This is a genomic window from Mesorhizobium sp. B2-3-6 (assembly GCF_006442305.1).
Taxonomy (GTDB): Bacteria; Pseudomonadota; Alphaproteobacteria; order Rhizobiales; family Rhizobiaceae; genus Mesorhizobium.
The window spans coordinates 173014-283103 of the sequence record NZ_VFVW01000001.1 but is presented as its reverse complement, the minus strand read 5'-3'; the positions used below and the strand labels follow the sequence as shown (position 1 = coordinate 283103).

The following is a 110090-nucleotide window of genomic DNA, read 5'->3' as shown; positions in this document are numbered from 1 at the left end:
AGGTGACGATCCCGCCGCTGCTGGGACAAGCGATCGTGCTGGTCAAGGATTCGGCGCTCCTGTCGCTGATCTCGGTTGCCGAGCTGACGCGCGCCGGCCAGTTGCTCGCCTCCGACCGTTTCATGCCGGCGGAAGGATTTCTCACCATCGCCGCCTTCTACCTCCTGCTCTATTACGGCCTCAAAGGGCTGGCGGTTCTCTCCGGCCGCTGGCTCGGCTCGGCGGGAGCGCGCATATGATCTGGCAACAGTTGCAAAGCCTTGCGGGCAGCTATCCGCTGGCGCTGCGCGGCCTCGGCATGACCGTGGTGCTGTCGCTGATCAGCCTGGTGCTGGGCACCCTGCTCGGCTTCGGCCTGGGCATCTTGCGGACCGGCGGCAACCGGTTGATCGCCGGCGTGATCGGTGCCTGGGTAGACCTCATCCGAGGCACCCCGTTCCTGGTGCAGATATTCCTGATCTTCTTCATCTTGCCGGAGCTGGGCATCGAGCTCGACGCCTTCACCGCCGGCATCATCGCGCTGACCAACCTCGCCGCCTGCTTCATCTGCGAGATCGTCGCCGCCGGCATCCGTTCGGTTCCGACGGGCCAGGTCGAGGCGGCACTGGCGTCCGGCCTGTCGCGCTGGCAGCGCATGCGCCAGGTGGTGCTACCGCAGGCGATGCGCATCGTGCTGCCGCCGCTGGTCGGGCAATATGTGCTGCTGATCAAGGATTCTTCGGTCGTGTCGGCGATCGGCCTGACCGACCTCACCCGCGTCGGCTGGCTGGTGGTGCAGCGCGTGCCGAACGGCCTGCTGGTGTTCTTCCTCGTCGGCGTCGGCTATTTCATCGTCTGCTATCCGCTGATCATGCTCGCCCGCCGGCTCGAACGGCGCATGGGTGCCGCCCATGGCGAGGTGCAGATATGACATCGAACCCAAAGGTTCTGACCACATGACCAAAACGGGCATGATCGATTTTCGCGGCGTCAACAAATGGTTCGGCACGCTCAACGTGCTGAGGGACATCACGCTCAGCGTCGAGCCGCGCGAAGTGGTCGTCGTCTGCGGCCCGAGCGGGTCGGGCAAGAGCACGCTTATCCGCTGCATCAACGGGCTGGAGACGATCAAGGACGGCGACCTTGTCGTCGACGGCCAGCGGCTCGGCGACCCCGCCACCAACATGACGAAGCTGCGCACCGAGATCGGCTTCGTCTTCCAGTCCTTCAACCTCTACCCGCACAAGACCGCGCTCGAAAACGTCACGCTGGCGCCGATCCATGTCCGCAAAATCCCGCGCGCCGAGGCCGAGCAGGCCGGCCGCGAACTGCTGGCCAAGGTCGGGCTTGCCGACAAGGTCAACGCCTATCCTGCGCAGCTTTCAGGCGGCCAGCAACAGCGTGTGGCGATCGCCCGCTGCCTCGGCATGCGCCCAAAGATCATGCTGTTCGACGAGCCGACCTCCGCCCTCGACCCCGAGATGATTTCGGAAGTGCTCGACGTCATGGTCGCGGTTGCCGAGGAAGGCATGACCATGATGGTGGTGACGCATGAGATGGGCTTTGCCCGCAAGGTCGCCCAGCGCGTGGTGTTCATGGATGCCGGCGCCATCGTCGAAAGCGGCACGCCCGACGAGTTCTTCTCGCACCCCAGGACCGATCGCAGCCGCGCCTTCCTGAGCAAGATCCTGCGGCACTGACCGGCGCCGCCGCCTTCAAGTGACCGCCAGCACCTTGCCTGTATCGTGCTGGCGCACGAAATCCACGCGGCGGCCGTCCCAGTGGTAGCTGTAGTGCCTCCCCTGGACGGGAACGGTGATTGCATCCGGCCAGAAGATGCCGATGCACTGCCCGCTTGGCATGCGCACGCTGTTCCACACCAGCCCGTCGCTGCCGGCCGCACGCAAGGCGCGGCCTTCGGCCTGCGAGGCGGTGTAGTCGTCCGGGTCGAGCGCGCCGGGCACCGCGTTGACGTCATCGAGGTCGCGATCGACGCTGCCGATCAGCACGCGGAAATCCGCGGTCCAGCCCGGCTCCTCCTTGGTGGCGCGCATAAAATTCTGGTGGTGGTGGATGGTTTCGGCCAGCGCCACCTCCTCGCTGTCGCCGGCATAGTAGATGCCGTAGCTGCCATCGGAAAACCGCCCGGGCCGCAAGGTCGAGCAATGCACGAAGGGCGCCATCACGAAACTTGCGCCGGGTCCGGACACCCGCCTTTCGGCAGGAACCTTGCCGAGGTCGCCGAGTTCCAGCCGGATGCGCGGATTGGTCTTCTCCTCGACGGCGGCCAGCGCTTCCCAATCGCGTGGGTCGGCAATGTCCTCGAAGAGGTCGATCGGCGGATGGATGGAGCGGATGATGCGGAAGGTCTGGGGCCAGTGGACGCGGCGCCGGACCGCGAGCCCACTCACCATGCACCACGCTCCGCGTCGAGCCATTCGCGCATCGCGGCAAGGTCGGAGATTTCGCCGCGCAGCATCAGGTCGAGCGCCGATTGGCCGCCGAACGTGGCATTGGGCTTGCGGATCCAGGCATAGCCGCGCGCCGGCTCGGTGAAGAGATAGCGCAAACCCTTGTGGATGCCCATCAGATGCGCCATGCGGGTGCGCAGGTCACGGTCGATCCGGCCGATGCCGCCTTCCTTCCAGCGCGCCCAGGTGCGCGCCGACATGCCGCCGAGCAGGATGCAGGCCTCGAGGTCGGTCAAGTTCCAGGCCTTGAACAGATTGACCGTGGTGCGCGCCAGGGCGCCCGCCTCTTCATCCGAGATGGCGCTGCCGACCGCGGCCGGCGTGGTGACGATGGACTGAAGCTGCATTTTCTGCTCCCGCTACTGGCAGACATATAGCATGTATTTGCCAATTGGCAAGGAAAACAGGACCAGAGCGGCCACCTAGGTGGTGCGGCATAACAGAACCAGGGTTCCTCGCCCCCACGAAGGTGGGGGAGAGGTGGCTCGGCGAAGCCGAGACGGAGCGGGGGAATGGCGCGGCGTGGATATGCCGTGAAAACCTCCATCGCCGCAGCCCCCTCTCCGACCGCTTCGGGGCCACCTCCCCCCGCTTTGCGGGGGCGAGGAACCCACGTTCTGTGAGGGCGGCTCTTGTCCGCCTACTCCGCCGCCTCATACCCCGCGATACCCTTGATCTCCAGAAAATCCTCCAGCCCGTATTCGGCGTATTCGCGGCCGTTGCCGGATTGCTTGTAGCCGCCGAAGGGCAGGCCGGCGTCCCATTGGGGATAGTTGATGTAGACGTTGCCGGAGCGCATGCGCGCCGCGACGTCGCGCGCCTTCTGGATATCCTTGGCCTGGATATAGGAGGCAAGGCCGTAGACGGTGTCGTTGGCCTGCTCGACCGCCTGTTCGACCGTATCATAGGGCATGATCGCCAGCACCGGCCCGAAAATCTCCTCGCGCGCGATGCGCATGTCGTGGGTGACATCGGCGAACACGGTCGGCCTGACATAGTAGCCACGGTTGAGTTCGGCCGGACGGCCGGGGCCGCCCGTGACCAGCGTGGCGCCCTCGTCGATGCCGCTCTGGATCATGTCCTGGATCTTGTCGAACTGGGCCTGGCTGACGACAGGGCCGAGCTTGGTGCCGGGAGCGTCGGCCGGACCGACCACGAACTTTTCCGCCGCCGCCTTGGCGTAGGAAGTCGCCTCGTCATGACGGTCGCGTGGCACGAACATACGGGTTGGCGCGTTGCAGGACTGGCCGCTGTTGCTGAAGCAGCCGGCGACGCCCTTGGTCACCGCGGTGGCGAGGTCGACGTCCGGGAACAGGATGTTGGCCGACTTGCCGCCAAGTTCCTGGTGCACGCGCTTGACCGTGTCGGCGGCGGCCTTGGCCACCAATATGCCGGCCCGGGTGGAGCCGGTGAACGACATCATGTCGATATCGGGATGGCTGGACAGCGCCTGGCCGACGCCGGGACCGTCGCCATTGACGAGGTTGAACACGCCCTTCGGCACGCCGGCCTCGTCGAGGATCTCGGCGAAGATGATGGCGTCGAGCGGCGCGATCTCGGAAGGTTTCAGCACCATGGTGCAACCGGCGGCAAGCGCCGGACCCACCTTGCAGGTGATCTGGTTCAGCGGCCAGTTCCATGGCGTGATCAGGCCGACGACGCCGATCGGCTCCCTGACGATCAGCGAGGAGCCCTTGACCTGCCGGAACTGGAAGCTCTTCAGCACTTCCGCCATCTTGGCCAGATGCGCGAGCCCGATGCCGACCTGGCTGTCGAGCGCCATCCGGCGCGGCGCGCCCATCTCGCGTGACACGGCGAGCGCCAGGTCCGGGCTGCGCTTCTTGTAGACCTCGATGACGCGGTTGAGGATGTCGAGCCGTTCCTCGACCGAGGTGAAGCCGAATGTGCCGAAGGCGCGCTTCGCGGCGGCCACCGCCTTGTCGACGTCGACCTTGGAACCAAGCGAAATCTGCGCGAAACTATCTTCGTTCGACGGATCGATGACATCGAGCGTGTTGGGCACGACAGGATCGACCCACGCGCCATCGATGTAGAACTGCAGATTGTGTGACATGATTTCTCCTGAGGGGCGCCCGCACAGCCGTCCGGCGTGATATCTGGCTAGAAATAACGATGCGCGACCGGCACTGTCAAACGCAACCCCCGAACTGGTGAGCGAGCCGCGAGCGGTTGAACCAGCCGGGCGGATAGCTGGAATAGAACGAGTTAAAGCAGAGTATGCCCGGCTTCGCCCAGAAGCCGTGTCGCCGCGACCCGATCGGCGGCTTTCACCAGCAGGTGATCGCCGTCGAAAGTCGACACCACGAAAATGCCCAGCTCGTTTTCCGACAGCGGCCTGATGACCGACAACACGATGCCGGTTTCGTCGAAGGCGAAAGGTCCTTGGAGCTTGAAGGCGACCCACTCGTCATCCCGCTTGACGCCATCTGGAACGCGATCCTGCAGACAGACGATCGAAAGTTCATCCTCGGTTCTGGTAATGCTGACGAAGCCTGGCCCGTCCGCCCAACCGGGAATGCTCGCTCCAGGCTCGAGCCGCGAAATCGCGTACAGCCCGGGCAGTTGCTTCAGCCTGATTTTGGCAGCCATTGTCGAACTCCGATTGCGGTCTATCCAGCGAGCCTCTTGCTCATATAAACAGACGTACCGTTCATGAACGGCTCCTCCCGGTCGATCCTATAGCCGTGCCTCTTGTAAAGCGACACATTGGCCGCGAAGGCGCCATTGGTCAGCAGGCGAAGTTCGTTGCGGCCCGCTTCGGCCGCCTTGCGTTCAGCCCGCTCCAGCAACAGCCGGCCGATCCCCCTTCCCTGCGCATGCGGTGCCACGCAGACATTCTCGATCCAGACATGATCATCGGCTGGCATGGTTTCGATCGCGCCGACGATTTCGCCCTGCTCGGTCGCAAGGTCGAACTCATGCTCTGCAACCGCTATGTCGTAGTCGGCGCGCATGGGCAGCGGTTCGCGGCCGATCAGCGGCACCCATTTGGCATAGGCCAAGCGCACGATGTCCCGGATGGCTGCGGCGTCCGCCGGCCCGGCCTGCCGGAACTGGATGGAAGGATTGATGCTCATCGAGGGCTCCAGACATGAACAGCCCGCCGACGGTTGCGCGGGCGGGGCTGGGAAGAACGAACCGGAATTAACGGGCCACTCCTCGTCGTCGCGCAATCATGCCGCCTCGCAGTGTACAGGTTCGGCGTCGCATGACATTGGCGCGGGGAAGAACGAACATGGCGCCAAGCTGGCGCAGCATGAGTGGCCCGTCAAGCCAATGCCAAGCCATCTTCTGGCGGTGCCAGGCCTCTTTGCCGCGCTGCGTCACCAGCCGCAATTAGTTGCATGCCGATACCGGCCTTGGCCTGCACCGGCATTTTGGTCCGCAAGCCGGAAACCGTCCTGAAAAATCGATCATTCTAACGAAAATAATTCATTGGAAAGATTAGTTGGGGAATGGCATTCCCCGGGCGAAGTCGCCTGGAGCATGACGTTGTCTTCCTTATCCCACATTGCGAACGATATTCCAAAAAGCCTGATTTCCGCCGAACCCGCGCAGCGCCGCAAGGCGCTCGACTCGACCAAGGCCGGACCCGTGCCCGGTATGATATTGGTCGCGATGATCACTGCGGTGGCCTTCTCGGCCCACAACGTCTCCGGCTTTGCCCTGTTCAGCCCGATGATAATAGCCGTCGTCGCCGGCATGATCTACTCCAACGTGCTCGGCACGCCGGCGCACGCCAAGGCCGGCATCGCGTTTTCGCAGCGCCGGCTGCTGCGCTTCGCCATCGTGCTGCTCGGTTTCCAGCTGACGCTCGGCCAGGTGGTGTCGATCGGCGCCGGAGGTGTCGGCATCGTGGCAGCCACCCTTGGCGCCACCTTCGTCTTCACCATCACACTCGGCCGGCTGATCGGCGTCGACGCGAAACTGGCGCAGCTGATCGCCGCCGGCACCTCGATCTGCGGTGCCTCGGCAATCGTGGCCACCAACATCGTCACCGACGCGCGCGACGAGGACGTCACCTACGCCGTCGCCTCGATCACCTTGTTCGGCACCGTCGCCATGCTCGGCTTCCCGCTGCTGGCGCCGCTGCTCGGCCTCGACCAGCATGCTTTCGGCCTGTGGGCGGGCGCCTCGATCCATGAGGTGGCGCAGGTCATCGGCGCCGGCTTCCAGAACGGCACCCAATCGGGCGAGATCGCCACCGTCGCCAAGCTCACCCGCGTCGCCATGCTGGCGCCGATGGTCATCGCGCTGGGCCTGATGGCGCGCCGCAAGAGCAGCAGCGACCAGCAGGCGGCGCGCCCGCCCATGCCATGGTTCGTCGCCGCCTTCGTCGCCGTCGTGGCTCTGAACAGCCTTGTCGCGATACCCGCCGAAGTGAAATCGGCGATGGCGCTCGCCACCACCATCATGCTGACCATGGGGCTGGCCGCCATGGGCCTGCAGGCCGATATCTCGCAGCTGCGCTCGCGCGGCCTGCGCCCGCTGGCGCTCGCCTTCTCGGCCTTCCTATTCATCGGCGGCTTCAGTCTGATGCTGGTGAAGTTGGCCTAGGCCCCAAAGGTAGCGCTCTACGGCGCCCCTTCTGTCCGGCAGGAAAGCGCCTAATCCTCGAACGAACTCCCCGCCACATAGATCGCGGCCAGTGTTTCGATGCCGGCCTGGTCCGCCTTGTCGAAGCGGCCGGGCAGCGGGCTGTCGAGATCGAGCACGCCGAAGACGCCTTCATCGTCTTCGAGAAGCACGACCAGTTCCGAACGCGAATCGGCGTCGCAGGCGATGTGGCCGGGGAAATCGTGCACGTCCTTGATAAGCATCGAGGTGCCGAGTTCGACCGCCGTGCCGCATACGCCCTTGCCTACGGCAATGCGCACGCAGGCCGGCTTGCCCTGGAACGGACCCAGCACCAATTCCTCGTCCGAGGCCAGGAAATAGAAGCCCGCCCAGTTGAGATCGGGCACCATCTGGAAGATCAGCGCCGCGGTGTTGGCGGCATTGGCGATCGAGTCGCCCTCGCCCTCGAGCAGCGCCTTCAGTTGCGCGGCAAGATCGCGGTAGAACGCGGCCTTGTCCGAAGTGTCGATGGCTTTGGCTGCGAACATGGCTTGTCTCCGAACTGAGAATCGCGGTTCCGTTTTCCGCAGGCGCTCTGCACCAAACGACCACCGGAACAGTCTACCGTGAATCCTACCCGCCACGAAAGCCGCAAGATCAGGATCGCTGCCGGCGTCATCGCGGATGCGTCGGGCCGGCTGCTTTTGGTGCGCAAGCGCGGCACCAGCGCCTTCATGCAGCCCGGCGGCAAGATCGAGCCGCGCGAGGCCCCGCTCGACACCCTGGTGCGCGAACTGCGCGAGGAACTCGGATTGGCGGTCGACCCCGCCACCACCTCCTGGCTCGGCCTGTTCTCGGCCACGGCCGCCAACGAGCCGGACAGCACGGTCGAGGCGGAATTGTTCGCGCTCTCCATCGACGGCCAGCCGATAGCCGCCGCCGAGATCGAGGAGATCATCTGGCTGGAGCCCGGCTCGACCAATTCCGTCGAACTTGCGCCGCTGACGCGCGATGTGGTGCTGAGGTTGAGCGGAATGTAGCGGCGGCGGCGCCGCTATTACATCGGACGCTTGGGGTCGCCCTTTTGTGGCGTTGCCGGGTCGGGCTCGGATTTCTTGTGCTTGTCGGCGGCAATCCTGCGGATGCGGTCGAAGCGGCTTTCCTCTGTCGTTTCGGTCGTGACGACCGTCTGTGGCTTCTGCACGAACACGATCATGGATCGATCTCCTGGGCCAGAGGCCTGCGCGCCGGGGGAGAATCCCCCGGCGATAGTCGTCTCGCCTGCGGCAAAGGCCGGTTCGGCGAGATACGGATCAGGCCTGAAAGACGGCTTTTATGAAACCACCTTCGCGAGCCGGCCGAATCCTAGTAGCCGCCCATGCCGCCACCGCCGCCCGCAGGCGCGGCATCCTTGGCCGGAATGTCCGAGATCATCGCTTCGGCGGTGATCAAAAGCGCGGCGATCGAGCCGGCATCCTGCAACGCGGTGCGCACCACTTTCGCCGGATCGACGATGCCCGCCTTGATCATGTCGACATACGCCTCGTTCTGGGCATCGAAACCCTGGTTGTGATCCTTGCTGTCGGAGAGCTTGCCGACGACAACGGAGCCTTCAACGCCCGAATTCTCGGCGATCTGGCGGAGCGGCGCTTCGAGTGCCCTGAGCACGATCGAGATGCCAGCGGTGACATCGGCGTTGGCGCCGCCCAGGCCGGCAAGCGCCGTCCTGGCACGCAGCAGGGCCACGCCGCCGCCCGGCACGATGCCTTCCTCGACCGCCGCGCGCGTGGCGTTCAGCGCGTCGTCGATGCGATCCTTCTTTTCCTTGACTTCCGACTCTGTGGCGCCGCCGACGCGGATGACGGCCACCCCGCCGGAGAGCTTGGCCAGCCGCTCCTGCAGCTTCTCCTTGTCATAGTCGGAGGTGGTTTCCTCGATCTGGCCCTTGATCTGGGCGACACGCGCCTGAATGGTCGCCTTGGTGCCGGCGCCGTCGATGATCGTAGTGGTGTCCTTTTCGATCAGCACGCGCTTGGCGCGGCCGAGCATCTCGATGGTGACGTTCTCCAGCTTGATGCCGAGATCCTCGGAGATCATCTGGCCGGATGTGAGCACCGCGATGTCTTCCAGCATCGCCTTGCGGCGGTCGCCGAAGCCCGGCGCCTTGACGGCCGCGACCTTGAGGCCGCCGCGCAGCTTGTTGACGACCAGCGTCGCCAGAGCCTCGCCTTCGACGTCCTCGGAGATGATCAGCAGCGGCCTGCCGCTCTGCACCACCGTTTCGAGGATCGGCAGCATTGCCTGCAGATTGCCGAGCTTCTTCTCGTGGATGAGAATATAGGGCTCTTCCAGCTCCGCGCGCATCTTGTCGGCATTGGTGACGAAATAGGGCGAGAGATAGCCGCGGTCGAACTGCATGCCTTCGACGACGTCGAGTTCGGTGTTCGCGGTCTTGGCTTCCTCGACGGTGATGACGCCGTCATTTCCGACCTTGTCCATCGCCTTGGCGATCATCTCGCCGACGCTGGCATCGCCATTGGCGGCGATTGTGCCGACCTGCGCGATCTCGGCCGACGATTTGACCTTCTTGGCCTTCGCCTTGATTTCCACGACGACGGCCGCGACGGCCTGGTCGATGCCGCGCTTGAGGTCCATCGGGTTCATGCCGGCGGCAACCAGCTTGGCGCCTTCGCGCAGGATCGAGGCGGCCAGCACCGTGGCAGTGGTGGTGCCGTCGCCGGCGAGGTCGTTGGTCTTCGAGGCCACTTCGCGCACCATCTGCGCGCCCATGTTCTCGAACTTGTCGGCAAGCTCGATTTCCTTGGCGACGGTGACGCCGTCCTTGGTGATGCGCGGCGCCCCATAGGCCTTGTCGATGATGACGTTGCGGCCCTTGGGGCCGAGCGTGACCTTGACCGCATTGGTGAGGATCTCGACGCCGCGCAGCATACGGTCGCGCGCATCGGTGGAGAATTTGATTTCCTTGGCAGACATGATTTTATCCAGTTCGCATTTGGAGTGGAGCCGTCACCGCGCAGAGGCGCGGCGCTTCAGTCAGGCGGCCTTCTTGGCTTCGACGCTCTTTTCGATAACGCCCATGATGTCGGCTTCCTTCATGATCAGAAGATCCTCGCCGTCGATCTTGACCTCCGTGCCCGACCATTTGCCGAACAGGATCAAGTCGCCGGCCTTGACGTCGAGCGGAACAAGTGCGCCGTTTTCGTCGCGGGCGCCGGGACCAACCGCGATCACTTCGCCTTCCTGCGGCTTTTCCTTGGCATTGTCGGGAATGATGATGCCGCCCTTGGATTTGATATCGCCTTCGGCGCGCCGGATGACGACGCGGTCGTGGAGTGGCCGAAATTTCATGAGAACTTCTTTCTGGGGCCGGCATAGGCGGCCGCCCCCTTCTATAGGCTCTTTGGCACTCGATAGATAGGAGTGCCAAAATTTATTCCGAGCGGATATTGAATAATCATAGTATTATTTCGGCGCCCGGTTTCATCGGGTCGGAAAACGACCAAATATTTCAAAAATTTGAATTTTCCCGGCAGAGTGCCTATTTATCGGACAAGTTCATTTTCACGATTTCAGACGCAAGGGAGATTTCCTCGATGGCCGACGGCAACCAGACGATCATGGAAAAAGCTGAAGCGCGCTTTGTCGACAAGCAGAAGAAGACGGCGGAGCGCAACAAGGCAACCGCCGAATATATGTCCGAAGCGAGGGCCAGGGAGATCAAGACGGCAAGGCTGAGGCAATTGCGGCTGGCCAAGGAAGAAGCCGACCGCGTGGCCGAGGCCCTGAACCCGACGCCGAAGAAGAAACGCGCGGTGAAGAAAACGACGGAGGCAAAATCATGAGCCTGACCTTCCCCAACCGCAGCCGCAGCTACGACGAGGCCGGCAAGCGCATCCGGTTCGTCGGCTATGACGGCATGTTCCAGATTTCCTTCTCGGTCGCCGCCGATGCCATGACGAGGATGCAGCCGGCGACGGCAGCCAATGAAGCCGGCTATCTCGCCACCTTCGACACCGAGAGCAGTGTCATCCGCGACGTAGCGTCAAAGGCCTATGACCGCACGCGCAAGAGCATGTATGTGCTGACGGCCGACGACTTCCGCTGAGACGACAGGCGGACGGCGCTGGATCAGGATTTACGCTCCGCCTTCTCCCGGCGCTTGACGTCCCGGACATTCATCTGATCGACCATGGCGTTGGCGTCGCGCGGGCTCATGCCGACCATCGCCCTTTGCCTGACGACGACGGGCTGGCCGGTGAAGACGTCGATGATGGCCCAGCTTTGGGGCAAGTCCATGCGCAGTGCGTAGCGGTTGGCCATTTGCCTCAGCCCTGCAACATGAAGAAGACCATGCCCAGGACCGATATCGTCCAGGCGACGACCGACAGCTTCAACACCATGCCGCCATGGGCGGCCAGCGCCTCCCGCAGCCGCGGGGCGATACCTGCCGACGGGACCGGTTCCACCGTAACGGCACGGGGTCCCTTGGCGCCAAGTTTTCCAAAGACGGGCAACAGCGACGGTTCACGCACGAAAATGGCCTCGAATGTCGGGGAAAGTCGGAGCGGGCAAGCTCTTGCCCTTCCATAGCACTCTTTTGGCGAGTGCCCTGCATGCCAAATGCAAATAGGCTGCTTTAACGCCGGCCGCATGCCACGTGACCCCGATCGTCAGATGCTGAAAGCGCGCAAGTCGGCTGGGTAGCAGTCTTCTTGCCGGCACATCAGCGTCACAACGAAGACGAGGACCTGTCCGGCCCAGGTCGCAAATGCAAGCTGGCAAGACCCATCGCCCTTGATGATCCGACGCAGGCTCTACGTCATATGATTTTTTGGAGGCCTCGCCTCGGGATCGAACCGAGGCTTCAGAGATTTGCCGTCTCCAGCGTAGCCGCTCCGCCACGAGGCCATGACTAGCGAACTAACCGATAATATTTGCGCAAGCGTTAAGACCGAAGAGTCGTTTGTAGACATGTCGCCGATTGCTGCTTTGGCCGGCTCGCGCCGTGGGCAGCACTGACGGCTCCCGATCAGGAATTCGCCTGATGAACTCGCCGGGCGCCGAGCCCGTGAGCCCGCCCTCCGGCGGCCACTTCGCACCACCGGAGGACCAGCCACTTTTCCTCTTGAACAGCCTCTGGATCTGGCCTAGTTTGGGTTGAGAAAAGGTTTTTCCAAACATTTCCGAGCGGGCTCGGCCATTGGCCGGGTCATTCCGGCCTGTAAGAGAAAACCTTTTCCCAATCGGGATTTTCGCCGCAATGGCATTGGACGATCAGCCAGCCTTTCCCAAGCCCGTCACCTTGCGTGACGTGGCAGCCGAGGCTGGCGTCAGCGTCGCCACCGCCTCGAAGGCGCTCAACGACCAGGGCCGCATGACCGCCGAGACCCGCGAGCGCATCCGCGAGACCGCGCAGCGCCTCGGCTTCCGGCCCAACAGCCTGGCACAGAGCCTGCTGCGGCGACGCTCCTTCACCGTTGGCCTGCTCACCAACGATACCTATGGCCGCTTCTCGCTGCCGCTGATGTCGGGCATTTCCGACGCGCTGGTCGACGCCGGCGTTTCGGTGTTCCTGTGCAATGTCGAGGAGGATCCGCGTCTCGGCCAGCTCCATGTCGAGGCCATGCTCGACAAGCGCGTCGACGGCATCATCGCCACCGGCAAGCGCATCGACCGTCTTCTGCCGGTCGATCTGTCCAATCTGCGCATTCCGGTGATCTATGCCTTCACCCAGCCCGATCCCGACGCCGTCGCCTTCGTCTCCGACGACGCTGGCGGCGCGCGGCTGGCAGTGGAGCATTTCTGTCGGCTCGGCCGCAGGCGCATCGCCCATGTCTCGGGACCGGCGAGCTTTGCCGTGGTGCACGCCAGGGCGCAGGCCTATCGCGATGTTCTGACCGAGAACGGCCTGTCGGTCACCGAGCCGCTGCTCGGCTCGTGGTCGGAGGCCTGGGGACACGAAGCCGTGGCGAGGCTGTTCGACGGCGCGGCCGACGACGCAAGCGAAAGACCGGACGCCGTCTTCTGCGGCAACGACCAGATCGCGCGCGGCGTCATCGATGCCTTGCGCGAACGCGGTCTCGACGTGCCCGGCGATGTCGGCGTCATCGGTTTCGACAATTGGGAGATCGTGGCCGAAGCGACGCGCCCGCCGCTGACCTCGGTCGACATGAACCTGGCTGCGCTCGGCCGCGAAGCGGGGCTGACCTTGCTTTCCCTGGTCGGCGGCAAGCCCGCCGCGCCAGGCATCCGGAAACTGCCGTGCCGGCTGGTGGTGCGTCAGTCCTGCGGCCGCCTGCCGGACGGCTGAAGAACCAAACGCCGCAATCGGCGGCAAGCCGCGCGTCGCGGCCAAAACGTGGAGGAGGAGAATATGAGGACTTTGATTGCCAGGCTGGCCTTGACGGCCGCCGTATTCGGCTGCGGGCTGCAATTTGCCGCCGCCGAGACCGCCAACATCTGGGTGCGCGCCGACGGCTCGAACTTCATGCCGCGCATCGTCGATGCCTACAACAAGGGCCACACCAACCAGATCAAGCTCGACATCATCCCCAACGCCGAGATCATTCCGAAATACGGTGCTGCCGCCGCCGGCGGCACGGCGCCCGACGCGCTGTCGCTCGACCTGATCTACACGCCCTCCTTTGCTGCCGCCGGCCAGTTGGAGGACATCACCGACTGGGCCAAGTCGCTCCCCTATTTCGCCAGCCTGTCGCCGGCTCATGTGAAGACCGGCACCTACAAGGACCGCATCTACGGCCTGCCCTTCTCCGCCGACGCCTCGGTGCTGATCTGGAACAAGAAGCTGTTCAAGCAGGCCGGCCTCGACCCCGAAAAGGGCCCAGCCAATTGGGCCGAGATCGAAGCCGACGCCGAAAAAGTCAACGCGCTCGGCGGCAACATCAAGGGCTTCTACTTCTCCGGCAATTGCGGCGGCTGCAACATCTTCACCTTCACGCCGCTGGTCTGGGCCTCGGGCGGCGACATCCTCTCGCAGGACGGCTCCAAGGCGACGCTGGACAGCCCGCAGCTGCGCGGCGCCATCGATCTCTATCGTTCGATGGTCAAGAAGGGCCTGGTGCCGGAAGGCGCCCAGACCGACACCGGCGCCAATTTCTTCGCCGCCTTCGCCGGCGGCAACATCGGCATCTCGCCTTCGGGCGCCTTCGCCATCGGCGCGCTCAACACCCAGTATCCCGACATCGACTACGGCATCACCTTCCTGCCGGGCAAGGATGGCGGCTGGTCGTCCTTTGCCGGCGGCGACAATTTCGTCGTCACCAAGGGCACCAAGAAGATCGATGTGGTGAAGGAGTTCCTCGACTTCGCCTATTCGCTGGAGGGCCAGACGATCCTGGCCAAATATGGCAGCCTGCCGGTGCGCGGCGACATCGCCAAGGACGCGCTGAAAGACCTCGACCCGCGCTACCAGGTCGCAGCCGAGGCCATGGCCAAGGGCAAGACGCCCTATTCGGTGGTGTTCAACGACCTGATCAACTCCGCCAACGGCCCGTGGACGCAGATGGTCAACGAGGTGTTCTTCGGCGACGACGTCGACGGCGCCATCGCCAATGCGCAGGAGACCATGCAGTCGATCATAGACCAGGCGCCGCAGAAATAGGCGCCTGCCGGCCGCCCGCCTGTCTCCCTGAGCGGGTGGCCGGATACTGTTTGGTTCAGATACAGGGCTATCGCGTTGAGAAGACTCACTAGCATCGACAGCTTGGGACCTAGCGCACTTCGCCTCCCCTTCTCCCCTTGTGGGGTGAGAAGCGGTCCGCGCAGCGGAAGAAAAGCCAACTGCTTGGCTTTTCGAGCTTCGAACGCCCTGAGCCTGCGAAGGGCCGGGTGGTGGCCGATCCACTCTGCCGGGTCCCCGCTGCTTCGCAGCGTCCCGGTGTTCGCCGGCCTTTCATCGTGCCACTGGCACGATGAATTCGCCTCCGGCGAACCGGCCGCTCACCCCACAAGGGGAGAAGGAAAAGCGGGCCAGCCATGACCACCATCACAGCAACCACCGCCCCGCCCCGCCCCCGAAAACTCGTCGGTGCCGGTCGCCGGCAATGGATCGGTCTCATCTACGTCGCGCCGGCCGTGGCGCTGGTCATGGTGTTCTTCGTCATCCCGCTCGGCATGACGGCGTGGATGTCGCTGCACAACTGGCCCCTGATGGGCGGGCACTCCTTCATCGGCCTCGACAATTACGTCGCGATCCTGCGCGACACCAGGTTCTGGAATGCGCTGAAATTCACCGGCTATTACACGGTGATCGTCACCATCGCGATCTTCGCCGTCGCCTTTCCGCTGGCCATCTTCATCGAACGGCCGCGCCCGCTGACCAATCTCTACCGCACCGCCTTCTTCATGCCGGCGGTGGTCGGTTTCGCCTCGGCGAGCCTGCTCTGGTCATGGCTGCTCAACGTCGATTCCGGCCTGTTCAGCCCGGCCGCCTACAACCTCGGCCTGATCGACAGGAAATTCAATCTTCTGGCCACCTTCCAGCCGGCCTTCTGGTCGATCATCGCGATGGTGGTGTGGAAGGTCGCCGGCTTCACCATGATCATCCTGATGACCGGCCTGCAATCGATCCCGCAGGATTTGCAGGAAGCGGCCGTCATCGACGGCGCCGGCCCGTTCGCAAGATTCCGGGCCATTACCTTGCCGCTGATGCGCCGCACCCTGGCGCTGGCCCTGATCCTGTCGGTGGCCGGCTCGGTCCTCGCCTTCGACCAGTTCTACATCATCCTGCGCGGCGGCCCGCGCAACCAGACGCTGACGGCGGTGTACTGGATTTTCAACCAGTCCTTCGTGTCGTTCAAGCTCGGCTATGGCGCGGCGCTCTCCATGGTGCTGCTGGTGATCCTGGTGGCGCTCAGCCTCGTGCAGCTCTGGCTGCTGAGGAAGCCCGAGGGCCTCGACTGATGGCGCAGGCAATGTCCGCTCAAGGCAAGCTCGCCGCCAGCGTCGTCAGGCACTCCACCGGCATCGTCGCCTCGGTGCTGTTCGTGGCGCCGATCGTGTGGGCCGCGCTGTCGGCCTTCAAGCCGGCGCAGGAGGCGCGGCAGCCGCCGCTGCCGCCCTGGCCGACGACAGGCTTCTCGCTGGAGAACTACGCCACGCTCAACACGTTCGGCGACGGGCTCTGGGTCTCGGCGCAGAACAGCATCTACGTCTCTGTCATGACGGTGCTGGTCTCGGTCGTCGTCTCCGTGCTCGCCGGCTACGGTTTCTCGCGTTTCCGATTTCCGCTCAAGGACCTGTTCTTCGTCCTCATCCTGTCGACGATCATGATCCCGTTCCAGTCGATCCTGACGCCGATCTTCCTGGTGCTCACCAAGCTTGGCCTGCACAACACGCTGACCGGGCTGGTCGGCGTCTATGTGACGCTGCAACTGCCGTTCTCGATCTTCATGATGCGCAACGCCTTCGACGCGGTGCCGCGCGAGATCGAGGAGGCCGCGCGCATGGACGGCGCCGGAAACGCCACCATGCTGTTGAAGGTGATGCTGCCGCTGGTCTGGCCGGGCGTCGTCACCATCGCGCTGTTCGCCTTTCTCGGCGCCTGGAACGAGTTCCTCGCCGCTTTGGTGCTGATGACCGACCAGTCCAAATTCACGCTGCCGGTGATGATGACCGCACTCCAGTCCGGCCGCTTCGGCGCCATCGACTGGGGCGCGGTGCAGGCGGGCGTCACCGTGATGATGGTGCCGTGCCTGATCCTGTTCCTGGCTTTGCAGCGCTTCTACATCCGCGGCCTGATGGCCGGGGCCGTCAAGTGATCGATCGAATGGAGTAAGTTCATGACCGCATCGTCTTCTGCCAGGCCTGCCAGCGCCTCCAGGCCCAAACTCGCCTTCCGGCCGCTACCGGTACCGCAGGTCGACGTGCACGGCTTCTGGGGCGACCGTGCCGATGCCGTCGCCGCGCGCACCGCCGATATCCTCTACGACCGCTGCGTCGAGGCGGGCATGCTGGAGCAGATCGATCCGGACCGGCCCTCGCCCGGCGTCGTCATCCCGTTCCATTCCCCTTCGCCCGACGAGGCGGCTTCCCCCGGCTTCACCGGCTCGACGGTGACGACGCAGATGTTCTGGGACTCCGACTGGGGCAAGACGATCGAGACGGCGGCCTATTCGCTCTACCGCGCCAAGAACCCGGAGCTGGAGAAGAAGATCGACGCCGTCATCGACCTCTACGAAAAGCTGCAGCAGCCGGACGGCTATCTCTCGAGCTGGTACCAGCGCATCCAGCCCGGCCTGCGCTGGACCAATCTGCGCGATTGCCACGAGCTCTATTGCGCCGGCCACCTGATCGAGGGCGCCGTCGCCTATTACCAGGCGACCGGCAAGCGCAAGCTGCTCGACGTCATGTGCCGCTATGCCGACCATATCGCCTCGGTGCTCGGGCCCGAGCCGGGCAAGAAGAAGGGCTATTGCGGCCATGAGGAGATCGAGCTGGCGCTGGTGAAGCTGGCGCGGGTGACTGGCGAGAACAAATACATGGAGCTGGCGAAATACTTCATCGACCAGCGCGGCCAGCAACCGCATTATTTCGACGAGGAGGCGCGCGCCCGCGGCACCGATCCCAAGGCCTATCATTTCAAGACCTATGAATACAGCCAGTCGCACATTCCGGTGCGCGAGCAGGACAAGGTCGTCGGTCATGCGGTCAGGGCGATGTATCTCTATTCCGGCATGGCCGACATCGCCACCGAATATGGCGACGACAGCTTGCGGGTGGCGCTCGACCGGCTGTGGGACGATCTCACCAGCAAGAACCTCTACATCACCGGCGGGCTCGGGCCGTCGGCGCACAATGAGGGCTTTACCAGCGATTTCGACCTGCCCAATGAGAGCGCCTACGCCGAGACCTGTGCCGCCGTCGGCCTGGTGTTCTGGGCCAGCCGCATGCTCGGCATGGGGCCGAACGCCCGCTACGCCGATATCATGGAGCGGGCGCTCTACAACGGCTCGATCTCGGGCCTGTCGCTCGACGGCTCGCTGTTCTTCTACGAAAACCCGCTGGAAAGCCGGGGCCGGCACAACAGATGGAAATGGCACCGCTGCCCGTGCTGCCCGCCCAATATCGGGCGCATGGTGGCCTCCATCGGCAGCTATTTCTACAGCCTGGCGGACGACGCGCTTGCCGTCCATCTCTATGGCGATTCCACCGCTCGTTTCGACATAGCGGGCGTGCCGGTGGCACTGACGCAGGCGAGCCGCTACCCCTGGGACGGCGCGGTCGCCATCACCATCGAGCCGCAGGCGCCGGTCGCGTTCACCCTGCATCTGCGCGTGCCGGCATGGAGCGCTGGCGCGGCGCTCAAGGTCAATGGCGAGACGGTGAAGCTCGAGGACGTCACCAGCGATGGCTACGCGGCGATCCGGCGCACATGGAAGAAGGGCGATAGCGTCCGCCTCGATCTCGAAATGCCGATCGAACGGCTCTACGCCAACCCGCAGGTGCGCCAGGACGCCGGCCGCGTCGCGCTGTCGCGTGGCCCGCTGATCTACTGCGTCGAGGCGACCGACAATGACGGCAGCCTGCACCGCATCGCATTGCCGCGCACCGCAAGCATCGAGGCGCATGACGAGCCGGACCTGCTGGGCGGCGTGGTGGCGCTTTCGACCACAGCGCTGGCCGACACCGATGAGGGCTGGCAAAACGGGCTTTACCGCACCGACCCGCCCGCTGCCAGACAGACGCGGCTGACCGCCATCCCCTATTTCGCCTGGGACAACCGCGAGCCCGGCGAGATGCTGGTATGGCTGAGGGACGGGTGAGGTCAGGAGGGCGCGAAGGAGCGCGACAGGCTTCGTTCTGCCCGCCGCGTTCTTCGGTGCCAGTTACACGGAGCCTATCGCCGGGCCCTTGACTTGTTCAGAGCGACGGCGGCGTGGATAAGCGCCTTGAACGCTTCCTCGTCGACCTCCTCGCCCTCTTGGAAATCGATGGCGCGCCTAGTGTTTCCTTCCAGGCTGGAGTTGAACAGGCGCGACGGATCGGGCAGCGCCGCACCCTTGGCAAAGGTCAGCTTGACGACGTTCTTGTAGGTCTCGCCGGTGCAGATCATTCCGGCATGCTCCCACACCGGGACCCCGCGCCATTTCCACTCCTCGACGATCTCGGGGTCGGCCTGCCGGATCAGGCCGCGCAGCCGGCTCAGCATCTCGCCGCGCCAGTCGCCGAGTTCCTCGATCCTGCCGTCTATGAGCTGCGAAGGAGACCTGCCTTCTGGCGACCCGCTCTTCGTCATGTCCGTTCTCCTTCAGCCTTGAGGGCGATCACCGCCCGTCCGCCCGATCATAGGCGCTCTGTTGCGCGCGGCAAATCCGGGCCCGGCGCGCAAATCTCACATCCGTTCGCCGGGCAATCGGCTCGCCTGTTTCACCCACTCGGTGAACTGGGCCTCGTCGAACTGGTCGTCCTCATGAATGTCAAGGTAACGCGTGTCCTTGCTTTTGGACTGGCCAGGCGGCACCGGGTCCAGCGACATGCCGCGGAAGAAGGCTACCTTTATGTATTTCGTGAAGCAATGAAAGCTGAGGAACCAGCCCTCGCCTTCCACGCCATAGAAGGGCGAGTTCCATTTGACGGCCTTGCGCACATCAGGCACGGCACGCTCGATGAGCGCGTCGAGGCGGCCGCCGGCCTCGCTCTTCCAGCCCGGCATGGCCGCGATATAGGCCTGGACGGGCGCGTTGCCTTCGCCCTTGGCGATCTGCGGATTGCCGCCAGAAAGCAGGACCGGACCGGCGGTTGCAGGCCTGGCGGCGCCTTTGGCTGATTGCCCCTGCCTCTTCGCCATCCATCCCGTCCTTACTGGCTCGCGCGCTGCCGCCCGTCAAGCCGCTTGGCGGCGTATGGCAGCACGAACATGTAGAGGCCGCTGAACAGCAGCAGGAACAGCGGCAGCAGCGGCGAATAGACCACCCAGGCGGGCGGCTGCCCCAAGCCCATGGCGACGAAGTTGGCGAGGACGGTCCCCGTGAAAATGATCGACAGCCAGCGATGCGTTTGCCGGACCCATTTGTTCCAATCCATGCTATCTCCTCCTGGAAAATGAACGAAACGCCGCTTACCAGCGCGCCAGCTGCGTGATCTGGATGAGGTTGCCGCAGCTGTCGTTGAGCTGCGCTATGGTCGAGCCGGTCACTTCGGTCGGCGCCATGGCGAAGGCCGCGCCCCGCGCCTTGATGCGCTCGTGATCGGCCTTGATGTCGTCGGTGAAGAGCATCAGCGCCGGCTGGCCCTGCTTGAACAAGGCCTGCTGGTAGGCCTTGTTCGCCGGGTTGTCGTTCAGCGCAAGCTGCAGCTCGGTTCCCTCAGGCTCGTCCGGCGAAGCCACGGTCAGCCAGCGAAACGGACCGTTGCTGAAATCGGCCTTCTTGGTGAAGCCCAACACGTCGGTGTAGAAGGCAAGTGCCTTCTCCTGGTCGTCCACATAGACGCGGGTCAATTTGATCTTCATCGCATATCCTCCATAGGTTCGTTTGCTCCGGGCTGCCCTCGAACAGTCTTGCTATGACCGTGCCGACCGACCTCAGTCCGTCCGTGCCAGGAGCTCTTCCAGCTTCTCCAGGAATTTCGGCCATCCCATCTTGGCGCCGCCGTAGGCCCGCCTCTGCTCGGGCCGGAAACCGGACTGCTCCATGCGCAGATGGGTCCCGGCGGGCGTCGGGGTGAGCGTGAAGGTCACCACGCTCCTGAGATCGAAGGCCGGGTCCTGGTGCGCGAGGTTCCAGGTGTAGGACAGCGTCTTGTGCGGCTCGACGGCAAGCACCTCGCAATCCAGCACGCCGCCCCAGGCGGTGCTGAGGTTGAAGCGATGGCCCACGACCGGATTTAAATCGTTCTTCATCAGCCACTCCTCAATCAGATGCGGTTGCGTCAGTGCGCGCCAGAGTTTTTCCGGCGGATGCGAAATCTGCCGCTCGACGACGACAGTGCGGGTGTCGGCGGCAGTGTCGTTCACTGGTCCATCCTTTTGAGCAGATCCTCGAGATCGTCGAACCGGCTTTCCCAGAACCCGGCCATCTCACGCGTCCAGTCCATCAGCGGCGCCAGCGCGCCGAGCTGCGCGCTGTAATGCGTCTGGCGGCCTTCATGGCGGTCGCGCACCAGCCCGGCCTGCTTCAGCACGCCCAGATGCTTCGACACGGCCGGCTGCGAGACCCCCGACTGGATCGTCAGCGCTCCCACCGTCTGCTCTCCCTGGCGGCACAGCCGTTCGAAGATGGCGCGCCGCGTCGGGTCGGCGAGCGTCCTGAAGAGCGCATCATGAGCATCCGGCATTTAATCGATAACCCGTTGGCTATTGATCAACGTATAACCGTCGGGATATGTATTCGTCAAGCGGAAGATTTGGAGTGGCGGGAAAGCGTCCGGAACTTCCGGGTCGCGCTGCGCTGGAAACGCCGATCGCTAAACCGGGGCGTGGACGCGGTTGATCTCCTCGGCCACCAATGCCTGCAACTGCCACAGGTTGCGATCGCGAATGCCGCAGGCGTCGAGGTGGCGGATGGTCTCGAACAGATATTGCGCGCCCGAGCCCCAATGGCCGGCGGCCCGGGCCAGCGTCGCCGCGATCGCCCGTTTGTCCAGCCTGCCGACATAGCGCGCATTGGCGGGATCGACGACGAAGCCGAGCGCGCGGCACATGCCGCCCTCGGTCCTGACCCGCAGCCAGCGCGGCACGTTGACGGCGGGCAGGATGGTCATCTCGCGGCGCAGCAGCGCCTCGAGATTGTCGGCAACCGGCTCCGCGATCTCGAACACCATGCCCTGGCATTGGCCACCACGGTCGAGCGCCATCATCAGGCCGGGCTGCTCGATCGTGCCGCGAAACCGCTGCACGGTGAAGCAGAAAGAGCGGTGCCAGCCGGTCGCCACCGCGCGCTCGCTTCCCCTCACCTCGCCCGCCGGCTTCCACAGCAGCGAGCCATAGGCGAACAGTTTCAGCGGCCCGGCCGGCGCATCGGCCAGGATTTCGTCGCTGAAACGCGCATAGTCGGCATCGGTCATGTAGACCATGCCCGGCGTCGGCCCGGCATCCTCGACCGCGCGCAAGGTGCGGGCGACCAGCGCCTCCGTCAGCGCCATCGCCGCGGTTCGCGACGTGGACTGTGAACGTGCGGCGGATATCGGACTGTTCATCTTCGTACTCCAGCCTTGCCGCCATGTTGCCCAAGGCAAAGGGATTCTCAAGAGCCAGAGCCACTCGGACGCTGACTCAGAAGCTGAGCGGACCTGCCCAAGCGTTTGAAAAGCCTCGGCGCACCGCCGTCGCGACAGAAGTGGCCGCAAGTCCGCCTGGGTCGGCGCCATCCGCCGTCGGCGGAACGAGATCGCCTTCCACGCGTTTCATTGGGTTGGGAGGGAACTATGAACGATGCGCCGGCAACGCCCATCGGCAGGACGCTTTCGCCCAGCGAAATGGTCACCGTGATGTCGCATTTCCATCGCGCCGAGATTGCGCGCATGGCGGGATGGCGCGACCGTATCGACAGGACCAGCAACTGGGCGATCACCGTCGTGGCCGCGATGCTGTCGGTGTCGCTGTCGACGGCCAGTGCCCATCACGGCGTGCTCCTGTTCGCCATGCTGCTGGTGCTGCTGTTGCTGTGGATCGAGGCGCGGCGCTACCGCTTCTTCGACGTCTACCGCGCCCGCGTGCGCCAGTTCGAGCGCCACTATTTCGCGCAGATCTTCTCGCCGCAGCCGGACTTCGCCTCGGACTGGCTGCTGATCGTCGGCGAAAGCCTGCGCACGCCGAAATTCCTGGTCTCGCAGCGGGTGGCGCTGGCGCGCCGTTTGCGCCGCAACTACATCCATATGATGCTGATCCTGCTGCTCGCCTGGATCCTCAAACTATCGACGCCCAGCCTGCTCGACAAGGCCGCGCCGGTGGGTTTCGTCGGCACATTGCGCGAGGCCGTCAGCGCCGCCGCCCTGGGTCCCGTGCCCGGCCTGGTCATCGTCACGCTGGTCGCCGTCCTCTTTGCCGGCCTGCTGGCCGTCGCCTTACTGACGCCCGACGACAACGGCGAACTCTCCTTCGGAGACGTGCATGTCTAGCCCGCCAACAGACAAAAACGCTTTGCGAACAACCGGGTGAGGCGCCATCCTGAATCAAACCGCGAATGAGCGCCTGTGTGCCGGCTTGGAAAATAGCCGCATGGATGCCATCTAGAGGGAGAGAGCCGGCCTCTGGGCGGCCGGCCACGGAGCATCGAAACAAGTGACGCAGCGAAGCGGCAGCGCCGACCTGCCGCTGCATGGCGGACGGGTCCCGAAGTGGCTGGGCGACCGCATGACGCGGCTCGGCGCGGTGCTGTGTCAGGCGATCATCCACCATTACGGCCGCGACGAGCTGCTGCGCCGGCTGGCGCATCCCTTCTGGTTCCAGTCCTTCGGTGCGGTGATGGGCATGGACTGGCATTCGTCCGGCATCACCACCAGCGTCATTGGCGCGCTGAAGCGCGGGCTGACGCCGCTGTCGGGCGAGCTCGGCATTCATGTCTGCGGCGGTCGTGGCGCTCATTCGCGCAAGACGCCGCACGAGCTGGAGATGATCGGCGAACGTGTCGGCTTCGACGGCGCGGCCCTTGCCACCGCCAGCCGCCTGGTCGCCAAGGTCGACAGCGCCGCCGTGCAGGACGGTTTCGACCTCTATCTGCATGGTTTCATCGTCACTGACGACAGCCGCTGGGTGGTCGTCCAGCAAGGCATGAACGGCGACAGAAGGCAGGCGCGCCGTTACCACTGGCTGTCGGAAGGGTTGAAGAGTTTCGTCGACCAGCCGCACACGGCCATCGAGGGCGAGCGGCAGGGCGAGATTGTCAACCTCACCGACCATCGCGCCGAGGCCTCGCGCAGCGGCCAGCTCGATCTTCTGCGCCAGCTCGGTCCCGACCGGATCGTGCACGAATTCGCCGCCATCGAGCCTGCGGCGACTGAAGCAAAGCGCGACAGTGCACAACCAATGCTGCCCAATCTGGTCATGCCGGCGCATCATGACGTGCGCGAAAGCGACATCGTCATGCGCCGGCTGCACGGCAACATCTCGGCCGCCATCGAGAGCGGCCCGACGGATTTTCCCGAATTGCTGCTGGTGCCGGGCGTCGGCGCCCGCACCGTGCGGGCGCTGGCGATGGTGGCGGAGGTGGTGCATGGCGCGCCGTGCCGCTTTTCCGACCCGGCGCGCTTCTCGCTGGCGCATGGCGGCAAGGACCGGCATCCCTTCCCGGTGCCGCTGAAGGTCTATGACGAAACCATCGCCGTCATGAAGTCGGCGGTCGCCAAGGCCAAGCTCGGCCGCGAGGAGGAGCTTGCCGCCTTGCAGCGGCTCGACGGCCAGGCGCGGCGACTGGAGCGCTACGTCACAGGCCCGAGCCTGAAGGAGATCGTCGCCGGCGAGTTCGACCAGTCGCACCTGCTCGGCGGCCGCAGCGTCTTCGGCCCGGAGCCGCCGCCCGCCTCACCGGCGCAGCCCTTGCCGGCAGCCAGTCCGAAGCGGTCGGGCTAAAATGTGTCGCGCAACCTTGCGCGGCATTGCACGTTTATAGCAGCGATGCGTGCGGACCTGATCCGATCCTGCCGGAGCAGGCCAGCCCTGCCGAACGGGAACAGTGTTCCGGAAATCATCTGTTGAGGGCTGGATGGACCGGCAGCGCCTGCAAACGACATCTCTCCTGGCCGTCTTGACCATCGCCGCGAGCGCCTCGCCGTGCCCGGCCTGGGCAGCCCAGGCAAGCAGCCACGCCGCGGGCATGGGCGGCTCGGCGGAGGGCGTTTTCGTCGCCGAGATCGTGCTTCTGCTGCTGGTCGGCCGTGGCCTGGGCGAAATCTTCCAGCGCTACGGCCAGCCGGCGATCATGGGCCAGCTGATCGGCGGCATCCTGCTCGGGCCTTCCCTGTTCGGCTGGCTCTGGCCCGGCGCACAGCAGCTGATCTTCTCGACCGACCCCGCGCAGAAGAGCATGATCGAGGCGGTCTCCCAGCTCGGCGTCCTGCTGCTCCTGCTGCTCACCGGCATGGAGACGGACCTGCGCCTGGTGCGCCGGGTGGGCGCGGCGTGTTTTTCGATCTCGGTCACCGGCGTCGTCGTGCCCTTTGCCTGCGGTTTCGCGCTGGCGCAAGTCCTGCCCGACACGCTGCTGCCCGACCCCGGCGAGCGCGTCGTCGCCGGGCTTTTCCTTGGCACGGCGCTGTCGATCTCCTCGGTCAAGATCGTCGCCATGGTGGTGCGCGAGATGAACTTCATGCGCCGCAATCTCGGCCAGGTCATCATCTCCTCGGCCATCATCGAGGACACGATCGGCTGGCTGATCATCGCCGTCACCTTCGGCATCGCCACCAATGGCAGCCTTCAAATCGTGCCGCTGGTGGTGACCGTGGCCGAAGTGGCGCTGTTCATGGTGTTCTCCTTCACCATCGGCCGCCGGCTGGTGTTCACGCTGATCCGCTGGAGCAACGATTCCTTCCGCAGCGAATACGCCGTCATATCGGTCATCCTGATCATCATGGGCGTGATGGCCCTGATCACCAACCTGATCGGCGTCCACACCGTGCTCGGCGCCTTCGTCGCCGGCATATTGGTCGGCGAATCGCCGATCCTGTCCAGCCACATCGAGAGCCAGTTGCGCGGCGTCATCACGGCGCTCTTCATGCCGATCTTCTTTGGCATGGCCGGGCTTTCGGCCGACCTCACCGTGCTCGCCGACCCGACACTGGCGCTGCTGACGCTGGCGCTGGTGCTCATCGCCAGCATCGGCAAGTTCGGCGGCGCCTTCATCGGCGGCCGCTTCGCCGGCATGACGCTGAAGGAGGCGACCGCCGTCGGCAGCGCCATGAACGCGCGCGGCTCGACCGAGGTCATCGTCGCCTCGATCGGCCTGTCGATGAACATCCTCTCCCACAATCTGTTCACCATGATCGTCACCATGGCTGTCATCACCACGCTCGCCATGCCGCCGATGTTGCGCTGGGCGCTCGGCCGGCTGCCCGTCGAAGACGCCGAGAAGCAGCGCGTCGACCGCGAGCTGCTCGACGAGCGCGGCTTCGTCTCCAAGCTGGAGCGGCTGCTGCTGCTGGTCGACGACAGCTCGGTCGGCAAGTTCACCGCCTATCTCGCGGGCCTGGTCGGCGGCGGCAGCGGCATGCCGACCACGCTTCTCCACCTCAAGGACGGCAGGCTTGCCGGCCCGGCCCGCGACAAGGGCCCGGAACGTGCCTTGAAGGAGGTCAAGAAGGGCGCCGCCAGAAGCGCCAAAGCGGTGAGCAAGGCCGAGGACACGCCGGTCGAGAAGGTGCATCTCACCGCCCGCAGCGAACGCGACGCGACAGCACGGACGATCGCCGAGGAGGCGCGCAAGGGCTATGGCCTGCTGCTGGTCGGGCTCGAGGCCATGTTGACCGAGAAGGGATCGTTCACCGAGGCGCTCAACGACATGACCAGCGGCTTCGACGGTCCGCTCTGCCTGGTGCTGAACGGTGCCGGCGCCGGGGGCAAGATGCCGGTGCTGCGCGCCGGAACCACCATCCTGGTGCCCGTCAACGGCACGGAAGTGTCGCGCCGCGCCGCCGATTTCGCCCTGGCGCTGGCAAGGCCGCACCGGGCGCGGGTCAAGGTGCTCTATGTCTCGCAGGCGCGCAAAGGCGCCCAGCAAGGCACCGTTTCGCATCGTCGCGAGGAGGCGGTGCTCAAGGATGTCGTCGATCTCGCCGACCGCTACGGCGTCGCCGTCGACACCGCCATCCGCGCCCGCGCTACCCCCGACAAGGCGATCGCCAGGGAAGTGGCCAAGGGGGCGGCGATGGTGGTGATGGGCGTCACGCAGCGGCCGGGCGAGGAACTGTTCTTCGGCGACACCGCCATGGCGGTGCTGGCCGCCGTCCCCTGCCCGGTCGTGCTCGTGGCAAGCGACCGCATCCGCGCCGAAGCAAGGCCCGAAGCCGCGGCCGAAACCGGTGCCTGATGGCCGAGCCTATAGGCCGAAGAACTGCCTGCCGATCACATAGCCCAGCGCCACCACGGCCAGCGGAAACAAGGCCGGCGCGACCTTGCCGAGGGCCGAGCCTTGCGGCTCCTTTGGCGGCACATAGCGTGCATTGCCGAGATTCTTGGTCATTGCGTACCCCCGCGCGAACCAGTTCATTAGCAGATGCTTATTAACAGCACGGCCGAATTAACGGTTCGCGAAGAAATTCGCTCGAAAGCCGGCCATTTGAGTGGAGAGCTGGCGAATGCGGCTTGGCTCAGTCTCGTTCTCTGAACCGGTTTTGCCTGCGGCTCGCGCACCCGCCCGCGGCTTCCGCCGTCGTGGCGGAGCGCTATGTCCGGCAAACCGCCATGACGAAGAACTCGCGGTAGCAGAAGTCCGGATCGTCGAGCAGGCGATCCGGCCGCTGCTTCAGGTCCTGCCAGTAGGCCTGGTCGGCATCAGGCAGGGCATAGCTCGGCGCGACGCTTGCAAAATAGGCCAGCAGGTCGGCAACATAGTCGCGCGTGAAGCGAGGCGCGGGCGCCCAGCGCTCGACCAGCCAGCCCTTGCGGCTGACGACCTCCAGGCCAGCCTGGCGCAGGCGCGCCGGAAGGGTCGAACCGCAATCGGTGCCGAGCACGCCCCGCTCGCGAAATCCCTGGAGCCTGGCTGCCATGAAGCGCGCCAGCAGCGCCCGGTCCATGGGCAGGATCTGCAAGATGGTCGAATCGAAATCTTTGACCGCCAAGATGCCGCCCGGCTTCAGCACGCGCCTGGCCTCGCCGACGGCAAGCTCGAACTCGGCCGGCGTCAGATACTGCATGACATTGCCGGACCAGACGCAATCGAACGAGGCGTCGGCGAAGGGCAGCGACAGGATGCTGCCGACATGCGTGGCAATGTCCGGCGGCTCGGACAGCGTGCCCGCGAGCGCCTCGACCCGGGCGATGTTTTCGGGCGCGAGGTCGAGCGCGGCAATGAAGCCGGAAGGGCCGACGGCGCTGGCGATGAGCGGCAGGAAGCCGCCGCTGCCGCAACCGGCATCGAGCACGCGCCAGCCCGGGCGGATGCCGGCATCGAGCAAGGCCGCCTCATATTCGGGCCGCGATGATTCGAAATGAAGGTCGAGCCAACCGGCCTCGCTCGCTTCGTGGCCGGTGGACGTTTCGTTCCTGGCAGACAATTGATTACCCCCCTATTGGCGGCACGGATAGAAGCGCACCGAGCGGCCTCACGCAATGCCCACGAAGCTAAGTGGGACCAACGCTGGTGATTGCCCCTGTCATTTGAAGGCTGGATGAACAGAATTCGGCGCAAGCCGGCCGCAGGACGTTAATTGCGCTTACCAAAAAGCAGACATCTGAACCCGGCATGGCGTTGTAGGCGCTACAAGCGATCCGCAGTCTGGACCGGCAACTCGCACGGCCTGAGCATCCACCGCCATGCGGCGCACCCATGGCTAAGTCGGTCGAGCCGGGCCATGTCATAGCCTGCTGGAAACGCGCCGACTGATCACGGCTACAGACAAGATCTTCGTGCTTCGGCTAGAGTTTCGCCAGGCACCAGGCGAAGGGAGTATCGGGATGGACAGAGCCAGTTCAACGCCGGCCGGGCAGCCCAGGCCGCTCGCCGAGATCGCCAGCTACCACGCCCACATCTACTATGAGGGGGAGGCCGAGCGGCAGCACGCCGAATGGCTGCGCCAGCGCATCGGCGAACGCTTCCGCGTGCGCCTCGGCAACTGGCGCGACGAACCGGTCGGCCCGCATCAGCAGGCCATGTACCAAATCTCCTTCGCCACCGAGATCTTCGCCACGCTGGTTCCCTGGCTGATGCTGAACCACGGCGGCCTGAGCATCCTCGTCCACCCCAACACCACCAACCCCAAACGCGACCACCTGGTCGACCCAATCTGGATCGGGCGGCCGCTTGAGGTGAAGGGTGAGGTGCTTGGCGAGGAAGATGAGGCGGAGGAGGCGCTGGAGGTGAATACGGAGCCGACGCTGGGGGTGTGAGGGGCATGCTTGGCCCGACCGGCATTGAGTCGCCGAAAAGGTGCTCAAAGAGACTCTAGGCATCCGAATGGATGCCATTTTCTCAGGGCGAGAAAATGGATACACCACTATCACCGCATGGCAAACCATCATCGATCAAGTTCTGCAGCTAACCTAGACAACAGGGCATCGGGGTCAGCGGTTTCGCATTCCCAAACGACAACCACTCGCCATCCCAGTTCCGTAAGTGTTGCAGCATTGGATGCATCACGTTCAGCGTTACGCCGAAATTTCGCTTGCCAATAGCTTGAGCGAGATTTGGGAATATGGGCAATTTTGCACTGCCGATGTTGATGCCAGAAGCACCCATGCACAAAGAGAACTATTTTACGCGACGGGAACACTAGATCAGGTTTGCCAGGTAGATGCCGTCCTTGTAGCCGATACCGGTATCGTGCCTTGTGCAGCAAGCGTCGAACCTTCCACTCTGGCTTTGTGTCCTTGCTTCGGATACGCCGCATTCGTTCGCTGCGCTCTTCGGGTGTGAGGGTATCCGCCACTTCATCAACTCTTTCTAGTGTCCATCCCCTCCCTTTGCCCAAATGGTATGGACATAGTTGGGCGAATTGCGAAAAAATGATAGTTGAGAGCATATTGGAAAAGAGAATCGATGACAGCTGTCGAACGAGAACGACTTCATTTCGATGTAAGCACGGGCCTCAAAAGTGTGCTTGGAAGCGAACTCATCACCGATGATGAGGTGGCGATATTTGAACTGGTAAAGAATTCCTTCGACGCGGAAGCTGCGCTTGTTGAGCTGTATTTCAGCGAGTCAACAATTACCGTCGCAGACGATGGCATCGGAATGTCATATGACGACATCAAAACAAAATGGCTTTTTGTTGCCTACTCTGCGAAACGCGAGTCCGGCCGTGACGCTGATTTCCGAGACGATATAGCCGAGCGTCGGAACTATGCGGGGAGTAAAGGTATAGGCCGGTTTTCTTCGGACCGGCTTGGTCATCTTGTCCGCCTGCAAACACGACCAAAGTCCGAACCGAATGGTCTTGTAAATTGCATTACTGTCGATTGGGATCGCTTCGACAGAGATCATACTGAGCACTTCGAAAAAATCGGCATAAATTATGCCGTCCAACCTGAGGGTTTCTCTCTCCCCAGCGAACTCACCGCTCCGAAGCATGGCACGGTCATAACGATCGAAAGAACCCGTCGCCATTGGGATCGAGACAAAATCCTCAGGCTGAAATCCGCGTTGGCTAAACTGATAAACCCATTCGGAGTGTCAACGGATGGATTTCGCATCGTCGTATATGCACCATCCGAGTTGGAAGCCGATGAAGTTGAGAAGCTTCGCGCCGAGCGGGCCACAAAGCAAGGAAAAGGTGATGGTGTAAATCCAAATGCTGTCGTAAACGGGGAGGTTGGCAATTTCATCTTCTCTACCTTGCAGGAGAAGACAACATACATTGATGTAGCCATTGACGAGACTGGAGAATATATCGAGAGTACGCTAACAGATCGAGGCGAACTCATCTATCGGGTACGGGAACCTAATGAATTTCCGCTTTTGGCGAAATCCGGCTTCCGTTGCCAAATCTTTTTCTTAAACCAGTCAGCCAAAATGACTTTCGCGCGACGTATGGGGGTGCCGTCGGTCAAGTTCGGGTCGGTATTCCTTTTTAGAAACGGTTTTCGTGTGTACCCGATTGGGGAGGAGGGCGACGACTGGTTTCAGATGGATCGACGCAAAGCGCAAGGTTATGCCCGGTTTCTCGGAACGCGCGATGTAATTGGTCGTATTGATGTGTTCGGCGGCGACATTGATTTTCAGGAAGCATCCAGCCGTGACGCTGGTCTCATCGAAACCCCCACCGTCGTCCAGTTGCGGAAATGCTTCAGGGATTACTGTCTGACCAGATTAGAGCGATATGTTGTCCCGGTCACATTCGTCGACAAAGAAGATAAGAATACCAGCGACGTCTCACGTCTGCTAACCGATCCGGGCCGGGCGCGTGTCGCGGCAGCAGTCGCTAAGCTTGTCGACGACAAAAACGTTCAGCTGCTTGAGTATAGCAGACGTCTAATTGGGATACTTAGCGAGCGCTCGGCGCAGTTTGAGGCGTCTCTGAGCAGCTTGCGAGCCATAGCTGAAAAGACAAAAGACAGGAGTCTATTCGACAATATCGAGGCAGCAGAGCGTCGCTTTGAGGAGCTTCGAGAGGCTGAAGAGCAGGCTCGCCGACAAGCGGATGAAGAGCGGCAGGCAAAAGAGGCGGCAGAGGCACGCGCCTACGCAGCCGAGAAAGTAGCTACGGAGGCCTCAGAAAAATTAGCAGAAGAACGAAAACGCAATCTCTTCCTTTCCTCTATTTCTACACTTGATGAGGACACGATTATATCGTTGCACCATCAGATAACGATCTATGGAGGCGTCGTTAGGCAGAAGATTGAAAACTTCCTGGTGAAAATCTCGGGCCGGGCCGCGGTGCCAGTTCCAGACGTTGTAGATGTGATGGAGGCAATTGCCTTTTTGAACAGCAAGATACTCGGCGTCTCCAAATTTGCGACCAAAGCCAATTTCAGGCTCGAGTCCGAAAATATCGAAGCGGATATGGGGGAGTACGTCGAGCAATATATCAATGGTGTCGCAAGGGATTTTCTGTCTGGCCCTCTGACTGTCGAAGTGACAAATGACGGGAAGGGTTTCGATCAAAGATTTAAGCCTATCGATATATCGGTGGTTGTGGACAACCTGATCGCCAACGCCCGAAAGGCGGGGGCCACTCGGATGGTATTTGCGATCAGCCATCCCAGCAAAACGACCCTTCATCTGCAAGTCACGGACAATGGACAAGGGTTCGGTCGGGAAATTGATGACCTAGGACGCGTTTTTGAAAAAGGCTTCACAACAACAGACGGTTCTGGCCTAGGCCTCTACCACGTTCGACATGTACTTGGTGAAATGAACGGAACAATCGAGGCGGCGCGAATCGAAGGACGTCGCGGGGCATCTCTTCTTATTAGGATTGCGAGATGAGGCTGGATTTCAATGTTCTTTGGGTTGAGGACCAGCCCAACAACGTATCGGACCAAAGGGAGCGCATAGCATCGCAAATTCGAAAAGAGGGATTTCGGCTCGCTGTCAGATTTGCGTCATCAGTCGACGAGGCTACCGGATATCTCGCGGATGACATTTACGGAGACCACATCGACTTGATTTTAATGGACTATGATCTCGGCCCAGGAAAATCTGGAGATCAAGGTCTTACAGAAGTTCGAGCCATATTTCCGTATAAAGACCTCATCTTCTATTCCGCAAAAGCCACTGCGGACTTGTCACGGATGGCGGGCGAAAGGAATATCCAGGGCCTTTTTACTGCCTATCGACCTGACTTGCCCGGCGTAGTGGAGGAAGTATTCAAGAATCTAGTTCGTAAAGTTTTGGATATTGATCACTCACGCGGGATTGTTATGGGAGCCACGAGTGATATCGATGAGGTGATCTCCGTGAGGCTATCAAAAGCCTTTGACGATAGCAACGACGAGCAGAAGAAGATTACCTTACAGGCAATTCAGAAACGACTCGAAGAGAAGCGCGAATTCTTTGAAGAATCATTAAATGCTCTCAAAGCGGTTAAGCACGTATCTGAACTGATCGATCATCACGGCGTCTACACAAGTGACGATCGTTTCAGATTGCTTCAAAAATTGATGAAAGAGCTGAAATTGCATAAGGAGCGTAGTGGGAATTTTGATGGCTATCGTACAAAGATAATGCCAAAGCGTAACGATTTAGCGCATATACGGGTTGAAAGGAACGGATTTTCCCGCAAGTTCTACGATCGCAAAGGTGTCGAACTCACTGCGGCAGATATGCGTATGCTCAGGGTTGCGCTTCTTGAATTTCAGGAGATACTCGATGAGGTTTTTCCATAGTCAAATATGCTGGCTTTCCGCCTTCTCGCAACAGCTTTGCTATTGTCAGGCCAATAGCCTCTGCAACTAGCGGCGGAACGGCATTTGCCACCTGGGTGAAGCGGGGCACTTCTGTTTTTCGCCGCTCGCCACCTGTCGTATATTTCCCCTTGAAGGCAAACCAATCGGGGAAGCTCTGAAGTCGCGCGTTTTCCCTCACACAAAGGGCACGAGGCTCTGAATAGTGAATTAGATCATCCGGCATGCTCGTGACCGTGGGAGATGGTAAATTTGGGTCAAGAACCCGTATTGCACTTTTCTTTAACCCGAAGCTTGCTTTTATCTCTGACGATAATGACACGTTTAGCCGCCCATCTGCATGACATAGATCAATGATCTTGCCAAAGCGCGCTGCAATTTCCGGCCGGTGTCGGGCGAGCCGTGTATCGGGGGGGATTCCTACCCACCCATCGTTCATCAGCGTTTGATAGGCTGTAAGCGGCCCTTGATATGCGATGTCCTGAAACCCGGGACTGTCGCGGCTCGGTATTTTGCCGTTGCGGGAGACCTCCAGGTCTGAAATCGCAGCCTTACTGGAGACTGGAACGCTGGATATGTTTTTATGACGAAGGAAAGTCTGTCGATCTCGCTCTACTGCATTGAAGAGTTGGAGAGGTTCTATTCCGCTTCCCTTTCTAAAGCCAACAATGAAGAACCTATGGCGTTTTTGCGGAACGCCGAAGGAGGATGTATCAAGCATCTTAGTGGAAACATCATAGTTCCTGCCAAGAGCTTTAATGATCCACTGAGCGTAATTTAGCTTGCCACCGTCCGAGGAGCTATCGTCAAAGTCAGTTGTGATTCCTCGAACATTTTCAATCAGGACAACGCGAGGCTCCAGAAGGTGCACGAATTCAAGGTATTGTTCGACGAGCCGATTTCGCGGGTCATTTGGATTCCGTTTCCCAGCGCTTGAAAATCCTTGGCATGGGGGCCCCCCGACCAGCATATCCACCTTGCCGGCGTACGCCGCAAGCCGCTGACGCTGGGACTTTAGCAGCTCAGCGACATCATTGGCGGTCTTGGAAAGCCAATCTGGCCATGCAAATTGGAATCGCGCTTCTGGCGCGATTAGATTATCATGTAATGTTTGGAACGCATTGGCGTCGTGCTCTACCGCGAAGAGTCCTTTCCAACCGGCTTGCATTAGGCCGAGGCTCAGCCCACCGCAACCTGCGAATATATCTACGAAGCTATATGTCGGTTGGTGAGCGTCCGCTCGAACTTTCTTGACGTTAGAAACTCTCATATTTTCCCCATGCCGACGCGGACACATTATGCCGACAATTGTCAAGAAGCGCCAGATTGCGCTTGCAACAAGAGCGGTTAAATTTTTGTTGGCATATTCAACCCGGCTGAAGTGGTTCTTATGATTACGGCTTCAGCGACCAAATTTATCCCCCTGGCTTACGGAGCGAGATAGATTCCGGTCAGGCAAACATAGTAGATGGATTGGTTCTTAGTGGGCTTCTCAGTCAGCTCTCGACCATCGAGGCTGCAGTCTACGCCCCCTCACCCCCCAGCCAACCGCGGCAGCAGAAAAATCTCCGCCCCCTGCGGCAGCTTCTTCCCCCACGTATCCCGGTAAATCACCCCGTCGATCGCCACCGCGATCCCCCGATCGATCAGCGGCTCGAGGCCGGGATACTGTTCAGCCAGTTTCCTGAACAGCTCCCTTATGTCCTTGGCCTCGACCTCGACCTTGCTCTGGCCTCCGGCGGTCGCGGCAAGCGCCCCCCAGAGCGTCACTTGCACCATCAGCCTTCCCGTTCCGCCTCGATCGCCGCGAGGATGCGCGGCGGCGACATCGGGATGTGGGTCATGCGCACGCCGGCGGCGTTCGACACCGCATTGGCGATCGCCGCCAGCGGCGGCACGATCGAGGTTTCGCCGACGCCGCGCACGCCATAGGGGTGGTTGGGGTTGGGGATCTCCAGGATTTGCGTGTCGATCATCGGCAGGTCGGAGCAGACCGGGATGCGGTAGTCGAGGAAGCCGGCGTTCTGCAGCCGCCCGTCCTTGCCGTAAATATATTCCTCGTTGAGCGCCCAGCCGATGCCTTGCGCGGCACCGCCCTGGTACTGGCCCTCGACATAGGTCGGGTGCACCGCCTTGCCGGCATCTTGCACCACCGTGTAGCGGATCACCCTGGTCGAGCCGGTGTCGGGATCGACCTCGATGTCGCATATATGGGTGGCGAAGGAGACGCCGGCGCCGTCGGCGACGAGCTCGCTATGGCCGGCGATCGGCCCGCCGGTCTTGCCGGATTGCGCCGCGATCTCCTTCAGCGACAGCTTGCCGAGATTGCCGTGCTTCTCGCCCTTGGCCACCGCATGGCCCTGTTCCCAGACCACGTCGTCGACGGAAATGTCCCACATCTGCGCGGCGCGCTCGCGCAACACCTTGATGGCGTTGCGGGCAGCCGAGATGGTCGCCATGGAGGAGGAGAAGGTGCCGCGGCTGCCGTCGGTCATGTCGTTGTAGCCGAGGCTGGACGTGTCGGCGACGACGGCCTTGACCTGCGAATAGTCGATGCCCAGCTCCTCCGCCGCCACCAGCGACAGCGAGGCGCGGGAACCGCCGACATCGACCGTGCCTACGGCAAGCGAGACAGAGCCGTCCATGCCGATGTTGAGGTCGGTGCAGGTCTGGCCGCCGAAATTGAACCAGAAGCCGCAAGCCATGCCGCGCCCCTGGTTCTTACCCAGCGGCGCCTTCATGTGGGCATGGTTCTTCACCGCCTCCAGCGTCGGGCCGATGCCGATCGGGCCATAGACCGGGCCGTAGGATGATCGCGTGCCTTCCTGCGCCGCGTTCCTGATGCGGAAGTCGACCGGGTCCATGCCGATCTCCTTGGCGAGCTCGTCGACGGCGCTTTCCACCGCGAAGGCCGCCATCGGCGCCGACGGCGCGCGGTAGGCCGCGGTCTTCGGCCGGTTGACCAGCACTTCGTAGCCGACGGTCTTGACGTTCTCCAGCCTGTAGCAGGCGAACGCCGTCATGGCGCCGATCTCGGCCCAGGTGCCGGCATAAGGGCCGCTTGTGTAGCGCAGCGTCGCTTCCGCCGCAGTGATCGTGCCGTCCTTGCGGGCGCCGATCTTGACGTCGATCGAGGTGGCGCTGGTCGGGCCCGAGGCGCGGAACACCTCGTCGCGGGTCATCACCAGCTTCACCGGCCGGCCGGCCTTGCGCGACAGAGCGAGTGCCACCGGCTCGGCCCAGACATGGGTCTTGCCGCCGAAGCCGCCGCCGATCTCGGAGGAGGTGACGCGCAGCTTCGAGGCTTCCATGCCCAGCAGCTGGGCGCAATGCTGGCGGTAAACGAAATGCCCTTGCGTGCAGACCCACAGGTCCGCCGTGCCGTCGGAGCTGACATTGGCCACGCAGGCATGCGGCTCGATATAACCCTGGTGCGTCTGCTCGGTCTTGAAGGAGCGCTCGACGATGAAGTCGGCCTGGCCAAAGCCCTGATGCACGTCGCCATGGCCGAACTGGCTGCGCTTGGTGACATTGGACGGCTTGACCGGCTTTTCCTCCAGCCCCTCGGTGAAGACGGCGTCGTTGATCAGGGGCGCGTGGTGCTGCATCGCCTGGTCGACATCGGTGACATGCGGCAGCACCTCGTAGTCGACCTCGATCAGCTTCAGCGCCTGCCTGGCGGTGCGGGCGTCGATCGCGGCGACAGCGGCCACCGCATGGCCGTCATAGAGCGCCTTGGTGCGCGCCATGCAATTGTCGAGGATGTCGTACATGGCGGCATCGCCGTCGGTGAGGTCCGGCAGGTCGGCCGCGGTGATCACCGCCTTCACGCCGGCGAGCTTTTCCGCCTTCGAAGTGTCGATCTTCCTGATTTTGGCGTGCGCGTGCGGGCTGCGCAGCACACGCCCGACCAGTTGGCCGGCCATGTTGAAGTCGGCGCCGTAGCGGGCGCGGCCGGTCACCTTGTCGACGCCGTCGGGACGGATGGGACGCGTGCCGACCGAAGCGAAATTGCGATTGGAAAAACGCGGATCGAAATTCATCGTCAGGCTCCCTTCATCACGCTTGCGGCGTCCTGGACGGCGCGCACGATCTTGTCATAGCCGGTGCAGCGGCAGAGATTCCCGGCCAGCCCGAAGCGGATCTCCTCCTCGGTCGGGTCGGGGTTCTTGGCCAGAAGATCCTTCGCCGCGATCAGGAAGCCCGGCGTGCAAACGCCGCATTGCAGCGCGGCGTGCTCCAGGAACTTCTGCTGCAGCGGATGCAACTGGTCGCCATGCGCCATGCCCTCGACAGTCTCCACGCGGCGCCCTTGCGCCTCCGCGCCCAGCACCAGGCAAGAGCACACCAGCCGGTCGTCGAGGATGACGCTGCAGGCGCCGCAGTCGCCGGTGCCGCAGCCCTCCTTGGCGCCGGTCAGCCCGAGCCGGTCGCGCAGCACGTCGAGCAGCGTCTCGTCGGGCTGGCAGAGATATTCGACGCTGTCGCCGTTGATCGTGGTTGAAACTGCTACACCGGCCATCACTTGCCTCCTGCACGCTTGTAGGCTGACGTGGCGGCCCGCCTGGCCAGCACGCCCGCGACTTTCCGTCTGAACTCGATCGTGCCCCGCTTGTCGTCGATGGGCCGGCAGGCCCCGGAGCAGACCTTGGCGAGCCGCTCGAGCGCGGCTTCGTCCAGCGTCCTGCCGATGAGGGCCTCGGCGGCCTCCTGCACCAGAAGCACCGTGGGCGCGGCGGCGCCCAGCGCCACGCGGGCCGCCTTGACGACACCTTGCTCGTCGAGCGTCAGGTTCACGCCGGCGCTGACCACCGCGATATCCATCTCGGTGCGGGGGATGAACCTGAGATACGCGTCGCCCGAGCGCGGCGCTTGGCTGTCGAGCAGGATCGCCTCGATGATCTCGCCCTTGGCGAGCGACGTCTTGCCCGGTCCGGTCGGCACGGCTTCCACGGCGATGGTGCGCCGGCCCGCGGGCCCGACGATCACCGCCCTGGCTCCGGCCGCCACCAGCGCCGGCACGCTGTCGGCCGCCGGCGAGGCGTTGCACAGATTGCCAACGATGGTGCAGCGTCCCTGCACCTGCTTCGAGCCGATCAGCTTGGCCGCCTCGACGACGCCGGGCCAGGCCTTCTTCAGGGCCGCGTTCTCTCCCAGCACCGCGCAAGGAACCGCCGCACCGATGCTGAAGCCGTCGGCCGTCTCCCTGATTTCGCTCAAGGCCGCGATCGCCTTGATGTCGACGATCAGTTCGGGTTCGATGAAGCCGCCCTTCATCCTCACCAGCAGGTCGCTGCCTCCGGCGAGAATGGCCGCCGTTCCGGCCGATCCGGCCAAGTGGCCAACGGCATCTTCGATTGAAAGTGGACGTATGTAGCGCATCGTCTCCCCTTGGTCACAGCGATCTCAGCGACCGTTATAAACAGTCTCCTCATAATGGCTATCCGGTTCGTCATTTTCGACGATTGGGCCAGCCGCCGCAAAATCGAGTCCCAACCCAGCCTGAACTGGCGTAAGCCAGTCGCGCAGGCCGCGGCCGAGGCTCTGAAAAAATTCCAGGAGCCGGTGTCGGACTGGCCGGGCCCCGCTCGTCCTTGGGGCATCGAACAGGCATTATGAAAGGATATGATATGCCCGGCACCGTACGTTTGCACCGTGTTCTCACCACCAGCCCGGAAAAAGTCTATCGCGCCTTCGTCGAGGCCGACGCGCTGGCGAAGTGGCTGCCGCCGAACGGCTTCACCTGCACGGTTCATCACTTCGAGGGCAAGGTGGGCGGCACGTTCAAGATGTCGTTCCGCAACTTCACCACCGGCGACAGCCATGCCTTCGGCGGCGAGTATCTCGAACTCGTTCCCGGTGAGCGCCTTCGCTACACCGACAGGTTCGACGACCCCAATCTGCCGGGCGAGATCCAGGTGACCGTCACCCTGAAAAAAGTGTCTGTCGGCACCGAGATCGACATCACCCAGGCCGGCATTCCCGACGTCATCCCGGTCGAGGCCTGCTATCTCGGCTGGCAGGAGTCGCTGCGGAACCTGGCAAAGCTCGTCGAGCCCGAGATAAATCAATAGGCCAGACGGTGGCGGTTTCAGCCATTTGCCGCTAGCTATCCTTCCGACGCGCCCGGTCGATCGGGCGCGTCGTGAGCGATACAGCGGAGGCCAAAATCATGACTCTCACCAACCGGGACATCGTCGAGCTGACCGAATGGCGGCGCAAGTTGCACCAGCAGCCGGAAATCTCGAACGAGGAGGAAAAGACGGCAAAAGCCGTCGTCGACTTCCTCGCCGATACCAATCCCGACAAGGTGCTGACCGGATTGGGCGGGCATGGTGTCGCGGCCGTCTACGACAGCGGCAAAAACGGACCAACCGTCCTGTTTCGTTCGGAACTCGACGCGCTGCCGATCGAAGAACTGTCCGGCGTGCCGCATGCCTCGCGCGTGCCAGGCAAGTCGCATATGTGCGGCCATGACGGACACACCGCGATCCTGGCGGCGCTCGGACGCCAGTTGGGGCGCGAGCGGCCCGCCAGCGGTCGCGTCGTGCTGATGTTCCAGCCGGCGGAAGAAACCGGCAATGGGGCCGCCGGGGTGGTGGCCGATCCCCGCTTCGGCGAGATCGCGCCCGATTTCGCTTTCTCCCTGCACAATCTGCCCGGCGTGCCGTTCGGCGAGGTGCGGCTCAAGCCGGGCGTGGTCAACTGCGCCTCGCGCGGCATGCGCATCGTGCTGGAGGGCAAGACCGCGCATTCCTCCATGCCCGAGACCGGAATTTCGCCGATGCCGGCGATCAGCGCGTTGATGCCTGCCCTGCCCGCGCTCGGGCACGGAACGTTCGCCGACGACGATTTCGGCATGGTCACCGTCACCCATGCCGAGATGGGCGAAGCCGTGTTCGGCATCGCGCCCGCCCACGCCGAGGTCTGGGCGACGCTGCGCACCAGGCGCGACGAGCGCATGGCGGATCTGTGCGCCGCCGCGGAAGCGCTGGTCACGAAGATCGCGGGCCAGCATCGCCTGTCCGCAAGCTGGGACTACCACGAGATCTTCGTCGCCAGCGTCAACGCGCCGGACGCGGTGGAGCATCTGCAACGCGCCCTCGACGAAGAGGGCGTCGCGCACACGCAAGAAGCCCTGCCGATGCGCGCCTCGGAGGATTTCGGCTTGTTCGGCCACAGCGCGACGTCGGCCATGTTCTTCCTCGGCGCCGGCGAGCGCCACCCTGCCCTGCACAATCCCGACTATGATTTCCCCGACGATTTGATCCCGATCGGGTCGAAGATCTTCATGCGCACGGCGCGCAACTTGCTGGGGTGAAATAGGCCGGATGGCCGATCGGGGCGAGCCGGCACGCCACGCCCGGGCTGTGGCGGAACGGCTTCGCTAAACGTCGAGAACAACCGTCATTCCACGGACCTCGGCCATCTCGAGCAGCAGATCCTGCAGGCTGTCCTCGGTCACCGTCTCGCCGGTTCGCTCCAGCAATTCCTCGATGCTTTCCTTCATCGAAATGGCGGCAACCCCGGTTTTTTCGGCGAGCAGCCGCCCTATGGCAGCGCGGATTAGGGCATTCTGGTCAGGCATGATCCCCCTTTCATGCTGGGGTGGCGGCATGAGTTTTCTTCAATGCATGCTTCTGCCGCAACTTCTGCGAGCTTCAGCTTACGCTTGCAAGTCGTTTTGAGGGACTGATATTCACTATTTGGCGAATAGTTGCCCACGGACTGCACCAGAGGCGCAACTCCTCGTTGCCGGATCCGGACCTCGCCGCTCCAGAAGGCACCTGACGCGCCGTCTCTATTAGAGGTTGCATCGGTCAGCCGCTTTTTGCCAGTCGGGATATGCAACCGCGGCACCGTGCCAGGACCACCGTCAATCGCGATTGGCCCTTGCCGAAGCCGGCGGCCTCGCTCATCCATGCCTGGAAACGATCGCCAGGGGCCAGAAGATGACCGATGCCAGCCTTCACATCGTCGAAGCGACGATCGAACAGTTGCGGCGCGCGCTCGACGACGGCACGGTGAGCAGCGTCGAACTTGTCGGCGCTTATCTCGGGCGCATCGCGCATTTCGACCGGCACGGCATCAGCCTCAATGCGGTCCCGGTTCTCAATCCTGATATGTTCGAGGAAGCCGTGGCTTCGGACCGGCGCCGCAGCCAGGGCAAGACGCTCGGCCCGCTCGATGGCATCCCCTACACCGCCAAGGACAGTTACAAAGTGTCTGGCTTGACTGTTGCCGCCGGCTCGCCGGCCTTCGAGCATCTCATCGCCAACGAGGACGCCTTCACCATCGCCCGGCTGCGCGCCGGCGGCGCGGTGCTGATCGGCCTCACCAACATGCCGCCCATGGCCAATGGCGGCATGCAACGCGGCGTCTATGGCCGTGCCGAAAGCCCTTACAATGCCGATTACCTGACCGCCGCCTTCGCGTCCGGCTCCTCGAATGGCTCGGGCACCGCGACGGCGGCGAGCTTCTGCGCCTTCGGGCTTGGCGAGGAAACCTGGTCGTCCGGCCGCGCGCCGGCCACCAACAACGCGCTGGTCGCCTACACGCCGTCGCGCGGTGTCATTTCGGTGCGCGGCAACTGGCCCCTTGTGCCGACCATGGATGTCGTCGTGCCGCACACGCGTAGCGTGCCCGACATGCTCGAATTGCTGGATGTGATCGTCGCCGACGATCCCGAGACGCGGGGCGATTTCTGGCGCGCGCAGCCCTGGATCGCGCTGCCGAAGAGTTCCGAAATCCGGCCGCCGCGCTATACCGATCTGGCGCTAGCGGGGTCGCTGAAAGGCATGCGGCTTGGCGTACCCAGAATGTATATCGGCCGCGACAGCGGCGCCGACCGGCGGATCGAAACCCGCGCCTCCGTGCTTGATCTCTGGGAGCAAGCGGCGGCGGACCTGAGACGGCTTGGAGCCGAGGTGATGGAGGTCGATTTTCCTGTCGTCTCCAACTACGAGCGCGATCGCCCCGGCGCGCGCACCATGGTCGACCGCGCTCTGGTGCCGCCGGACTTCGCCGATCGCGAGATCTGGGACCTCTGCATCTCAGCCTGGGATGATTTTTTGCGCGCGAACGATGATCTGAACATTCCCGATCTCGTTTCGGTCGACGGCCCGAAAATCTTTCCGCAGCCACCGGGCACGCTGCCCGACCGTTATGAAGGCGGTTTCGACTTGGCACAGTATGTCGAGCGCGCGAAATCAGGCGTCACGCCGTTCCGGGCCATTCCGACGATGGAGGACGGGCTGAAAGGGCTGGAAGCGACGCGGCGGCTCGATTTCGAGGACTGGCTGGACGCGAACAGGCTTGATGCCGTCGTGCTGCCTGCCGTCGCCGATGTCGGGCCCGCCGATGCCGACATCACTGAGGCCTCCGCGGCGCTTGCCTGGCGCAACGGCACCTGGGTCGCCAACGGCAACCTGGTGTGGCGGCATTTCGGCATCCCGACCGTTACCGTGCCGATGGGCACCATGGCCGACATCGGCATGCCGGTCGGCCTGACCTTCGCCGGCAAGGCCTATGACGATGAAAGGCTGTTGCGCATGGCCGGCGATTACGAGCGCTCCACGCGGCGCCGCACACGCCCGCCGCGCACGCCCGAACTGGCCGATGACGTGTTTTCGCGCCGGCCCACTCAAGCCGGCAATGGCGAGGCGCCCGCGCTCGCAATCAAGCTTGCGGCCGAGACGCGCGACAGCGGCGATCAGGACGAGATCGTCATCACGCTCGACCTCCCCGTCGACGCAACCGAGACGGAGCACGCCAGCATCAAGGTGCACGTCAACGGAGATGCCGTCGCGATGCGCCGAGCCGGCGCGCGTCTGACCGGCCGGGCGTTTGTCCCGGCCGCGGAGCATCAACGGATCCACAGCGTCTGGCGCGGCCCCTACGGCTCGATCGTCACGGCGGTGATGCGGCTGCGGGATGGACGCAGCGCGGGCGCCTATGTGGTCACCGGCGGGATTGAATGACGATGAGCCCACGCGGGCCAATTTCGCGCCGGGCTATGTGAACCTGCGAAATTATGAGGAGCCAGCCATGATCAAGGTCAAACAACTCGCCCATGTCTGCATCTTCGCCAATGATCTGGACGAGACACGGCGCTTCTACGAGGATGTCCTGGGCATTGATATCCAGTTCAATTTCCTGCGCGACGGAAAGATTTTCGGTTTCTACCTTAATTGCGGCGGCCGCAGCCATATCGAGGTTTTTCACAAAGAGGGTGCGCGGTTCAGCGAGACGAACCAGATCAACCATTTCTGCCTGGAGGTGGAGGATATCGACGCCGCGATCACGCATATCGCGTCCAGGGGCGTGGAGGTCACCGCGAAAAAACTCGCCTGCGACGACACCTATCAGGCTTGGCTGCGCGACCCCGACGGCGTGAAGATCGAACTGTTCGAATACACCGGCAAGAGCGCGCAATTCACAGGCGGCGATCGCGTCGCCGATTGGTAGGCTGTCGCGGTTTCAGTGGGCAGCTACCCCCGCGCGGCCCAGAGCAAACCACGCTCGACGATGACAGCCATTTCCGGCATCGCGAACTCATCCGCCGTGTGTCCGAGCGAACTGTAGAAGACCTTGCCTGCGCCATATCTTCGCTTCCAGACAACCGGCATGTCGACGCCGCCGATGCCCGGGAAATGCTCGTCGGTGAAGGTGGTCGTCGCCAGCACCTCGTTGCTCGGGTCGACATGCATGTAGTACTGCTCCGACCGGTAGGCGAAGTCGCTAATGCCTCTCGTGATCGGATCGTCCGGTTTGGTGATGACCACGCGATAGTCGATGATGTCGCCGGGATGCGCGACCCATTGGCCGCCGGTCATGAACTGATAGTCCGGCTCGTTGCGGAAACTGTCGCCCATCGTGCCGTGGAAACCGCCGAGTCCTGTTCCCTGTCGAACCGCGCGCGTCAGATTCTGCAGCTCGGACTTTTCGATCTTCGACATGGTGATGACGGGCACGATGAGATCGAATGAGTTCAGCTCCGGATCGGCAAACATCCCCGTGCCCTCGCCGAGCGTGACCGTGTATCCATTGCGCTCCAGCATGTCGCGCACCACAGTGGCGCTGCGCTGGGGCGTATGGCCTTCCCACCCACCCCAGGCAATCAAGGCCTTCTTTGCCATGCAGTGAACCTCCTGAACTGTCCGCAGCAGCGATGGTTACACGGCTCGGCTGTCAGCGCCAACCCAGCGCCGGCGCGACATGGGTCAGGATCGCCTCGATGGCATGGGCGTTGTAGTCGACGCCGAGTTGGTTGGGCACGGTGAGCAGCAGCGTGTCGGCCTCGGCGATCGCCTCGTCCTCGGCCAACTCCTTGATCAGCACGTCCGGCTCGGCGGCATAGCTGCGCCCGAAGATCGCCCGCGTGTTTTCCTCGATGAAGCCGATCTGGTCGCGGCCCTCATTGCCGCGCCCGAAATAGGCGCGGTCCCGGTCGTCGACCAGCGCGAAAATGCTGCGGCTGACCGAGACGCGCGGTTCGCGTTCATGGCCGGCCGCCTTCCAGGCCTCGCGATAGATCCGGATCTGCTCGGCCTGCTGGATATGGAAGGGCTTGCCGCTTTCGTCGAATTTGAGGGTCGAGCTCTGCAAATTCATGCCCAGCTTCGCCGCCCACTCCGAAGTGGCGTTGGTGGCGGCACCCCACCAGATGCGCTCGCGCAGGCCTTCAGAATGCGGCTCCAGGCGCAGCAAGCCGGGCGGGTTGGGAAACATCGGCCGCGGATTGGGCTGGGCGAAGCCCTCGCCGCGCAGCGTGTCGAGGAAGACCTCGGCGTGATGCCGCGCCATGTCGGCGTCGCTTTTGCCTTCCTGCGGCGCGTAGCCGAAATAGCGCCAGCCATCGATGACCTGTTCGGGCGAGCCCCGGCTGATGCCGAGCTGCAGGCGCCCGCCTGCGATGATGTCGGCGGCACCTGCGTCCTCCGCCATGTAGAGCGGATTCTCGTAGCGCATGTCGATGACCGCCGTGCCGATCTCGATGTGGCTGGTCTTGGCGCCGACCGCCGCCAGCAGCGGAAATGGCGAGGCGAGCTGTCGGGCAAAATGGTGGACGCGGAAATACGCGCCGTCAGCGCCGAGTTGCTCGGCCGCGACGGCGAGATCAATGGATTGCAACAGCGCGTCCGACGCCGAGCGCACCTGCGATTGCGACGAGGGCGTCCAGTGCCCGAATGACAGGAAACCGATTTTTTTCATGGCCCTGACGTATATACCGGCGACACGTGCTTCAATGCCAAAAGAGCAGGGTTACACACCGTCGCCCCTGCGTGACACCAAAAGTGTGCCTTACCGAAAGTTTGAATGCCGTGGAGGGTGGGATGCTCAGGGGAATCCGCATCGTCGAGATCGAGGCGTTGGGGCCGGCGCCCTTTGCCGGCATGCTGCTCGCCGATCTCGGCGCCGACGTGATCGTCGTCCACCGCAAGCATGCATCCGTGCCGGGCCTTCCCGAGCGCTCGCTGCTCGATCGCGGCAAGCGCTCTATCGCGCTCGACCTCAGGGATGCCGAGGACGTTGCCGTGCTGATGCGCCTGATCGCCACCGCCGACGGCCTGATCGAGGGCTTCCGGCCGGGCGTGATGGAGCGTCTCGGGCTTGGTCCAGATGTGTGTCTGGCCGCCAACCCTCGCCTGGCCTATGGCCGCATGACCGGCTGGGGGCAGGAAGGCCCGCTCGCCCGCACCGCCGGCCACGACATGAACTATACCGGCGTGTCGGGCGCACTCTGGTATGCTTCCCTGCCGGGCGAGCCGCCAATGGCGCCGCCGACGCTGGTCGGCGACATAGGCGGCGGCGCGCTCTATCTGGTGATCGGCATGCTGGCCGCCATCATGAACGCCCGCGCCGGTGGTGAAGGCACGGTCGTCGACGCGGCGATCGTCGACGGCTCGGCCCATATGATGAACCTGTTGATGTCGCTCGCACCATCCGGCGGGCTTGCCGCCGAGCGTGGCCGGAGCCTTCTGGACGGACCGCATTGGTGCCGCGTCTACCGCACGTCTGATGGCGGCTTCATCAGCGTCCAGTGCGTCGAGCCGAAATTCTATGCGCTGTTCCTCGACAGGCTTGGTCTGGGCGGCGATCCGCAGTTCGCCGCTCAGTTCGACCGCGGCCTCTGGCCTGAGCTCGGCAGCCGGCTGGAAGCGATCTTTGCCGAAAAATCCCGAGACGAGTGGATGAAATTGTTCGAAGGAACGGATGCCTGCGTCGGGCCTGTGCTCAGCCCGCATGAGGCGGCGCTGCATCCGCACATGGCCGCACGCGGCTCCTGGTTGGTCGAGAATGGCGCCCTCCAAGCTGCCTCCGCCCCCCGTTTTTCCAAACGGACGGCAAAGGCACCGGCGAAAAGTCCGGCACGCGACGAACATGGTGCGGAGATTCGTGCCGAACTTGCGGATCCAGCCGCAAGTCGTTGAATAGGCTACCCGCCTTTGCTGAGGAAATCGCCGACTGGCCTGCGCCCGGCTCGGACCGAAGACGATATCGTGGCGGCACTTGCGGCAGTCGTGGGCGGCATACTTGAAAAGCATCTCGTATACGAGTATACGAGATGCTTTCATTGGGAGGAGGCTGCGCTCCATGTCCTTCAACTCGACTCGCGTCCAGACACCAATGGATGCCGTGGTCATCGGCGGCGGCATCGCCGGCTGCACGCTCGCCTATGAACTGGCCCGCCACGGTCTCAAGACGACGATCCTCGAGCAGAGCATGATCGCCGCCGAGTCCTCAGGACGAAACACCGGCACCTTGCTCACCGGCCCGCAGAAAAAGGTCGTCGAACTGCTGGACGCCAGCGTCGCGATCTATGCCGAGCTTGCCGACGGACCCGTTCCCTTCGAATTCGCCGCCATCGCACATCTGCTGATTTCCGAAGACGAGGCGAGTTTCGAGGCGGCTGCCGCCGTGGCCGACCGCTACAGGGAAGCCGGCGTGGCAATGGAAAAGATCACGGGCAAGGAACTGGCGCGCGACCACCCTCGTGTCGGCTTCAACGTGGCAGGCGCCTATTCCGTCGGCCGTGCATGGACGCTGGAACCCATGGGCGCGACACATGCCTTCGCCCACGCCGCCCGTGAGGCCGGCGCGACGATCCGCACCGGCCTGCGCGTCGCCCAGATCTTCTCCAGGGGCGGCAAGGTCCAGGGTATCTTGACCGACCAGGGGATCGTTCCCGCCGATCTCATCTTCATCGCCAACGGATTGTGGATGTGGGACCTTCTGCGCCGCACCGTCGGCGACGGACCGCTGCCCGGCCTGCCCTTCACCGCCGGCCGCGGCTGGTTGATCCAGTTGGGAAAACTCGACTTCGAGCTGCCCTGGATCGTCGAGGAATTGACCTGGCCGGATCAGGAAGAGCTCGGCCGGCGCATGAGGCTCGACGGCCTTGCCGATGTCGCCGCGCAGCGCGACGACCAGCCGGCGGTGGAAGCCATCTGCCTCAACCCCATGGGCGGCGGCGATGCCAGGCTTGGCGCCTCCGTCCAGCCGGCCTTCCGCGATCTCGTCCGCAACACCGACATGGCGAGCCGGATCGCCAGCCGCACGCTGCGCATGCTGCCGGGCCTCGGCGCGCCGCAGGTCAGGAACGTCTATCCCGGCAACCGCCCGATGCTGTCCGATGGCTTGCCGGTCGCTGGCAGGACGGCCGTCGAGGGCCTGTTCGTGCATGGCGGCATGGGTTCCATCGGCATGCATGCCGCCCCCGCCACCGCGCGCTGGCTGGTTGACGCCGTGTTTTCCGGCAATGGCAGCCCAGCCCAGACATGGCTGCGGCCGGACCGCTTTCCCGGATGGGAAGCGTCATGAGCCTGCTTGCGGAGCGGTCGGCCCGCTATTTTCCGCAATGGTGATCGTTGATCTTGTTCAGCGCATTCGCATCCGGCCCCACCCGGTGGTAGGAACAGGCGCCGGCGGCCGTCGTGACAAGCTGCCGGTCATAGTAGCGCGGGCCGCCGAACAGTATGTCAATAATATCGCCGTCAGCGGGAACATAGCGTTCGGGTTCGCCCTGGTGGTGGCGGTGCCTGGCCCCGGCGGACGCCGAAGAGACGATGCCGCAGCCCATCACAAGGGCGAGAGCGCAGATCGCGAAGCGTTTCGTCGTCATCGACAACACCTTCCTGGCCAACCGGATTTCATCTTATATCCAAAAATCGCCGGATAAAGAAAAGTTCCTGAGAACGGGCGCCGGTTGATTTGCAGCCGGCGTGCATGAGCGGCAGCGTGAGAACCGGCGGCGCAGGCCGGCTCGCCTGACAAACCGACAAAAGCCTTAGTCGGTCTGGATCCACACCGACTTGGTCTCCAGATATTCGTGCAGATGTTCGATGCCGCCCTCGCGGCCATACCCGGACATTTTCATGCCGCCGAACGGCACGGCGGGGTCGATGGCGTGGTACATGTTGACCCAGACGGAACCCGCCTTGACCCGGCGGGCAAGCTTGTGCGCCGTGCCGAGATGGGTGGTGAAGATGCCGGCGGCCAGCCCATAGGGCGTCGCATTGGCGCGGGCGACGGCTTCGTCAAGCGTATCGAAGGGCATTGCCGAGATAACCGGCCCGAAGATCTCTTCGCGCGCGATGGTCATTTGGTCGGACACTGCGCCGAAGACGGTCGGCGCGATGAAGTTGCCGCCGTCATAGAGGCCGCCGGTCAGCCGCGATCCGCCGGCGACCAGTTCCGCGCCCTCCTCGCTGCCGGCCTTGATGTAGCCCTCAACCTTGCCGGCCTGCCGCGCATTGATGAGCGGCCCCATTTCGGTTTCGGCTTCGATGCCGTGGCCGATGCGCAGCCTGCCGGCGAAGTCAGCGAGCCGGCGCACGAACTCGTCATGGATTTCGCGCGCCACGAACAGCCGCGAACCGGCGATGCAGACCTGGCCCGAATGCACGAAGACAGCCATCGCCGCGATCGGAACGGCCTTGTCGATATCGGCGTCGCGGCACACGATGAGCGGCGACTTGCCGCCGAGTTCTAATGAAACGCGCTTTAGATTGGCAACACCCGCCCGGGCGATCGCCTGGCCGGTGAGCGTCGAGCCGGTGAAGACGATCTTGTTGACGTCGGGATGTTCGGCAAGCCGCGCGCCGGCTTCGGCCCCGGTTCCGGTGACGATGTTGACAACGCCGTCGGGAACGCCCGCTTCCTGCATCAGCCGCGCGATCAAAAGCGGCGTCAGCGATGCATCCTCGGAAGGTTTCAGCACGATCGTGCAGCCAGTAGCCAGCGCCGGCGCGATCTTCCAGATCGACGCGGCGGTCGGCGCGTTCCAGGGAATGATGGCGCCGACCACGCCCACCGGCTCGCGCCGGGTGAAGGTGACGATCTCGCCCGGGATCGAATTGTCGATTGATTCGCCATGCAGCGCGGTCGCCATCCCGGCATAGAAGCGCAGCATGCCGATGACCCGGCGCCGGTTGGCGAGCGTGCGCGTGATCGGCAGCCCCATGTCGAGGGTGTCGGAGACGCAGAGCTCTTCCCAGTTCTTCTCGAAGAGATCGGCGATCCTGAGCAGCACGCACTGCCGTTCGTAAGGCGAAAATCCGGACCACGGACCTTCGAAAGCGGTGCGCGCAGCCGCCACCGCCGCGTCGATGTCGGCGGCGCCTCCGCGCGGCACCGTCGCCAGCACCTGCCCCGTCGCCGGGTTGAGCGCCTGCATCTCCTGTCCGGACTGCGCAGCGACCCATTTGCCGCCGATGAACATCGGCCGGAATTCGCCATGGTAGAGCGTCGCGGCCTTCGCCCTTGGGTCGAAGTTCAGCGTCATATCCTCCTCCTCGCCATTCCGTCGCGACTATTACCCCGGTGCAGGCACACCTCAAGCAAGTAAGCCGACAAGTCGTCGAAATGACCGAACTGCGTCCCCTGGCTATCGGCCGCTCAACCGCTGGAGGCGAAGCGGTAGCCCTCCAGCGCCTGCTGAACCGCGGCCACCAACACCGCCTCCGGATCGAGCGGCTGCCCGGCAAAGCGGTCGAGCGCGGGCAGATGCTGATGGAACAGCGTCACCGGCACGGCCTTGCCCGACAAGGCGGCCGTCAATCGCTGGACAGCTTCCATCGCCTCCTGATGGTTCCAGTAGTAACGTATGCGGTCCGACAGCGAATAGTGCCGCTGCACGCGCTGTTGCGCCGCAGAGCCGTGGTAGTGGCTGTGCCAGTCCTTGGCATCGGCCGTCATCAGCGCTTCCATGGTCTGATAAAGCGGGCGCGCGCCGTAGTCGGGCAACAGATCGGAGGCGATCAGGTCCAGCCCATAGAGCGCTTGGCGCAGTTCGAAAGTCAGCTGCGGCCCCACCTTGAGGATGGCAAAGCCGTCCTCGACCAGTTCGCGTAGGGCCGCTTGCGTCTGATAGTCGGTGGAATGGGCTTCGTAGACCAGGCCCGCTTCCTGGTCGAGCAATTCGCGCAGATGCAGCGCCTTGGCGCGATCGTAGAAGACCACGTTCTCGTTGCCGAACTCCACGCCCGGCTGCACCACCACGGCGATGACCCGCGAGAAGGCGTCTGCGAGGCCGTTCTCGTGGAAGATCTGCCGATGCACCGCCAGTGTGTGCTGGACCGCGGACAGGCTTGTGGGGCTGATTTCGCCGATGAGATGATCCGCTCCGCCCGGCGGCGGAACCTCGGTGCCGATCACGTAGAGTGGCCGGTCGGTCCCGCTGGCGGCGTCCTCGGCCTTGCGCGCCAGGCGGGCGGCGCGCCTGGCAATCGTAGCGTCATCCAGCGCCGCCGGCTCGCCCGCGCATCCCATGGAGGCATCGAGATGGATCTTGCGGAAACCGGCCCGGACATAGGCGGACACCATGTCCTCGGCCTTCGCCATGGCCGCGCCGGCATCTTCCTTTCGCCATGGATTGGGACCGAGATGATCCCCGCCGAAGATGACCCGCTCGGGCGCAAGGCCTTCGGAGCCTGCAATAGCGGTCACCGCCGCGACGAAGTCAGCGGGCTGCATGCCGGTATAGCCGCCGAACTGGTTGACCTGGTTGCAGGTCGCCTCGATCAGCAGCGGCCGCGAGAACAGCGCGGCGTCGCGCACTGCGGCCCGGATCACGACCGGATGGGACGAGCAGACGGAGGTGATGCCTTCCGCCGCGCCCCGCCGCCGGGAATTTGCAAGTTTCAGCAATGGATCGGTCACGGGCGTCGCCTCGGCGTGTTGGCAATGAACAGATCGAGTTCGGCGCGCGTACCGGCTCCTTCCATCGGGCCTTGCCGCGTGACGTTGCGCGCGCCTGCCGCATTCGCGTAATCGAGCGCGGTCACGGCAGGCATGCCGAGCCTGCGGCAGGCGATGTAGGCGCCGCCAAAACAGTCGCCCGCGCCGGTCGGATCGATCTCCTCGACCAGGAAGCCGGGCGACTCGACGCGGCTGCCGTCGGCGCCGAACAGGGACGCGCCCAACGCGCCCCGCTTGACGACGACCTCGCCGGCGCCGCGGGCAAACAGCGAGGCGAGCGCGTCGGCTTCATTGTCGTTGCCCGAAGCGGTGTGGAGTTCCTCACCCGACGGCAGGATCAGATCCGCAATGTCGAGAAGCCGTGCGAAGCGCTCGCGCGTCTGGCCATGGCCGAGCAGTTCCTTGCGAAGATTGGGATCGAGCGAGATGCTTCCGCCACGTCCCTTGACCACATCGATGGCATGGTCGAGCACCTGCCAAATGACGGGAATGCTGAGTGCCGTGCCCATGACGTGCAAATGGCCCGAACGCGCCAGCAGCGCCCTGGCCTCAGGGGTCAAGCCGACCCGCGCCGCGGCCGATTTGCCGATATTGTAGACGAAGTCGCGCGAACCGTCCTCACGGTAGCGCACGAAGGCGCTGCCCGTCGGATAGTCTGGGCTGACGGCGATGGCCGAGACATCCGCACCGTCCCGGCGCAGGCGCTCGACATTGATCCTGCCGAAATCATCGTCGCCGACGCAGGCGATGATGCCGGCCCGCCCGCCAAGCCTGGCGCATTGGTCGACGAAGATCGCCGGCGCCCCGCTCGGATAGGGTCCGGTCAGCGCGATGGGCTCGAGAAAGCCGTTGCCACGGCTGGTGGCCATGATCTCCACCAGGATCTCGCCCACGGTGACGGTCGGCCCGAATCCATCGGGCGCCAGTGTCTTCAATGGGGATTTGCTTGGCATGGCGAAGGCCCCGTGTGAAAGGCAAGGGAAATGCGGATTCCAAAAAACGGATAGAGCGGTTCCGCGATTCTATCAAACGTTGGACGGCCCTGGCTCCGGCCTTCCGAACGCCCCGGGCGTCGGCGTCGTCACGATGACGGCGTCGCCGGCCTGAAGCACCGTCTGCTCGCAGGCTTTCAGCACCTCGACCGTGCCGTCCTTGCGGCGCACCTTGGTCGAGCCGGCCTCGCCATCGCCACCGCCGTCCAGCCCTTGCGGCGGCCGGTTGCGATGCGAGGACAGGATGGCGCATTCCATCTTCTCCAGGAAGCGGATGGTGCGCTTCGTGCCGTCGCCGGCATTCCACCTGCCCTTGCCGCCGGAGCCCTCGCGGATGTGGAAATCCTCCAGCATCACCGGAAAGCGCAGCTCCAGTATTTCGGGGTCGGTAAGGCGCGAATTGGTCATATGGGTGTGAACGCCCGACGTGCCGGCAAAGCCGCGGCCGGAATTCATCTGGCCGGCGGGCGAACCGGAACAGATCGTTTCGTAATACTGGTACTTGCTGTTGCCGAAGGTCAAATTGTTCATGGTGCCTTGCGCATTGGCCATGGCGCCCATGGCGCCGAACAGGGCGTTGGTGACGTGCTGCGAGGTCTCGACATTGCCCGCGACGACGGCGGCGGGATAAGCGGGTTTCAGCATCGAGCCATCCGGGATGATGATGTTGATGGGCCTCAGGCAACCGGCATTCATCGGGATCATGTCCTCGACCATGACGCGGAAGGCATAGAGCACCGCGGCCCGGGCGACAGGCTCTGGCGCGTTGAAATTGTTCTTCATCATCGGCGACGTGCCGGTGAAGTCGACCGTCGCCTCACGCTTTTGCCGGTCGACCGATATCTTCACCTTGATCACCTGGCCGGTGTCGGTGGGATATTCATAGGCCGATGTATCCGGCAGCCGCTCGATCACGCGCCGCACGCTTTCGGCTGCATTGTCCTGCACATGGCCCATATAGGCTTCGACGACGTCGAGCCCGAAATGCGCCACCATCTTGCGCAGCTCCGCCACGCCTTTTTCGTTGGCGGCGAGCTGCGCCTTGAGATCGGCGATATTCTGGTGCGGATTGCGGGCCGGATAGCGGTGATCGGTGAGCAGCGTCTGCAGCTCGGTCTCGCGGAATTTTCCGCGATCGACGATCCGGAAATTGTCGAACAGCACGCCTTCCTCGTCGACCGTGGTGGCAAGTGGCGTCATCGAGCCCGGCGCGGTGCCGCCGATGTCTGCGTGGTGGCCGCGCGAGGCCACCCAGAAGAGGATCTTGGGCGATTGGCCAATCTCCCCTCTTGTCGGGGAAATCGGCTGCTCTTCCTCGAAAACCGGCGTCACCACCGTGATATCGGGCAGATGCGTGCCGCCATTATAGGGAGCATTGAGCGCAAAGACGTCGCCGGGATGAATGTCGCCGGAGTTCAGCCGGATGATGGTCTCGACCGAGCGGTCCATCGAGCCCAGATGCACCGGCATATGCGGCGCGTTGGCGACCAGCGCGCCGTTCCGGTCGAAAACGGCGCAGGAGAAATCCAGCCTTTCCTTGATGTTGACGGAATAGGCGGTGTTCTGCAGCGTCACGCCCATCTGCTCGGCTATCGACATGAACAAATTGTTGAACACTTCCAGCATCACCGGATCGGCCTCGGTGCCAAGTGCCGCCTGCCGGCGTTTCTTGCTGGTGCGCCGCATCAGCACATGATTCCTGGCCGTGATCTCGGCCTGCCAGCCCGGCTCGACGACGATCGTCTGGTTGGGCTCGATGATCAGTGCGGGGCCGGCGACCCGATCGGACGGCCGCAACGCCTCGCGCCGACAGACGTCGGCTTCGTGCCATTTTCCTTCCGTATAGATCCGCCGGACCTCCTCGGCTCTGGCTTTTGATGGCTGCCCCGCCTGCGCATAGACTTCGGTATTCTGCTCGCCGCCCGCCTCCGTCCCCTCGACGCTCACAGCTTCGACGATCATCGGCTTGTCCTCATAGACGAAACCGAATTGCGCCTTGTGGGCAGCCTCGAAATCGGCCCTCGCCCGCAACATCGAGCCATGGTCGAAATGCACCGGAAGTGCGGTGTCGGTGCCGTCATAACGGATCTGCAACGCCGGTCTGGCGGTCACCGCGTCCTCGGCGATGCCTTGTGCGGCGAGTTCCGCGACAACGGCGGTTTGCAAGGCCGCGATCAGGCCTTCGATTGCCGGCCTCGATTCTTCCGCGAGCGGTGCAAGCAAGGCCTGCTGGCGTGAGGCAAAGACCGAAGACAGGCCGATGCCGTAGGCCGACAGCAAGCCGGAAAACGGATGGATCAGCGCCGCCTCCATGCCGAGTGCGTCGGCGACCAGGCAGGCGTGCTGGCCGCCTGCGCCGCCAAAACAGTTCAGGAGATATTCGGTGACGTCGTAGCCGCGCTGCACCGAGATCTTCTTGATGGCGTTGGCCATGTTTTCCACCGCGATTGTGACGAACCCTTCGGCCACCGCTTCGGCCGAGCGGCCGTCGCCGATTTTAGCGGCGAGCGCGGTGAATTTCTGGCGCACGATCTCCGCGTCGAGCGGCTCGTTCTGGCCGGGGCCGAAGATGGCCGGGAAAAAATCCGGCTGCAGTTTGCCGAGCATGACGTTGGCGTCGGTGACGGCGAGCGGGCCGCCGCGCCTGTAGGCGGCGGGGCCTGGATTGGCGCCGGCGGAGTCCGGGCCGGTGCGAAAGCGGCCTGCTTCGTAGTGCAGGACCGAGCCGCCGCCGGCCGCGACGGTGTGGATGCGCATCATCGGCGCGCGCACGCGCACGCCTGCGACCTCGGTATCGAAGGCGCGCTCATATTCGCCGTCATAATGGGCGACATCGGTGGAGGTGCCGCCCATGTCGAAACCGATCACCTTTTCGAAGCCGGCGAGCCTGGCCGTCTCGACCATGCCGACGACCCCGCCGGCCGGGCCAGACAGCAGCGCATCCTTGCCCTGGAACAGGTCCGCGGCGGTCAGCCCGCCAGAAGACATCATGAACATTAGGCGGGGATTTTCCCTTCCCCTCGAGGGGAGAGTGGCGGCGAAGCTGCCGGGTCGGGTCGGGTCGACGGGGTTCGACGTCTTGGTGGTGCCTTCTGCGGCGATCCCCTCTGCCGGCTTCGCCGACATCTCCCCCTCGAGGGGGGAGAGAACGCCGAGTTCCTGGCCTACCCTTTGCACATATCTCGACAGGATCGGAGACAGATAGGCGTCGACCACGGTGGTGTCCCCGCGGCCGACCAGCTTGATCAGCGCCGACACCTCGTGGCTGACCGAAACCTGGCCGAAACCGAGCTTGCGGCAGACCTTTGCGACGGCCTTTTCGTGATCGGGATATTTCCAGGCGTGCATGAAGACAATGGCGACCGCGTCGATGCCGTCCGCCTTTGCCTGTTCGATTGCCGGGCGACAGGCAGCGATGTCGAGCAGCCGTTCGACACAGCCGTCGGCAAGCACGCGTTCGTTGACCTCGATGACGCGCTCGTAGAGCTGTTCGGGGAGGATGATCTCCTTGGCGAAGATGTCAGGCCGCGCCTGATAGGCGATCCTCAGCGCATCGCGAAATCCCTTGGTGATGAGCAAAAGCACGCGGTCGCCCTTGCGCTCCAGCAGCGCATTGGTGGCGACCGTTGTGCCCATCTTTACGTCGCCTATCAGCCCGGCGGGTATAGGCTCGCCGGGGCGCAGGCCGAGAAGGTCGCGAATGCCCTGGATGGCCGCGTCGGCATAGGCCTCGGGATTTTCGGACAGAAGCTTGCGCGGATGCAGGCCGCCCTCGGGATCACGGCCGATGACATCGGTGAACGTGCCGCCGCGGTCGATCCAGAAATCCCATTTTTGTTGCATTCCGACACCCTCTTTATCGCGAGTATGGCAGCAAAGTCATACTCTTTGATACCCGAGTTCGCGCCGGAACAAGTCGTCGCGCCGGCGCCTCTTCGATGACGGTGGCTTTGGATGTCTGAGGCGATGGCAAGGCACGTGCCGCCGCGACGCGCCGGCCGGAGCCGTGAGCGCGGCCGGGCTGGCTCGCCGGCCGCTATCTGGATCCAGGGTGGAAGAATGCGAGATAGGTCCAATCCTGCCCGCCGTGCAGGCCGACCCTTCCGTTAGTCGACCAATGCGGCAACCACCGAGACGCAGTCCCCGGCCTTGACCAGGCCGGGGAAATGCCGCGCCGCCAACATGCCCGACATTTTTGCCCGGATCTCCTGGGGGGCGATGCCGGTTCGGCCGGTGGAATGGATGCGCGCCAGCACCGCGCCCTTCTCGACAGGCTCGCCGAGATCGACCATCGTCTCGACCATGCCGTCTTCCTCCGCGAAGGCAAAGCAATCGCCGGACGGCATGTCGAGCCATTGGGTTGGCGTCTTTTCGACCGCACCGGCAACGATGCCGGCATGCCTCAGCACGTTGAGCATGCCGCGCCGGGCGATCCGCACCGTCTCGGCTCTCGACGTGCCTCCACCGCCGAGCTCGGTGGTGACGAACACCTTGCCCATGTCCTCGGCGGCGGTATCGTACATGCCGACGGCATCGATTTCGATCATGCGCATCGAGAACGGCGCCGCGAAGGCTTCGACCGCCGCGAAGGCCCTCTGCTCCAGGGCCTTGTTCGGCAGCGTATGGGCGGCGCAGAACGGCACGAAGTCCAGCGTCTTGCCGCCGGAATGGAAGTCGAACACGATATCCGCGCGGGGAAGCAGCTCCCGCTGGAAATAATCGGCGATCTTTTCCGTCACCGTACCGTCTGGCCGGCCTGGAAAGCTGCGGTTCATGTTGCCCTTGTCGATCGGCGAGGTGCGCGTGCCGGCGCGGAAGGCCGGATAGTTCATCGCCGGCACGATGATAACCGTGCCGCTGACTTGGGCGGGATCGAGCGTGCGCGCCAGATCATAGAGCGCCAGCGGCCCTTCATATTCGTCGCCATGATTGCCGCCGGTCAGCAGGGCCGTCGGCCCCTTGCCGTTGCGCAGGACGCAGATCGGGATCATCACCGAGCCCCACGCCGAATCGTCGCGGCTGTAGGGCAGGCGCAGGAAACCGTGCTGTGCGCCGTCGCGATCGAAATCGACCGAGGGCGAGACCGGCGACGGACGAAGGTCGGACATCGGTTTCAATTCTTCACCACCAGCTTGCGCGGCACATTGGCCAGGCACTCGACGCCCGTCTCGGTGATCAGGATGGATTCGGTGATTTCCAGCCCCATCGTCTCCAGCCACAGGCCGGTCATGAAATGGAAGGTCATGCCGGGCTTCAGCTCGGTGCGATCTCCGGGGCGCAGGCTCATCGTGCGTTCGCCCCAGTCCGGCGGATAGGAAAGGCCGATCGGGTAGCCGGTGCGGTTGTCCTTGACGATGCCATATTTCTTCAACACCGCGAAGAAGGCGTTGGCGATGTCTTCGCACGTGTTGCCGGGCTTGGCTGCCGCGAGCCCCGCGTCCATGCCTTCGAGCGTCGCCTTCTCCGCATCGAGGAATTCCTGTGTTGGCTTGCCGAGGAACACTGTTCGCGACAGCGGGCAATGATACCTGTTGTAGCACCCGGCGATTTCGAAGAACGTGCCCTCGCCCGACTTCATCGGCTTGTCGTCCCAGGTCAGGTGCGGCGCCGAGGCGTCGGCGCCCGACGGCAGCAGCGGCACGATCGCTGGATAGTCGCCGCCGATGCCGTCGACGCCACGCGTGCCGGCATCATAGATCTCGGCGACGAGATCGCATTTGCGCATGCCGACCTCTATCTTGTCGACGATGCGCTGGTGCATCGCCTCGACGATGCGGGCGGCCTTGCGCATATAGTCGATCTCGGTCGGGCTCTTCACAGCGCGCTGCCAGTTGACCAGCGCGGTGGCGTCGACGAAACGGGCATTGGGCAGGTGCTTCTGCAAAGAGGCGAAGGCGGCGGCCGAGAACCAGTAATTGTCCATCTCGACGCCGACGGTCAGCTTGCCCCAGCCGCGATCGGCAAGCACGCTCGACAGGAAATCCATCGGATGGCGCTCGGTCGACTGCACATAGTGATCGGCATAGCCGACGATGTTGTCATGCGCGAGATAGGCGGTGCGCTTGGCGCCGTTGGCGTCCTGACCGCGGCCATACCAGACCGGCTCGCCCGACGGCGGCACGATGACGGCCTGATGCACGTAGAAGGACCAGCCGTCATAGCCGGTGAGCCAGGCCATGTTGGAGGGGTCGCTGACAATAAGCAGATCGACGCCTTTCGCCGCCATGGCTTTCCGCGTTTTGGCGAGGCGATCCGCATACTCGCTTCGCGAGAATTTCAAATTCGGTTGCATTTTGTTGGTCCTCGTTTGTTGGGCCCTGGAACCCGCTTCAACTTCCGTTGAATCTGGCTCCAGGTAATTTTTTGTTTGAGCATGATCTCCTCGGAAAACCGGTTCCCACTTTTCCGGATCATGCTCTTGCGGCCAGCATCAACTTTCAAAAATGGTTCCGGCTTTCGCGACCCGGGCCCGGTCACGGGCTAGCGTGGCGATCGCGGTGTCCTGCACGCCGGTGCCGGTCAGGTCGGCGATGGTGATGTCGTCCGCCGCACGCCGGCCATGCCGTTCGCCGGCGATGATCTGACCGAGTTCGGCCACCTCCGTGTCCGCCGCCATCACGCCGGCGGAGATGGCATGGTGCAATTCACCGAGCCGGCGCGTCTGCCTTGCGCTGTCGGCGACATAGAGATCGGCCATGCGCAGGATTGCCGGTGCGATCTCGTTCTTGTGCTCGGCGTCCGAGCCCATGGCGGTGATGTGCTGGCCGGCCGAGACGAAGCCGGCCTTGATCAATGGTTCTGTCGAGGGCGTGGTGGTGACGATGATGTCGGCGCCGGCGGCCGCCTTGGCCGCATCCGGTTCTGCGCGCACCACGATGCCCAGTTTTTCGCTCAAGGCGCCGGCCGCGGCTTGCGCCTTGGCCGCGTCGCGCGCCCAGATGCGAGCTTCTTCGATCGGCCGCACCAGGCGCAGCGCCTCGAGCTGCAATCCGGCCTGCACGCCGGCGCCGAAGATCGCGGCAATGGATGAATCTGGCCGCGACAGATGTTTTGCGGCGACCGCCCCGGCGGCTGCGGTGCGGACGTCGGTGAGATAGCCATTGTCGAGCAGCAACGCCTCGACCAGACCGGTTTTTGCCGACAGCAGCACCATCATGCCGTTGACGCTGGGCAGGCCGAGCTTGGGATTGTCGAAGAAGCCGGGGCTGATCTTGAGGGCGAAGCCGTCGATGCCGGGCACATAGGCGGTCTTCACGTCGACCTCGCCGCGATGCTCGGGGATGTCGAGCCGCAGGATCGGCGGCATCGCCACCGGCAGGGTAGCGAGCGCCCGGAAGGCGTTTTCGACGCAGGCGACGGCGTCGAGATCGAGAGCTACGATCTCGCGTAGTTCTTTCTCGGTAAGGATGGTCATCCGGCTCATCAGGCGCGCTCCGCAACTACTTCGCCGCAAACGATCTTTCTGTGCAGGCTCATATCGATATTGCGACCGGAAAGCAGAACGACCACCGGTCCGTTTGGCTTCACCTTGCCGGCAAGCAGCGCAGCGATACCGACCGCGCCGGCACCCTCGACGATCTCGCGCTCCTGTTCATAGGCATAGCGGATGCCGGCGGCGATCTCGTCCTCGGAAAGCAGCACGACGTCGTCGAGCAGGTCTCGGCACATGGAAAAGGTCAGCCGGTTGTCGAGGCCGATGCCGCCGCCGAGCGAATCCGCCAGTGTCGGCAGTTCCTCCACCTGCACCGGGCGCCCTGCATCGAGGCTGGCTTTCATCGCCGCGCCGCGCGCCATCGAGATGCCGACGACCTTTGTGCTCGGCCTGACGCCCTTGACCGCTGCGGCAATCCCGGAGGCCAACCCGCCGCCGGAGAGCTGCACCAGCACCAGAGCGGCGTCAGGAACCTGCTCCATGATCTCCAGCCCGAGCGTGCCCTGCCCGGCGATGATGTCGGGATGGTCGAAGGGTGGCAGCATCACCAGACCCTCTTGCGCCACCAGCCGCTCGACCTCCTGCTGCGCGTCGTCCTGGCTGTCGCCGACAATGCGGATTTCCGCGCCGAGGCGGCGGATGGCATCGAGCTTGTTCCGAGGCACCAGCCGCGACATGCAGATCACCGCGCGCATGCCTTCGAGCCTGGCGGCATGGGCGAGTGCGCGGCCGTGATTGCCGGTCGAGGCCGCGACAACACCGCGTGCCCGCTGCTCGGCATTGAGCGAAGCAATGGCGTTCGAGGCGCCACGCAGCTTAAAGCTGCCCGTGGTCTGGCGGTGCTCCAGCTTGAGGTGAACGGGAAGGCCGAGCCGCTCCGACAGGCTCTCGGACGGCACGACCGGTGTCGGCTCGACCTTGCTGGTGATGCGTTGGCGCGCGGCGCGGATGTCTGAAAGGGCGACGGCGTGCGTCATGGGTCGCTCGTGCGTGCAGGACATGACCTTACTGTCCAAGCGGCAAGGTCGTCAGCCGCCCGAACTCCGGACGCGGCACATCATCGCCACACAGTCGCAGGCAATTCCACGCGCTCGCCTGGTTGCTGGTGACGACCGGGCGGCCGATAGCCTGTTCCATCGCGGCAACCGCCAGCGCCGAGCGCAGCGCCGTGCAGGACACGAACAACGCCTCGGCCTGCGGGTCAGTCGCCTCGCGCGCCAGATCGACGAGGGCTGCCGGCGCAATGCGCGCCATCTCGCGGTCATCCTCGAAGCCGAGACAGGTGAAGCTGGCGATCTCGAAGCCGCGTTCGGCGAAATAGGCCGCCATCGGCCGGCTCGTCTCGACGGTGTAGGGGGTGAGAATACTGATCCTCTTCGCGCCCAGAGCCCTCAGTCCGCGCACGCCCGCCATCGGCGGCGTGACCACGGGCACGCCAGGCTTGGCCGCCTGGATCGCCGCCTCGATCTCGGCATCGCCGATCACCACGGAGGCCGACGTGCAGGAGTAGCAGATGGCATCGAGCGGTTCGTCCGGCAGGATCAGCGCCGCGCCAGCCGTCAGTTCGGGCTGCATCTTGCGCAGATTCTGAGGCGTGGTCGGATTCTTATAGGGGATGCGGGCGACATAGATGCCGATCCTCTCACTCGCCACCATGCGACGGAAGTCCGGCTCGCTGGTGTGGTCGGTGGCCAGGATGATCAGGCCGACGCGCTTTTCCAACGGGCGCACCTCGAGTGCGGGCCTTGTCGGCATCAGCCTGATTTCGGGAAGCGGCTTCATGGGAACTACCTTTCGATCTTGCCGTAGCGATGTTCCAGCCAGCGCAGCAGCATAACCGAGAAAAGGCTGATGATCAGGAAGAAGGCGCCGACCAGCGTCATCGGCTCGACATAGCGGTAATAGGTGTTGGCGACGCTCTTGGCCTGGTTCATCAGCTCCAGCACGGTGATCGCCGACAGCAGCGGCGTCTCCTTGAACATGGCGATGAAATAATTGGCCAGCGCCGGGATCATCGGCGGGATTGCCTGCGGTATGACGATGTGGGTCCAGGTCTGGCGAGCGCTGAGATTGCAGGCTTTGGCCGCCTCCCACTGGCCGCGCGGCACGTTCTCGATGCCGGCGCGATAGACCTCCGCCGTATAGGTGCCGTAGTGCAGCCCAAGACCGATAACGCCGGCCACCAGCGGCGGCAGCAGGATGCCGAAATCGGGCAGCACGTAGAAAATGAAGTAGAGCTGCACCAGCAGCGGCGTGCCGCGGATGAATTCGGCCGCCCAGCCGACCGTGCGCGACATCATCTTGTTCGGCGAGCGGCGGGCCAGTGCGATGCCCAGCCCGACGATTGCCGCCAGCACCGAGCCGAGCACCGTCGCCAGGATGGTGATCTTCACCCCCTCGATCAGCGTCGGCAGTATCTGCCGGACGAAATCCCAGTCCCAATCCATTACAGGGCCCAATCCATCAGACGCGCACTCCGTCGAGGCCGCGCGCCATGCGCCGCTCCAGCGACCGCACGCCCCAGGAGATGACGAGCGCGAGCGCGAAATAGATCACCAGGATGGTGGTGAACGGCATCAGCGTGCTGCCGGTCTGCGAGCGCACCACCTGCGCCTGGAAGGTGAGATCGGCGAGCGAAATCAGGGAGACGACGGATGTCGCCTTGAGCAGTTCGATGGCGTTGTTGCCGAAGGTCGGCAGCATCACAAGAAGCGCCTGCGGCAGGATGACATGGCGCATGCCTTGCCAGCGGCCGAGATTGAGAGCCGTGCAGGCCTCGTACTGCTCGGCGCCGACCGACTGGATGGCACCGCGTACCACTTCCGCCGCATAGGCGCCGACATTGAGGCCCAGCGCGAGCACGCCGGCTTGCAGCGGAGTGAGTTCGACGCCCGCCAGGGGCAACACGAAATAGGCCCAGAACAGCTGTACGAAAATCGATGTGCCGCGGAAGAACTCGATATAAGCGGTGGCGAGCGCCCGCAACGCGAAGAAGCGCGACAGCCGCCCCATGCCGGCCAGGAAGGCCATCACGAGGGCCAGCACCGACCCCATCAGCGTCAGCTCGATGGTGACAAGCGCTCCCTGCAATATCAGGCCGAGATAGCCGGACCATTGGGTCATGTATCAGAGGCTTCCAACGTTTGGTTTTAGCAACTTCTCCTCTCTCACGGGGAGAAGTTGCCGGTTCACCCTCCTTAGCTGCAGCGCAGCTGCCGCGAAGGACGGGCAGGCGGATGAGGCGCGGCTCCAAGCTCGCAAAACGCGCGCTGCCCCTCATCCGGCCCTTCAGTCACCTTCACTCCGTGGACGGGGAGAAGGGAAAAGCGCTTATTTCGCCGCGCAGAGCTTGTCGCGCGTCGTCGACATCGCCGCCGCCGCCGAGAAGCCGTAGGGCTCGATGATCTTGGCGAACTCGCCCGACTTCTTCATCTTGGCGAGCTCGACGTCGAAGGCGTCGCGCAGCGCCTCGTCACCCTTCTTGAAAGCGGCGCCGTCGCAATAGACGGGCGCGCCCTGCACGGGTGCTATGACTTCGAGGCTCGGGTCATTGGCCTTCTTCATCAGATCGTTGATCGACAGGACGGGGAGCGAATAGGCGTCGATGCGGCCGTCCTGCACCATCTTCAGCCCGCTCTGGCCGTCGGGCACGACGATGACGCGGTCACGCGGCACGCCGGCGTTGAGCGCGAGCTTCTCCTCGGTGCCGCCGCCGGGCGCGCCGATGGTGGCGGAGGTGTCCTTGGCGACATCCTCGTAGCTCTTGAAGCCCTTCGGATTGCCTTTCTTCACCAGCATCGCCTCGGCGTCGCACAGCACCGGCTCGGAATAGGCAACCGCCGCACAACGCTCCGGCTTCATGAACAGGCCGGCGGTGACGACATCGAAACGGCCGGCCTGCAGGCCGGGGATCATGGCACCATATTCCGAGATCGACGCGGCGACGTCGGCGACGCCCAGCCGCTTGAAGATTTCCCGCGCCACGTCGGGCGCGGCGCCCGAAACCTTGCCGTCGGCGGCGACCGCCGTGTAGGGCGGCTCGTTGGCGATGGCGAGGCGGGCGAAGCCTTGCGCCTTCAGCTGCTCGAGCTTGCTGTCGTCGGCCGATCCGACGTTCGAGGCCGCGAGCACCGCGGTCAGCGCAAGACCGGCGACGCCGGCCAGAATGCCAAGTTTTTTCATTGTTCCCAACTCCATGTTTGTGTTCTTGGTTGCAGTCATTTCAGGACGGCAATGCCGCCCTTGCGGACGGTGTCGCCGCCTCTGGCATGGCGGTCAGACGCGATGTCCGGCCGCGATGATCTTCTTCAGGAAACCTTGCGTGCGCTCCTGTTTGGGATGGCGGAAAATCTCATCGGGTTTGCCCTCCTCGACGATGCGGCCGCGGTCGAAGAACAGCACCCGGTCGGCGAAGTCGTGGGCAAAGCCCATTTCATGGGTGACGAGCAGCATCGTCATGTCGGTTTCGGCCGCGAGCTTGCGCATCACGTTGAGCACCTCCTCGACCAGTTCGGGATCGAGCGCCGAGGTGACCTCGTCGAACAGCATGATCCGGGGCGACAGTGCCAGCGCGCGGGCAATCGCGACGCGCTGCTTCTGGCCGCCCGAAAGCTGTGCCGGCATGGCCTTGGCCTTGTCGGCCATGCCGACCATGTCGAGCAATTCCATCGCCCGCTTCTCGGCGGCAGCGCGCGGCGTGCCCTTGGTCAGCATCGGCGCCAGCGTGACATTGTCGATGACGCATTTGTGCGGGAACAGATTGAACAGCTGGAAGACCATGCCGATCTTCTGGCGCATCCTGGCCAGATGCCGCTCGTCGGCAGCCAGCAGCTGGCCGTTTCGCTCCATGTGATAGAGATGCTCGCCGTCGATCTGGATGTGGCCGCCATCGATGCGCTCCAGCGTCATCAGGATGCGCAGGATCGTCGTCTTGCCCGAGCCGGACGGGCCGATCAGCGCCAGCTTCTCGCCGGGCATGACCTGCATGGACAGGCCATCCAGCACCTTGAAGGTGCCGAAGCTTTTCGAAATGCCATCGACCTTGATGATAGGCGCGGATGCGGACAAACGAATTTCCCGTGCTGGAGAAGCCTATGCCCTTAACGATGCGGAACCCGCCAAATCATGTCAATTGGGAAAATAATATCATGACAATTATTCTGATCCCGCACAATTCTTGGGCATTCAGTGCCTAGCAATGTGCCGAGATCGAAATCAAGTCGAACCGAAAATGACAGCACCGGGGACGCCTTTGGCGATCGGCATCGTCTGGATAGCGGCACATCTCGCTAGATTGCGAGCAGCAGATGCTCAGGGTCGCCAAGCAGCAACTTGGTGACAACGCCGAGGCCGGCGCGCAGTTCCCCCTCGGTGGTCGAACCCAGCGAGATGCGCACCGCCGGTTGCCAGGGCGCTTGCGAGATGCGGAAGGAAGCGCCGGGCGCGATCGCCACGCCTTGCAGGCGCGCCTGGGCGACGAAGCTCTCCTCGGCACGGTCGGCCGGCAACTGCAACCAGACATGCAGTCCGTCGCGCCGGGTGCGATAGTCGACGCCGGCCAGCACCTCGGCGACGATGTCCTGGCGTCGCCGCAATGCTGTGCGTTGCCAGCGCACCAGTTCCATCGCGGTGCCGTCGGTCACCCATTTGGTGGCGATTTCCGCCACCAGCGGCGTCGCCATCCAGTTGGAAACCAGATGCCGGTTGGCGACCGCGGCGACATAGCGGTCGGGTGCGGCGAGATAGCCGATGCGCAGGCCCGGCACCACGATCTTGGTGAAGGACGTGACGTAGAGCGTGCGTTCAGGCGCGAAGGCGGCGACCGGCGGCGGCCGGTCCTCGACCAGCGGCCCCAGCACATCGTTCTCGATGATGGCTATGTCGTGCCTGCGCGCAACCGCCGCAATCTGCTCGCGCCGCGCCGCATCCATCAGCGTCGCCGTCGGGTTGATCACCGAAGGCTGCACGAACACGGCGCGGATGTCGGAGATCCGGCAGGCCTCGTCCAGCGCTTCCGGGATAAGGCCATTGCCGTCTATCGGCAGGCCTTCGAGGTTGAAGCCGAGATAGCGGGCGAGCGGCACCAGCGTATGGTGGCCGATCGCCTCGGTGGCGACGGTCGAGCCGGGCGGCGCCACGCTCATCAGCGCCACCGTCATGCCGGCGGTAGCGCCATTGGTAAGGCTGATATTCTGCGGCGAGGCATCAAGACCGCACAGTTTCAGCCACTCGACCGCCACGGCGCGGTGACGGGGAAACACCATGTTGGGCCGGAACGACAGCGCCGAGCTCGACGGCAGGTTGTCGGCCAGCCAGCCCAGCGCCTGCTTTAGCCGCTCCAGATGCATCGGCTCGCAGACCGGCTTCAGGATCGAAAGATCGATCACTTCGCCCAGCCGCTCCGGCAGATAGGGCGGCTCAGGCTCGCGCCGCTGCGTCTGGACGAAGCTGCCGCGGCCGATCTCGCCCGAGATCAGGCCGCGGCGAATCAGTTCCTCATAGGCGCGACTGACCGTCTGCACCGACAGCTTCAACTCGTCGGCCAGCCGGCGATGCGTCGGCAGCCGCGCGCCGTTTGCGAGCCGCCCGTCATGAATGGCGCGTGCGAACTGGTCGGCCAGCGACTGGTAGGCGGGCCGCCGGATGAGCGCGGGATCAGGTTGCCACAATGTCATGACTTATTAGAGATCGAAATCAGTGCAATTGACAATCGAAATAATGCGCCGTCATGGTACGGCGGACCAAAAAGTGGATACAGATGGCCGCCGCGAAACTCGACCCGATCGACCTCAGAATCCTCGACGCCATCCAGCGTGACGGGCGCATCACCAAGCTGGCGCTGGCCGACAAGGTCGGCCTGTCGCCGACGCCGTGCTGGATGCGGCTGCGCAAGCTGGAAAAGGCCGGCATCGTCTCCGGCTATCATGCCTCGATTGCCATGCGCGTCGTCGCACCCGTCGCCACCGTGCTGATGGAGGTGACGCTGGCCAGCCATCGCCAGGCCGATTTCGACCGCTTCGAGCGTGTCATCCGCGACATACCTGAGATTGTAGCCTGCTGGTCGGTGGGCGGCGGCGTCGACTACGTTCTGAAGGTGATGGCGCGCGATATCGATACCTATCAGCGGCTGGTCGATGCCTTGCTCGAACGCGAAATCGGCATCGATCGCTACTTCACCTACATCGTCATCAAGACGGTGAAGGACGAGACCGTGCTACCGCTTGCCGATCTGTTGCCGGTGCAGTCCTGAGATCGAAACCAGCGTTCATCTGGCACCGTACGCTCGGAGAATGCGCGAAAGCACCCGCCCCACCCCTGCGGCTAGACAGATCGTCCTGCTCCCCAGCCGAATAGAGAGAATCTCTCTATATAGCTGCACCTAAACAGCCTCATCCTTCGCGCCGACGCCCCTAGTCTTGCGGCATCACCCCAATCGGGAGCAATCGATGATGTCCGCGCACTTTGCCCGTTCGCACCGCCATGAGGCGCTCGACCGCCTCGCCGACCGCCGGCTGCTGCGCGAGCTTGCCTATGTCGACGGGCACTGGACGGCAAGCGAGGCGGCGGAGAGCTTCGAGGTCACCGATCCCGCGACCGGCGCCACGGTGGCCTTCGTCGCCGCGCTCGATGGCCGCCAGACGGCAAGTGCCATCGACGCGGCGGCGCGCGCTTTCCCTGCCTGGCGGGCTCTGTTGCCGCAGGAGCGCTCGAAAATCCTGCGCAAATGGTTCGACCTCATCATCGCCGCGAAGGATGACCTCGCTCTGCTGATGACGCTGGAACAGGGCAAGCCCTTGAAGGAATCGCTCGGTGAGATCGATTATGCCGCCTCTTTCGTCGAATGGTATGCCGAGGAAGCAAAGCGCCTCAACGCCGAAAGCGTAACCAGCCATCTGGCGAAGGCGGAAATGACGGTGCGGCGCGAGCCGCTCGGCGTCGTCGGCGTCGTGACGCCGTGGAACTTCCCGTCCGCCATGCTGACCCGCAAGGCGGCTGCGGCCCTTGCCGCCGGTTGCACCATCGTCGCGCACCCCTCTTCGGAAACGCCGCTCTCGGCGCTGGCGCTGGCCGAACTGGGCGAGCGCGCCGGCCTGCCCGCCGGCATCTTCAACGTCGTCACCGGCAAGGCGTCGATCATTGTCGGGCGAATGTGCGAGGACCCTCGCGTGCGCGCCATGAGCTTCACCGGTTCGACCGAGATCGGCAGGCTGATCGCGGCCCAGAGCGCGCCGACGATGAAGCGGCTGGTTATGGAGCTTGGCGGCCACGCGCCGCTGATCGTCTTTGCCGACGCCGATCTCGACAAGGCCGTGCGCATCGCCGTCGACGCCAAATTCGCCACGTCCGGCCAGGACTGCCTCGCGGCCAACCGCATCTATGTCCAGCGGCCGATCTACGATCGTTTCTGCGCCGCCTTCGCCAAGCGCATCGAGGCGCTGCGGACCGGCAATGGCCTTGCCGACGAAAGCGACATCGGCCCGCTGATGCATGAGCGCGCCGTCAAGAAGGTCGAGGAGCAGGTCACCGACGCGCTCGCCCATGGCGCCCGCTGCCTCGTTGGCGGCATAAGGCACCAGGCCGGCCCGTTGTTTTACCAGCCGACGCTGCTGGCTGACGTATCTGACGAGGCACTGATCATGCGCGAAGAAACGTTTGGTCCGGTCGCAGCCGTGACGCCGTTCGACAGCGAGGACGAGGTGACCGCGCGCGCCAACGCCACTGAATATGGTCTGGTCGCCTATGTCGTGACCGAGAACGGCGCCCGCCAGCAGCGCCTGGGCAGGGCGCTGGACTACGGCATGGTCGCCATCAACCGCGTCAAGATCACCGGTGCGCCGATCCCGTTCGGCGGCGTCAAGCAGTCCGGCATTGGCCGCGAGGGTTCGCGTCAGGGGCTCGAAGCTTTCACCGATCTCAAATATCTTTGCCTGGACGTCGCTTAAGCCGCGTCCACGTTCCTCAAGGAGTCAAAAGAATGCTCGACCAGTCCAACGAACTCGCCGCCTGGGATCGTGATCACTTCTTCCATCCCTCGACGCATATGGGCACCCACGCGCGCGGTGAATCGCCGACGCGCATCATGGCCGGCGGTGAAGGCGTCACCGTCTGGGACAGCAACGGCAGAAAAAGTATCGATGCCTTCGCCGGCCTCTACTGCGTCAATGTCGGCTATGGCCGCCAGAAGATCGCTGACGCCATCGCCGCCCAGGCCACGAACCTCGCCTATTACCACGCCTATGTCGGCCACGGCACCGAGGCCTCGATCACGCTGTCGAAGATGATCATCGACCGTGCGCCGAAGGGCATGTCGAGGGTCTATTTCGGCCTCTCCGGTTCGGATGCCAACGAAACCAACATCAAGCTGATCTGGTACTACAACAACGTGCTTGGCCGCCCGGAGAAGAAGAAGATCATCTCGCGCTGGCGCGGCTATCACGGCTCCGGCATCATGACGGGGTCGCTGACCGGGCTCGATCTCTTCCACAATGCCTTCGACCTGCCGCGCGCGCCGATCCTGCACACCGAGGCGCCCTACTATTTCCGCCGCGCCGACCGTTCGATGAGCGAGGAGCAATTTTCGCAGCATTGCGCCGACAAGCTCGAGGAGATGATCCTGGCCGAGGGCCCCGAGACCGTCGCCGCCTTTATCGGCGAGCCGATCCTCGGCACTGGCGGCATCGTGCCGCCGCCCGCCGGCTACTGGGAGAAAATCCAGGCGGTGCTGAAGAAGTACGACGTGCTCCTGGTCGCCGACGAAGTGGTGACGGGCTTCGGCCGGCTGGGCACCATGTTCGGCTCCGACCATTACGGCATCAAGCCGGACCTGATCACCATCGCCAAGGGCTTGACCTCCGCCTACGCGCCGCTGTCGGGCGTCATCGTCGCCGACAAGATGTGGCAGGTGCTGGTGCAGGGCTCCGACAAGCTCGGCTCGCTCGGTCACGGCTGGACTTATTCGGCGCATCCGATCTGCGTCGCCGCGGGTGTGGCCAACCTCGAACTGATCGATGAGATGGATCTGGTGAGGAATGCCGGCGAGACCGGCGCCTATTTCCGCGCGGAATTGGCCAGGGCCGTCGGCGGCCACAAAAACGTCGGCGAGGTGCGCGGTGACGGCATGCTGGCGGCGGTCGAGTTCGTCGCCGACAAGGACGACCGTGTGTTCTTCGATCCGGCGCAGAAGATCGGACCGCAGATCGCCACGGCCCTCGCCGCAAGCGGGGTCATCGGCCGCGCCATGCCGCAGGGCGACATTTTGGGCTTCGCCCCGCCGCTTTGCCTGACGCGCGAGGAGGCTGACACCGTGGTGGCCAAGACCGCCGATGCCGTGAAGAGCGTGTTCGCCAATCTCTAATTGCCGAGATCGGCGCTGCCCCCATCCGCCTGCCGGCGCCTTCTCGTCGTTCACGGAGAGAGGGTAAAGGTGAGGGGCAGCGCTGACCTACAAAGTATTCGGAAGTGAACGCGATGACCTCTCATCCCACCCTCCCAGTCACCATGGCGGCCGTGCAGCTTACCGGCCACGGCGGCCCGGAAAAGCTCGTCTACCGCACTGACGTGAAAGTGCCTGCGCCCGCCGCCGGCGAAGTGCTGGTCAAGGTGAGCGCCTGCGGCATGAACAACACCGACGTCTGGGTTCGCCAGGGCGCCTATGGCACGGAGGAGGACGCAGGGGCCGTGTCGACATGGCGGCGCCAGGGCAACACCCTGACCTTTCCGCGTATCCAGGGCACCGACACGGTCGGCACCGTCGCTGCCGTTGGCGCAGGGGTCTCGCCGGAACGCATCGGCGAACGAGTGATGGTCGATTTCTCGATCTACAATCGCGACGACGATTCGCTCGCCGACATTGACTATATGGGTCACGGCCGCGACGGCGGTTACGCCGAATACCAGGCTGTACCGGCCGAGAACGCCCATGTCGTCGACACTGACTTGAGCGATGTCGAACTCGCCACCTTCTGCTGCGCCTATCTCACCGGCGAGCAGATGCTGGAACGTGCAGGGCTCAAGGCCGGCGAACGCGTGCTGGTCACCGGCGCCTCGGGCGGCGTCGGCTCCGGCATCGTGCAATTGGCGCGGGCGCGCGGAGCCATTCCCTATGCCGTCGTCGGCAACGGCAAGGAGCAGGCAGTGCTCGACATCGGCGCCGAAGCCGTGATCACCCGTGGCGTGGCCGACCTGCCGCAAGCCGTGGCCAAGGTGACCGGCGGCCAGCCCATCGACGTCGTGGCCGACCTTGTCGGCGGCGCGATCTTCAACGATCTGTTGCGCATCCTGAGGCCTGAGGGCCGCTACACCACCGCAGGCGCCATCGCCGGCCCGGTCGTCCAGCTCGATCTCAGGACCATGTATCTCAAGCAGCTTCAGCTCCACGGCTCGAGCCAGGGCACACGTGCGGATTTCCGCCGTATCGTGCGCTATATCGAGGAAGACAAGATCCGGCCGCTGGTCGGCGGCGTCTACAGGCTTTCCGATTTCCACCGCGCCCAAGCCGATTTCATCGCCAAGGATTTCGTCGGCAAGCTGGTGGTGGTGCCTGATGCCGTGGCTGAACGGCGGCACCCTAAATAAGAGGACGGAGCAGCAGCGCTTCTCGGCGCCGGGATGACAAGCTGCGTCACCGTGCCAAAGGACGACCGTCAGGTCTTGCCGTCAAATTCATCATGTCGGCCGGCATGGCGCACCATGCGCCGAAAGCTCATCGAGATATGGGCTCGCCTGATGTGCCCGATCGATTCCCAATCCCCGATTTCCGCCGCGGCCAGCACTTCCTCCATTTCGCGCCGGAAGGCCGTGAACTCCTCCACAAGGCCGAGTTGCGGCATCATCTTGAGGACTACGCGCGCAACCTGAAAATACAGTCTTTCGCTTATTTCGCGCAGGGGCTGGTTCCCGGTCATGCCGGATAGTTCAGTGAAGAAGTCCATGTTCAGCTGCAGAAAGGCACGCTGATCCGGGTTGAGCATATCGGAATCGCAGCGCGCGATGAGCGCTCGGATGCGATCGAGGTCGACCGCCGTTCGGGGAATTGGCGAAAGCTTGCCGACAAGCAGCGCGAGTTCCAGTCGCAGATGATAGACCTGCTGCAACTCCTCGATGTCGACGTCGGTAACGATCGTACCGACGCCGTGGATCGATTGCACAAGCCCTTCGGCCTCGAGCCGCGCCAGCACGCGTCGGACCGGTGTGCGGCTGATCTCGAATTCCTGGGCGAGTTCTTCCTCGGAGAGCCGGCTCCCCGGCGGATAGTCGAGAAGGCAGATACGGTCGCGCAGGATCAGGTAGATGCGTTCGAACCGTTCGCGCGCCGAAAGCGGACGCGAAGGCGGCACGGTCTTGGCCGAGGCATCCGTATCAAGCGTCATCCAGCCTCCAGGACAGCGTGCAGGAACTGTCGCGTCCGCTCATTCTTGGGTGCGCCGAAAAGCTCTGCCGGCGGCCCCTGCTCGCAAATTTTGCCCTGATAGAAGAAGCAGACGCGATCGGAAAATTCCTTGGCGAAGCCCATCTGGTGGGTGACCATGAGCATCGTCAGATCATGCTCGCGGCCGATTTGCCTTATCACTTGCAGCACTTCGCCGACAAGTTCCGGATCGAGCGCGGACGTCACCTCGTCGAACAGCATTATCTTGGGCCGCATCGCCAGCGCCCTTGCAATGGCGACGCGCTGTTGCTGGCCGCCGGAAAGCTGTGAAGGATAATGATCCTTCTTCTGCGACAGCCCGACCATGTCGAGAAGCTCGGCCGCCCGTGCCTCGGCATCGGCCCGCTTCATGCCAAGCACGGTCATCGGCGCCTCGATGCAATTGGCCATCGCCGTCATGTGTGGAAACAGGTTGAAAGACTGGAACACCATGCCGATCTTCGCCCGGATGCGGCGGATGTGGGCGAGATTGGCGGGCACCAGCTTTCCGCCTTGCTTCATATGGGTCAGTGGCTCGCCTTCGACCCAGATGACGCCGTCGTTGATCGTCTCCAGCGTCATCAGCATGCGCAGGACCGTGGTCTTGCCGGAACCGGACGGTCCGATGACGGAAACCTTCTCGCCGCGCGCGATTTCGAGGTTCAGCCCGTCGAGCACGGTGAGCGCGCCGTAACGCTTCGAGACATTGTCGAAACGAACCATCGGTTGTTCGGTCATCGCGCGGTCCTTCGGTTGAGCAGGCGTTCGAGGGCACGGATGAGCGCGGCCGAAACCAGGCTCATGGCCAGGAAGAACAGGCCGACCAGCGTGATCGGTTCGGTGTAGCGGAAAGTCTCGGAGCCGATGATCTTGGCCGTCTGCATGAGTTCCAGCACGGCGATGGCCGACAGCAGCGGCGTCTCCTTGAACAGCGCGACGAGATAGTTGCCGAGCGCCGGCACGATCGGCGGTATCGCCTGCGGGATGATGATGTCGCGAAAGGTCGTCCAGGAGGAGAGGTTGAGTGCGATCGAGGCTTCCCACTGGCCGCGATGGATGTTGTCGAAGCCCGCGCGGTAGACTTCCGAGCAATAGGCGGCGTAGTGAATGCCGATGGCCAGAACGCCGGCCGTGAATGCGTCGAGCACGACGCCGAATTTCGGAAAGACGAAATAGAGGAAGAAGATCTGGATGAGCAGCGGCGTCGAGCGGATCAGTTCGACCAGCACCGAGATCGTCCAGCCGGTCCAGGGCACCGCGATACGGATTACCGCGAGGACCAGCCCGAGCAAAGCCGCGATGACGAAGCCGAGCAGCGTCGCCTCGATCGAGACGACGGCGGCGCGTGCGAGCACCGGCAGGATCTCGGCGGCAAAACTCCAATCCCAGATCACGCCGCCCTCCCCCGCGCCAGACCGAGCGAGGCCCGCCTTTCGAGAAGCCGCATGCCGATAGAAACGGTGAGCGACATGGCGAGATACATCAAAAGCACCAGCGTGAAGATAGGAATGGTCTTGAAGGTGTTCTGGTTCATCTGCTGCGCCTTGAAGGCGAGGTCCGTGAGCGTGATCAGCGAAACCAGCGCCGTCGATTTCAAAAGCTCGATGAACAGATTGCCCCAGGGCGGGATCATGGCTACGAAGGCTTGGGGCAGGATGATCCGGCGCAGCATTTGCGCGCGGCTCATGTTGAGCGCCATTCCCGCCTCCCATTGGCCGCGCGCGACCGACTGGATTGCGCCGCGCACGCATTCGGATCCATAGGCGCCGACATTCAAGCCAAGCGCCAGCACCGCGACGGGAAACGCGTCGAGCGTGACCCCGAATTGCGGCAGCACGAAAAACAGCCAGAACAATTGCACCAGCGCCGAGGTGCCGCGAAAGATTTCGACATAGACCGTCGCCAGCCATCTGAGGGGCGCTGGACCATACATGCGCGCCAGCGCGGCGAGCACCCCCATCACGACCGCCAGCAGGCTGCCGAGGACGGCGATCTCGATCGTCAGGACGGCACCCTGCAATAGTCCCGGTAGGAACAGCCTGTATGTTTCCTGCGTCGCCAGCACCGCGATCACGGCCAGCGAAACGACCAGCATGGCAACGAGCGTGCGGATACCCATCTGCTTCTCCGAGGAAAAAAGAGGGCGGCGTTTTCACGCCGCCCAGCAGTTGGGAATTTATTCGCCCTTGCAGAGCTCTGCAGTCGTCTTGTTCGGCAGATAGTCCTTGCCGAAGCCGAGCGGCTCGACCAGCGCGATATGCTCCGGCGTACCGAGGAACTTCTTCAGTTCGGCGTTGAACGCTTCCTGCAGATCGGTGTCCTCCTTGCGGAAGCCGAAGCCGCCATGGCCCTTCACCGACTTGCCGGCAACTTCACCGAAGGGCTTGGTCGATTCGACGCCATCGGCCTTCTTGGCCATGTCGGCGATCGAGAGCGCGGTTAGCGCGGCAGCATCGGCACGGCCAGACTGGACCGCGGCGACCAGGCTGGATTGGTCGGGCAAGGAAACGACTTGTCCTTGGGCAACGCCGGCGTCCTTCGCATATCCCCCCTCGACGGCGCCCGCCATCACGGCGAGCTTGAGATCGGGATTGTCCTTGATGCTCGAATAGTCCTTCACGCCTTTCGGATTGCCCTTCGCGACCAGCATGGCCTGGCCGATGCCATAGGACGGTTCGGAAAAATTGATCTCGGCGCAGCGCTTGGGATTGATGAACATGCCGGCGGCGATGATGTCGAAGCGGCCGGCCTTGAGACCCGGAATGAGCGAGCCGAATTCGGTCAGCACGCCGTCGACCTGCGCAATGCCCATCTTGGCGAGCACCGCCTTGGCGACTTCCGGCGCTTCGCCGGTCAATTTGCCGTCAGGCGTGGCGAAACCGAACGGCGCCTCATTGGCGAAGCCGACGCGGATATAGCCGTCCTTCTTGGCGCGTTCGAGCGTCGTTTCGGCATGGGCCGGCAGTGACGTGAATGCGGTCGCGGCGAGCGCAAGACAGGCTGCGGCCTTCACGAGCGCGCGGCGGGATATCTGTGACGTGAACATGCATTCCCCTTTTCTTCTTCGATAGTTGTCGGCTCGAACGATGTTTCTCCACCATCGCGTCAAGCGCACTAAGACGTATACAACTCATCTGGACATATCGCAAGACGCACTGTACGAATCTGGAAAAATCGCCATAGAGCTTGATTGTGCGGCTTTGTGATGCGCAAGTTGTGCACAATTAAGATGTGCTTTCTCGATGCGGATACGAACCGCCCTTTGGATGAGGGCAGGAAGGAAAACGGCTTTGGACGCGTCGGGCGGGTTCAGCAAGGCGGAATACGCGCAGCGCCTGGCCGACGTGAGACAACGCATGGCAAGGCCGGCTTCGATCTCATCATCTGTCAGGACCCCAGCGTCACCGAAGGCGGCGGCGAGCGGCTCTGCGACGTGGCCCCCGATCCCATCGTCATTGACTGACCATCAGCCCAGGACCGGCAACTCAAGGACACCTCAATGGACCGCAATCCCTTTTCCGAAGCCGAGATCGCCGGCCGCTTGTCGAAAGTTCGCACGGCATTGGCAGAGCGCAAGCTCGACGCCGCCGTCTTCGCCTCGCCGGAGACTGTTTTCTACCTCACCGGCCTCGACCATTGGGGTTATTTCGCGCCGCACCTCCTGATCGTCACGCTCGACCGGCGCCCTATCCTGGTCACCCGGTCGATGGAGAAGGTAACGATCGAGAACCAGGTAAGGGCGGCGGAATTCCGTGGTCACTCCGACAGCGAGACCGCGGCCGACCTCACCGCACTCGTTATTTCCGAACTCGGCCTGGCCGGCAAACGGATAGGCCTCGAACACTGGACCTCCGGACTCAGCCACGGCCTCGCCCTGAAGCTCGAGGCGCAGGCCGACGCCAAGTGGAGCGACGTCTCCGGGCTGGTCGACAAGATGCGGTTGGTGAAGAGCGCCGAGGAACAGGTGCTGATGCGCCGCGCCGCCAAGGTCACGGATGCTGCGGCAGGTGCCGCAATCGCTGCCATCTCCGACGGCGCCGCCGAGCAGGAGGTTGCCGCCCAATGCGTGGCGGCGATGGTGCGCGCCGGCGGCCACGCGCCGGGCTTCGGCCCGTTCATCCGGCCCGCCGCCCGGCTCGGCGAGGAGCACACGACCTGGGGCGACGGCATCTATCGCAGCGGCGAGCCGGTCTTCGTCGAACTGTCGGGCTGTGTCTCGCGCTATCACGCGCCGCTTGGCCGGCTGATCCGCATCGGCAACATCAAGGACGAAGATGCCGCCATGGCCGAGGTCACGGCCAAGGCATTCGAGGCCGTCGTCAGGGCGCTCGAGCCAGGCGCCAGGGCGCGCGATGTCTACGCCGCCTGGCAAGGCGTCGCCGACGAGGCCGGCCTGTCGCATTATCGCCGCCATCATTGCGGCTATCTCGTCGGCATCGGCCAGCCGCCCTCATGGACCGGCGGCAATTCGGTGACGGGCCTCAGGCACGATTCCGATCTCGAAATCGAGACCGGGATGAGCTTCCACATCCTGTCCTGGCTGATGGGCACCGGCCGCGGCGACCATTTCATCTCCAACACCGTGCTGCTGACCGATGCGGGGGCCGAAGTGCTGACCCGCACCCCGGCCGGCCCGATCGTCCGCTAGACCATGAACATGGCGCGCTATTCGGCGTTTTCGATTTTCCGCAATGCCCTTTCCGGCCAGAAGAACTGGCGGCGCGCCTGGCGCGCGGCCGAGCCGAAGCCCGCCTATGACGTGATCGTCGTCGGTGGCGGCGGGCATGGCCTTGCGACGGCTTTCTACCTCGCCGAGAACCACGGCATCCGCAATGTCGCCGTTCTGGAAAAGGGCTATGTCGGCGGCGGCAATGTCGGCCGCAACACCACCGTCATCCGCTCCAACTACCTGCTTGACGGCAACACCCAGTTCTACGAATTCTCGGTCAAGCTGTGGGAAGGCTTGTCGCGGGCGCTGAACTTCAACGTGATGTTTTCGCAGCGCGGCCAGATCGTCACTGCCCATTCGGCCGATCAACTCGACACATTCAGCCATCGCGCCAACATCATGCGTCTGAACGGCATCGACGCCGACATACTCGACCGCGACGCTGTGCGCCGGCTGGTACCCTATCTCGATTTCTCCGAAACCGCGCGATTTCCGATCCATGGTGCGATCTTGCAAGGCCGCGCAGGCACGGCGCGTCATGACGCCGTCGCCTGGGGCTATGCGCGCGCTGCCGACGGCCACGGGGTCGACATCATCCAGAATTGCGAGGTGACCGGCTTTGTCCGCAACGGCGAAAGGATCGTCGGCGTCGAGACCAGCAAGGGCCGCATCGGCGCCGGCAAGGTCGGCCTCGCCGTCGCAGGCCATACTTCGCTCCTTGCCGCCAGGGCCGGCCTGGAACTGCCGATCGAAAGCCACGTGCTCCAGGCTTTCGTCACCGAGCCGCTCAAGCCGCTGGTAGATCACGTCGTCGCTTATGGCGCAGACCATTTCTATGTCAGCCAGTCGGACAAGGGCGGGCTGGTCTTCGGCGGCAATCTCGACGGCTACAATTCCTACGCCCAGCGCGGCAATCTCGGCGTCGTGCGCGAAGTGGCGGAGGCGGCGATAGCCCTGATGCCCTGCATCTCGCGTGTCAGGCTGCTGCGCCATTGGGGCGGCGTCATGGACATGACGCCGGACGCCAGTCCGATCATCTGCCCGACCCCGATAGAAGGGCTCTATCTCAATGGCGGCTGGTGCTATGGCGGCTTCAAGGCGACGCCGGCCTCCGGCTGGTGCTTTGCCCATATGCTGGCCACCGGCAAGCCGCATCCGCTGACCGCCGCCTACGCGCTCGACCGTTTCCGGACCGGCCACACGCTCGACGAGGCCGGCGCCGGACCCTCGGCCTGGCTGCAATAGAGAGCGAGAGAAATGCTTCGCATCGACTGCCCATGCTGCGGCCCGCGCGACCATGACGAGTTCCGCTATGGCGGCGACGCTTCCGCGGTGCGCCCGGCGCATGACGATCCCGATCCGGAGGCGTGGTACCGCTATGTCTATGTGCGCAAGAACCCGGCGGGACCGCACCGTGAATTCTGGCAGCACGTGACCGGCTGCCGGCAATGGCTGGTCATCGAGCGCGACACGAGGAACCACGCTATCGCATCGGTCGGCTTCGCCAGGAAAATGCCAGCATGAAAATGATTGGAAATCGTCTGGCCGCCGGCGGCCGCATCGACCGCACGCAGCCGCTCCGCTTCACATTCGACGGCCGCGAGCTGGGCGGCTATCGAGGCGATACGCTTGCTTCCGCGCTGCTTGCCAATCGGCTCATGCTGACAGGCCGCAGCTTCAAATACCATCGGCCGCGCGGCATCTTCTCGGCCGGCCCGGAAGAACCCAACGCGCTGGTTACGCTCGGAAGCGGTGGACGGCGCGAACCGAACCTTCCGGCCACGACACTGGAACTGGCTGAAGGTATGACTGCCGAAAGCCAGAATCGCTGGCCGTCCCTTGCCTTCGACGTGCAGAGCGTCAACGGCCTGTTTGCGCCCCTTCTTTCTGCCGGCTTCTACTACAAGACCTTCATGGGTCCGACCCGCCGCGCCTGGATGTTCTACGAGCATTTCATCCGTAAAGCCGCGGGATTGGGCCGGGCCGGCACCGAACCCGATCCCGACCGTTACGAGACCCGGCATGCATTTGCCGATGTTGCAGTCGTCGGCGGCGGCCCTGCCGGCCTGTCGGCGGCGCGCGCCGCGGCAGCCAGCGGCGCCAGGGTCGTCCTCGTCGAACAGGACTTTCTGCTCGGTGGCCAACTTCTTGCCGAGCGCACCGATGGCAAGGCGGCAGCCTGGCTGACAAAGATCGAGGCGGAGCTTGCAGGCCAGCCCAACGTCACCCTGATGCGCAAGACGATGGCCTTCGGCACCTATGACGGCAACACGCTGGGGCTGATCGAGCGGCATGACGGCCAGGTCGCGCAAGGCGCTGCGCGGCAGGTTTTCACCGTGCTTCGCGCCGGCTCGATCATCTTTGCGGCCGGTGCTATCGAACGGCCGCTGGTGTTCTCCAACAACGACCGGCCAGGCATCATGCTGGCGTCCGCCGCCCGGACCTATCTCAACCGCTTCGCCGTGCTGCCGGGGAAGAATATCCTCGTGGCCACGATGAACGACGGTGCCTATCGCGCTGCTTTCGACCTCGCCGCCGCCGGCGCGCGAGTGACGGTCGCGGACCAGCGCGGCGCTCCGCCCGCCGGTCTGGCGGCGGAAGCCGGACGCCTGAACGTAGAGATCCGCTCCGGAACCCGGATCGCCGATCTGCGCGGCAGCCATGCGGTGAAGGCCGTACGGCTTGCCGGCCCGAGCGCCAAATCGGAAATCGCCTGCGATTTCGTCTGCGTCTCCGGCGGCTGGTCGCCGACCGTGCATCTCACCTCGCATCTTGGCGTCAGGCCCGTCTATCGCGACGACATCGACGGCTTCGTTCCGGGCGGCTTTCCGGCAGGCCAGTTCGGCGCCGGCGCGATGATGGGGCGCTTCTCGACCGCCGACGCGATCGAGGACGGCCACCGCGCCGGCGTCGAAGCGGCATGCTTCTGTGGAAAACCGGCGGCCATGCCGGCGCCGGATGAACTCGATCTCGAAGGGGCCCCGGCCGCTCCCTTTCGTGCGATCTCTTCCGCGGGGCGCGGCAAGGCCTTCGTCGATCTACAGATGGATGTGACCACCAAGGACATCGAGCTCGCCCATCGCGAGGGCTATGAATCCGTCGAACACCTGAAGCGCTACACCACGCTCGGCATGGGGACCGACCAGGGCAAAACCAGCAATTTCGCAGCACTTTCGGCCATGGCGGCGCTGCGCCGGGCAACGATTGCGCAAACCGGAACCACGACCTTTCGCCCGCCCTACGCGGCGGTCGCGATCGGCGCGCTGGCCGGTCGCGCCGTCGGTCATCACTTCAAGCCGGTCCGTCGCACGCCGATGCACGACTGGCACCTGGCAAACGGTGCCGAGATGCTCGAGGTCGGTCTCTGGATGCGTCCGTATTTCTATCGCGATGCCGGACGCGACGTGAATGAAGCCTATGTCGCGGAGATGCGGATCGTGCGCGGCGGCGCCGGGCTGATGGACATTTCCACCCTCGGCAAGATCGACGTGCGGGGGCCGGACGCGGCCATATTCCTCGACCGTGTCTACGCCAACGGTTTCGCCAAGCTTCCGGTTGGCCGCGCGCGCTACGGCGTCATGCTGCGCGACGACGGCGTCGTCTTCGACGACGGCACCACCACGCGCTTGTCGCAAAATCGCTTCTTCATGACCACCTCTACCGCCAAGGCCGCCGACGTCCTGTCGCGGTTGGAATTCCTGCTCGACACCGCCTGGCCGGATTTGCGTGTCGCGGTCTCTTCGGTAAGCGACGAGTGGGCGGCGATGTCGGTCGCCGGGCCGGCAAGCCGCGATGTCCTTGCCGCCGCCTTTCCCGCGCTCGATGTCTCCAACGAGACGCTGCCGCATATGGGCGTCATCGAAGCCGGGTTCGACGGACGGGCCCTGCACGTTATCCGCCTCAGCTATTCCGGCGAGCGCGCCTACGAAATCTATGTCGGTGCCAGCGCCGGCGAACAGGCCTGGAGCCGTCTCATCGAAGCAGGCGCGCCGTTCGGCCTCAAACCTTATGGCGTCGAGGCACTCGGTGCGCTGCGCGTCGAAAAGGGCCACGTCGCCGGGCCCGAGATCGATGGCCGCACCACGCTCGACGATCTCGGCCTCGGCCGCATGGTTGGCAAACGCAGCGGATTCGTCGGCGACGTCCTCCGACGCCGCCCGGCGTTTCAGGCGCCCGACCGCCAGCGCCTCATCGGGCTGGAATGCATCGAGGACGGCAAGCGGCTGCGCGGAGGCGCCATATTGTTCCTGCCTGGCGATGCCGTCACCGGCCACGGGCGCGGCCGGATCACGTCGGTCACCTTCAGCCCGGAACTCGGCCACTATGTCGGACTGGCGCTGTTCGCCGGCAATGCCCCGGCCGAAGGAGACGAGATCACCGCGGTCTACCCGATGCGGACAGAGACGGTTCGCGCCCGCGTCGTGCCCTCCGTCTTCCTCGATCCCAAGGGAGAGCGCATGCATGGTTGAACCTGTGCTGTCGAAGGACTTCAACCTGTGGGCCTCCGATTGCCCGATCGTTCAGATCGAGGGCTGGGAAGAAACGCTGACAAGATTCGAAACGAGCGTCTCGCAGGCCTTGGGCGCGACGCTTCCTGCCGACGTCGGCGAGACGGTTCGGCATGCTGGCGCCCTCATCGTCAGGATCGCGCCCCGCCGTCTTTGGCTGATCGTCGAGACAGGTGCGGAACCGCCGGCCATTGCGATCGATCCTGAATTGGGCTGCTCGGTTCTGCTCGGCGAAGGCCGGGTGCGATTCAGGATGGAGGGTGCGCGTCTTCAGGACATTCTCTCTGCCTGCATGCCGGTCGACTGGTCGTCCGCCGCTTCGGCTCCCGGCCGTGCCGTACAGACGTCCGTCCATCACGTGCCGGCGCTCTATCTGCGAACGGGCGAGAGCAGCTGCGACCTGATCGTGCCGCGAAGCTTCGCCCGCAGCCTTGCCGACTGGATTGCCGCCGCGCGTTAAAGCAACCCCAGGAAAAGTGCGTAACGTTTTTCCGCTCGCGATTGCGTAAGGAAAAAGCTGGACCTGTCCGGCGATCCTGTCGGCCGCTAAACCGGCAGGACGCACCGCGCGCATACCTTTTGCACGACGGTCGATATAGTTGTCCGCATCGGCGAAGGCCTCGGTATCACTGTGGAGGCCGACACGCCACGGCAGCGCGCCGGCCTCCACCTGGTTCGTGGCTCAGTTGTGGCGGATTTCCGTGCCGAGCACTTTCAGGCACTCACGGATGAAGGCGGCCAGCGCCGTCCATCCCTTGGCCGACACCATCGTACCATCGACATAGGCTTCCGTCGGCGAGAGGTCGATATAGGTACCGCCCGCGAGAGTGACTTCCGGCTCGCAGGCGCCCAGCGCCCCGACCTTCTTGCCGCGCACGACGCCGTCGACCGCAATCAGGATCTGCACGCCATGGCAGATCGTGAAGATCGGCTTCTTGGTCTCGTGAAAGTGTCGAACGATCGTCTGCACCCGCTTGTCGGTGCGGATGTATTCCGGTCCGCGTCCGCCCGCGCAGTAGACCGCGTGGTACTGGTCGAGCTGCTTTTCCGCATCCGAGAACGTCTTGTTGATCAGCGCGTAGTGCCCGAGCTTTTCGGTGTAGGTCTGGTCCCCTTCGAAATCGTGCAGCGAGGTCTTGATCAGGTCGCCCGCATTCTTGTCGGGGCATACGACATGGACCGTGTGACCAACGGCTTCCATCGCTTGCTGGTAAACGAAAATCTCGTATTCCTCGGTGAACTCACCGGTCAGCATCAATATCTTCTTGCCTGGCATAGCTCTTCCTCTCTGTTGTTGGCATGCAAGGCGCATCACGCGCCTTGCCTCATTCGGATTGCGGGCCTCAGAACGGGGAGTCGGGGAAGTAATATTCCTTGGCGTTGGCCTGGGTTATGAGCGGGGCGTCGAGTTTGACGGCACCGCGAACCGGAGCCTGACCGATCAAGTTGGCCACGGTCATGTAGATAGCGGTCTTGATCATCGCCGGCGGATACGGCGTCTCGACCGGTGTCATCGCATCCCCGTCTATCACCTTCTTCACGATGTCCTTCATGCCGTTGCCGCCGAGCGCTAGCTTGATATCGGTTCGGCCGGACTGCTTGACGGCCTCGAGCACACCGAGAAGCATGTCGTCGTCATTGGCCCAGACCGCATCGATGTGCGGGTGCTTGGCCAGGTAATCCTGCATGAGCTTGAAGGCCTCGTCGCTGTTCCAGTGGGCATACTGCATGTCGAGCACCTTCAGGCCGGTGCCCTTGATGGTATCCTCGAAGCCCTTGATGCGCTCATCGTCGATGACGGTGGGAATGCCGCGCAGCACGACGACGTCACCTTTGCCGCCCAGTTTGTCGATCATGAACTTCGCTGTGTTGGTGCCAACCGCGATGTTGTCGCCGGCAAGATACAGGTCCTGAATGGAAGGGTCGGTCAATCCCCTGTCGACGACGGTGATGAACGTGCCCATGTCCTTGATGGCTTTCACCGGCTGGGTCAGTTCCTCGGAGGTGTAGGGCAGTATCACCAGCGCATCCAGCTTGCGGCTGGCCGACAGATCCTCCAGCGCGCTTACCTGGTCGGCCGCCGAGGGCGACGTCTTCACGACGACTTCGACATCCGGGAAGGCCGCGTTGATTTCCTTTGCAGCGGCCTGCGCGTGATAGACGATGCCGGCCGTCCAGCCATGATCCGCCGCCGGGATCGACACCGCGACCACCTTCTTGTCGGCTGCAAGCGCCTGGCCGGCCACCATCAGTGCGCCGACTGCCGCTACGGCAACCCATTTCCTGCTAAACATAAATACCTCCCAGAGATATGGACCACACAACAGGCGCCCGTCCGGTCCGAAGACGGGCTATTTCGAAAATCTTTGCACGAGCATGGCGATGATGATGATGACGCCCTGCACCGCGGCGACGAGGTATTCGGAAACGAAATCCGACAACACCATCAGGTTGGCGATCAGTTCCAGGATCACCGCACCGGCGATGGTGCCCCAGATGCGGCCCTTGCCGCCCCGCAGCGCCGTTCCGCCAATGACAACGGCCGTTATCACCTGCAGCTCCCAAAGCTGTCCGGTGGTCGGGGTGGCGGCTCCGAGACGAGGCACGTAACAGATGGCGGCGACCGCCACGCATGCACCCTGGATGACATAGGCAATGGTGCGCGTCTTGACGACCGAGATGCCCGAATAGCGGGCGACGTCCTCGTTCGCGCCCACCGCCGCGCATTTGCGGCCATATTTGGTCTTGTAGAGGACAAATGCGCCGACCACCGCAACGAGCGCCGACAGAAGGATCGGCACCGGAATGCCCGCGACGGCGCCGAAATAGACCGGCCGGTACGCGTCCCGCAGCGAGCGATCGATCGGGATCGTGCCGCCATCGGTCATATAGGTGATCAGTGCGCGGAAGATACCCATTGTGCCGAGCGTGGCGATGAACGGCTCGATCCTTCCGACCGTGACGATGAGACCGTTCGCGAGGCCGCATAGAAGCCCCGCGACGACTGCTATCACCATGCCTGCCGGGATGGCCCAAAGGCCGAGGCTGGGGGCCATCATGTTCATGAACATGATCGTGACGCCGGCGATGAAGGCGACCATCGAGCCGACCGAAAGGTCGAGCCCGCCTGATGAGATCACGAATGTGGCGCCGACGGCTATGATGGCGACATAAGCGCTGCGCGTGATCACGTTGCCCAGGTTTGTCGCGGAAAGAAAATCCGGATTGATGAGGAATCCCGCCACCAGTAGTGCGAACAGTGCAAGGAAAGGGCCGGCATCCGTCCACGAGAAATGGTGCTGCCTGTCGCTTCGGGCAGACATGGAATGGGTAAGCGCCGTCACTGTCTTCCTCCTTGGGCCGTGTCATGGCCTTTGTCACTGGTCGCCAGCAGCGCGATGTTGCTTTCGATCATCGTTTCGCCCGAGACCTCGCCGCTGATCCTGCCTTCGCGCATGACCAGGACGCGGTCGCAGATGCCGACCAGCTCCTGCATCTCCGAGGAGATGACGATGCAGGCTTTGCCTTGGCTCACGAGTTCCTGGATGAAGGCGTAGATCTGCGCCTTGTTGGCGATGTCGATCCCGCGCGTCGGCTCATCGATGATCACGACCGAAGGATTGGTCAGAAGCACCTTGGCCAGCAAAAGTTTCTGCTGGTTTCCGCCCGAAAGCTGCCCTGCCCTGGCGTTGTGGCTCTTCACCCGGATGTCGTAGCTGAAGACGGCCCGGGCGAGCGCCTCGGATTCGCGACCGCGCAGAACCAGCAGTCCCGGATGCAGAAGGCCAAGCGACGAGAGAGTCAGGTTCGGCGCCAGCCGCTCCTGCAAAAGCAGGCCCTTGCCCTTGCGATCTTCCGTCAGATAGCCGATGCCCGCCTCTATGGCCTCGCGCTGCGAACGTATCTGTATCGGCGACCCGTTGAGCTCGATCGTAGCCGTCGCCGGCCTAAGCCCCACAATGCCTTCGAACAACTCGGTTCGCCCCGCCCCGATCATGCCGGCGAAGCCAAGAATCTCGCCTTTGTGAACGGTAAAGGACACGTCCCGTGCATAACCCGGAACAGTCGCGTTTCTGACGGTCAGCATGGGCCGGCTCGTCTGGACCTCGCGCTTGTGAGGATAAAGCGCGGCGAGTTCGCGCCCGACCATAAGCTGCGCCATGTCGGCCTGGCTCAACGCATGGCCGGGATAGGTGCCGATCATCTTGCCGTCGCGCAGGACCGTGACCTTGTCCGCCAGCCGCTGCACCTCGTCGAGGCGATGGCTGATGTAGAGAACCGCGATGCCCCGCGCCCTGAGCCCGAAGGTGATGGCGAGCAAACGCTCGACCTCCCCACCGGTCAGCACCGCTGTCGGTTCGTCGAAGATGACGACCCTGTGGTCGTCGAGCAACGCGCGGGCGATTTGCACGAGCTGGCGATCCGCCAGCGAAATGTCTCGGACCAGCGCGGTCGGCGACACCTCGCAACCGATCTCGGCCAGTTTCGCGGCCGCTATGCGGCGCATGGCGCCATCATCGACGATTCCGCGCCTGGAGAGCTCGCGGCCGAGAAAGAGATTGTCAGTCACCGTGAGCGCTTCGGCCAGGAGGATTTCCTGATGCACCAGCGCGATGCCTGCCGCCTGCGCCTGGTGAGGTGTCCTGAAACTCACGCGGTCACCGGCCATGGACAGGCTGCCGGCGGTCGGTTCGATGTAACCGGAAAGCAAGCGCATGAATGTCGACTTGCCGGCGCCATTCTCGCCGATAACGGCATGGATCTCGCCAGGGAAAATATCCAGCGTGATGTCCGACAACACGGTCACCGGGCCGTATTGTTTGCAAAGCCCTTCCGCGCGCAGCACCGGAGCCACAGCCGGTGTGGGCTCCGGCGGCAAAGCGGTGACGCTTCCGTCGATGCGAGTGGCAACTGACATCGCGGCCTACTCGAATGCAGGCAGGAGCCTGTCCCGCGAATTCTCTATGTGCACGCGCATCGCCTTTTCGGCGGCAACCGGATCGCTGGCCGCGAAAGCGGCGAGGATGGCTTCGTGCTCGTCGAGCGCCTCCTCGGTGACCCGCGAGTGATACATCAGGCGGAAAATGTGGAAGTGGGTGTGCTGGTGGTTCAGCGTTTCGCGGATGAGCTCGTTCTGCGCGAACTCCATGACCTTGTCGTGGAAGATGGCATCCTGGCGGGCGAAGTTCGAATAACGCAGGCGTTCGTCCTTGCTCACGCGCCTGGCCATCACGCCAGCCGCCTCCTGCAAAATCATCAGCCGGGCTTCGTCGAGCGCAGCGGCTGCCTTGGCGGCGGCTGCAGGTTCGAGCAGCAGGCGCAGTTCATAGAGTTCGTCGAAACGGCGCCGTGTGATCTGGGGCGCGGCCCGGTACCCGATCAGATGGGTTTTCACCACCAGGCCCTCGCCTTCCAGCCGCCCAAGAGCTTCGCGGATCGGCGTATGCGAGACGTTGAACTCCTTGACAAGGTTGTCGACGGTGATCCGCGATCCCGGAGCTATTTTCAGCGACATCAGCTGCTGGAAGATCGCCTCGTAGACGTCGCCCGACAGGCTGTTGGCACGCTGAATGCGGCCTGTCAACCGAGCGTCATTGTCGACGGTAAGGTCTGGATTCTGCATGTTTTGCCTCTTGACAGGGGCGACCTCTAACACGATGCTCCGCGCAATTCAATCCTATATCCTATACGATTTTATAGAGGATATTTCGTGAGGCAGGAAAACTCGACGACGGCTCTGGCCCGTGCCTTGCCCGAACCACGCCACGCACGCTGGGCAAGCGGTGATCTCCGATCCCCCGCTCCCCAATCCATATTCGAAGGACACAGTTCATGACGCTATTTGCAGCAGCCCGGTTGCCGCATGAGATTCTTTTCGGCAAAGGCCAGCGCCACGCGCTGCCTGATATTGCCGCCAGATATGGCCGGCGCGCATTCATCTGCACGGATGAGCGTTTCGCCGGGACGCCAATGTTCGCGCAGATCAGCGCGGCACTGAGAGCAGGCTCGATCGAAACGCTCGTGTACGATCGCATCCTCCCGGATGTCCCTCGTGACAGCGTTGCCGTCTGTGCCGCCCATGCGAAGGACTTCAAGCCGGACATGGTGATCGGGATCGGTGGCGGCAGTTGCCTGGACATGGCCAAAAGCGCCGCGCTGCTGATCAGTCACGGCGGGTCGCTTCAGGACTACTACGGGGAGTTCAAGGTGCCCGGCCCCACGCTTCCGGTAATCGCGGTCCCGACCACCGCCGGCACCGGTTCGGAAGTGACGCCGGTGGCGGTGATCTCCGATCCGGAGCGGACGCTTAAGGTCGGCATTTCCAGTCCCCATCTCATTGCCGCGGTCGCGCTCTGCGATCCGGAACTCACCTCGACATGCCCGCCCTCCCTCACGGCAATTGCCGGAGCCGACGCGCTCACCCACGCGATCGAAGCCTTTACGTCCGCCAAACGCGGCGCCGATCCGCACTTGCCGCAGCGGCATGTCTTCGTCGGCAAGAGCGCCCTTACCGATCATTTCGCGCTGCTGGCCATCCAGCTCCTGGGCCGCAGTCTCGAAAAGGCGTACAGGGACGGCTCGGACGAAGACGCACGCGCCGATGTCATGATGGGAGCGCTGGCGGCCGGCTGCGCTTTCGGCACGGCCGGAACGGCGGCTGCCCACGCCGTGCAATATCCCGTCGGCGCGCTTACCCACACGCCGCACGGATTGGGCGTGGCGACGATGCTTCCCTACGTGATGAGCTACAATCTGCCCGCCGCGACCGACGAAATAGCGGCGGTCGGCGCCGCTCTGGGGGTGACGGAGACAAAGAGCGCCGAGGCGACCGCGCGCGCCACCATCGATGAGGTGGCCCGGCTGTTCGCGGCGATCGGCATCACCCGCACGCTGGCCGATCTGGGTCTTCCACACGACAAGATCGACTGGACCGCCGAGCAGGCGCTCGGCATCGATCGGCTGATCAAGAACAACCCTCGTCCTTTCGACATCGCCGCGATGCGGCGGCTGGTGAGGGCCGCCTATGACGGCGACATGGCCGCAAGCTCAGTCTGACCAGAGGTGATGAGATGAACGTACCCCAAGGGCAACTCAACGAAGATCCGGACATGTTCGACTACACCACATTCTCGCACGGCCTCTATATCGACGGACACTGGCGACCGTCTTCCGACGGTCGTCTCATTGAGGTGATCGATCCTTCCACGGAGGCCGTGATTGCGGCTGTCCCGGACGCCACGATTGCCGATGCCGCCGCTGCCGTCGAGGCGGCTGCGAAGGCGGCGGCAGGCTGGCGCGCAACCGCGCCGCGCAAGCGTTCGGAAATACTGCGGCGTTGTTTCGAATTGATGGTCGAACGGTCCGATACGCTGGCGGCGCTGATCTCGCTGGAGAACGGCAAGGCGCTGCGCGACGCGCGCGGCGAGGTCGCCTATGCGGCTGAATTCTTCCGCTGGAATGCCGAGGAAGCGGTGCGCATCAGCGGCGAGTTCGGCCTGGCGCCGTCAGGCGCCAACCGGATCGTCGTCGATTATCATCCGATCGGCATCTGCGTGCTCATAACGCCCTGGAATTTCCCCGCCGCCATGGCGACACGCAAGATCGCGCCGGCGCTGGCCGCCGGCTGCACCGTCATTCTGAAGCCCGCCAGCGAGACGCCCCTGACCGCCTACGCGCTCGCCGCGCTGTACGAGGAGGCGGGTGTGCCTCCCGGCGTCGTCAATGTGCTCACCACTTCGAACCCCGGACCAGTGACCTCCGCCATGCTCGCCGACCCGCGCGTCCGGAAGCTATCCTTCACCGGTTCGACCGGCGTGGGTCGTGTTCTGCTGGCCGAAGCCGCCAAGCACGTCATCTCATGCTCGATGGAACTCGGCGGCAACGCCCCGTTCATCGTCTTCGATGACGCCGACCTGGACGCGGCCCTCGACGGCGCGATGGTCGCCAAGATGCGAAACGCCGGCGAGGCCTGCACGGCAGCCAACCGCATCTACGCGCAGGCCGGCATCCATGACGCGTTTGCCGAAGGTCTGCGCCAACGCATGGCCGCGCTCAAGCTCGGTTCAGGCACCGACCCGGACACCGAATGCGGTCCGATGATTACCAGGAAGGCCGTCGAGAAGATCGATCGGCTGGTCAAGGACGCGGTCGGCCGTGGGGCCAGGATCCTGTGCGGCGGCGCGGTCGCCGACGACAAGGGCTATTTCTATCCGCCGACCGTCCTTCGGGACGTGCCCGCGAATGCCGAGATGGCGCAGGAGGAGATATTCGGTCCGGTGGCCCCGATCAGCCGCTTCGAGAACGAGGACGAAGTCATCGCGCGCGCCAACGACACGGAATACGGCCTTGCCGCCTACATCTACACGCGTGATCTGGCCAGGGGCATGCACGTGGCATCGAAGATCGAAACGGGCATGGTCGCGCTCAATCGCGGCCTGATGTCGGATCCGGCGGCACCTTTCGGCGGCGTCAAGCAGAGCGGCCTTGGCCGCGAAGGCGGACAGAAGCACGGCATTGCCGAGTTCATGGAGGCGAAGTACATCGCCGTGACCATGTGAACGGGCACCCCATGCAGAATGATCCTTTCCGCATCCGCGATCACGTCGCCGAGTTCGACGACATCGTCGCCGAGATCGTTCGTCGCAGCACGGAGGTGCGGGCAACCATGCCGATGGTTGCCGATATCGCCTATGGAGCGGATGCCACCGAGACCATCGACCTGTTCTTTCCGGAGGGCAAGCGCGACCGCCTGCCGGTCCATATGTTCATCCATGGCGGCTACTGGCGCATGTTCTCCAAGCGCGACTATTCCTATGTCGCCGAGACGGTGACGCGCGCCGGCGCAATCGCGGTCATCGTCGATTATGCGCTGATGCCGGCTGTGAGGATGGCCACGATCGTCGACCAGGTGCGGCGCGCCAAAAGCTGGGTGCTCGACCATATCGGCGATCACGGCGGCGATACCGAGCGCCTGACCGTGAGCGGACATTCAGCCGGCGCCCAACTTGCGACGATGCTTTTCAATGACGACGGCCGGACTTCGACAATCAAAGGCGCGTTGCTGCTTGGCGGTCTCTACGACCTGAAGCCCCTTCAGACCTCTTTCCTTGCCGCCGAGATCGCGATAACGGACGAGGACGCAGCCAGGTTCTCGCCGCTCACCCGCCGTTTCGATCCGTCGGTGTCGGTCGAGATCGCTGTCGGCACCGATGAAACGCCGCCATTCCACAGCCAGGCCGAGGCGTTTACGCGGCATCTGAAGGAGCAGGGACTACAGGTCTCGCAGACCGCCCTTCCTGGAGCCAATCACATGAGCAGCGTTCTCGACCTCGGCTTGGCCGGCACCGAGGCGGCAACCATGCTGACAAACCTGGTTTCCGGCTGAGGCCATTGGCGTTCCGTCAAAAGCTGGCACTTTCAGCTGTCACCCGCGTCCCGAGCGCTTTACCTGTCTCCATCGGATCTGCTCTCACCGCGCGGGGTTGGAAACGATCGCTCATGCGATGCCAGCGCCAGCTGGCTGAGCATGACGAATTGACGGACATCCACCGGCCGCGCAACGAGGTCGTCGAGCTTCCCGAACAGCGGCATCAGATGTGGCATGGAGAGGTGCCTGTCGAGATCGTCCTTCGAACGCCAGTTCTCGTAAAACATGAATACGCAGGGGTCAGCCGGGTCGACATGGAAGTCGTAGTTGATGCAGCCCTCCTCGGCACGTGTCGGTTCGACGAGGCCCGACAGGATTCTTTGCAGTTCATCGCGGGTTTCGGGTTTGGCAACCACGGTGCCGATGACCGTATAGGGAACCGTCATCTCATTTCCTCCCCTGGCTGAGTGCAACGGCAAGGATGATGATGGCGCCGCGCGCGATTAGCTGCTGGCTGAACTCCAACCCCATCAGAATCAGGCCGTTATTGATGAGGCCGATCATCAGCGCGCCGACAATTGTCCCGATCACCGTGCCGGAGCCGCCGAACAGGCTGGTGCCGCCAAGCACCGCCGCGGCTATCACCGACAGTTCGTCGCCTTGGCCGAGTTGGAAGCGCCCCGATTGCAGCCGGCCGGCGTAAAGCATTCCGGCCAGCGCCGCCGCCATGGCCGAGATGGTAAGCACGCGGAACTTGACCGACTTGGTGTCGATGCCGGAATAACGCGCCGCGATCTCGCCGCCGCCGGTGGCCAGCACGCGGCGGCCAAAGCTCGTTCGCCTCAAAACGACGTGGCCGACGGCTCCCAGCACCAGCATCCAGATCAGCAGCACCGGCACCGGCCCGACATTGCCGCCGCCGAAGATCCAGGAGTAGCTCTTCGAGATGATCGGCACCGCAGCCGTATCGCTGATCCACATTGCGGTGCCGGTAGCGATGCCCATCATAGCCAACGTGGTAAGGAAGGATGGAATTCCGACCCGCGTCGTCAACAGGCCGTTGAAGGTGCCGACGACGGCGCCTGTGGCGAGCCCCGCCATCACACCGGTGATCGGTCCGCCGGCGTCGATCGCCATCGCCGTCGTCACCGAGGCGAGACCCGCGACGGCACCAACGGACAGGTCGATCTCGCCTGCCGACAGAACATAGGTCATGGCGATCGCCATCACCGCGATCATCGCCGTCTGCCGCACGATGTTGAGCAGGTTGTTGAGGTTGAGGAAGCCCTTGTCGAACAACGTTATCGCGAAAATGATGAAGATGACGACGAAACCGATGTAGATGATGTTCTGCCGCCAGTTGGTGAGCCCAAGCCTCGCTGCCAGCGAGGACTGGGACGCGGCAGCCTGACTAGTGGACATGTATTCCTCCCTGGCTCTTGCTCAGCGCTTTCTGGATGACGATCTGCAGCTTGCGCTCGGCCGCCTGGAGTCGCGCAACCGGATCGTTCTTTGGCGCCGAGGGATCGTCGAGATCGGCGCGGCTGACATCGTTCACGACGCGCCCCTCGGAGACGACGATGATACGGTCGCAGGCCGACAGCATCTCGGACAGCTCCGACGAGATCATGATGATTGCCTTGCCGGCGTTGGCGAGCTGGCGAACCAGCAGGATGATTTCCGACTTCGAACCGATATCGATGCCGGAGGTCGGCTCGTCGAGGACCAGGATCTCCGGATTCCTCGAAAGCCATTTGCCGATGACGACCTTCTGCTGGTTGCCGCCCGAAAGTGTGCGCACCGGGCTGTCGCGCGATGCAGTCTTGATCCGCAGCTGGGCGATCTGGCGATCAGTCAGCTCGCGCATCTTTTTCGTCGACACAAAGGCCTTGCTGCTCAACTGGTCGAGCACGGCGAGCGTCATGTTGGAGGCGACCGAATGCTCCGCGATGACGCCCTGCCGTAGCCGATCCTCCGGCACCAGCGCCACACCGGCCTCGATGGCGTCACTTGGTCTGGCGATCGCCACCGGCTCGCCGGCAATGCGGATCTCGCCTTCGACGATCGGATCTATGCCGGCGATGACGCGCGCGATCGCCGACCGCCCGGAGCCCAGCAGCCCGGCTAGGCCGACCACTTCGCCGCTGTGGACGACGAAGCTGACGTTCTTCGGTTTCTCCACCCCTGAAACACCGTCGAGCTCAAGCAGCGGCGCCCCGACATTCGATTCGCCGCGTACCACGTCGGACAGACCACGCGAGCGTTTGCCGACAATATGCTCAATCATCGTTTCGATCGGCAGTTCCGACATCGGCGCGGTGATGACGTTGCGGCCATCGCGCAAGATCGTGGCGCGGTCGGCGATGCGGGCTATCTCGTCCATGCGGTGCGAGACATAGATGATGGCGACGCCTTCCGATCTCAGTTTGCGCAGGAAGGCAAACAGCCGCTCGACATCGGATACCGCCAGCGCCGTCGACGGTTCATCCAGGACCAGCACTTTCGCATTCTGCGAGATCGCCTTGACGATCTCCGTCAACTGCCGTTGGCCGGCGCCGAGATTGCCGACCGTCGCTTTCGGATCGACCTCGACCTGCAGCATGTCGAACAGGTCCTTGGCGCGCTTTTCGGCGGTGCGATCGTCGATCAGGCCGAACGCGACCTTGGCTTCGCGGGTCAGGAAAACATTCTGCGCCACGGTCAGCGTGGGGATGAGGCTCATTTCCTGGAAGATCATGGCGATGCCCGCCCGCCTTGAAGCTTCGGGCGAGATTTCGGCGAGTGGCTTGCCATCGACTAGAATGGTACCGGTGTCCGGCACATGAACGCCGTTCAACACTTTCAGGATGGTCGACTTACCGGCACCATTGCCACCGAGCAATGCGTGGATTTCGCCTTTCTCTACCCGCAGGTCGACATCGACCAGCGCCTTGACGCCGCCGAAGGATTTGGTGACGCCTTTCATTTCCACCGCATGAACAGGCGCCGCGATTGTCATGGTCGGACCTTGGTCCACTGGCCGGATTGGCCGGATTCGATCAGCGCGTCGGCCACCCGCTCGGTCTTGTAGCCATCCTCGAAATTGGGCAAGGGCTGCTTGCCCGAAACAATAGCCGAGAAGAAATCGAAACACTCCACGATCTTGGTTTCGGAATAGCCGATGCCGAGCGCCGGGATTGGCCACAGACCCGACCCATAGGGGTGCGCCGGACCGGAATAGACGGACCTGAAGCCGCGTGCATCCGCAGGATCATCGGCAAACATCACCTGCAATTCGTCGCGCCGTTCGTAGTTGAAAGCAATGGAGCCTTTGGTGCCGTGGATCTCGAAAGTGATGAAATTGTTGCGGCCATAGGCGTTGCGGGTCGCCTCCAGCGAACCGATCGCGCCGTCGGCGAATTTCAGCAGCGTCATCACCTCGTCGTCGACGTCGACCTCAGCCCGCTCGGTATCGGTATTCCTCTCTGCCGCGCCGAGCCTGTCGAGATTGCCGCGTTGGATCGGTCGCGTTTTGTTGTAGGTGCGCACCAACGCGCTGACCTCGGCGATCTCGCCGACCAGATAACGGGCAAGGTCGACGACATGGGTGCCGATGTCGCCGATCGAGCCGGACCCGGCGATCTTCCTCTGAAAGCGCCAGGACAGAGGCGAATCCGGATCGGCCGACCAGTCCTGCAGATAGGTGCCGCGGAAGTTGAGAATCTTACCGATGCGGCCTTCCTCTATGTACTGGCGGGCAAGCGCCACTGCCGGCGTGCGACGATAGTTGAAGGCAACCATGTGGATGACGCCGGCTTTGTTCACCGCGTCGAGCATGGTCTTTGCCTCGTCGCCGCCGCGCGCCAGCGGCTTTTCGCAGATGATGTGCTTGCCGGCTTCAGCGGCCGCGATCGCGATCGCGGCATGGCTGTCGTTCGGGGTGACGATGTCAATGACGTCGATGTCGGATCGCGTCACCACCGAACGCCAGTCAGCGGATGATTCCTCGAATCCGTAGCGACGGCGGCCTTCGTCGGCCAGTGCCTCGGTGATGTCGACCACCACCTTGCGCACGGGGATGGCGGGGGCGGGCCAGAAGAACATCGGCATCGTCGCATAAGCGAGCGCATGGGCTTTACCCATAAAGCCGCCGCCGATCATCGCCACGTTGAGCGTCTTGGTCATGATGGTCTCCTGTCGAATTGAGAAGAGGTGCGGCCGGCTGGGAGTGCGCCGGCCGCAGGGCGCGCTACATGCTGCCCTTGATCTTGTCGGTCGCCTCGGCGTGATAGACGGCTTTCCAGCCCTCGAGCAGCGTGTCCTTGGTGACGGGCAGCGCCGGCAAGGCGACGAAGGCCGGAGCCTCCTTGCCGAGCAGACCGTAGCCTGCGAGCAGGGCTTCGGTGACGCCCTGGTCAAACGGACGCTGGGCGCCCAGGCCCTTCACGAAGCCCCCGCCCGCCATATTGATTGCGACGTTCTCGCCGAGGTCGCAGGTGGTGATGACAAGGTCGTCGCGACCAGCGGTGCGGGCCGCCGAGATGACGCCTTCGGCCGGCACGTCCCACACCGCCCAGATGCCGTTGATGGCAGGGTTGGAAGTGAGGATGGCCGATGCCGCCTTTTCGGCGTCGCCGGTGAAGTCCGGGCCGCCAATGCCTTGTTCGGCGACAATCTTGATATCGGGGTAGTTGTCGGCGATCGTCTTCTTAAAGCCATCATAACGCTGTTTGGTGACAAAGAAGTCGGCGGCGTGGAAGACCAGACCAATGTCGCCCTTGCCCCCCAGCGCCTTGGCCAGCAGATGCGCTGCGGCGACGCCGTTGCCATAATTGTCGGCCGAGACTACGGAGACGTAATCCTTGCCCGCGACGAAGCCGGCCGGCACGTTGTCCATGAACACCAGCTTCACGCCCTTATCGGCAACTGCCCTGTACGCGGACGCCGTCGCCGACGGGTCGGTGGGAATCGAAACGATGATCTTGGGGTTCTGGGCCATCACAGTTTCGAGGTCGGCGACCTGCTTTTCCGGCTTGAATCCGGCATCGGTCGTGGCGATCACCTCGATGCCCATCTTGCCAAACTGGTCTTTGAGGCCGGCGATCTGCGCGCGTGACCAGTCATTGCCGCCATAGTGCATGACGATCGCCGCCGTCGCCTTCATGTCCTTGATCTTGGCCAGTTCCTCCTGCGTCAGATTGACGGACGCCGCCGACGCTGGAGCTTCGCCGTTCGGCCCCTTGGAGAGCACTGTCTTCTGCAGTTCGGCGAGTGCTGAATCGGGGTCGGCGAAAGCGGGAGCTGCGGTATAGAGGCTGGCGGCCAGCAATGCCGCCGTGAACGTCCCGGCTATTGTGTTGAAACGTGTCATTTGGGTCTCCTCCCTGATGACAGGCTTGGTACCTGTCGGTTCAACTCTGCTTCAAAGCGCTCTTCAGATATTTCATGCTGAGTTCCGCCCCTTGCTTGGGGTCTGGCCAGGCATCCAGCTCGGTTGCGATCCAGCCGGAAAATCCGGTGTCCTCGAGCGCCTGGATGATCGGCTCCATATCAAGGTCGCCGCGGTCGAGCGGCGTGAAGGCGAAGGGATCGCGCTGCCAGCCCTTCAAATGCACATAGCTGATGCGCTTGCTGAATTCGCGAATCTGCGCGGCCGGATCACCGCCAGCGGCTGCCAGATGCGCGGTGTCCGGACAGAAATCGATCGCGGTATGTTTGAAAATCTCGCGAACTTCGTCGGGACCTTCGACGATGGTCGACAGATGCGGGTGATAGTGCGCGCGCAAGCCCGCCTTGGCTGCGATGTCGATGACCTTGTCGAGCGCCGCGCCGAGGCGCTTGAAATCATCTGGCTGCCGGCCTTTGGCTCGCTTGGCGCCACCGCCGACGACCAGATGCTCGCCGCCGAGTTCGGCCACGGCAGCCGCTCCGCGTTCGATCCGCGCCAACTCCTCGCCAAGGATATCGTCGAAGATAAAGTTGGCACCGGAGTAGCCGGCCACGAGCACGACGCCGGACTGGTCCAAGGCAGCGCGCAGCGCGCCATTGCGTCCTTGATAGTCGAGGAGATTGCCGTCGAAGAGTTCTGTTCCGGTATATCCGGCCGATCCAATGTCGCGGATCGCCTGCTCCATGTCACCGAAGGTGCGATAGGTAAGCTGGGTGATCGAAGTGACGCCGACGGCGTTGCCACCGAGCGCACCCCAGCAATTGGCGTGATAGGCCAGTTTCACCGGCATCTCGTATCCTCCCTGCCTGTAGCCGATGCATCACCGCGCGCAGCGCGGGGCCGGCATCTTTGGCTGGAGAAGAATTCGGACAACGGACGTGCGACATCCTTCGCCTTCGCGAGGGCTGTCGACGTTAGGAGCCCTCCTCCGAGCCTGGCTGATACTTATGCCCGCCTTTCGCCGCTCGTCAATCATTAAAATGCAAAAGTCGGCATACTTTTGTTTGTAAAATACATAAGTTCCTGCTTGATCCGTAAATGAGGCCACGGTACCCATGGCTAACGGCGTGATGACCCTGAGCCGGCAGCGATAGAGATCGGGAGATGAGCCTCGGCAAGACTATGGACGAGCGCAGCGCCACAGACCCCGTACAGTCGGACCAACCGCGCCGCGCCGCCGGCCGGCCGCGTGCCAGCGAATCCGCGCATGGCAGCCTGGCCACGCTGCTCAACCTTATACGGACCGAGGCGGCAACGACCCGCCAGGAGCTAGAGAACCAGTCGGAACTGGGGCGCGCCGTCGTCACGGATCGTCTCGCCACGCTGCTTCGGCTAGGGCTGATAGAAGAAGGCGAACTCGGCCCGGCGATCGGCGGACGCGCACCACGCCATGTCCGCTTCCGGCCGCGCATTGGCATGATCCTGGCCGCCGTGCTCGATCATTCCTCGCTGGCAGTCGGTGTATCAGACCTGTCCGGCCGCCTGCTGGCCGAACATCACGAAGCGGTGGAACTGGCCGCAGGTCCCGAGCCGGTGGTCCAGCGGCTAGCAACGCTGTTTGCCTGGATGCTGGAAGAGCATGGCAGTGAGGCCAGCATCTGGGGCATCGGGCTGGCGGTGCCCGGAGCCGTTGAGAAATGCGATGATCAGCGGCTGTTCGCGCCGGCGCTGAATGCGTTCCAGAACTGGGATGGATTCCCTTTCGTCGAGCAGTTGGCCACGCTTGTCGGCGCGCCGGTATGGGTGCGAAGCGGCGTCCAGACGATGACGATGGGCGAACTGAAGTCCGGCAGCGGCCTCGCCGACATGATCTTCGTCAAGCTCGGCCGCTCGATCAGCGCCGGCGTGGTTTCGGAGGGAGCGTTGCACCGTGGCGCGCAGGGCGCTGCCGGCATGATCGGTCATACTTTCATCGAGGGCAGAAATCTCGAAGCTGTTGCCGGCAGCGAAGCGCTCGGACGCGAGGCCCGCCAGGCGGCCGAGAGCGGGAGCAGCCCCTATCTGGCCGAGATGCTTGCGCGCGCCGGCGAAGTGACGGTCACCGACGCTGGCCACGGCGCCCAATTGGGCGATCCGTTCTGTATCGACCTTCTCGGGCGTTGCGGCCGTGCGGTCGGCGAGGTACTGGCGCCATTGGCCAATCTGCTGAACCCGTCATTGATCGTACTCGGCGGCAGCGTGGCCCAGACCGGGGACATACTGTTGGCAGCCGTACGCGAGGCGGTCTATCGCCAGTCGCATCCGATCGTCACCCGCGACCTGCGCATCGTCCGTTCGCAGATGGGCGGCTCGGCCGGACTGGTCGGCGCCGCCCAAGTCGTTGCGGAAGCACTGTTCGATGCGAAATTTCTGCAGGGGTGGATTACGCTCGGTTCACCGCGTGAGCATCCGGAATTCAAGGATTTTCTCGCGCGGGCCGCACTCGGAACCAGCGCTCGCCCGGCAAAGCCACGGCCACCGGGAGGAGCGCTTGCATAGCATCGCCAAGTCGGCCGGGCCGCGTGAACCTGGGGAGGGTTGAGGAATGGCGATCACCGGCCTTGGGCCGCATGGCGAACGGGCGGTTCCAGCCGACCAGGTCGGGTTGTCGAATGCCGACGCCGATCTCGCCCGCAACCGGCGCTTCTCGGTCGCCATCGTTCTCCACACCACCAAGAGCGACTGGGCTAAGGAGGAATTGGCCGGGATCGTCACCACGCTTGGCCGCTACGGAGCGGCGGTGGTCGAGGTCGTCGACTGCGGCTTCGACATCGAGCGGCAAATTTCGGAACTGAAACGGCTGGCCGGCGAAGCCGTGGATGCGGTGGTCTCCATTCCAATCGGCAGCAACCGTGCCGCCGACGCGCATCGTGCAATATCGGCGGCCGGAAAGAAGCTGTTGCTGCTCGACAATGCCCCAACCGGCATGCTGCCCGGCAAGGATTACGTCAGCGTTGTTTCCAGCGACAATTTCGGTCTCGGTCAGATCGGCGCAGAACTCCTGGCGCCACATATACCACAGGGCGGAAAGGTCGGCGTTCTGGCCTATGGCATCGATTTCTTCGCGACGCATGAGCGCGAGATTGCTTTCCGAAAATGGATGGCTGCTCGACGTCCCGACCTGACGCTGGTTCGCGGCAAGTTTGCCGACGTGTCGCAAGCGAGAGCCGCGACCGCCGACTTGCTGCAGGCCAATCCGGAGCTCGCCGGACTGTTTGCCGTCTGGGACGTGCCGGCAATCGCTGCCGTCGCGGCGATCCGCGATGCGGGCAAGGCTATTCCGGTGACGACAGTCGACCTCGGCAACGACGTCGCCACGGACCTCGTTGGTGGAGGCCTGATCAAGGGCATCGCCGCGCAACTGCCTCACGATCAGGGCGTTGCTACGGGCATTGCCACAATTCTCGGCCTGCTCGAACGCCAGCCGCCGGCCTGGATCGCGCTTCCCGGGCTCAGTGTCACGGCCAGCAATGTAGTAGAAGCCTATCAAGTCGTCTGGCGCACACCAGCGCCCGCCGCCTTGCTAATGGCGCGCAAGCCACGAAACAGCCTGCCTTGACCGACAATGTCGTCTTCGCGAGGGACCGCGCGGCAAAGAGCAACGGCACGCTGATCACAAGCGGTCCGCGTCTCGTCGGCGCCATCATGGCGTCAAATGTTTGCCTGGGCATCCGCAAGCAGGAGCCCGAGCTTCAGGCGATCCTCAACAAGGCGCTCGGCGAGATGGCCGCTGACGGTACGCTCGCGCAGATGTCGAAGAAGTGGTTTGAAGTGGGCTTGAGCCCGAAGAGCTAAAACAATTCCAGGAAAAGTGTAGAGCGGTCTTCCCGGAAAAGCGTGTAGCGCTTTCCCTGGAGAATTGCATAAAAGTGATAGAGCGCTTCGTCATTTCCATCGAACGATGAACCGCTTTAGGATATCGAGCCGCGCGCCGCTCGGCGCCGCAGCTATTGCGAGGCGGACATTCGGCCGCAGGTTCTGCGAAAACTCAGCTGGATACGGCCGTGATCTGGGCGGCCTTGTCGGCGCGCAGCAGCATGCCGAAGAGGTCGCGTGGCTCATCCGGGTCCGCCAGCAGATCGAGCTCCTCGTAGAGGCCGGTGCGCTGAAGCTGGTCGCGGACGTAGCGCAGCGCGGAAAAGTCCTCGATCGCAAAGCCGACGGAATCGAACAAGGTGATCTGGCTGGCATCCCGGCGGCCGGCGGCCTTGCCGGTCATCACTTGCCACAACTCCGTCACGGGATGGTCCGGCTCGAGTTGCTGGACTTCACCCTCGATGCGCGACTGCGGCGGGTATTCGACGAATATGTCGGAGCGCAGCAGAATATCGCGATGCAATTCCGTCTTGCCGGGGCAATCGCCGCCGACGGCATTTATGTGCACGCCCGATCCGACCATGTTATCCGTCAGGATGGTCGCGGAGCGTTTGTCGGCGGTGACCGTCGTGATGATGTGAGCCCCTTCCACCGCCTCCTGCGCCGAAGCGCAGATCGCGATGTCGAAACCGAACCCCGCAAGGTTTTTCGCGCACTTCAAGGATGCCGACCGATCGATGTCATAGAGGCGAAGCCTGTCGATGCCGAGCAGGGCCTTGAAGGCGATGGCCTGGAATTCCGACTGGGCGCCATTGCCGATGATTGCCATGCAGTCCGCCGCATTGGGAGCAAGGTATTTGGCCGCGACGGCCGACGTCGCCGCCGTGCGCAACGCGGTCAGGATGGTCATTTCCGAAAGCAGCATCGGATAGCCATTGCCGACATCGGCCATCACGCCGAACGCCGTCACGGTCTGGCGCCCGTCGCGCGTGTTTTTTGGATGACCGTTGACATACTTGAAGCCGTAGAGCTGTCCGTCGCTCGTAGGCATCAGTTCGATGACGCCGTCGATGCTGTGCGAAGCGATGCGCGGGGTCTTGTCGAACAATTCCCAGCGTCGGAAATCCTCTTCGATATAGGCAGCGAGATCGATGAGAAAGCGATCGATGCCGACGGCAAGAACCAGCTTCATCATGTGATCGACGCTGACGAAGGGCACGATGTTGAGATGGGGGGTCACAGTTCAATAACTCCGTGTGGGACGGTCCATGATCCGCCGGCCCATCAGGCTCGCGGTCAGGTCCACGAGAAGGGTTGCGGTGCGGTTGCGTTCGTCGAGTGCGGGATTGAGCTCGACCAGGTCGAGGCTGGTGACGAGATGGCTGTCGTGCAACATCTCCATCACCAGATGAGCCTCGCGGAAGGTGGCGCCGCCCGGCACGGTGGTGCCGACGGCAGGCGCGATCGAAGGGTCGAGAAAATCGACATCGAGGCTGACATGCAGCATGCCGTTTTCGGCACTGACCCGCTCGAGAAAGGCGCGAAGCAGCGGGGCCATGCCGTATTCGTCAATCATCCGCATGTCGTGCACGGTGACGCCCGCCTTGCGTAGCGCTTCGCGCTCCGCCGGATCGACGCTGCGGATGCCCAGTGTGCAGATACGGGCCGGATCCACGCAAGCCGCCAGGCTGGGGAAGTAGCCTTCGAAGCCGGGTTGCCCGCTGGCATAAGCCAGCGGCACGCCATGCAAATTCCCGCTGGTCGTGGTGTCGAGCGTGTGAAAATCAGGATGTGCGTCGAGCCACAGCACGAACAGCGGGCGGCCGGCTTCCGCCGCCCGGCGGGCGATACCGGCCAGCGTGCCGGCGGAAATGCTGTGGTCGCCACCAAGGAAGATCGGCATGGCGCCGGCGCTGGCTGCATAGGCCGCCTCGGTAATCGCCGCCGTCCATGCGACGATTTCCGGCAGCGCCTTCAAGGCGGCATTGCCGTGGCTGATCGGGCGCAGATCGGCAGAGGCGACGGTGCCAAGGTCGGCCAGCGTATGCCCGAGTTCAGTGAGCGCTGCCGCCAGGCCTGCGGTACGCAGCGCACTAGGCCCCATCTCGCAACCCATCCGGCCCGAGCCGACCTGGATCGGTGCCCCGACGATCGTACAATGCATCCGTATTTCCCCGCGCGTTTTCTAGGCCTCATTGGAGCGCGGATAACTGGCAGGATGAACATATCAAATTGGCAAATTTGTCGAAATGGGCTATCAAAATGGAATGATTTGATTGCATTCTGAGCCATGGATCAGCTTGACGAACAGCTCATCACGCTTTTGCGGCATGACGCGCGGCGCAGCATCTCGGACCTTGCCATGGATGTCAGCGTCTCGCGGGCAACGGTCAGGTTTCGCATAGAGCGCCTTGAAAAAGCCGGCGCGATCATCGGTTATACCGTCATCCTGCGAGCCGATGCCGTCGACCAGCGTGTACGCGGCATCATGATGGTGGAAATCGAAGGGCATGCCGCCGATCGTGTGATCCGCGCTCTTGGCGGCTTCTCGGAGGTTTCGACGATCCATACCACCAACGGCCGCTGGGACCTGGTGATAGAACTGGGGACGCAGACACTGACCGAATTCGACGCCGTGCTGCGGCGCATCCGCCTGATCCCCGGCATCACCGGCAGCGAGACCAGCCTGTTGTTGGCGACACCCCGGAGCACCAAGGCGCGGCTTTGATCGCTGTCTGCGAATAGCCTAGCTGGCCAAACCGGCAGTGCTGCTCCTGCACCGTTGTGCGGCGCAACCCTAAATGAGCTCGGACTTGGCCAACCTGTGGCAACCTCCAGCGGGGGCGGACCTTGCTGAGAAGAACAGAGCTGCGTGAGCGGCGAGATCTGTCATCGACCCGCGTCACGCGACACCGATTGAGCGAACGCGTCAAGTCGCGCAAGTCTGCCCCGTCCTAGTGTTGGTGGCCTTCCGGCTCAACCATCTTGAACGGCAGGACCTGTTGCTTGCCCTTAGAGGTCAGGATCAGCCTCGCCTCGAACTCGTGCGGCTCGGCGGGGGCGACGCTGCTTTCACGGCGGTGGTGATTGCCGGCGACAGGCCCGAGCGAAAGCGTCTCGGGACCTTCGGACCGGTCGATGATCACGGTCGCCCCCAGATCGTCGGCATGGCTGTCGATGGTGAGACGCAAGCGCTCGCCAGCGGGCGTATCGACGATTTCGAGCGTTCCCGTTGCCAGGTCGCTGACGACCTTGAAAGGCTCCGGCGCATGATCGGCGTGGGCCGAACCGCCCGCCACGGATCCGCCTTCGCCTTCCAGACGGATGTTCGCCTCCGAGAGCGCCGGCAGGTGGTCGAACAGCTCCCCTCTCAAAGCCTCCGCGATGCCGACCACATCCTTTGCGCTCGCTGTCTCGGCCACCTTGATGGCGACATCCGCATGCAGCCTGTGGCCGATCCAGCGCGCCCGCACCTGGGCGACCCGTTGGATGCCCCTCACATGTTCAGCCGCATGATGGATTTCCTCGACGATGCCCGGCTCGACGCCATCCAGCATGCGTGTCAGCACCGCCTTTGAGGACTGCCAGACGATGGCGAGGATAGCCACAGTGATCAAAAGGCCGATGATCGGGTCCGCGAGCGGGAAGCCTAGCCAGACGCCGGCCGCGCCAAGCACCACCGCAAGGCTGGTGAAGCCATCGGTGCGGGCGTGATAGCCGTCGGCGATCAGGGCCGCGCTGTTTATCTCGCGGCCGACGCGGATGCGGAATACCGCGACAGCCTCATTGCCCAGGAAACCGACGAGGCCGGCGGCGGCAACCCAGCCGAGGAAGCTGATGGCTTGGGGATGGATCAACCTGTCGATCGCCTCATAGCCGGCGACGATGGCACTGAAGAGGATAATCAGGACGATGATGATGCCGGCCAGGTCCTCGACCCGGCCAAGGCCGTAGGTGAAGGTCTTGCTGGGCTTGCGCCGCGCCAGCATGAAGGCGATCCACAGCGGGATGGCGGTGACCGCGTCGCCGACATTGTGGATGGTGTCGGCAAGCAGCGCCACGCTGCCCGAGAGGAATACGATGACCAGTTGCAGCACCGCTGTGAGGGCTAGCAGCACGAACGACCATTTGATCGCCCAGATGCCGCGTGTGGTCGTCGCGATTGTGGGATCGACCACGCCATGCGTGTGGCCGTGTCCGCCCTCGCCATGGTCATGGCCATGCCCGCCGAAGCCTTGAGCTGCCGGGCCGAAGCCGAACCAGCCGCGAATGCCGTCCATCATGGAGCGTGTCTCACAAGTATTTGGTGATGTCCTTGAATTCATCGATCGAGCGGCGCTGCTCACGCGGCAGCGGCCCCACGACATCTTCCAGGCAGTGGTTTAGGTGATCCTGGATGAGCGTCTTCTTGGCCTGGGAAACAGCCCTTTCGACCGCATGAAGCTGCTGGGCAATGTCAAGGCAAGGCCGGCCTGCTTCGATCATCTCAATAACGCCCCTCAGATGACCGTCGGCCCGCTTCAGCCGTTTGACGATGTCGGGATGGGTCTCGTGAATGTGGGGACGCTCTTTCATTCTGAAGTGCTATCCCCCCGGAGGGGATATTGTCAATTCGGGATGCTCGATTCCCCGCAGCGTCCCGAACGCTACTTTCGACGGTTGCATGGCTGGTTCTGGCGATCGCGGCGCCAGCGACATCGCCCTGACGCTGCGCACCACTGTTAAAATGCACCGACGCGATGACGTAGCGCGGCGCCCCTAAATGTGATCATGCCGTATCGGCTGCGGGCGCACTCAAAACCCCGTGCGGCAAAGGTTTTCAAGATCCGCCTTTGCTATTCCCTCGAGGCCGAGCGCGGGAAGAATATCGTTATCCCCCTTGAGATCGCGACCGTAAGCCGCCGATAATATCGAAACTCCAGACTCGTGGAGCGTCGCCGGTTTCTCGGTGATCTTACCCAACAATACGGTCGGCAGCAGTCCAAACGGAACATCCTCGAGAATGTAGCGGCTTTCGATTGTTGTCGGACCAAAGCCGCCACGGCCTTGACGATCCATCTCCTGGTTCATCTCCGAAACGGTTCCCTTCGGAACATGAAACGACAATGAAAAATGCTCCTGGACGGTGCGAACCGCGATACCAAAATGGGCCGCGATGGCTAGCCGTTCGGCATCCAGAGCCTCGATAAGGCGGCCAGCGGCAGGGGTGACGTTTCCCCCCTGGCTCCATTGCTCGGCTTTTTCCATGCGTGTCAGGTTGAGGAGGGCAATTCCCAAGTGGTTTTGCGGATTGAGGTTGCTGAGCGCGATCGCAAGCATGCCGTCGCGCTTGACAAAACGATCACCAAATAGGCTCGTGCAAAATCCGTATCCTTCATCCTGAGCTTTGAAAGGCAGCGTCGCGACATCAAGCTTCTGGCGAATGGTGGTGACATGGACCTCGGTTGGCCCGAGTTGCCGCCCGGTCAACAGTGTTGTGCCCCACAGGACGATCGGCAAGCTGACCTTGCGCTCCGCCAACCGCCTGGAGAGATACAGTGCCCCGAACGAACAATGCGAACTGATGATGACCGGGATTCCATCGATCAGATGGGGGGCGGCAGCATCCATCACCATCCTGTGGCCGTAAGCCGGAAGTGCAATCACCACCACGTCCGCGTTGGCGATGGCATCCTTGCAATCCTTGGCGATGCGCACCGGTACCGTCGCCGCGATGTCCCCCGTCGCTTTCAACAATTCGCCGGTAGCCAACCCCTTGGTGCGCTGCCCCGACGGTGACCAAAGCATTGGCGAATGCCCCGATCCTGCCAAATAGGCGGCAAGGCCATAAGCAATTGCTCCGGCGCCCAGAATACTCACGCGCATAATATTCCTCCTGTCGCAGGCTTTGTGGTTCGAGAATCCTTGCCGCCGTCACCTGAATTCTTTTCTTCAGGAGGCTTCGCAAGCTGGAGCCGCGTCTGACGTCCCTGTCCGCCTCCGACCCGGATTCTGGCGCTGAGGCCGGCATATGCACAAAGCCCGTAACGAACATTCGTTTCCGCTTGACATATATCAAAAACGAATGAGACGATGTCAATCATACGGATTACGCATGTAGGAGAAACATGGAAACCCGGGACCTTCAGACCTTCCTTGCGGTTGCTGCCAGCGGCAGTATCACCAGGGCGGCTGACATGCTCGGGCGTTCCCAGCCTGCGGTGACGCGCACCATTCAGGAGCTCGAGGCCGAACTTGGCTTCGAATTGCTGCATCGGATCGGTCGACGGGTGCAGTTGTCTGAAGAAGGAGTCGCGTTCGAGGAGGAAGCACGACGCCTGCTGATGTCCTTCACCGAACTCGCAGCGCGGGCCAAGATGATCGCCGCCGGCAGAGGGCGAATCCTGCAGATCGTCACCACCTCCGCGATCGGCACCGGCTTGATCCCTACGGCCTTGGCTGAACTCCAAGGTGCCGAGCTTCCGCACGAGACGCATCTCGGGCAGTTCCTTCCCTCGACCGTCGCTCAGGAAGTGCGCAGCGGACGTGCCGAGGTCGGGTTTTCAAGCCTGCCGCTCGATACGCCCGGTCTGGATGTCCTGCGGCTCTATTCGGCGCCTGATGTTGCTGCCGTGCGGGAGGATGATCCGCTGGCCGAACTAGATGTCATACCGCTTTCCGCTTTTGCCGGCCGCCGCGTCGCCACGTTGCTCAACCCGCTGCGTTTCCAGTTGCATGTCTCCAAGGCGTTGGCGGCCAGGGGCATCGACACCGGGCCAGTAATCCGCACGAATACCGCCTATGGCGCGTTGCAGATCGTACGCCGGACTGGTGTTGCGGCTGTCATCGATCCCCTCACCGCCTATGGCGTGGGCTTGCCTGGGGTCGTCATCCGCCCGATCGACGTAACCGTCCTCTTTTATTGGGGTGTTGTGGCTGCCGAAAAACGCCCCCTTCGTCCAGTCGCGCAGGCGTTGGTGGATGCGGTCGAGGCGGTGGCTGAACGGTCGATCGTTGGCTTCAAGAAACTCGATCCGACCCTGGCCGGCCAATTGGTGACCGATCCTGCCTCCGGCACGAATCACGGAACGGGAATATGAAGCACACCCCCAGTTCGCTCCCCCCGAGAGGTCTTGCCGCGCTCGAAGCACAACTTGCTCAGGATCTCGATGTTCTCGAACTACCCGCCAAGCCATGGGTCCCCGCGCGTTCGCGCGATGGGGTGCCGGTCCGTGACGTCGTGGTGATCGGCGCCGGCATGTGCGGACTTGCTGCCACCGCAAAGCTGGTGCTGACGGGGATAACCAATGTCGTCGCCTATGACGCGGCTCCGGCCGGCTTCGAAGGGCCATGGATAACGTTTGCCCGCATGCAAACGCTCCGGTCGCCGAAAACGCTGCACGGTCCGTCGCTCGGCCTGCCGCAGCTGACATTCCGCGCCTGGTTCACGGCACAATGGGGCGTCGAGGCATGGCGGTCGCTGGACAAAATCCCCAAGGGCCAGTGGATGGACTACCTGGTCTGGTATCGGAACGTTCTTGGTCTGCCGGTGCGCAACAGCGTGCGCATGACAGGCGTTGCAGCCGTTGGCGATCTGATTGCGATCGATGTCGAGGGCGCGGAAACCGGCCGGGTTCTCACCCGTCGTCTCGTTCTAGCCACCGGTCGGTCCGGTCTCGGCGGTTTTGCCGTGCCCGATTTCCTCAGGGGCATCGATCGCTCCTATTGGGCCCATTCTGCCGACGATATCGATTTCGATGCACTGAAGGGCAAGCGTGTGGCGGTTATCGGCGCCGGTGCCTCTTCGATGGACAATGCCGCGACGGCGCTCGAGGCGGGCGCCGGTTCAGTCGACATGTTGATCCGGCGCAAGGAAATGCCGCACATCAACAAGCTGACCGGAATCGGCAGCCAGGGTGTCATCCTCGGCATGTATCATTTGCCTGACGCCTGGAAGTGGAGATTCTTCGACTACACCGCCTCGACCCAGACGCCGCCGCCGCGTTCATCGACGCTTCGCGTGTCTCGTCATGCGAATGCCCGCTTCTTTCTCGACTGCGGCGTGGTCGCGGTAAAGGAAGATGCCGGAGGCCTTCTGGTCGAAACCACGCAAGGACCGATGCGCTACGATTTCATGATCGCTGCGACCGGCTTTTCAAATGACTTCAGTGGTCGCCCGGAATTCGCTGCCCTCGCCCCACACATTCGCACCTGGTCGGATGGTCGATATACGCCGGACATGGGGCCGCCGCGCGCAGGCATGTTGGAGGCACCGGATCTCGGCCCCGCCTTCGAATTCCGCGAGCGCGTCCCCGGTTCCTGCCCGATGCTGGCGCATGTCCACTGCTTCAACGACGCCGCCATGCTGACCCATGGTAAGGTCTCCGGCGATATCCCGGCCGTCAGCGCCGGTGCCGACCGTCTGGTCCGCGGCATTGCCGCGTCGCTGTTCGCCGAAGACGTCGAAACCCACTTCGCCAATCTGATCGCCTATGACACCCCGGAACTTCTGGGCGACGAATGGGTCGATTCAACACCCTTGTTGCATAAGGAGGCCGCACTGTGATCGACGCAATGGACAAGGCTGCAGGTCTTTCACCGGACGATGCCCTTTTCGCTGCACGGCGGTTTCGGCCCGAATTTGTGCGAGGGGCCGAGGAATGTCGCCTCTCCGTCCTGCAGCCGGCAAACGATCAGGGGCTGGCACCGAATTTGCGGGTCGCTCTGGCCCGTCGCATGGCAGCTCTGAACGCCGATCCCGTCCTGATGGCCGAATATGATGTACAACTGGCTCAGCTTGGTCCCACGGAGCAGCTTCTGTCCTTGGCCTGGGGGGAAAGGGGTTTGAATGAACCCCTGGCGACCATCGCCCGACATGTTGACCTGATCACCCTGACGCCGAAAAAGGCGGAGGCGAGCCACATTGCCCTGCTCGCCCAAGCCGGATTGGACAACCCCCAGATTGTTGCACTCTCCGAATTGATTGCCTTCATCAACTTCCAGACCCGGGTCGCGACCGGCTTGCGATTGATGAGGCGGGCATGATTTCCTCGGTGCGCCTGAAGCCGCTGAATTGGCATCCCTATATCGCACCGGTCGAGCTATCGGAGGCAACGCCGGAACAGCTCGAAGCAATGAAGGTTACGCCGTCGGCCAAGAAAGTTTCGGAATATGTGCGCACCCTTGTGCATGATCCCGAGAGCTATCTTGCCCGCACGGTGTTGTTCAACGCGATCATGTACGTCGAGGGCGGGCTTGCCCGTCCCGACCGCGAGCTTGGCGCACTGGGTGCCTCGATCGTCAATGGCTGCAAATTCTGTGCCGTCGTTCACGCCCGCCGGCATGCAGAGCTGACCAAGAGCGATGAAGTGGTCACGGCGCTGTATCTCGACAAACCTGAAAAGCTTGGGTCGCGCGATGCGGCAGTCTACAACTTTGCCCGCCGCCTGTCGGCGGCGCCGTCGGAAGCGACGGCAGACGACGTCGCCTCGCTGCGATCAGTCGGCATGAATGATGCCGAGATCATCGACCTCGTCCACGCCATAGCGATCTTCGGCTGGGCAAACCGGCTGATGCACGTCCTGGGCCATGCGGAGAGCGGGTGATGACGTTGCATCCGGTCAAGCCAGTCCGTCCCACACTTTCCGAAGGGCCAACCAGCAATGCTTGAACTCAAAGATATAAAGCTGTCTTACGGAAGCACGCAGGTCCTGAACGGCGTCAATCTCTCGGTAAAGCGGGGTGACGTGGTGTCGATCATCGGCCCCAGTGGCACCGGCAAGACCACGCTGCTGAAATGCATCAACTACCTGGCCAAGCCGTCGTCAGGAACCATCGCGTTCGATCAGATTCGGATGGACTACCAGCGTTCCGACAAGGCCGCTGTCCAGGCGATCCGGTTGAGGACGGCGATGGTCTTTCAGCAGTTCAACGTCTTCAAGAACATGACGGTCCTCCAGAACGTGATGGATCCGCTCGTTGTGGTGCAGCGCAAATCCAGGGAAGAGGCGCGGGAAATCGCGCTCAGAGAGCTCGATCGGGTCGGTCTCTCGTCGAAGCGAGACAGCTATCCATCCCAGCTCTCGGGCGGCCAGCTCCAGCGCACCGGCATCGCACGCGCGCTGGCGGTGCGTCCTGACGTCATCCTCTTCGATGAGCCTACGTCATCGCTGGACCCTGAACTTGTCGGTGAAGTTTTGAAGGTGATCAAGGATGTCACGTCGTCAGGGATCACGTCGCTGCTTGTGACCCACGAGATGCAATTCGCAAAGAACATCTCGAACCGGATCGTCTTTATGGACCGTGGCGTG

Annotated in this window: 112 protein-coding genes (2 of these 112 only partly in view); 47 read left to right on the top strand and 65 right to left on the bottom strand. The window is 63.5% G+C overall.

Features of this window, described 5'->3' with window-relative positions; translation table 11 throughout:
* The 3 genes in view from FJ953_RS01325 to FJ953_RS01315 are tightly spaced (at most 25 nt apart) and all read left to right on the top strand, a layout consistent with a single transcriptional unit that may run on beyond the window.
* Positions 1 to 239, top strand: partial view of an amino acid ABC transporter permease gene (locus tag FJ953_RS01325; RefSeq protein WP_140521400.1) — the 3' portion only. Its footprint begins 433 nt before the window's first position; only the last 239 of its 672 coding nucleotides appear in the window; its start codon lies beyond the left edge, outside the window; its stop codon occupies positions 237 to 239.
* Positions 236 to 910, top strand: a complete 675-nt coding sequence (locus FJ953_RS01320; protein ID WP_140499164.1) for an amino acid ABC transporter permease — start codon at positions 236 to 238, stop codon at positions 908 to 910. Before FJ953_RS01325 ends, FJ953_RS01320 begins: the two co-directional genes overlap by 4 nt.
* Before the next feature lie 25 nt (positions 911 to 935).
* Positions 936 to 1679 carry an amino acid ABC transporter ATP-binding protein gene (locus FJ953_RS01315; protein ID WP_140622851.1) on the top strand — a complete coding sequence of 248 codons (744 nt, stop codon included), beginning with the start codon at positions 936 to 938 and terminating at the stop codon, positions 1677 to 1679.
* A gap of 15 nt (positions 1680 to 1694) precedes the next feature.
* Here FJ953_RS01315 and FJ953_RS01310 read toward each other — a convergent pair whose 3' ends face one another.
* The 5 genes from FJ953_RS01310 to FJ953_RS01290 form a co-directional block, all read right to left on the bottom strand.
* Complete coding sequence (locus tag FJ953_RS01310) at positions 1695 to 2393, bottom strand: RES family NAD+ phosphorylase (RefSeq protein ID WP_140516231.1); 699 nt, start codon at positions 2391 to 2393, stop codon at positions 1695 to 1697.
* Positions 2387 to 2797 (bottom strand): MbcA/ParS/Xre antitoxin family protein, encoded by a 411-nt coding sequence (locus tag FJ953_RS01305; RefSeq protein WP_140565462.1) that lies wholly within the window; start codon positions 2795 to 2797, stop codon positions 2387 to 2389. Before FJ953_RS01305 ends, FJ953_RS01310 begins: the two co-directional genes overlap by 7 nt.
* Before the next feature lie 293 nt (positions 2798 to 3090).
* Positions 3091 to 4524: an aldehyde dehydrogenase family protein gene (locus FJ953_RS01300; protein WP_140622849.1), complete on the bottom strand. Its 1434-nt coding sequence runs from the start codon at positions 4522 to 4524 to the stop codon at positions 3091 to 3093.
* 152 nt (positions 4525 to 4676) lie between these two features.
* The gene (locus FJ953_RS01295; protein WP_140521395.1) at positions 4677 to 5060 is read right to left on the bottom strand and encodes an ACT domain-containing protein; all 384 of its coding nucleotides are present in this window, start codon (positions 5058 to 5060) and stop codon (positions 4677 to 4679) included.
* A 20-nt stretch (positions 5061 to 5080) separates the two neighbouring features.
* A complete protein-coding gene (locus tag FJ953_RS01290; RefSeq protein WP_140521584.1) occupies positions 5081 to 5548 on the bottom strand; it encodes a GNAT family N-acetyltransferase in 468 nt (155 codons plus the stop codon).
* Between the two features lie 415 nt (positions 5549 to 5963).
* On the opposite strand from FJ953_RS01290, the gene FJ953_RS01285 reads away from it, so the two are divergent.
* Positions 5964 to 7028: a YeiH family protein gene (locus FJ953_RS01285; RefSeq protein ID WP_140622847.1), complete on the top strand. Its 1065-nt coding sequence runs from the start codon at positions 5964 to 5966 to the stop codon at positions 7026 to 7028.
* Positions 7029 to 7078: 50 nt separating this feature from the next.
* Here the strand turns inward: FJ953_RS01285 and FJ953_RS01280 are convergent, their stop codons facing one another.
* Positions 7079 to 7576 carry a GAF domain-containing protein gene (locus tag FJ953_RS01280; RefSeq protein WP_140622845.1) on the bottom strand — a complete coding sequence of 166 codons (498 nt, stop codon included), beginning with the start codon at positions 7574 to 7576 and terminating at the stop codon, positions 7079 to 7081.
* Positions 7577 to 7654: 78 nt separating this feature from the next.
* Between FJ953_RS01280 and FJ953_RS01275 the strand changes: the two genes are divergently transcribed.
* Positions 7655 to 8068 carry an NUDIX domain-containing protein gene (locus FJ953_RS01275; RefSeq protein WP_140622843.1) on the top strand — a complete coding sequence of 138 codons (414 nt, stop codon included), beginning with the start codon at positions 7655 to 7657 and terminating at the stop codon, positions 8066 to 8068.
* A 17-nt stretch (positions 8069 to 8085) separates the two neighbouring features.
* Here the strand turns inward: FJ953_RS01275 and FJ953_RS30350 are convergent, their stop codons facing one another.
* The 3 genes from FJ953_RS30350 to FJ953_RS01265 form a co-directional block, all read right to left on the bottom strand.
* On the bottom strand, positions 8086 to 8244 hold the full coding sequence (locus FJ953_RS30350; RefSeq protein ID WP_181167223.1) for a hypothetical protein: 159 nt from the start codon (positions 8242 to 8244) through the stop codon (positions 8086 to 8088).
* A gap of 149 nt (positions 8245 to 8393) precedes the next feature.
* The gene (groL, locus tag FJ953_RS01270) at positions 8394 to 10022 is read right to left on the bottom strand and encodes a chaperonin GroEL (protein WP_140622841.1); all 1629 of its coding nucleotides are present in this window, start codon (positions 10020 to 10022) and stop codon (positions 8394 to 8396) included.
* Positions 10023 to 10082: 60 nt separating this feature from the next.
* Complete coding sequence (locus FJ953_RS01265) at positions 10083 to 10397, bottom strand: co-chaperone GroES (protein WP_140516246.1); 315 nt, start codon at positions 10395 to 10397, stop codon at positions 10083 to 10085.
* Between the two features lie 245 nt (positions 10398 to 10642).
* On the opposite strand from FJ953_RS01265, the gene FJ953_RS01260 reads away from it, so the two are divergent.
* Both FJ953_RS01260 and FJ953_RS01255 read left to right on the top strand, forming a co-directional pair.
* A complete protein-coding gene (locus FJ953_RS01260; protein WP_140499188.1) occupies positions 10643 to 10891 on the top strand; it encodes a hypothetical protein in 249 nt (82 codons plus the stop codon).
* On the top strand, positions 10888 to 11154 hold the full coding sequence (locus tag FJ953_RS01255; protein ID WP_140499190.1) for a DUF1488 domain-containing protein: 267 nt from the start codon (positions 10888 to 10890) through the stop codon (positions 11152 to 11154). The genes FJ953_RS01260 and FJ953_RS01255 overlap by 4 nt, the downstream gene beginning before the upstream one ends.
* A gap of 23 nt (positions 11155 to 11177) precedes the next feature.
* On the opposite strand, the gene FJ953_RS01250 is transcribed toward FJ953_RS01255, so the two are convergent.
* Both FJ953_RS01250 and FJ953_RS01245 read right to left on the bottom strand, forming a co-directional pair.
* Positions 11178 to 11369, bottom strand: a complete 192-nt coding sequence (locus FJ953_RS01250) for a hypothetical protein (RefSeq protein WP_140521391.1) — start codon at positions 11367 to 11369, stop codon at positions 11178 to 11180.
* A gap of 5 nt (positions 11370 to 11374) precedes the next feature.
* Positions 11375 to 11581 carry a hypothetical protein gene (locus FJ953_RS01245; protein WP_140521390.1) on the bottom strand — a complete coding sequence of 69 codons (207 nt, stop codon included), beginning with the start codon at positions 11579 to 11581 and terminating at the stop codon, positions 11375 to 11377.
* A gap of 728 nt (positions 11582 to 12309) precedes the next feature.
* Between FJ953_RS01245 and FJ953_RS01240 the strand changes: the two genes are divergently transcribed.
* The 5 genes from FJ953_RS01240 to FJ953_RS01220 all read left to right on the top strand — a co-directional run bounded on the left by FJ953_RS01240 (position 12310) and on the right by FJ953_RS01220 (position 18832).
* Positions 12310 to 13359 (top strand): LacI family DNA-binding transcriptional regulator, encoded by a 1050-nt coding sequence (locus FJ953_RS01240; RefSeq protein WP_140622839.1) that lies wholly within the window; start codon positions 12310 to 12312, stop codon positions 13357 to 13359.
* 63 nt (positions 13360 to 13422) lie between these two features.
* On the top strand, positions 13423 to 14670 hold the full coding sequence (locus tag FJ953_RS01235; RefSeq protein ID WP_140516254.1) for a sugar ABC transporter substrate-binding protein: 1248 nt from the start codon (positions 13423 to 13425) through the stop codon (positions 14668 to 14670).
* Positions 14671 to 15044: 374 nt separating this feature from the next.
* Positions 15045 to 15971: a sugar ABC transporter permease gene (locus FJ953_RS01230; protein ID WP_140622837.1), complete on the top strand. Its 927-nt coding sequence runs from the start codon at positions 15045 to 15047 to the stop codon at positions 15969 to 15971.
* Positions 15971 to 16828, top strand: coding sequence for a carbohydrate ABC transporter permease (locus tag FJ953_RS01225; protein WP_140521386.1), 858 nt, complete (start codon positions 15971 to 15973; stop codon positions 16826 to 16828). Before FJ953_RS01230 ends, FJ953_RS01225 begins: the two co-directional genes overlap by 1 nt.
* Before the next feature lie 21 nt (positions 16829 to 16849).
* The gene (locus FJ953_RS01220) at positions 16850 to 18832 is read left to right on the top strand and encodes a glycoside hydrolase family 127 protein (protein ID WP_140565498.1); all 1983 of its coding nucleotides are present in this window, start codon (positions 16850 to 16852) and stop codon (positions 18830 to 18832) included.
* Between the two features lie 74 nt (positions 18833 to 18906).
* Here the strand turns inward: FJ953_RS01220 and FJ953_RS01215 are convergent, their stop codons facing one another.
* From FJ953_RS01215 to FJ953_RS01185, 7 genes are all read right to left on the bottom strand, one after another.
* Positions 18907 to 19305, bottom strand: coding sequence for a DUF1801 domain-containing protein (locus FJ953_RS01215; protein ID WP_140622835.1), 399 nt, complete (start codon positions 19303 to 19305; stop codon positions 18907 to 18909).
* A 96-nt stretch (positions 19306 to 19401) separates the two neighbouring features.
* Entirely contained in the window at positions 19402 to 19857 is a 456-nt protein-coding gene (locus FJ953_RS01210; protein ID WP_140622834.1) for a DUF1801 domain-containing protein, read from the bottom strand.
* An 11-nt stretch (positions 19858 to 19868) separates the two neighbouring features.
* Positions 19869 to 20093, bottom strand: a complete 225-nt coding sequence (locus tag FJ953_RS01205) for a hypothetical protein (protein ID WP_140516265.1) — start codon at positions 20091 to 20093, stop codon at positions 19869 to 19871.
* 34 nt (positions 20094 to 20127) lie between these two features.
* The gene (locus FJ953_RS01200) at positions 20128 to 20520 is read right to left on the bottom strand and encodes a VOC family protein (protein ID WP_140622832.1); all 393 of its coding nucleotides are present in this window, start codon (positions 20518 to 20520) and stop codon (positions 20128 to 20130) included.
* A 72-nt stretch (positions 20521 to 20592) separates the two neighbouring features.
* Positions 20593 to 21024, bottom strand: a complete 432-nt coding sequence (locus tag FJ953_RS01195; RefSeq protein WP_140582629.1) for an SRPBCC domain-containing protein — start codon at positions 21022 to 21024, stop codon at positions 20593 to 20595.
* Positions 21021 to 21344, bottom strand: a complete 324-nt coding sequence (locus tag FJ953_RS01190) for a metalloregulator ArsR/SmtB family transcription factor (protein WP_140499215.1) — start codon at positions 21342 to 21344, stop codon at positions 21021 to 21023. Before FJ953_RS01190 ends, FJ953_RS01195 begins: the two co-directional genes overlap by 4 nt.
* A 129-nt stretch (positions 21345 to 21473) precedes the next feature.
* Positions 21474 to 22205, bottom strand: coding sequence for a gamma-glutamylcyclotransferase (locus tag FJ953_RS01185; RefSeq protein ID WP_140622830.1), 732 nt, complete (start codon positions 22203 to 22205; stop codon positions 21474 to 21476).
* A 228-nt stretch (positions 22206 to 22433) separates the two neighbouring features.
* On the opposite strand from FJ953_RS01185, the gene FJ953_RS01180 reads away from it, so the two are divergent.
* From FJ953_RS01180 to FJ953_RS01170, 3 genes are all read left to right on the top strand, one after another.
* Positions 22434 to 23126, top strand: coding sequence for a DUF2270 domain-containing protein (locus FJ953_RS01180; protein ID WP_140622828.1), 693 nt, complete (start codon positions 22434 to 22436; stop codon positions 23124 to 23126).
* Between the two features lie 163 nt (positions 23127 to 23289).
* A complete protein-coding gene (locus FJ953_RS01175; protein WP_140622826.1) occupies positions 23290 to 24576 on the top strand; it encodes a DUF763 domain-containing protein in 1287 nt (428 codons plus the stop codon).
* Between the two features lie 244 nt (positions 24577 to 24820).
* Positions 24821 to 27028 (top strand): cation:proton antiporter, encoded by a 2208-nt coding sequence (locus FJ953_RS01170; RefSeq protein ID WP_140623469.1) that lies wholly within the window; start codon positions 24821 to 24823, stop codon positions 27026 to 27028.
* 9 nt (positions 27029 to 27037) lie between these two features.
* On the opposite strand, the gene FJ953_RS30345 is transcribed toward FJ953_RS01170, so the two are convergent.
* Positions 27038 to 27181 (bottom strand): hypothetical protein, encoded by a 144-nt coding sequence (locus tag FJ953_RS30345; RefSeq protein ID WP_181170906.1) that lies wholly within the window; start codon positions 27179 to 27181, stop codon positions 27038 to 27040.
* A gap of 202 nt (positions 27182 to 27383) precedes the next feature.
* Positions 27384 to 28217 (bottom strand): methyltransferase domain-containing protein, encoded by an 834-nt coding sequence (locus FJ953_RS01165; RefSeq protein WP_246674676.1) that lies wholly within the window; start codon positions 28215 to 28217, stop codon positions 27384 to 27386.
* Positions 28218 to 28617: 400 nt separating this feature from the next.
* Between FJ953_RS01165 and FJ953_RS01160 the strand changes: the two genes are divergently transcribed.
* Positions 28618 to 29049, top strand: coding sequence for a DOPA 4,5-dioxygenase family protein (locus tag FJ953_RS01160; RefSeq protein WP_140622824.1), 432 nt, complete (start codon positions 28618 to 28620; stop codon positions 29047 to 29049).
* 128 nt (positions 29050 to 29177) lie between these two features.
* On the opposite strand, the gene FJ953_RS01155 is transcribed toward FJ953_RS01160, so the two are convergent.
* Complete coding sequence (locus FJ953_RS01155; protein WP_210242373.1) at positions 29178 to 29681, bottom strand: very short patch repair endonuclease; 504 nt, start codon at positions 29679 to 29681, stop codon at positions 29178 to 29180.
* Positions 29682 to 29698: 17 nt separating this feature from the next.
* On the opposite strand from FJ953_RS01155, the gene FJ953_RS01150 reads away from it, so the two are divergent.
* Together FJ953_RS01150 and FJ953_RS01145 are read left to right on the top strand one after the other, a co-directional pair.
* The gene (locus tag FJ953_RS01150) at positions 29699 to 32086 is read left to right on the top strand and encodes an ATP-binding protein (RefSeq protein WP_140622820.1); all 2388 of its coding nucleotides are present in this window, start codon (positions 29699 to 29701) and stop codon (positions 32084 to 32086) included.
* A complete protein-coding gene (locus FJ953_RS01145) occupies positions 32083 to 32985 on the top strand; it encodes a response regulator (protein WP_140622818.1) in 903 nt (300 codons plus the stop codon). Before FJ953_RS01150 ends, FJ953_RS01145 begins: the two co-directional genes overlap by 4 nt.
* Here FJ953_RS01145 and FJ953_RS01140 read toward each other — a convergent pair.
* The 5 genes from FJ953_RS01140 to FJ953_RS01120 form a co-directional block, all read right to left on the bottom strand.
* Positions 32933 to 34273: a DNA cytosine methyltransferase gene (locus FJ953_RS01140; protein ID WP_181174994.1), complete on the bottom strand. Its 1341-nt coding sequence runs from the start codon at positions 34271 to 34273 to the stop codon at positions 32933 to 32935. The two genes, FJ953_RS01145 and FJ953_RS01140, sit on opposite strands and share 53 nt — an antisense overlap.
* Before the next feature lie 263 nt (positions 34274 to 34536).
* Positions 34537 to 34782: a MoaD/ThiS family protein gene (locus FJ953_RS01135; protein ID WP_140556300.1), complete on the bottom strand. Its 246-nt coding sequence runs from the start codon at positions 34780 to 34782 to the stop codon at positions 34537 to 34539.
* Positions 34782 to 37046, bottom strand: coding sequence for a xanthine dehydrogenase family protein molybdopterin-binding subunit (locus tag FJ953_RS01130; RefSeq protein ID WP_140622814.1), 2265 nt, complete (start codon positions 37044 to 37046; stop codon positions 34782 to 34784). Before FJ953_RS01130 ends, FJ953_RS01135 begins: the two co-directional genes overlap by 1 nt.
* 2 nt (positions 37047 to 37048) lie before the next feature.
* Positions 37049 to 37525 carry a (2Fe-2S)-binding protein gene (locus tag FJ953_RS01125; protein ID WP_140622812.1) on the bottom strand — a complete coding sequence of 159 codons (477 nt, stop codon included), beginning with the start codon at positions 37523 to 37525 and terminating at the stop codon, positions 37049 to 37051.
* Entirely contained in the window at positions 37525 to 38385 is an 861-nt protein-coding gene (locus FJ953_RS01120) for a xanthine dehydrogenase family protein subunit M (protein WP_140499232.1), read from the bottom strand. Before FJ953_RS01120 ends, FJ953_RS01125 begins: the two co-directional genes overlap by 1 nt.
* Positions 38386 to 38439: 54 nt before the next feature.
* On the opposite strand from FJ953_RS01120, the gene FJ953_RS30340 reads away from it, so the two are divergent.
* From FJ953_RS30340 to FJ953_RS01110, 3 genes are all read left to right on the top strand, one after another.
* On the top strand, positions 38440 to 38622 hold the full coding sequence (locus tag FJ953_RS30340) for a hypothetical protein (RefSeq protein WP_181174993.1): 183 nt from the start codon (positions 38440 to 38442) through the stop codon (positions 38620 to 38622).
* An 11-nt stretch (positions 38623 to 38633) separates the two neighbouring features.
* Positions 38634 to 39077, top strand: coding sequence for an SRPBCC family protein (locus FJ953_RS01115; RefSeq protein WP_140499234.1), 444 nt, complete (start codon positions 38634 to 38636; stop codon positions 39075 to 39077).
* Between the two features lie 98 nt (positions 39078 to 39175).
* Positions 39176 to 40324 (top strand): amidohydrolase, encoded by a 1149-nt coding sequence (locus FJ953_RS01110; RefSeq protein ID WP_140622810.1) that lies wholly within the window; start codon positions 39176 to 39178, stop codon positions 40322 to 40324.
* Between the two features lie 66 nt (positions 40325 to 40390).
* Here the strand turns inward: FJ953_RS01110 and FJ953_RS01105 are convergent, their stop codons facing one another.
* Positions 40391 to 40591 carry a hypothetical protein gene (locus FJ953_RS01105; protein ID WP_140622808.1) on the bottom strand — a complete coding sequence of 67 codons (201 nt, stop codon included), beginning with the start codon at positions 40589 to 40591 and terminating at the stop codon, positions 40391 to 40393.
* A gap of 364 nt (positions 40592 to 40955) precedes the next feature.
* Here FJ953_RS01105 and FJ953_RS01100 point away from each other — a divergent pair, with 364 nt between their 5' ends.
* Both FJ953_RS01100 and FJ953_RS01095 read left to right on the top strand, forming a co-directional pair.
* Positions 40956 to 42983 carry an amidase gene (locus FJ953_RS01100; protein ID WP_140622807.1) on the top strand — a complete coding sequence of 676 codons (2028 nt, stop codon included), beginning with the start codon at positions 40956 to 40958 and terminating at the stop codon, positions 42981 to 42983.
* Between the two features lie 67 nt (positions 42984 to 43050).
* Positions 43051 to 43470, top strand: coding sequence for a VOC family protein (locus FJ953_RS01095; protein WP_140499242.1), 420 nt, complete (start codon positions 43051 to 43053; stop codon positions 43468 to 43470).
* Positions 43471 to 43493: 23 nt separating this feature from the next.
* Here FJ953_RS01095 and FJ953_RS01090 read toward each other — a convergent pair whose 3' ends face one another.
* Together FJ953_RS01090 and FJ953_RS01085 are read right to left on the bottom strand one after the other, a co-directional pair.
* Entirely contained in the window at positions 43494 to 44141 is a 648-nt protein-coding gene (locus FJ953_RS01090; protein ID WP_140499244.1) for a ThuA domain-containing protein, read from the bottom strand.
* Positions 44142 to 44193: 52 nt separating this feature from the next.
* A complete protein-coding gene (locus FJ953_RS01085) occupies positions 44194 to 45216 on the bottom strand; it encodes an LLM class flavin-dependent oxidoreductase (protein WP_140622805.1) in 1023 nt (340 codons plus the stop codon).
* 122 nt (positions 45217 to 45338) lie between these two features.
* Between FJ953_RS01085 and FJ953_RS01080 the strand changes: the two genes are divergently transcribed.
* Positions 45339 to 46436 carry a CaiB/BaiF CoA-transferase family protein gene (locus FJ953_RS01080; protein ID WP_140521366.1) on the top strand — a complete coding sequence of 366 codons (1098 nt, stop codon included), beginning with the start codon at positions 45339 to 45341 and terminating at the stop codon, positions 46434 to 46436.
* A gap of 163 nt (positions 46437 to 46599) precedes the next feature.
* The gene (locus tag FJ953_RS01075) at positions 46600 to 47826 is read left to right on the top strand and encodes an FAD-dependent oxidoreductase (RefSeq protein WP_140622802.1); all 1227 of its coding nucleotides are present in this window, start codon (positions 46600 to 46602) and stop codon (positions 47824 to 47826) included.
* Positions 47827 to 47851: 25 nt separating this feature from the next.
* Here the strand turns inward: FJ953_RS01075 and FJ953_RS01070 are convergent, their stop codons facing one another.
* From FJ953_RS01070 to FJ953_RS01000, 15 genes are all read right to left on the bottom strand, one after another.
* Positions 47852 to 48127, bottom strand: coding sequence for a hypothetical protein (locus tag FJ953_RS01070; RefSeq protein WP_140517323.1), 276 nt, complete (start codon positions 48125 to 48127; stop codon positions 47852 to 47854).
* Between the two features lie 165 nt (positions 48128 to 48292).
* A complete protein-coding gene (locus FJ953_RS01065; protein WP_140521364.1) occupies positions 48293 to 49789 on the bottom strand; it encodes an aldehyde dehydrogenase family protein in 1497 nt (498 codons plus the stop codon).
* 113 nt (positions 49790 to 49902) lie between these two features.
* Entirely contained in the window at positions 49903 to 51165 is a 1263-nt protein-coding gene (locus FJ953_RS01060) for a D-tagatose-bisphosphate aldolase, class II, non-catalytic subunit (RefSeq protein ID WP_140517327.1), read from the bottom strand.
* Entirely contained in the window at positions 51162 to 52157 is a 996-nt protein-coding gene (locus tag FJ953_RS01055; protein WP_140622800.1) for a sugar kinase, read from the bottom strand. The genes FJ953_RS01060 and FJ953_RS01055 overlap by 4 nt, the downstream gene beginning before the upstream one ends.
* A 72-nt stretch (positions 52158 to 52229) precedes the next feature.
* Positions 52230 to 56039 carry a hydantoinase B/oxoprolinase family protein gene (locus tag FJ953_RS01050; protein ID WP_140622798.1) on the bottom strand — a complete coding sequence of 1270 codons (3810 nt, stop codon included), beginning with the start codon at positions 56037 to 56039 and terminating at the stop codon, positions 52230 to 52232.
* Between the two features lie 263 nt (positions 56040 to 56302).
* On the bottom strand, positions 56303 to 57304 hold the full coding sequence (gene doeB / locus FJ953_RS01045; protein WP_140499259.1) for a N(2)-acetyl-L-2,4-diaminobutanoate deacetylase DoeB: 1002 nt from the start codon (positions 57302 to 57304) through the stop codon (positions 56303 to 56305).
* Between the two features lie 5 nt (positions 57305 to 57309).
* Entirely contained in the window at positions 57310 to 58488 is a 1179-nt protein-coding gene (gene doeA, locus FJ953_RS01040) for an ectoine hydrolase DoeA (RefSeq protein ID WP_140499261.1), read from the bottom strand.
* Between the two features lie 138 nt (positions 58489 to 58626).
* Positions 58627 to 59619: an ectoine utilization protein EutC gene (gene eutC, locus FJ953_RS01035; protein ID WP_140622796.1), complete on the bottom strand. Its 993-nt coding sequence runs from the start codon at positions 59617 to 59619 to the stop codon at positions 58627 to 58629.
* A complete protein-coding gene (eutB, locus tag FJ953_RS01030) occupies positions 59619 to 60605 on the bottom strand; it encodes a hydroxyectoine utilization dehydratase EutB (RefSeq protein WP_140622794.1) in 987 nt (328 codons plus the stop codon). The genes eutC and eutB overlap by 1 nt, the downstream gene beginning before the upstream one ends.
* 28 nt (positions 60606 to 60633) lie before the next feature.
* Positions 60634 to 61410: an ectoine utilization protein EutA gene (gene eutA / locus FJ953_RS01025; protein ID WP_140517339.1), complete on the bottom strand. Its 777-nt coding sequence runs from the start codon at positions 61408 to 61410 to the stop codon at positions 60634 to 60636.
* Between the two features lie 5 nt (positions 61411 to 61415).
* On the bottom strand, positions 61416 to 62075 hold the full coding sequence (gene ehuD / locus FJ953_RS01020; RefSeq protein WP_140521357.1) for an ectoine/hydroxyectoine ABC transporter permease subunit EhuD: 660 nt from the start codon (positions 62073 to 62075) through the stop codon (positions 61416 to 61418).
* Between the two features lie 16 nt (positions 62076 to 62091).
* Positions 62092 to 62751, bottom strand: a complete 660-nt coding sequence (ehuC, locus tag FJ953_RS01015) for an ectoine/hydroxyectoine ABC transporter permease subunit EhuC (RefSeq protein ID WP_140499272.1) — start codon at positions 62749 to 62751, stop codon at positions 62092 to 62094.
* 207 nt (positions 62752 to 62958) lie between these two features.
* Entirely contained in the window at positions 62959 to 63810 is an 852-nt protein-coding gene (gene ehuB / locus FJ953_RS01010) for an ectoine/hydroxyectoine ABC transporter substrate-binding protein EhuB (protein ID WP_140521356.1), read from the bottom strand.
* A gap of 93 nt (positions 63811 to 63903) precedes the next feature.
* Complete coding sequence (gene ehuA, locus FJ953_RS01005) at positions 63904 to 64695, bottom strand: ectoine/hydroxyectoine ABC transporter ATP-binding protein EhuA (protein ID WP_140499274.1); 792 nt, start codon at positions 64693 to 64695, stop codon at positions 63904 to 63906.
* A gap of 221 nt (positions 64696 to 64916) precedes the next feature.
* Positions 64917 to 66302, bottom strand: coding sequence for a PLP-dependent aminotransferase family protein (locus FJ953_RS01000; protein ID WP_140499275.1), 1386 nt, complete (start codon positions 66300 to 66302; stop codon positions 64917 to 64919).
* A gap of 83 nt (positions 66303 to 66385) precedes the next feature.
* Here FJ953_RS01000 and FJ953_RS00995 point away from each other — a divergent pair, with 83 nt between their 5' ends.
* The 4 genes from FJ953_RS00995 to FJ953_RS00980 all read left to right on the top strand — a co-directional run bounded on the left by FJ953_RS00995 (position 66386) and on the right by FJ953_RS00980 (position 71202).
* Entirely contained in the window at positions 66386 to 66877 is a 492-nt protein-coding gene (locus FJ953_RS00995; RefSeq protein WP_140517347.1) for an Lrp/AsnC family transcriptional regulator, read from the top strand.
* Positions 66878 to 67076: 199 nt separating this feature from the next.
* Positions 67077 to 68570, top strand: coding sequence for an NAD-dependent succinate-semialdehyde dehydrogenase (locus tag FJ953_RS00990; RefSeq protein WP_140623468.1), 1494 nt, complete (start codon positions 67077 to 67079; stop codon positions 68568 to 68570).
* 32 nt (positions 68571 to 68602) lie between these two features.
* Positions 68603 to 69982 (top strand): aspartate aminotransferase family protein, encoded by a 1380-nt coding sequence (locus FJ953_RS00985; protein ID WP_140622792.1) that lies wholly within the window; start codon positions 68603 to 68605, stop codon positions 69980 to 69982.
* A 104-nt stretch (positions 69983 to 70086) separates the two neighbouring features.
* Complete coding sequence (locus tag FJ953_RS00980; RefSeq protein WP_140622790.1) at positions 70087 to 71202, top strand: alcohol dehydrogenase family protein; 1116 nt, start codon at positions 70087 to 70089, stop codon at positions 71200 to 71202.
* 68 nt (positions 71203 to 71270) lie between these two features.
* On the opposite strand, the gene FJ953_RS00975 is transcribed toward FJ953_RS00980, so the two are convergent.
* From FJ953_RS00975 to ehuB (FJ953_RS00955), 5 genes are read right to left on the bottom strand one after another with little or no spacing between them, the layout of a single operon-like run.
* The gene (locus FJ953_RS00975; RefSeq protein WP_140517353.1) at positions 71271 to 71996 is read right to left on the bottom strand and encodes a GntR family transcriptional regulator; all 726 of its coding nucleotides are present in this window, start codon (positions 71994 to 71996) and stop codon (positions 71271 to 71273) included.
* A complete protein-coding gene (ehuA, locus tag FJ953_RS00970) occupies positions 71993 to 72772 on the bottom strand; it encodes an ectoine/hydroxyectoine ABC transporter ATP-binding protein EhuA (RefSeq protein ID WP_140499280.1) in 780 nt (259 codons plus the stop codon). The genes FJ953_RS00975 and ehuA (FJ953_RS00970) overlap by 4 nt, the downstream gene beginning before the upstream one ends.
* On the bottom strand, positions 72769 to 73428 hold the full coding sequence (gene ehuD / locus FJ953_RS00965) for an ectoine/hydroxyectoine ABC transporter permease subunit EhuD (RefSeq protein WP_140499281.1): 660 nt from the start codon (positions 73426 to 73428) through the stop codon (positions 72769 to 72771). The genes ehuA (FJ953_RS00970) and ehuD (FJ953_RS00965) overlap by 4 nt, the downstream gene beginning before the upstream one ends.
* Positions 73425 to 74153 (bottom strand): ectoine/hydroxyectoine ABC transporter permease subunit EhuC, encoded by a 729-nt coding sequence (gene ehuC / locus FJ953_RS00960; protein WP_140622788.1) that lies wholly within the window; start codon positions 74151 to 74153, stop codon positions 73425 to 73427. The genes ehuD (FJ953_RS00965) and ehuC (FJ953_RS00960) overlap by 4 nt, the downstream gene beginning before the upstream one ends.
* A 57-nt stretch (positions 74154 to 74210) precedes the next feature.
* A complete protein-coding gene (gene ehuB / locus FJ953_RS00955) occupies positions 74211 to 75080 on the bottom strand; it encodes an ectoine/hydroxyectoine ABC transporter substrate-binding protein EhuB (RefSeq protein WP_140499283.1) in 870 nt (289 codons plus the stop codon).
* 183 nt (positions 75081 to 75263) lie between these two features.
* On the opposite strand from ehuB (FJ953_RS00955), the gene FJ953_RS00950 reads away from it, so the two are divergent.
* Genes FJ953_RS00950 through FJ953_RS00925 form a run of 6 tightly spaced genes read left to right on the top strand, consistent with a single transcriptional unit; the run spans position 75264 to position 81671 of the window.
* Positions 75264 to 75497, top strand: coding sequence for a hypothetical protein (locus tag FJ953_RS00950; RefSeq protein WP_140649287.1), 234 nt, complete (start codon positions 75264 to 75266; stop codon positions 75495 to 75497).
* Between the two features lie 36 nt (positions 75498 to 75533).
* On the top strand, positions 75534 to 76682 hold the full coding sequence (locus FJ953_RS00945; protein ID WP_140622784.1) for a Xaa-Pro peptidase family protein: 1149 nt from the start codon (positions 75534 to 75536) through the stop codon (positions 76680 to 76682).
* 9 nt (positions 76683 to 76691) lie between these two features.
* A complete protein-coding gene (locus tag FJ953_RS00940) occupies positions 76692 to 77948 on the top strand; it encodes a sarcosine oxidase subunit beta family protein (RefSeq protein ID WP_140565572.1) in 1257 nt (418 codons plus the stop codon).
* A 12-nt stretch (positions 77949 to 77960) separates the two neighbouring features.
* A complete protein-coding gene (locus FJ953_RS00935) occupies positions 77961 to 78227 on the top strand; it encodes a sarcosine oxidase subunit delta (RefSeq protein ID WP_140565575.1) in 267 nt (88 codons plus the stop codon).
* A complete protein-coding gene (locus FJ953_RS00930; protein WP_348641799.1) occupies positions 78224 to 81172 on the top strand; it encodes a sarcosine oxidase subunit alpha family protein in 2949 nt (982 codons plus the stop codon). The genes FJ953_RS00935 and FJ953_RS00930 overlap by 4 nt, the downstream gene beginning before the upstream one ends.
* Positions 81165 to 81671 (top strand): sarcosine oxidase subunit gamma family protein, encoded by a 507-nt coding sequence (locus FJ953_RS00925; RefSeq protein WP_224519039.1) that lies wholly within the window; start codon positions 81165 to 81167, stop codon positions 81669 to 81671. Before FJ953_RS00930 ends, FJ953_RS00925 begins: the two co-directional genes overlap by 8 nt.
* A 222-nt stretch (positions 81672 to 81893) precedes the next feature.
* Here the strand turns inward: FJ953_RS00925 and FJ953_RS00920 are convergent, their stop codons facing one another.
* The 5 genes from FJ953_RS00920 to FJ953_RS00900 all read right to left on the bottom strand — a co-directional run bounded on the left by FJ953_RS00920 (position 81894) and on the right by FJ953_RS00900 (position 86834).
* The gene (locus FJ953_RS00920) at positions 81894 to 82487 is read right to left on the bottom strand and encodes a DJ-1/PfpI family protein (protein ID WP_140499290.1); all 594 of its coding nucleotides are present in this window, start codon (positions 82485 to 82487) and stop codon (positions 81894 to 81896) included.
* A gap of 67 nt (positions 82488 to 82554) precedes the next feature.
* Complete coding sequence (locus tag FJ953_RS00915) at positions 82555 to 83505, bottom strand: substrate-binding domain-containing protein (protein ID WP_140622782.1); 951 nt, start codon at positions 83503 to 83505, stop codon at positions 82555 to 82557.
* A 57-nt stretch (positions 83506 to 83562) separates the two neighbouring features.
* Positions 83563 to 84534: an ABC transporter permease gene (locus tag FJ953_RS00910; protein ID WP_140499447.1), complete on the bottom strand. Its 972-nt coding sequence runs from the start codon at positions 84532 to 84534 to the stop codon at positions 83563 to 83565.
* Positions 84535 to 84551: 17 nt separating this feature from the next.
* Positions 84552 to 86129: a sugar ABC transporter ATP-binding protein gene (locus FJ953_RS00905; RefSeq protein WP_140622779.1), complete on the bottom strand. Its 1578-nt coding sequence runs from the start codon at positions 86127 to 86129 to the stop codon at positions 84552 to 84554.
* A gap of 6 nt (positions 86130 to 86135) precedes the next feature.
* Positions 86136 to 86834: a GntR family transcriptional regulator gene (locus FJ953_RS00900; protein WP_140517369.1), complete on the bottom strand. Its 699-nt coding sequence runs from the start codon at positions 86832 to 86834 to the stop codon at positions 86136 to 86138.
* A 209-nt stretch (positions 86835 to 87043) separates the two neighbouring features.
* Between FJ953_RS00900 and FJ953_RS00895 the strand changes: the two genes are divergently transcribed.
* The 3 genes from FJ953_RS00895 to FJ953_RS00885 are packed head-to-tail and all read left to right on the top strand — an operon-like array spanning position 87044 to position 90596.
* A complete protein-coding gene (locus tag FJ953_RS00895) occupies positions 87044 to 88267 on the top strand; it encodes an iron-containing alcohol dehydrogenase (protein WP_140499298.1) in 1224 nt (407 codons plus the stop codon).
* A gap of 14 nt (positions 88268 to 88281) precedes the next feature.
* A complete protein-coding gene (locus tag FJ953_RS00890; RefSeq protein WP_140622777.1) occupies positions 88282 to 89769 on the top strand; it encodes an NAD-dependent succinate-semialdehyde dehydrogenase in 1488 nt (495 codons plus the stop codon).
* Between the two features lie 11 nt (positions 89770 to 89780).
* Positions 89781 to 90596 carry an alpha/beta hydrolase gene (locus FJ953_RS00885; RefSeq protein WP_140622775.1) on the top strand — a complete coding sequence of 272 codons (816 nt, stop codon included), beginning with the start codon at positions 89781 to 89783 and terminating at the stop codon, positions 90594 to 90596.
* A 59-nt stretch (positions 90597 to 90655) separates the two neighbouring features.
* Here FJ953_RS00885 and FJ953_RS00880 read toward each other — a convergent pair whose 3' ends face one another.
* From FJ953_RS00880 to FJ953_RS00855, 6 genes are all read right to left on the bottom strand, one after another.
* Positions 90656 to 91024, bottom strand: coding sequence for a putative quinol monooxygenase (locus FJ953_RS00880; protein ID WP_140499304.1), 369 nt, complete (start codon positions 91022 to 91024; stop codon positions 90656 to 90658).
* A 1-nt stretch (position 91025) separates the two neighbouring features.
* On the bottom strand, positions 91026 to 92000 hold the full coding sequence (locus FJ953_RS00875; RefSeq protein ID WP_140499306.1) for an ABC transporter permease: 975 nt from the start codon (positions 91998 to 92000) through the stop codon (positions 91026 to 91028).
* Positions 91990 to 93543 carry a sugar ABC transporter ATP-binding protein gene (locus tag FJ953_RS00870; RefSeq protein WP_224671391.1) on the bottom strand — a complete coding sequence of 518 codons (1554 nt, stop codon included), beginning with the start codon at positions 93541 to 93543 and terminating at the stop codon, positions 91990 to 91992. Before FJ953_RS00870 ends, FJ953_RS00875 begins: the two co-directional genes overlap by 11 nt.
* A gap of 29 nt (positions 93544 to 93572) precedes the next feature.
* Positions 93573 to 94742, bottom strand: a complete 1170-nt coding sequence (locus FJ953_RS00865; protein ID WP_140556250.1) for a Gfo/Idh/MocA family oxidoreductase — start codon at positions 94740 to 94742, stop codon at positions 93573 to 93575.
* Between the two features lie 64 nt (positions 94743 to 94806).
* Complete coding sequence (locus FJ953_RS00860; RefSeq protein WP_140622773.1) at positions 94807 to 95928, bottom strand: substrate-binding domain-containing protein; 1122 nt, start codon at positions 95926 to 95928, stop codon at positions 94807 to 94809.
* A 40-nt stretch (positions 95929 to 95968) separates the two neighbouring features.
* Positions 95969 to 96796 carry a sugar phosphate isomerase/epimerase family protein gene (locus FJ953_RS00855; protein WP_140499312.1) on the bottom strand — a complete coding sequence of 276 codons (828 nt, stop codon included), beginning with the start codon at positions 96794 to 96796 and terminating at the stop codon, positions 95969 to 95971.
* Positions 96797 to 97110: 314 nt separating this feature from the next.
* On the opposite strand from FJ953_RS00855, the gene FJ953_RS00850 reads away from it, so the two are divergent.
* The 3 genes from FJ953_RS00850 to FJ953_RS00840 are packed head-to-tail and all read left to right on the top strand — an operon-like array spanning position 97111 to position 99780.
* Entirely contained in the window at positions 97111 to 98484 is a 1374-nt protein-coding gene (locus tag FJ953_RS00850; RefSeq protein WP_224519041.1) for an ROK family protein, read from the top strand.
* Between the two features lie 46 nt (positions 98485 to 98530).
* Positions 98531 to 99544, top strand: coding sequence for a substrate-binding domain-containing protein (locus FJ953_RS00845; protein WP_140499314.1), 1014 nt, complete (start codon positions 98531 to 98533; stop codon positions 99542 to 99544).
* Entirely contained in the window at positions 99541 to 99780 is a 240-nt protein-coding gene (locus tag FJ953_RS00840; protein WP_181167255.1) for a transporter substrate-binding domain-containing protein, read from the top strand. The genes FJ953_RS00845 and FJ953_RS00840 overlap by 4 nt, the downstream gene beginning before the upstream one ends.
* 193 nt (positions 99781 to 99973) lie before the next feature.
* On the opposite strand, the gene FJ953_RS00835 is transcribed toward FJ953_RS00840, so the two are convergent.
* Both FJ953_RS00835 and rocF read right to left on the bottom strand, forming a co-directional pair.
* Positions 99974 to 101041 carry an ornithine cyclodeaminase gene (locus FJ953_RS00835; protein WP_140565591.1) on the bottom strand — a complete coding sequence of 356 codons (1068 nt, stop codon included), beginning with the start codon at positions 101039 to 101041 and terminating at the stop codon, positions 99974 to 99976.
* Between the two features lie 3 nt (positions 101042 to 101044).
* Positions 101045 to 101965 carry an arginase gene (rocF, locus tag FJ953_RS00830; protein ID WP_140499318.1) on the bottom strand — a complete coding sequence of 307 codons (921 nt, stop codon included), beginning with the start codon at positions 101963 to 101965 and terminating at the stop codon, positions 101045 to 101047.
* A 126-nt stretch (positions 101966 to 102091) separates the two neighbouring features.
* Between rocF and FJ953_RS00825 the strand changes: the two genes are divergently transcribed.
* Entirely contained in the window at positions 102092 to 102529 is a 438-nt protein-coding gene (locus FJ953_RS00825) for an Lrp/AsnC family transcriptional regulator (RefSeq protein WP_140622771.1), read from the top strand.
* Between the two features lie 226 nt (positions 102530 to 102755).
* Here FJ953_RS00825 and FJ953_RS00820 read toward each other — a convergent pair whose 3' ends face one another.
* The 3 genes from FJ953_RS00820 to FJ953_RS00810 all read right to left on the bottom strand — a co-directional run bounded on the left by FJ953_RS00820 (position 102756) and on the right by FJ953_RS00810 (position 105666).
* Complete coding sequence (locus FJ953_RS00820; RefSeq protein ID WP_140622769.1) at positions 102756 to 104084, bottom strand: cation diffusion facilitator family transporter; 1329 nt, start codon at positions 104082 to 104084, stop codon at positions 102756 to 102758.
* Positions 104085 to 104094: 10 nt separating this feature from the next.
* The gene (locus FJ953_RS00815) at positions 104095 to 104376 is read right to left on the bottom strand and encodes a metal-sensing transcriptional repressor (RefSeq protein ID WP_140499324.1); all 282 of its coding nucleotides are present in this window, start codon (positions 104374 to 104376) and stop codon (positions 104095 to 104097) included.
* 219 nt (positions 104377 to 104595) lie between these two features.
* On the bottom strand, positions 104596 to 105666 hold the full coding sequence (locus FJ953_RS00810) for an NAD/NADP-dependent octopine/nopaline dehydrogenase family protein (protein WP_140499326.1): 1071 nt from the start codon (positions 105664 to 105666) through the stop codon (positions 104596 to 104598).
* Between the two features lie 242 nt (positions 105667 to 105908).
* Between FJ953_RS00810 and FJ953_RS00805 the strand changes: the two genes are divergently transcribed.
* The 5 genes in view from FJ953_RS00805 to FJ953_RS00785 are tightly spaced (at most 57 nt apart) and all read left to right on the top strand, a layout consistent with a single transcriptional unit that may run on beyond the window.
* Positions 105909 to 106880, top strand: a complete 972-nt coding sequence (locus FJ953_RS00805) for a LysR family transcriptional regulator (protein ID WP_140552093.1) — start codon at positions 105909 to 105911, stop codon at positions 106878 to 106880.
* Positions 106877 to 108346, top strand: a complete 1470-nt coding sequence (locus FJ953_RS00800) for an NAD(P)/FAD-dependent oxidoreductase (protein ID WP_140622767.1) — start codon at positions 106877 to 106879, stop codon at positions 108344 to 108346. The genes FJ953_RS00805 and FJ953_RS00800 overlap by 4 nt, the downstream gene beginning before the upstream one ends.
* Complete coding sequence (locus tag FJ953_RS00795; protein WP_140622765.1) at positions 108343 to 108825, top strand: hypothetical protein; 483 nt, start codon at positions 108343 to 108345, stop codon at positions 108823 to 108825. Before FJ953_RS00800 ends, FJ953_RS00795 begins: the two co-directional genes overlap by 4 nt.
* Complete coding sequence (locus tag FJ953_RS00790; protein WP_140622763.1) at positions 108822 to 109385, top strand: peroxidase-related enzyme; 564 nt, start codon at positions 108822 to 108824, stop codon at positions 109383 to 109385. The genes FJ953_RS00795 and FJ953_RS00790 overlap by 4 nt, the downstream gene beginning before the upstream one ends.
* Before the next feature lie 57 nt (positions 109386 to 109442).
* Positions 109443 to 110090: the 5' portion of an amino acid ABC transporter ATP-binding protein gene (locus tag FJ953_RS00785; protein WP_140622761.1), read on the top strand. It continues 93 nt past the right edge of the window; the window shows 648 of its 741 coding nt (coding positions 1-648); the start codon lies at positions 109443 to 109445; the stop codon falls past the right edge of the window.

What these genes read in the sequence shown, in the direction of transcription:
- FJ953_RS01320 (WP_140499164.1), top strand. Translation starts at nt 236, where the DNA reads ATGATCTGGCAACAGTTGCAAAGCCTTGCGGGCAGCTATCCGCTGGCG.
- FJ953_RS01315 (WP_140622851.1), top strand. Translation starts at nt 936, where the DNA reads ATGACCAAAACGGGCATGATCGATTTTCGCGGCGTCAACAAATGGTTC.
- FJ953_RS01310 (WP_140516231.1), bottom strand. Translation starts at nt 2,393, where the DNA reads ATGGTGAGTGGGCTCGCGGTCCGGCGCCGCGTCCACTGGCCCCAGACC.
- FJ953_RS01305 (WP_140565462.1), bottom strand. Translation starts at nt 2,797, where the DNA reads ATGCAGCTTCAGTCCATCGTCACCACGCCGGCCGCGGTCGGCAGCGCC.
- FJ953_RS01300 (WP_140622849.1), bottom strand. Translation starts at nt 4,524, where the DNA reads ATGTCACACAATCTGCAGTTCTACATCGATGGCGCGTGGGTCGATCCT.
- FJ953_RS01295 (WP_140521395.1), bottom strand. Translation starts at nt 5,060, where the DNA reads ATGGCTGCCAAAATCAGGCTGAAGCAACTGCCCGGGCTGTACGCGATT.
- FJ953_RS01290 (WP_140521584.1), bottom strand. Translation starts at nt 5,548, where the DNA reads ATGAGCATCAATCCTTCCATCCAGTTCCGGCAGGCCGGGCCGGCGGAC.
- FJ953_RS01280 (WP_140622845.1), bottom strand. Translation starts at nt 7,576, where the DNA reads ATGTTCGCAGCCAAAGCCATCGACACTTCGGACAAGGCCGCGTTCTAC.
- FJ953_RS30350 (WP_181167223.1), bottom strand. Translation starts at nt 8,244, where the DNA reads ATGATCGTGTTCGTGCAGAAGCCACAGACGGTCGTCACGACCGAAACG.
- groL (WP_140622841.1), bottom strand. Translation starts at nt 10,022, where the DNA reads ATGTCTGCCAAGGAAATCAAATTCTCCACCGATGCGCGCGACCGTATG.
- FJ953_RS01265 (WP_140516246.1), bottom strand. Translation starts at nt 10,397, where the DNA reads ATGAAATTTCGGCCACTCCACGACCGCGTCGTCATCCGGCGCGCCGAA.
- FJ953_RS01260 (WP_140499188.1), top strand. Translation starts at nt 10,643, where the DNA reads ATGGCCGACGGCAACCAGACGATCATGGAAAAAGCTGAAGCGCGCTTT.
- FJ953_RS01255 (WP_140499190.1), top strand. Translation starts at nt 10,888, where the DNA reads ATGAGCCTGACCTTCCCCAACCGCAGCCGCAGCTACGACGAGGCCGGC.
- FJ953_RS01250 (WP_140521391.1), bottom strand. Translation starts at nt 11,369, where the DNA reads ATGGCCAACCGCTACGCACTGCGCATGGACTTGCCCCAAAGCTGGGCC.
- FJ953_RS01240 (WP_140622839.1), top strand. Translation starts at nt 12,310, where the DNA reads ATGGCATTGGACGATCAGCCAGCCTTTCCCAAGCCCGTCACCTTGCGT.
- FJ953_RS01235 (WP_140516254.1), top strand. Translation starts at nt 13,423, where the DNA reads ATGAGGACTTTGATTGCCAGGCTGGCCTTGACGGCCGCCGTATTCGGC.
- FJ953_RS01230 (WP_140622837.1), top strand. Translation starts at nt 15,045, where the DNA reads ATGACCACCATCACAGCAACCACCGCCCCGCCCCGCCCCCGAAAACTC.
- FJ953_RS01225 (WP_140521386.1), top strand. Translation starts at nt 15,971, where the DNA reads ATGGCGCAGGCAATGTCCGCTCAAGGCAAGCTCGCCGCCAGCGTCGTC.
- FJ953_RS01220 (WP_140565498.1), top strand. Translation starts at nt 16,850, where the DNA reads ATGACCGCATCGTCTTCTGCCAGGCCTGCCAGCGCCTCCAGGCCCAAA.
- FJ953_RS01215 (WP_140622835.1), bottom strand. Translation starts at nt 19,305, where the DNA reads ATGACGAAGAGCGGGTCGCCAGAAGGCAGGTCTCCTTCGCAGCTCATA.
- FJ953_RS01210 (WP_140622834.1), bottom strand. Translation starts at nt 19,857, where the DNA reads ATGGCGAAGAGGCAGGGGCAATCAGCCAAAGGCGCCGCCAGGCCTGCA.
- FJ953_RS01205 (WP_140516265.1), bottom strand. Translation starts at nt 20,093, where the DNA reads ATGGATTGGAACAAATGGGTCCGGCAAACGCATCGCTGGCTGTCGATC.
- FJ953_RS01200 (WP_140622832.1), bottom strand. Translation starts at nt 20,520, where the DNA reads ATGAAGATCAAATTGACCCGCGTCTATGTGGACGACCAGGAGAAGGCA.
- FJ953_RS01190 (WP_140499215.1), bottom strand. Translation starts at nt 21,344, where the DNA reads ATGCCGGATGCTCATGATGCGCTCTTCAGGACGCTCGCCGACCCGACG.
- FJ953_RS01185 (WP_140622830.1), bottom strand. Translation starts at nt 22,205, where the DNA reads ATGAACAGTCCGATATCCGCCGCACGTTCACAGTCCACGTCGCGAACC.
- FJ953_RS01180 (WP_140622828.1), top strand. Translation starts at nt 22,434, where the DNA reads ATGAACGATGCGCCGGCAACGCCCATCGGCAGGACGCTTTCGCCCAGC.
- FJ953_RS01170 (WP_140623469.1), top strand. Translation starts at nt 24,821, where the DNA reads ATGGGCGGCTCGGCGGAGGGCGTTTTCGTCGCCGAGATCGTGCTTCTG.
- FJ953_RS30345 (WP_181170906.1), bottom strand. Translation starts at nt 27,181, where the DNA reads ATGACCAAGAATCTCGGCAATGCACGCTATGTGCCGCCAAAGGAGCCG.
- FJ953_RS01160 (WP_140622824.1), top strand. Translation starts at nt 28,618, where the DNA reads ATGGACAGAGCCAGTTCAACGCCGGCCGGGCAGCCCAGGCCGCTCGCC.
- FJ953_RS01155 (WP_210242373.1), bottom strand. Translation starts at nt 29,681, where the DNA reads ATGCTCTCAACTATCATTTTTTCGCAATTCGCCCAACTATGTCCATAC.
- FJ953_RS01150 (WP_140622820.1), top strand. Translation starts at nt 29,699, where the DNA reads ATGACAGCTGTCGAACGAGAACGACTTCATTTCGATGTAAGCACGGGC.
- FJ953_RS01145 (WP_140622818.1), top strand. Translation starts at nt 32,083, where the DNA reads ATGAGGCTGGATTTCAATGTTCTTTGGGTTGAGGACCAGCCCAACAAC.
- FJ953_RS01140 (WP_181174994.1), bottom strand. Translation starts at nt 34,273, where the DNA reads ATGAGAGTTTCTAACGTCAAGAAAGTTCGAGCGGACGCTCACCAACCG.
- FJ953_RS01135 (WP_140556300.1), bottom strand. Translation starts at nt 34,782, where the DNA reads ATGGTGCAAGTGACGCTCTGGGGGGCGCTTGCCGCGACCGCCGGAGGC.
- FJ953_RS01130 (WP_140622814.1), bottom strand. Translation starts at nt 37,046, where the DNA reads ATGAATTTCGATCCGCGTTTTTCCAATCGCAATTTCGCTTCGGTCGGC.
- FJ953_RS01125 (WP_140622812.1), bottom strand. Translation starts at nt 37,525, where the DNA reads ATGGCCGGTGTAGCAGTTTCAACCACGATCAACGGCGACAGCGTCGAA.
- FJ953_RS01120 (WP_140499232.1), bottom strand. Translation starts at nt 38,385, where the DNA reads ATGCGCTACATACGTCCACTTTCAATCGAAGATGCCGTTGGCCACTTG.
- FJ953_RS30340 (WP_181174993.1), top strand. Translation starts at nt 38,440, where the DNA reads ATGGCTATCCGGTTCGTCATTTTCGACGATTGGGCCAGCCGCCGCAAA.
- FJ953_RS01115 (WP_140499234.1), top strand. Translation starts at nt 38,634, where the DNA reads ATGCCCGGCACCGTACGTTTGCACCGTGTTCTCACCACCAGCCCGGAA.
- FJ953_RS01110 (WP_140622810.1), top strand. Translation starts at nt 39,176, where the DNA reads ATGACTCTCACCAACCGGGACATCGTCGAGCTGACCGAATGGCGGCGC.
- FJ953_RS01105 (WP_140622808.1), bottom strand. Translation starts at nt 40,591, where the DNA reads ATGCCTGACCAGAATGCCCTAATCCGCGCTGCCATAGGGCGGCTGCTC.
- FJ953_RS01100 (WP_140622807.1), top strand. Translation starts at nt 40,956, where the DNA reads ATGACCGATGCCAGCCTTCACATCGTCGAAGCGACGATCGAACAGTTG.
- FJ953_RS01095 (WP_140499242.1), top strand. Translation starts at nt 43,051, where the DNA reads ATGATCAAGGTCAAACAACTCGCCCATGTCTGCATCTTCGCCAATGAT.
- FJ953_RS01090 (WP_140499244.1), bottom strand. Translation starts at nt 44,141, where the DNA reads ATGGCAAAGAAGGCCTTGATTGCCTGGGGTGGGTGGGAAGGCCATACG.
- FJ953_RS01085 (WP_140622805.1), bottom strand. Translation starts at nt 45,216, where the DNA reads ATGAAAAAAATCGGTTTCCTGTCATTCGGGCACTGGACGCCCTCGTCG.
- FJ953_RS01080 (WP_140521366.1), top strand. Translation starts at nt 45,339, where the DNA reads ATGCTCAGGGGAATCCGCATCGTCGAGATCGAGGCGTTGGGGCCGGCG.
- FJ953_RS01075 (WP_140622802.1), top strand. Translation starts at nt 46,600, where the DNA reads ATGTCCTTCAACTCGACTCGCGTCCAGACACCAATGGATGCCGTGGTC.
- FJ953_RS01070 (WP_140517323.1), bottom strand. Translation starts at nt 48,127, where the DNA reads ATGACGACGAAACGCTTCGCGATCTGCGCTCTCGCCCTTGTGATGGGC.
- FJ953_RS01065 (WP_140521364.1), bottom strand. Translation starts at nt 49,789, where the DNA reads ATGACGCTGAACTTCGACCCAAGGGCGAAGGCCGCGACGCTCTACCAT.
- FJ953_RS01055 (WP_140622800.1), bottom strand. Translation starts at nt 52,157, where the DNA reads ATGCCAAGCAAATCCCCATTGAAGACACTGGCGCCCGATGGATTCGGG.
- FJ953_RS01050 (WP_140622798.1), bottom strand. Translation starts at nt 56,039, where the DNA reads ATGCAACAAAAATGGGATTTCTGGATCGACCGCGGCGGCACGTTCACC.
- doeB (WP_140499259.1), bottom strand. Translation starts at nt 57,304, where the DNA reads ATGTCCGACCTTCGTCCGTCGCCGGTCTCGCCCTCGGTCGATTTCGAT.
- doeA (WP_140499261.1), bottom strand. Translation starts at nt 58,488, where the DNA reads ATGCAACCGAATTTGAAATTCTCGCGAAGCGAGTATGCGGATCGCCTC.
- eutC (WP_140622796.1), bottom strand. Translation starts at nt 59,619, where the DNA reads ATGAGCCGGATGACCATCCTTACCGAGAAAGAACTACGCGAGATCGTA.
- eutB (WP_140622794.1), bottom strand. Translation starts at nt 60,605, where the DNA reads ATGACGCACGCCGTCGCCCTTTCAGACATCCGCGCCGCGCGCCAACGC.
- eutA (WP_140517339.1), bottom strand. Translation starts at nt 61,410, where the DNA reads ATGAAGCCGCTTCCCGAAATCAGGCTGATGCCGACAAGGCCCGCACTC.
- ehuD (WP_140521357.1), bottom strand. Translation starts at nt 62,075, where the DNA reads ATGGATTGGGACTGGGATTTCGTCCGGCAGATACTGCCGACGCTGATC.
- ehuC (WP_140499272.1), bottom strand. Translation starts at nt 62,751, where the DNA reads ATGACCCAATGGTCCGGCTATCTCGGCCTGATATTGCAGGGAGCGCTT.
- ehuB (WP_140521356.1), bottom strand. Translation starts at nt 63,810, where the DNA reads ATGAAAAAACTTGGCATTCTGGCCGGCGTCGCCGGTCTTGCGCTGACC.
- FJ953_RS01000 (WP_140499275.1), bottom strand. Translation starts at nt 66,302, where the DNA reads ATGACATTGTGGCAACCTGATCCCGCGCTCATCCGGCGGCCCGCCTAC.
- FJ953_RS00995 (WP_140517347.1), top strand. Translation starts at nt 66,386, where the DNA reads ATGGCCGCCGCGAAACTCGACCCGATCGACCTCAGAATCCTCGACGCC.
- FJ953_RS00990 (WP_140623468.1), top strand. Translation starts at nt 67,077, where the DNA reads ATGTCCGCGCACTTTGCCCGTTCGCACCGCCATGAGGCGCTCGACCGC.
- FJ953_RS00985 (WP_140622792.1), top strand. Translation starts at nt 68,603, where the DNA reads ATGCTCGACCAGTCCAACGAACTCGCCGCCTGGGATCGTGATCACTTC.
- FJ953_RS00975 (WP_140517353.1), bottom strand. Translation starts at nt 71,996, where the DNA reads ATGACGCTTGATACGGATGCCTCGGCCAAGACCGTGCCGCCTTCGCGT.
- ehuA (WP_140499280.1), bottom strand. Translation starts at nt 72,772, where the DNA reads ATGACCGAACAACCGATGGTTCGTTTCGACAATGTCTCGAAGCGTTAC.
- ehuC (WP_140622788.1), bottom strand. Translation starts at nt 74,153, where the DNA reads ATGGGTATCCGCACGCTCGTTGCCATGCTGGTCGTTTCGCTGGCCGTG.
- ehuB (WP_140499283.1), bottom strand. Translation starts at nt 75,080, where the DNA reads ATGTTCACGTCACAGATATCCCGCCGCGCGCTCGTGAAGGCCGCAGCC.
- FJ953_RS00950 (WP_140649287.1), top strand. Translation starts at nt 75,264, where the DNA reads ATGTGCTTTCTCGATGCGGATACGAACCGCCCTTTGGATGAGGGCAGG.
- FJ953_RS00945 (WP_140622784.1), top strand. Translation starts at nt 75,534, where the DNA reads ATGGACCGCAATCCCTTTTCCGAAGCCGAGATCGCCGGCCGCTTGTCG.
- FJ953_RS00940 (WP_140565572.1), top strand. Translation starts at nt 76,692, where the DNA reads ATGGCGCGCTATTCGGCGTTTTCGATTTTCCGCAATGCCCTTTCCGGC.
- FJ953_RS00935 (WP_140565575.1), top strand. Translation starts at nt 77,961, where the DNA reads ATGCTTCGCATCGACTGCCCATGCTGCGGCCCGCGCGACCATGACGAG.
- FJ953_RS00930 (WP_348641799.1), top strand. Translation starts at nt 78,224, where the DNA reads ATGAAAATGATTGGAAATCGTCTGGCCGCCGGCGGCCGCATCGACCGC.
- FJ953_RS00925 (WP_224519039.1), top strand. Translation starts at nt 81,165, where the DNA reads ATGGTTGAACCTGTGCTGTCGAAGGACTTCAACCTGTGGGCCTCCGAT.
- FJ953_RS00920 (WP_140499290.1), bottom strand. Translation starts at nt 82,487, where the DNA reads ATGCCAGGCAAGAAGATATTGATGCTGACCGGTGAGTTCACCGAGGAA.
- FJ953_RS00915 (WP_140622782.1), bottom strand. Translation starts at nt 83,505, where the DNA reads ATGTTTAGCAGGAAATGGGTTGCCGTAGCGGCAGTCGGCGCACTGATG.
- FJ953_RS00910 (WP_140499447.1), bottom strand. Translation starts at nt 84,534, where the DNA reads ATGTCTGCCCGAAGCGACAGGCAGCACCATTTCTCGTGGACGGATGCC.
- FJ953_RS00905 (WP_140622779.1), bottom strand. Translation starts at nt 86,129, where the DNA reads ATGTCAGTTGCCACTCGCATCGACGGAAGCGTCACCGCTTTGCCGCCG.
- FJ953_RS00900 (WP_140517369.1), bottom strand. Translation starts at nt 86,834, where the DNA reads ATGCAGAATCCAGACCTTACCGTCGACAATGACGCTCGGTTGACAGGC.
- FJ953_RS00895 (WP_140499298.1), top strand. Translation starts at nt 87,044, where the DNA reads ATGACGCTATTTGCAGCAGCCCGGTTGCCGCATGAGATTCTTTTCGGC.
- FJ953_RS00890 (WP_140622777.1), top strand. Translation starts at nt 88,282, where the DNA reads ATGAACGTACCCCAAGGGCAACTCAACGAAGATCCGGACATGTTCGAC.
- FJ953_RS00885 (WP_140622775.1), top strand. Translation starts at nt 89,781, where the DNA reads ATGCAGAATGATCCTTTCCGCATCCGCGATCACGTCGCCGAGTTCGAC.
- FJ953_RS00880 (WP_140499304.1), bottom strand. Translation starts at nt 91,024, where the DNA reads ATGACGGTTCCCTATACGGTCATCGGCACCGTGGTTGCCAAACCCGAA.
- FJ953_RS00875 (WP_140499306.1), bottom strand. Translation starts at nt 92,000, where the DNA reads ATGTCCACTAGTCAGGCTGCCGCGTCCCAGTCCTCGCTGGCAGCGAGG.
- FJ953_RS00870 (WP_224671391.1), bottom strand. Translation starts at nt 93,543, where the DNA reads ATGAAAGGCGTCACCAAATCCTTCGGCGGCGTCAAGGCGCTGGTCGAT.
- FJ953_RS00865 (WP_140556250.1), bottom strand. Translation starts at nt 94,742, where the DNA reads ATGACCAAGACGCTCAACGTGGCGATGATCGGCGGCGGCTTTATGGGT.
- FJ953_RS00860 (WP_140622773.1), bottom strand. Translation starts at nt 95,928, where the DNA reads ATGACACGTTTCAACACAATAGCCGGGACGTTCACGGCGGCATTGCTG.
- FJ953_RS00855 (WP_140499312.1), bottom strand. Translation starts at nt 96,796, where the DNA reads ATGCCGGTGAAACTGGCCTATCACGCCAATTGCTGGGGTGCGCTCGGT.
- FJ953_RS00850 (WP_224519041.1), top strand. Translation starts at nt 97,111, where the DNA reads ATGAGCCTCGGCAAGACTATGGACGAGCGCAGCGCCACAGACCCCGTA.
- FJ953_RS00845 (WP_140499314.1), top strand. Translation starts at nt 98,531, where the DNA reads ATGGCGATCACCGGCCTTGGGCCGCATGGCGAACGGGCGGTTCCAGCC.
- rocF (WP_140499318.1), bottom strand. Translation starts at nt 101,965, where the DNA reads ATGCATTGTACGATCGTCGGGGCACCGATCCAGGTCGGCTCGGGCCGG.
- FJ953_RS00825 (WP_140622771.1), top strand. Translation starts at nt 102,092, where the DNA reads ATGGATCAGCTTGACGAACAGCTCATCACGCTTTTGCGGCATGACGCG.
- FJ953_RS00820 (WP_140622769.1), bottom strand. Translation starts at nt 104,084, where the DNA reads ATGATGGACGGCATTCGCGGCTGGTTCGGCTTCGGCCCGGCAGCTCAA.
- FJ953_RS00815 (WP_140499324.1), bottom strand. Translation starts at nt 104,376, where the DNA reads ATGAAAGAGCGTCCCCACATTCACGAGACCCATCCCGACATCGTCAAA.
- FJ953_RS00810 (WP_140499326.1), bottom strand. Translation starts at nt 105,666, where the DNA reads ATGCGCGTGAGTATTCTGGGCGCCGGAGCAATTGCTTATGGCCTTGCC.
- FJ953_RS00805 (WP_140552093.1), top strand. Translation starts at nt 105,909, where the DNA reads ATGGAAACCCGGGACCTTCAGACCTTCCTTGCGGTTGCTGCCAGCGGC.
- FJ953_RS00800 (WP_140622767.1), top strand. Translation starts at nt 106,877, where the DNA reads ATGAAGCACACCCCCAGTTCGCTCCCCCCGAGAGGTCTTGCCGCGCTC.
- FJ953_RS00790 (WP_140622763.1), top strand. Translation starts at nt 108,822, where the DNA reads ATGATTTCCTCGGTGCGCCTGAAGCCGCTGAATTGGCATCCCTATATC.